We start from the raw sequence: 112982 nt of genomic DNA, 5'->3' as shown, positions 1-112982 counted from the left end.
TCGGTGCCCGGCGGGATATCCACCATCACCCAGTGATAGAAATCCACCCGTGGCAGGTCGGCGGGGATGGTGCGTCCTTCCTGGTTCACGTCGTCGGCCTTGCTCGGCACGTCCACGTCGACGCAGAGCAGCACCAGCGAGCGGGTGCCCTCCGGCAGATTCGCCCAGGTGAAGTCCGGGTTGCGATTCGCACCCAGGGTCATGTGACCCTCGTCCGCCGGGTTGCCGAAGCAGAACTCGTCGGGGATGCGCTCGCCGTCCCGGAAAGCCGTCGTCGTCAGGTTCATGTTTCCGTCCTCCGTGTCCAGGATGTTTCACCGGCCTCGGGCCGGTACTCTGAGATCAATGCGCGTGCCTGCTCCACCCAGTGGTCGCGCTCGATGCGGTCCGGGAAGTCCTTCAGGGCCGCCTGCACCCGCTCGACGTCGTCCGGGCCGAACTGCGCGATCTGCTGCAGCCGGTGGATGCCGAGATCGTTCAGCAGGCGCTCGAGAACCGGGCCGATGCCGCGGATGCGCTTGAGGTCGTCCCGGGGCCGATGGACCGGCATCGTTCTGTCGCTGCCGTTGTCGCCGTCGCCCCCATCGCCCCCATCGCCACCGTAGCCGCCGTCTTCCCCGGCATGGCGGCGGCCGCCGTTGCCGTCGCCGCCGGGCGGCGGGTCGGTGAGCGGCAGGATGCGGGTGCGCAGTGTGTCTTCCAGCTCCCGCGCCCGGGCCCGCTCCATGTCCAGCGCCCGGTGGGCGGCGGTGGCCTCCGCTGCCTTCTCGCGGAAGCGATAGACCAGCGGCGGCAGACGCTCCTGCCAGCTCTCGAGCTCCCGGCTCAGCGTGAATATCTTCTCGTCCTTCGCCCGGGAGGCCGCCATGATCTCCCGGCTGCGCGTGAGCAGACGCTGCAGCTGGGCATGCAGTTCGTCGCGCTTGCGATTGGTCGCCGCCAGCGCCACGCGGCAATCGGTGAGCGCACTTGATGCCTCGTCCGCCGTGGCCGCCGCCCCGGCGAGTTCCTGCTCGGTGCGCGCGAGGCGCTGGCGCGCCTCCCGGTCTGCCCGTCGCGCGGCGTCCAGCCGCTCGGCGAGACTGCGTATCTGCTTGCGCAGGCGTTCCTTGGCCAGTTCCTCCGCCTGCAGTTTCTCCTGCCAGGTGGCGGCCGTCGTCAGTCGCTGGCGGCGATGGCGCTCGGCATGCAGGTACCACCCGAGCAATCCGCCGGCCAGTGCCGAGAGCAGCGCCAGGCCGATGATCATGATGGGCGGACCGGGCATGCTCTGGCTGCTCCTGCTGCGCGCGCCTCACGACGCCTTGCGCAGTTGCTCCATGTCGGTCAGTACCTCCTCGATGCGCGCCAGCGCCCACTCGAGCTGCTCCCTCGAGATGGACAGCGGCGGTGCCAGCCGCACCACGGTCTCGTGGGTCTCCTTGCTGAGCACCCCCTTCTGCATGAGGCGCTCCACGACCTCGCGGGCGCTGCCCTTGTCCGGGTCGATCTCCAGCCCGACGAACAGACCGCGGCCGCGCACGTCCCGCACCAGCGGGCTGTCGATGCGCCGGAGTCCTTCCAGCAGGACGGCGCCCATCGCCTCGCTGCGCGCCGCCAGGTCTTCCTCGACGATGATGTTCAGCGCTTCCAGCGCGACGGCGGCGGCCAGCGGGTTGCCGCCGAAGGTGCTGCCGTGGTCGCCGGGCCGGAACACGTCCATGACGTCGCGGCGGGCGAGGAACATGGACACCGGCAGGATGCCGCCGCCCAGGGCCTTGCCGAGTATGAGCCCGTCCGGCACCACGTCGTCGTGCTCGGAGGCGAGGAAGCGGCCGGTGCGGCCGAGGCCGGTCTGGATCTCGTCGCAGATCAGCAGCACGTTATGGCGCCGGCAGATCTCCCTGCAGGCGGCCAGGTAGCCGGGCGGCGGTATCACGATGCCGCCTTCGCCCTGCATGGGCTCCACCAGGAAGGCGGCGGTGTTCGGCGTGATGGAGGCCTCCAGCGCTTCCGCGTCGCCGAAATCCACCAGCCGGAAGCCGGGCGGGAAGGGGCCGAAGCCCTCCCGGTACGACTCCTCGCTGGACATGCCGACGATGGTGATGGTGCGCCCGTGGAAGTTGTTGCGGCAGGCGATGATCTCCGCCTTGTCGCGCTCCACGCCCTTGACCGTGTAGGCCCACTTGCGGGCCGCCTTCAGCGCGGTCTCCACCGCCTCGGCGCCGGTGTTCATCGGCAGCGCCCGGTCCTGCCCGGTCAGCTCGCAGATGCGCTTCAGGAACGGCCCGAGCTTGTCGGTGTGGAAGGCGCGGGAGACGATGCTGAGTTCGCCCGCCTGGCGGGTGAGCGCCTGGATCAGGCGGGGATGCGCGTGCCCGTGACTGACCGCGGAGTACGCGCTCATCATGTCGAGATAGCGGCGGCCCTCGTCGTCCCAGACGTAGACGCCCTCGCCGCGGCTCAGCACCACGGGCAGGGGGTGATAGTTCTGCGCGCAGTAGGTGTTTTCGAGTTCGATGCGCTTGTTGGACACTGTGCGACTCCATCCCGCGGCGGCCTCTTGCGCCTGCCGCCGATTTTGGTCCGTAAATTACTAATTTTACGGTATTTCGGGCATCGACGGCCAGAAAACCGGCGGCATCGGGGGCCGGCCCGGCGGGGCGTACCCGCTGTTGCGGGCCGCAGGCGCGGCCGTTACCGTACGCCGCTGTTTCCTCGCGAGCATCCCCGATGCCTGAAGATCAGATCGTCCTCGTCATCGTCGGCGTCGTCGCGCTGGGCGTGGCAGCGCAATGGGTGGCATGGCGCCTGCGCCTGCCGGCCATCGTGCTGCTGGCCGGTTCCGGGCTGATCGTCGGCCCGGGCCTCGGCTGGATCAATCCCAGCGAGGAACTCGGCGACCTGCTGCGCCCGGTCATCAGCCTGTGCGTCGCCATCATCCTGTTCGAGGGCGGCCTCAGCCTCAGGCTGGCCGAGCTGAAGGAGGCGGCCCGCGGCGTCCAGCGGCTCGTCTATCTGGGGGCGCCGTTCGGCTGGGCGGCTGCCACCCTCTGCGCCCACTACATCGGCGGCCTGGACTGGGCCGTGTCGCTGGTGTTCGGCGCCATCATGGTGGTGACCGGTCCGACGGTGATCATGCCGCTGCTGCGCCAGAGCGCGCTGAACCGCCGCACCGCCTCGTATCTGAAATGGGAAGGCATCGTCAACGATCCCATCGGTGCGTTGCTGGCGGTGCTGGTGTTCCAGTTCTTCGTCTTCAGCGGCGAGGGCTCGGGGCTGGCCGAGGTGCTGCAGGGGGTGGGGCTCGCCATCACGTCGGGGCTGGTGTTCGGCGGCCTCGGCGGCTGGCTCACGGGGCGGGCGTTCCGCGCCGGCATGGTGCCGGAGTATCTGAAGAGTCCGGTGATGCTCGGTCTCGTGCTCGTCGTCTACGAGGCCTCGAACCTGATGCAGCACGAGGCGGGACTGCTGGCGGTGACCATCATGGGTATTGTGGTCGCGAACATGAATCTGCCGGGCATCGGCGACATGAAGCGGTTCAAGGAGTACATCACCATCATGCTCGTGTCGGTGGTGTTCGTGCTGCTCACCGCCGATCTGAACGTCGAGTCCCTCACCTCGATCGGCTGGCGGGGTGCCGCCTTGATTGCGGCGATCATGGTCGTCGCCAGGCCCGCGGCCATCATGCTGGCCACGATCGGCGCGAAGATGGAGTTCCGCGAACGTCTGCTGCTCTCCTGGATCGCGCCGCGGGGTATCGTCGCCGCCGCCACCGCCGGTGTCATGGGGCCGCGGCTGGTCGATGCCGGCTACGACGCCGACGTGCTGCTGCCGCTGGTGTTCGCCGTGATATTCGCCACCGTCTTCGCCCATGGCCTGTCGCTGAACTGGCTGGCGGGGCGCCTCGGACTGTCGTCGCGGCACCGTGACAGCGTCGTGATCGTCGGGGCCTCGCCCTGGACCATCGAGCTGGCCCGCACGCTGCAGGGACTGAAGGTGAACGTGCTGGTGTCGGATTCCTCCTGGCACAACCTGCGCGCGGCCCGGCTGGCCGGCGTGCCCGTCTTCTATGGCGACATCCTCTCGGAGTTCGCCGAGGAGTCGGTGGAACTCGCGCACGTGCGCACGGTGCTGGCGGCCACCAGCAACGACGCCTACAACGCGCTGGTCTGCACCCAGATCGCGCCTGAGGTGGGCCAGCGCCACGTCTTCCAGCTGCCCATGGGGGCGGAGACCGAGGACGATCCCAAGGCGATCGCGCGGCCGCGCCGGGGCAACGTGGCGTTCGACAAGGAGGCCGTGTTCGAGCGGCTGTGGCGGCTGTACGTGCGGGGGTGGGCCTTCTACAAGACGAAGCTCTCGGAGAACTACAGCTACAGCGACTTCCTGAGCGAACGGCCCGAGGACGCGATGCAGGTCATCCTGCTCGGACCGGACGGCGACGTGGATCTGTTCTCCGTGCAGCACGAGCTGGAACCCAAGCCCGGCGATACCATCGTCTACTTCGCGCCGGGCAAACCGAAAAAAGCCGCTGCCGAGGGGGGCGCGGATGCGCAGGCTGCCCCGGCGTGAAGAGGTGATGATCCCGGGTCCCGCCGGCGACCTGGAGGCGCTGCTCGAGCTGCCGCCCGAAGGCGAGCCGACCGGTTACGGTGTCGCCTGCCATCCCCATCCGCAGCACGGCGGCAGCATGCAGAACAAGGTCGTGCACACGCTGTGCCGCGTGTTCAACGAGCGGGGACTGGCGGCGATCCGCTTCAATTTCCGCGGCGTCGGCGCCAGCGAGGGCGGCTACGACGACGGCGTCGGCGAGGTGGACGACGCGCTGGCGGTGATGGACTGGGCCGCGCGACGCTTTGGCGGCGAGGCCTGGCTCGCGGGATTCTCCTTCGGCGCGGCGGTGGCGCTGCATGCCGCCGCCCGACGGACGCCGGCGCGGCTCATCACCGTGGCGCCGCCGGTCGGCCGGCTGCCGGTGGCCACCGAGCGTCAGCCCGAGTGTCCGTGGATCATCGTCCAGGGCGAGGAAGACGAGCTCGTGGACGCCGACGGCGTCGTCGAGTGGGTCAACGAGCTGGCGCCGGGCCCGGAACTCCTGCTGCTGCCGGAGGTCGACCATTTTTTCCACGGTAAACTCACGTTGCTGCGCGAGCGGCTCGGCGAGCTGCTCGACGGCGAGGGGAAGGACGCGGACTGATCATGCTCGATGCGCTGGCGCGAAAGCTCGAATCATTGCTGGACGGTTCGGAGGAGGGCGACTCGGCGCAGGACGAGGAGCACGCCATACGTCTTGCCGCCGCCGCATTGCTGGTGGAGGTGGCCCGCGCCGATTTCGACTTCGACGCGGAGGAGGCGCTGGCACTCGAGGAGCTGCTGCGCCGCCATTACGAACTCACCGAAGAGGAAGCCACGCTGCTGCGCGAGGAGGCCAGCGAGCGGGTGGAGCATTCGGTGTCGCTGTTCGAATTCACCCGCACGCTGCACGAACGGCTCGACGAGCGGCAGAAGTCGGAGCTGATGGGCAGGCTGTGGGCCGTGGCTTTCGCCGACGGGCGGCTCGACAAGTACGAGGACGCCATGGTCCACAAGATCGGCGAGCTGCTCTACGTGCCGCGCTCGGAGGTCATGCGGCGCAAACTGCTGGCCCGCCCGGACGAGGCATAAAAAAACCGGGCAGCTGCCCGGTTTTTCCGATCCGTGTCACGCAGGGGTGACTCAGACCATGTCTTTCAGGCCTTTCAGGGCCGTGACCTTCACCGTCTTGCTGGCCGGCTTGGCCTTGAACATCATCTCTTCGCCCGTGAACGGGTTGATGCCCTTGCGCGCCTTGACGGCGGGCTTCTTCTTGACGGTCATCTTCGCGAGGCCGGGCAGCGTGAACGTCCCCGGGGCGCCGCGCCCGCCGAGGTTCTTCTTCATCAGGCCGGTCAGTGAGTCGAAGACCGCGGCGACGTCCTTGCGGGTGAGTCCGGTGTCTTCCGCGATGTGTCTGTAGATCTCCGACTTCGTCGGTGCCTTCTTGGCCGCGGTAGCGGCCTTTTTCTTTGCTGCCATGTATCAACTCCTGGATGGAACGCAAAACCCGGGCAATCCCGGCTCGATAAAGCGCGGCAACTTACCACAACTCGCTCTGACGCGACAGATGGTGAAGTGTATTTCGCAGGGTTTTTTTCGGGGTTTCGTCAATCCGTGAAGAACTGGCGGCGGAACTTCAGCATGGTCGGCTGAGTGGCACCGGGCGGTGTTGCCTCGATATTGAAGATCAGCGTCTCCCGATGCGCGACCGGCACCTCGCCGATGTAGTACGTCGCCTCGCCGTCACGCACGCGGCGCATCGTGATGTTCTTCGTCTGCCCCGTGAGGTTCGCCGCCGACACCTCGACGCCTCCCTCCACCGTGTTGCCCGTCGCCTTCTCGACGAAGCTCACGTTCAGCATGGCCCGGTTCTTGGAACGGACAATACCCGTGCTCTGCGCGACCGTCGGCGTGAGCTGATCGGTGGTCATCGCGTTGTAGTGCACGATGTAATCGCCGACCTCGGCGGACGTCTCGCCCGAAGGCATCGCCTCGGGCACGTTACGCTCCTGCTGCCCGCCATCGCCGCAGGCGGAGAACAGCACAGCCGCCAGCGCAAGCAGTATCGTTTTCGTCGGCCTCATAGCGGTCTCCCCGTGCCTTTTCATGACGGCCCTACTATAAACCATCCCCTTCGCCCGGCCCGAACGTGCGGTTGCCGGCCGTGCGGCGCTTCGGCCGCTGCCGTCAGTGCAGCACGCCGGGCAGGGCGCCGCCCACGGCGATGCTGGCGGCCTGCAGAAGGATGGCAATCAGCAGCGGCGAGAGATCCAGCCCGCCGATGGTGGGGATCACGCGTCGGGCCGGGTCCAGGATGGGGTTGACCAGCTGGCTGAGCAGACTGGTGACCGGGTTGTAGGTGCCGGGTGCGACCCAGCTCAATATGACGTAGACGATGATGGCGAAGAAAAAGAAGCGTAACGCGATCATGACCGTGCGCAGGATGGCGTAGTACAGCAACCCGAAGCCGTCCGGCGTCATGTTCAGTGCGTAGGCCATGGCGGCGACGAACACGAGCTCGAACAGCAGTATCACTACCAGCGTGGCCGTGTCGATCTTGCCCATGGGCGGCAGGACGCGCCGCAGCGGCACGATGAAAGGCGAGGTGATGCGCACGATCGCCTGGGAGAGCGGGTTGCGGAAGTCCGCCCGGAACAGCTGCATGAACAGCCGCAGCAGCAGCACGATCAGGAACAGGTCGGCCAGGGTCCGGAAGAGGAAGATCAGCGCGTCGTCCAAGCTCTCACTCCGTGCGGTCGCGTCCGGCGGGACTCAGTCCGTCGCGGCATCGCCGGCGAGTTCGCCCGCGCGCCGCCGCGCGGCATGAATGGCGCGCCTAAAGATAGCACGAACGTCCGCGTCCTCGAGGACGGCGAATGCGGCCGCCGTGGTTCCGCCCGGCGAGGTGACGCGCTCGCGCAGCACGGCCGGCTCGTCGGCCTCGCTCTCCGCCGTGGCGGCGGCACCCTTCGCCGTTTGTACCGCCAGGCGGCGCGCCTGCTCCGGCGTGAAGCCGAACTCGACGGCCGTGGCGATGAGCGCCTCCAGCAGATAGAAGAAATAGGCCGGGCCGCTGCCGGAGATGGCGGTGGCCGCATCGATCATCGATTCCTCGTCCACCCAGAGCGTCGGGCCGGCGGCCGAGAGCACGGCGTCGGCGCGGTCCCGGCCCGGCCGGGCGCGGCGGTTCGCATACAGTACGGTCATGCCTTCGCCGACCAGGGCGGGCTGATTCGGCATGCAGCGCACCACGGCGAGTCCGCCGCCGAGCCAGCCGTCGATGTCGTCGCTGCGGATGCCCGCCGCGATCGAGACCACCAGCGGCGCCGAGGCCTGCACGGCGTCGGCCAGCGGCGGCAGCACTTCGGCCATCACCTGGGGCTTCACCGCGAGCACCAGCACGTCCGCGGCAGCGGCGATGTCCCCGTTGTCCGCGCTGACCCGTCCGCCGGGCAGCAGCGCCGCCAGCGCCTCGCGGCGCTCCGCGCTGGGGTCGGAGACGGCGATGCGCTCTGCGCCCACGCCCCGGGCCCGCAGGCCGCGGATGATGGCGGTGGCCATGTTGCCGCCGCCGATGAAGCCGATGACCGGTTCGCTCATAGTGACCTCGTCAGCCCTCTTCAGTGCGCGGCCCGAATACGTCGGTGCCCACCCGGACCAGTGTCGCTCCCTCCAGTATGGCTGCCTCGAGATCGGCGGACATGCCCATGGACAGCGTGTCCAGCCGATGCCCGCGGGCGTTCAGTTCCTCGAGGAGGTCGCGCAGCCGGGCGAACGGCCGCCGCTGGGCCGCGAGCCCTTCGGCCGGCGCCGGTATGCACATCAGCCCGCGCAGCCGCAGCCGCGGCAGCCCGGCAACGAGGTCCGCGAGCGGCCCCGCCTCCTCCGGCGCGCAGCCGCTCTTCGACGCCTCGTCGTCGACGTTGACCTGGATGCAGACGTCCAGCGGCGGCGCATCCGGCGGGCGCTGCTCGCTCAGGCGCCGGGCAATCTTCTCCCGCTCGATGGTGTGCACCCAGTCGAACCGCTCGGCGATCGGCCGGGTCTTGTTCGACTGGACGGGGCCGATGAAATGCCAGGTGAGGCCCGCGTCGCCCGGTGCATCCACCAGCGCGTCCATGTGCGCGAGCGCCCCCTGCAGCGTGTTCTCGCCGAAATGGCGGTGGCCGGCCGCCACCGCCTCGCGTACCCGCTCCAGCGGCTGGCGCTTGGACACCGCCACCAGCGTCACCGAGGCCGGATCGCGGCCTGCGGAACGCGCGATGGAAGCGATGGATTCATTGATTTTCCGGAGGTTTTCCGTGACTCCAATCACGTTAATTTCCGTTTGCTCCGCTATACTAGCGCATCCGGATTTATGGTAAATCCGGCTGTCTGGACACCTGCAAGCAAGGGATACGCATGGCCGTCGATATCGCGCAGCTCCTGTCGTTCACGGTGAAGAACAAGGCCTCCGACCTGCACCTGTCGGCGGGAGTCCCGCCCATGATCCGGGTCGATGGCGACATCAAGCGGATCAATATGCCCGCCCTTACGCACAAGGAAGTCAACAGCATGGTGTACGACATCATGAATGACAAGCAGCGTAAGGCCTACGAGGAGTACTTCGAGACCGACTTCTCGTTCGAGATTCCGAAGCTCGCCCGCTTCCGCGTGAATGCCTACAACCAGATGCGCGGCTCGGGCGCCGTCTTCCGCATCATCCCCTCGGAGATACTCACGCTGGACGACCTGGGTGCGCCGGCGATCTTCAAGGACATCGCGATGCAGCCGCGCGGCATCTGTCTGGTGACGGGTCCCACCGGTTCGGGCAAGTCGACGACGCTGGCCGCGATGGTGGACTACATCAACGACAACAAGCCCGATCACATCCTCACCATCGAGGACCCGATCGAGTTCGTGCACGAGAGCAAGAAGTCGCTCATCAACCAGCGCGAGGTGCACCGCGACACGCTCGGCTTCTCCGAGGCGCTGCGTTCCGCCCTGCGCGAGGACCCGGACGTCATCCTGGTGGGCGAGCTGCGCGACCTGGAGACCATCCGTCTCGCGCTGACCGCGGCCGAGACCGGCCACCTCGTGTTCGGCACGCTGCATACGAGTTCCGCGGCCAAGACCATCGACCGTGTCGTGGACGTGTTCCCGGCCGCGGAGAAGGAGATGGTGCGCGCCATGCTGTCGGAGTCGCTGAAGGCGGTGATCTCCCAGACGCTGCTGAAGAAGATCGGCGGCGGCCGGGTGGCGGCCCATGAGATCATGATCGGCACGCCGGCCATCCGTAACCTGATCCGCGAGGGCAAGGTGGCGCAGATGTACTCGGCCATCCAGACGGGGCAGGGCGCCGGCATGCACACGCTGGACCAGAACCTGGCCGAGCTCATGCAGAAGGGACTCATCACCAAGGAAGAGGCCCGCTTCAAGGCGGTGAGCAAGGAGAATTTCTAGGCCGCAGCGCTCTGACGCGGCCCGGGGGGCGACATGGATCGGGAACAGGCAGTACGACTGACACAGAATCTTCTGAAGAAGCTCGTGGAGAAGAAGGGCTCGGATCTCTTCATTACCACGGGCTTCCCGCCGGCGATCAAGATCGACGGCGAGGTGCACCGGGCGACGGAGCAGCCGCTGTCCGCCGAGCAGACGTCGATCATCGTCCGCTCGATCATGAACGACAAGCAGGCGAAGGAGTTCGACGCCACCAAGGAATGCAACTTCGCCATCAATCCCCAGGGCATCGGCCGTTTCCGCGTCAGCGCCTTCGTGCAACAGGGGCACGTGGGCGCCGTGCTGCGCACGATCACCACCAAGATCCCCACCTTCGACGAGATGGAGCTGCCGCCCATCCTGAAGGACGTGGTCATGAACAAGCGCGGCCTGGTGATCGTCGTCGGCGGTACCGGTTCGGGTAAGTCGACCACGCTCGCGACCATGATCGGCCACCGCAACGAACACTCCCGCGGCCACATCATCACCATCGAGGACCCGGTGGAGTTCGTGCATCCCCACCGCGGCTGCGTGGTCACCCAGCGCGAGGTGGGCGTCGACACCGAGAGCTGGCACATGGCGCTGAAGAACACGCTGCGCCAGGCGCCGGACGTCATCCTGATCGGCGAGATTCGCGACAAGGAGACGATGGAATACGGCATCCAGTTCGCCGAGACCGGCCACCTGTGTCTGGCGACCCTGCACGCGAACAGCGCCAACCAGGCGCTGGATCGCATCATCAATTTCTTCCCGGAAGAGCGCCGCTCCCAGCTGCTGATGGACCTGTCGCTGAACGTGAAGGCGCTCATCTCCCAGCGGCTGATCCCGCGGGAGAGCGGCGTGGGGCGCATCGCCGCGATGGAGATCATGCTGACCTCGCCGCTGATTGCGGACCTGATCTTCAAGGGCGAGGTGGCCCAGATCAAGGAGATCATGGGCAAGTCCACGCGGCTCGGCATGCAGACCTTCGACCAGGCGCTGTTCGCCCTGTACGAGGAAGGGCATATCTCCTACGAGGAGGCGATGCGCAACGCGGATTCCCGCAACGAGCTGCGGCTGAAGATCAAGCTGGAGAGCAAGCGCGAGACGGCGCTGGCAGATCAGCAGTCGACCAGCCTGCGCATCATGGAGGAGGACACCGCCAAGCACTTCTGACGGTGTCCCTGCACCGGCCAGTGTCAACGGGCGCTAACCCATGAACGTCAAACCCCTGTTCAAGCTGATGGCGGAGAAGAAGGCCTCTGACCTCTTCTTCACGTCCTATGCGCCGGTCAAGATCAAGATCGAGGGCAAGATCCGTCCGGTGAACAAGCTCGAGCTGACGCCGAAGATGGTGAAGCAGGCGGCTCTGGAGCTGATGAACGAGGAACAGCTCGAGGTCTTCTCCCGGGAGATGGAGATCGATTTCGCCCTGTCCGAGCCCGGTGTGGGGCGCTTCCGCGTCAACGTTTTCCAGCAGCGGGGCAACGTCGGCATGGTGCTACGCTTCATCACGGCCGATCTGCCGACCTTCGAGCAGCTCGAGCTGCCGGAAGTCCTCGAGGACCTGGTCATGCTCAAGCGCGGCCTGATCCTCATGGTGGGCGCCACCGGCAGCGGCAAGTCGACGACGCTGGCGGCCATGGTGAATCACCGCAACGAGAATACCTCGTCGCACATCATCACCATCGAGGACCCGATCGAGTTCCTGCACCCGAACAAGAAGTCCATCGTCAACCAGCGCGAAGTGGGCATGGACACCATCTCCTACGCCCGCGCCCTGAAGAGCGCCATGCGGGCGGCGCCCGACGTGGTGCTGATCGGCGAGATCCGGGACCGGGAATCGATGCAGGCGGCGCTCGACCTGGCCGGCACCGGCCAGCTGGCCATCGCCACGCTGCACTCGAACAACGCGCCGGAGACGCTGGACCGCATCATCAACATGTTCCCGATGGAGCAGCACAACCAGGTGTTCATGGATCTCTCCCACTACCTGCGCGCCATCATCTCCCAGCGCCTGGTGCGCGACCGGGAGGGCAAGCGTGTGGCCGCCGTGGAGGTAATGCTGAACTCGCCGCACATCGCCGAGCTGATCATGAAGGGCGACATCTCCGCCGTGAAGGAGGCCGTAAAGGACTCCAACGAGCGGGGCATGCAGACTTACGACGAGGCGCTGCTGAAGCTCTACCGGGACGGGCGCATCACGCTGGAAGAGGCGCTCGCCAACGCGGATTCCCGCAGCAACCTGGAAGCGAAGATCAACTTCGGTTGATTGTCTTTCTTTCATGGCCGTCCTGCGGGGGTATCCATCTTGCTCCCGACAAAAGGTCGCGGCGATGGATACCCCCGCATGACGGCCGTGCTCGTGGTGGCGTGAAGGCGCTGCCAGTCAGGAGCGCCTGCTGCTTGGTGCCAAGCCTCTCGGCTACGGGCCCGTCAGCGGGTGGGTAAAGGTCGCGGGGACGCTCATTTGGCAGGGGCTTCAGCCCCGATCTTCGCCGGAGGTGGCCGAGGGCTGATCGGGGCTGAAGCCCCTCCTACATCGTCAGGCGGGGAAGACGGTGTTGGCGTCGAAGACCGGGCCGTCCACACACACGCGCTTCATCGCCGGCCCCTCCGGTGTCTCCACCCGCACCGCGCAGCCGGCGCAGCCGCCCACGGCGCAGGCCATGTATTCCTCCAGGGAGACCTGACAGGGGATGGCGTAGCGGCGGGCGACGCGGGCTGCGGCGGCGAGCATCGGCGTCGGTCCGCAGGCGAACATCTCCACGCCGGCCAGCGCCGCCTCGTCCAGGCTCTCCAGCCACTCGCCGGCGAGTTCGGTCACGAAGCCCCGGTAGCAGCCCTCGAAGCCCGAGCCGCTCGCCAGCCGCGAGGGCACGCCGCGGTCTTCCAGCAAGGGCATGACGGAGCAGACGTCCGCCGCGATGCCGGGCACGTCCGCGGTCGCCCTTGCCAGCTCGAAGGGGAACGGTATCTCCGAGCCCATCAGCACCAGCGGCTCCCAGTCGTGCTGTCGGTCCGCCTTCAGCGCCTCGGCGAGGAAGACCATCGGCGGTATGCCGACGCCGCCGCCGACGAGCAGCGCGCGCGGGCGCGAGGGGGCCGGGCGGAAGGGGCGGCCGATGGGTCCGAGCACGCTGACCCGGTCGCCGGACCGGCGCCGGCTCAGCAGGCGCAGCCCGTCGCCGACGATCTTGTACAGGAATTCGACCCAGCCTTCGGCGGCGTCCGCGCGCATGATGGAGAGCGGGCGGCGCATCGGCAGCGACTCGTCGCAGGTGACGTGGGCGAAACTGCCGGGAAGGGCATGGGCGGCGCACTTCGGCGAGCGCAGGCGCATGATGAACTGCTCGCCCGGGTAGTGCCGCACCTCCAGCACCTCGGCATCCTCCACGAAGAGAGTGCCCCGGTGGGCGCGGTCGCGGCTGTGGCTGCCCTCGGCGGCGGCGGCGGTTTCGGTCTCGGTGCTCATGCCGCCGCGGATTCTATCACCTCGCGGGGCGGTGCCGGCCGGCGAGCCGGCTGGCCGGTCACTGTCCGGCCAGCCATTGCTCGGCAATGATCCGGGCGGACAGGCTGTCGATATCCGCCTTGCTCACGCGCCGGCGGCGGCTGCCGCTGCGTCGTTCGCCGGTCAGGCGCGACTGGGCCTCGGCGGAGGAGAGCTGCTCGTCCACCAGTTCCAGCGGGATGCCGAAGCGCTCGAGGCGGCGCCGGAACCGCTTCAGCGGCTCCTCGAGCGCGGAGGTCTCGCCCGGCGCCAGCGGCATGCCGAGCAGCAGACGATCCGGCTGCCAGTCGCCGATGAGCCTGGCGAGCGCGCCTTCGTCGGGCTCGCCGGCCACGGCGGGCAGGGTCGTCAGTGCGGTGGCGCTGCGGGTGACCGCCTGGCCCACGGCAACGCCGATGCGCCGCAGCCCGAAGTCGAAAGCCAGGACGGTCTCGGCGGTCTCGGCGTCGTGCGCGGCGCCGGCGCTGTCAGGCGTGTCCGGCATCGCTGGCCAGACGGGTGATGTCGATGCCCAGCTGCCGGGCCGCCGCCTGCCAGCGCTGATCGAAGGGGACCTCGAAGACGATGTCCGGCGTGGCGGTGACGTTCAGCCAGGCGTTTGCCAGCATCTCGGATTCCAGCTGGCCGGCGTCCCAGCCCGCGTAGCCGAGGGCCACCAGCGAGCGGCTGGGCCCGGTGCCCGCAGCGATGGCCGCCAGGATATCCCGGGAGAAGGTCACGCGGATGTCGTCCGAGACCTCCAGCGTCGCCTCCCATTCCTGTTCGCCGGCATGGAGCACGAAGCCGCGCTCGTGTCCCACGGGTCCCCCCGCGAGTACCCGCGTATCGCCGATCTCCTCGTCCTCCGCCGTGAGTTCGAGCTGGGCGAGCACGTCACCGAGCCGCAGATCCAGCGGCCGGTTGATGACGATGCCGAGAGCGCCCTCGTCCGTGTGCTCGCAGATCAGCGTGACCGTCGTCTCGAAATTCGGGTCCTGCATGCCGGGCATGGCGATCAGCAGCTGATTGACGTAATTGGGCTCGCTCATGCCGGTCAGTATCGACATTCCGGCGGGCATCGACAAGCGCGGGCGGGTGGGGAGGCGAGCGGGGTTGGAAGGGTGATCGGGCCTGAAGGCCCTCCTACCTGCGGGTGGCTATTCTCGGGCGGGCGCCGTCCTGGTTGAACTGCCACTGGTAGGCGAAGCGCAGCTCGTCGTAGTCCTTGCGCAGGTCTTCCGGGAACGGGTCGAAGGGCGCGGCCCGGCGCAGGATGTTCAGCGCCGCCTGATCGAGCAGTCCGTGTCCCGAGGAACGCCGCACGACGATGTCGGTGAGCTCGCCGTCTGCGTCGATCGCCACCTCCAGCACCGGGCTGCCCGTCATGCCGCGGGTGCGCGCCTGTTCCGGGAAGTTCAGGGTGCCGACCCGCTCCACCTTGCGTTTCCAGCGGTCCAGATAGCCCGCGATGCGGGATTCCCGGGTATCGGCGCTGATCACCAGATGGCGGGGATCGTCGTCGTGGATGAGGAGATTCGCCTGCTCCTCCACGGGCAGGGGCAGGCTGCGCGGATCGCTCGCCGGTGCGGCCTGCACCGTGGTCTGCTCCGCACTCGGGGCGGGGCTCGTGTCCTCGGGCGAGTAGTCGCGCCGGTCCGAGGGCGAGCGCGAGACGACCGCCGTGCGCGGGTCCGCCTCGCCCGGCGCCGATTCCACGGGCGTCTCGCCCGGGATCTCCTCGGGGAACGGCCGGGCCTCGGCGGAGCGGGGCCGGGCGCCGGGGCGCACCTGCTCGGTGGTGTTGCCGCCGCCGCGCTGGTTCGCCTGGGCGAGGTAGTCGGCATCGTCGCTGGGCTCGACGTGCTGGTTCGAGTCCGCGACGATCGTCACCTCCAGTGTGGTCGCCTCGTTGCTGCCGAGCGGCACGGCCTCGAAGGTGACGCCCAGGATCACCACCGCATGGAACAGTGCCGCCAGGAAGAGCATCGGCGGCAGCCGGTCCGGCGTCGCCGGCACGGCGGGAAGCATCTCCCTCGTCAGACTCGGCCTGGTTTCTGCCACGTGGCTCCTGCCCCGGTTATCCCTGCCCGCTCCGTTGGACCGGTCCGTGCGACCGGTCTGCGCGACCCGTCCGTCCGGCCCGTCCGTCCGGCCCGTCCGGCCAAGGGTCATTCGACAGGGGTCATTCTAACCGTTCCCGCCCGCCGGGTAATGAGACGGCGGTCACCCCGCGGGGGGCGCTCAGCCCAGGCGGGCCTCGATGGCGTCGAACAGCAGCCCGGCGATGTTGATGCCGTATTCGCGGTCCAGCTCGCGGATGCCCGTGGGGCTGGTGACGTTGATCTCGGTGAGGTAGTCCCCGATCACGTCCAGCCCCGCGAACAGCACGCCCTCGCGCTTCAGCACCGCGCCCACCGTCGTCGCGATCTCCCGGTCGCGCTCGCTCAGGTCGCGGCCCACGCCCTTCGCGCCCATCACCAGATTGCCGCGGCCGTCGGCCTCGGTGGGGATGCGGGCGAGGGCATAGGGCACCGGTACGCCGTCCACGATGATCACGCGTTTGTCGCCCTCGGTGATCTCCGGGATGAACTGCTGGGCCATGGCGTAGCGGTGGCCGTGGCCGGTCAGCGTCTCCAGGATGACGTTGGTGTTCGGCTCGCCCTTGCGCACGGAGAAGATGGAGCGCCCGCCCATGCCGTCCAGCGGCTTGACCACCATGCGTTCCACCTCGTCGAGGAACGTCCGCATCGTGTCCATGGAACGGGTGATGACGGTGCGTGGCACGAAGTCCGGGAACCAGGCCGTGTAGGCCTTCTCGTTCATGTTCCGCAGCGCGTCCGGACTGTTCACCACCAGGCAGCCCGCCTCCCGGGCGCGGCCGAGGATGTAGGTGGTGTAGACGTATTCCATGTCGAAGGGCGGGTCCTTGCGCATGAGGACGACGTCCAGCTCGGCCAGCGGACGCCGGCTCGCTTCGCCCAGCGTGTACCAGTGTTCCGGGTCGTCGGCCACTTCCAGCGGCCGCATCTCGCCCCAGGCGGTGCCGCAGTCCAGCCACAGCCCGCCCTGCTCCATGTAGCTGATCTCGTAGCCTCGCGTCTGGGCCTCGAGCAGCATGGCGAGGCTGGAATCCTTCTTCGGGGTGATGCCCGCGATGGGATCCATCACGATGCCCAGCCTTGTCTTTCCGGCGTTCATATCCGCTCCTGCAGGTCTCGCGGGCGAACTATACCGCCTGCATGACCCGGCGACGATGCCCGGCGAGGCCGGCACCGGGCTGTGTGTGTCCCCGATTGCGGGTGTCACCGGCTGCCATTAACATCGGACGAAATCCTCCCACAGGCACTGAATTCATGATTTCCAAGCTTCGAATCACCGCAACGCTCGTCGCCGTCCTCGCCCTGCTGCTCTCGGCCGGCCCCGCCGCCGCACGCAGCCTGGACGAGATCAGGGAGGCCGGCGTACTGCGGGTCGGCACTTCGCTGTTCACGCCGTGGGCCATCCGCGCCGGCGAGGGGCAGCTGATCGGCTTCGAGGCCGACATTGCCCGCAAGCTGGCGGCCGACATGGGCGTGGAGCCGGAGCTGAAGGTTTACCCGTGGAAGGAGCTGATCGACGCGCTGGAGGCCGGCGAGATCGACGTGATCGCGGCAGGCATGTCCGTGACGCCCGCGCGGGCGCTGCGTGTGTGGTTCAGCGACGCATACCACGAGAGCGGCATCACGCTGGCCACCAATACGGCGAAGACGGCGGACGTGGCGCGGCTGGAAGACCTGAACGATTCCCGTTACCGCATCGGCGTGGTGAAGGGCACCGTGGCCGAAGACCTGGCCCGGCGGGTGTTCGGGGAGGCGAAGATCAAGGTCTACGATCAGGACGACAAGGCCTCCGAGGCGCTGCTGGCCGGCCGCATCGACGGCTACCTGGAGAGCTATCCGGGGCCCCAGTTCCTGGCGCTGGAGAATCCGGAGCGCATCGACACGCCGCTCGCCAAGCCGTTGCTCACCACCCGTTCGGCGTTCGCCGTGGCGCGGGGCAACGCGGACCTGGTGTATTTCCTGAATGCCTGGATCACGGCGCGCCAGGCCGACACCTGGCTGCCGTCCACCGAGTCCTACTGGTTCCGCAGCCTGCGCTGGAGAGAACGGCTTGAGGACTGACCCCCGTTTCTGGCCGTTCGCGGCGGCCCTCGCCCTGCTGGCCGCGCCCGGTTACGCCCAGGCGCCGGCGGACGGGGAGCCCGACGCCGGGCCCGGCCCCGGTGCCGCACCCTTCGAGCCGGCCCCCCGTGCCGACGAGGACGTGATCGAGGAGATCATCGTCTACGGACGCCAGGACGAGTGGCGGCTGCCCGACATGGGGGACACGCTCCGCCGCGAGCGCGAGGAACTGGAGAAGGCGAAGGTCGGCGAGGTCGATTTCGAGTTCCTGCCACTGTACGACCCGGAAGAGGCCACCCGGGAGCCGGACCTGTTCCGCATGGACGATCCGCTGCAGCGCGTGGGCAAGGTGGAGCTGTTCCGGTTCCGTTTCGGAGGAGACCGGTCCGAGCGCTGAGGGGTGCGCCGGGCCCGGGCCGGGGCCCCGTCAGGAGACGATTCGAGACCCCGGAGCAGGGGCTTTGCCGTTCCGGGCGCTGTCGCGTGGCAGCAGTCAAAACAATATGTTAAAAGTGCCCGGGTTGCGTCAGGGACAGAATGTGCGCTGTTCCACACCTGGTGGGTGGCCGGCGTGTTAGAACGCGATGCGGGTGCAGGGAGATTTCTCAGGTGGCGAATCCAGAAACGGGCGAGCGGTCGGCCGACCTCAAGGGCCTGAAGATACTGGTCATCGACGACAGCAAGACCATCCGGCGGACGGCGGAGACGCTGCTCAGCAAGGAGGGCTGCGACGTATTCACGGCGGTGGACGGCTTCGATGCGCTGTCGAAGATCGCGGATCACCAGCCGGACATCATCTTCGTCGATATCATGATGCCGCGGCTGGACGGGTACCAGACCTGTTCGCTGATCAAGCACAACAAGGCGTTCCGGGACACGCCGGTGATCATGCTCTCCAGCAAGGACGGTCTGTTCGACCGCGCCAGGGGGCGGATCGTGGGTTCCGAGCGCTATCTGACCAAGCCGTTCACGAAGGACGAATTGCTGGGGGCTATCGCGAGCCAGATGCAGGGTTGATGCGCCGCCCGCGACAGGAGAACCGATATGCCGACGGTACTGATCGTTGACGATTCGCCGACGGAGCTGCACGTGTTCCAGAAGATGCTGGAGAAGAACGGCTTCGAGACGCTGCTGGCGGCCGACGGCGAAGAGGGACTGGAGAAGGCGCGTGCCGAGCGCCCCGACGTGGTGCTGATGGACGTCGTGATGCCCGGCATGAACGGCTTCCAGGCCACCCGCCGCATGACCCGCAGCCCGGAGACCGCCGACATACCGGTCATCATGGTCACCACCAAGGATCAGGAGACCGACAAGATCTGGGGCATCCGTCAGGGCGCGGCCGACTATCTGGTGAAGCCGGTCTCGGAAAAGGAACTGGTAGCGAAGATCAACGCGGTGCTGGCCGGCTGACATGGCGGAAGCGCAGACACTGGAAGCGCTCCGCGATCAGCCCTTCGAGCTGCTGAAGGAGCTCGAACGGCGCAGCCGCGCCGCCCTCGCCGGGCAGTCGGCGACGACCGGCAGCGCGGAAGAATGGGTCGGGGTGGGCTTCCGCATCGGCAGCGAGAACTTCGTCGCCGCCCGCGATGAGGTGCGCGAGGTGCTGATGGTGCCGGACGCGGTGACCCGGGTGCCGGGAGCGAAGCGCTGGGTGCTGGGTCTCGCGAACGTGCGCGGCCACCTGCTGCCGCTCATCGACCTGAAGATGTTCCTGGGGGGCGGGCGCACGGGTACGGGCCGCACGGCGCGTCTCGTCAGCGTGAATCACCGCGAGATGCCGGCCGGCCTGCTGGTGGACGAGGTGGTGGGGTTCCGCCGCTTCATGACGAACGAGTTCTCGCAGGACTGGTCGCCGACCATCCTGCGCTGCGAACAGTACCTGACCGGGTCGTTCAGGCGGGGGCCGGAGTCCTGGCCCGTATTCGGCCTCCACCTGCTGGTGGAGAGCCCACAATTCCTGCAGGCCGCCGCGGACTGACAGGCGACTGGCAGGCCTTCGGCAGGAAATTTGCAAGACGGATTGAGCTGGTATGGCACAGACAACAACTGGATCACGGACGTTCGTATTCCTGGCCGTGGCGCTGCCGGTGACCCTGGTGGCGGCGGGCGTGGTCGCCTGGCTCGCTCTGGGCCCGGGTGCGTCCGGTCCCGGCGGCTGGCACCCGCCCGCGCTGTTCGCGCTGCTCGGCCTCGCCGTGATCCTGGGGATAGCACTGCTGGTCTCCTCCATCCGTGCCTCCCGGCTGGCCAGCTCGGCCATCCTGCAGGCCGACCAGAACGAGCGTAACCAGCAGGCGATTCTGCGACTGCTGGACGAGCTGGGCAGCCTCGCCGACGGCGATCTCACCGTGGAGGCCACGGTCACCGAGGACATCACCGGCGCCATCGCGGACTCCATCAACTACGCCATCGAGGCGCTGCGCGACCTCGTCACCACCATCAACGAGACGGCCATCATGGTGGACTCGGCGGCCAAGCAGACCGAGAGCACGGCCACCCACATGAGCCGGGCGGCGCAGAAGCAGTCCCAGGAGATCAGCGCCGCCTCGGAGTCCATCGCGGCGATGGCGGCCTCCATCGAGGAGGTCTCGGGCAATGCCGAGCGCTCGGCCGACGTGGCGCGGCACTCGGTGGACGTCGCCCACAAGGGCGGCGAGGCGGTGCGCCGCACGATCGACGGCATGAACACCATCCGCGAGACCATCCAGGAGACCTCCAAGCGCATCAAGCGGCTCGGCGAGAGCTCCCAGGAGATCGGCAACATCGTGGAGCTGATCAACGACATCGCCGAGCAGACCAACATCCTGGCGCTGAACGCCTCCATCCAGGCGTCCATGGCCGGCGAGGCCGGCCGCGGCTTCGCCGTGGTGGCCGACGAGGTGCAGCGCCTCGCAGAGCGTTCCACCAACGCCACCAAGCAGATCGAGGTGCTGGTGCGCACCATCCAGAGCGATACCAACGAAGCCGTGGTCTCCATGGAGCGCAGCACCACCGACGTGGTCGGCGGCGCGCTGCTGGCCGAGAATGCCGGCGCCGCGCTGGACGAGATCGAGCAGGTCTCCAATCAGATCGCATCGCTGGTGCAGAACATCTCGAGCTCGGCCCGCGAGCAGGCCACGGCGGCCACCGACGTCACGCGGCGCACCAAGGTGCTGCGCGACATCAGCGCCCAGACCGGGCGGGCGACCAGCGCCACGACGTCGTCGATCGCGAAGCTCTCCGACCTGGCCAGCCAGCTGCGCCAGACCGTGGCCGGGTTCCGCCTGCCGGGCGGCGGGCTGCGCGACGAGGCGCCGGCCGGCGAGGCGGAGGACGTGCTGGTTTCCGGCACCTATCCCCGGCTCGAAGACGAGGCCGCCGACGCGGACGAGCCCGGGGACGAACGGCCCCGACCGGCCGAGCGCGCGGCGGGCCAGGGATGAGGATCGAGTGTCGGCGTGATCTCAGGGAGCGGAATCGGCGGTGAGTGAGGCGGCAGCACAGACGGCGCAGGCGCTGAACGTCGTCAGCGACGAGCTGACCGAGACCCTGAAGCAGGCACGGGTGGCGCTCGAGGAGGCCATCGAGGGCCGCGGCAGCCGGGAATCGCTGCTCAGGGCCGGCCGACGCCTGCACGAGGTGGCCGGCGTACTGAAGATGGTGGAGGTGTACGGCGGCGCGCTGCTGGCCGAGGAGATGGAGGCCGTCTGCCGCTATCTTGCCGACCTGCGTCCGGGCGCCAAGGGCCAGCAGGACGGGCTGGACGCCATCACGCGGGCCATGGTGCAGCTGCCGAGTTATCTGGACCGCCTGCTCGGCGGCGGGCGGGACATCGCACTGGTGCTGCTGCCGCTGCTGAACGACCTGCGTGCGGTCCGCGGCAAGCCCCTCATGTCGGAGAGCACGCTGCTGCTGCTGAACCTGACTCCGGGCCAGCGGGTTGGCGTGGCGGACCGGGCGGCGCCGCCGAAGGAAGACATCGTGGAGCTGGCCCGCAAGGCGCGGCCGGCGTTCCAGCTGGCGCTGCTGGGGTGGATCCAGGGTCAGCATCCGGGTCAGCATCTGAAGAAGCTGCGCCAGATCGCGCTGGCCCTGGAGCAGGCGGCCGACCGTGACGAGATCTACCAGCTCTGGTGGGTGGTGGTCGGCGTGCTCGAGGCCCTGGCGGACGGCGGTCTCGAGACCAGCGTCTCACTCAAGCGCCTGCTGGGCCAGGCGGACCGGCAGCTGAAGCGGCTCATCGACGAGGGCTCCGACGCCTTCGAGCAGAATCCGCCCACCGACCTGCTGAACAACCTGCTGTACTACATCGCCCGTTCCGCCACGGCCGGCGAGCGGGTGAGCGCCATCCGCCGTGCCTTCAACCTCTCCGAGCTGCTACCCGGCGACGAGCAGGTGGTGCACGCCCGGGAGAGCCTGGCCGCGCCGAGCATCCGGCTGATGGAGACGGTCGGCGAGGCCATCAAGGAAGACCTCGGCAAGGTCAAGGACGTGCTGGACATCTACGTACGCACCGGCATGGACGACGTCGCCGACCTGGCGCCCCAGGTGGACATGCTGAAGAAGATCAGCGACACGCTGGGCGTCCTCGGGCTGGGCGACCTGCGCGGCGACATACAGTCCGAGATCGAGCGCCTGCGCAACATCGTGGCGGAGTCCGTGGCGGCTGACGAGACGATGCTGCTGAAGATCGCCTCCACGCTGCTCAAGGTGGAGGACAGCCTGGACGCGAAGCTGAAGCGGCTGATCCGGCCCGCCGGCGCGGAGGTGGACGAGCCCGGCGCCGCCGAGGATACCGCGGAGGTGGAATACCGCCAGGTCACCGAGGCGGTGCTGCGCGAGTGCATCGTGAACATGGCGCGGGTGAAGGAGGCCATCACCCAGGTCACCAGCGACAGCGGCGACCCGATGGCCATCGACAACGTGCCGAAGCTCATCCGCGGCGTGAAGGCCGGGCTGGTCATGCTGGACAAGGGCCGGGCCGCCGAGGTGGTGGAGCGGCTCGGCCGTTTCGTCAGCCGGGCGCTGCAGGCCGGCCGCCAGGCGCTGGACCCGGAGCACCTGGACCGCCTGGCCGATGCGGTGGTGAGCATCGAGTACTACATGGAGACGGTGCAGGCCGGCCGCCGGGATCCCTGGTACATGCTGGACAACGCCGAGGCCTGCCTGGACGCGTTGTCCGGTGTCCTCGACGAGATGGAAGGCCGCGCGGCCAGGATCGAGGAGACCCTCGTGGCCAGCCAGCGGCTGCGCGCCATCCCCGAGCGGGAGCAGGCGGGCGGCGCCGGAGACGCCACCGAGATCATCCAGATCCCGGTGGTGGCCCAGGACGCGGAGCATCTCGACCCGGAGCTCCTGGAGCTGTTCATCGAGGAGTCCAAGGAGGAGATCGCCTCCATTCGCAAGCAGCTGCCCCGCTGGGCCGACAACGCCGACGACATGGAGGCGCTGATCACGGTGCGCCGCTCCTTCCACACGCTGAAGGGCAGCGGCCGGATGGTGGGTGCCGAGCGCATCGGCGATTTCTGCTGGCACATCGAGGACCTGCTGAACCGGCTCATCAACCGCACGCTGACCCGCACCCCGCCGATGGTCGAGTTCATCCAGCGCGCGGCCGCGGCCCTGCCGGAGCTGGTGGAGCAGCTGGAGACGGGCATCGAGCCGACCGTGGATACCCGCCAGCTCGTGGTCCAGGCGAGCGCCTTCGCCGAGGGCGATCCGAACGCGCCGAACCTGGCGGCGTCGGCCATCGAGCCGGAGGAGGAGCCGGCGCCGGTGGAGATGGATCCGGTGCTGCTGGACATCTTCTCGAAGGAGACCGCGGCCCACCTGGGCGCCATCAAGAGCTACATCGAGGCCTGCCGGGAGGAGGAGCCGCCGTATCCGATCCCGGACAACCTGCACCGCGCCTGCCATACGCTGCACGGCAGCGTGAACATGGCCGACGTGGATCGGGGCGTGACCGTCACGGCCAGTCTGAACCAGTACGTGCGCCGGCTCTACGACGCGGGCCAGGGCATGGATACCGACGGCCTCGCGGCGGTGGAGGCCGCTGTGAAGGCCATCGAGAGCATTGTCGCGGGCATCAACCAGCCCGGGGCCCGGGACGAGGACTATCAGCCTCTCGTCGAGCGGCTGCGGGAGCTGACCGCCCAGGTGGAGAGCCGCCAGGCGGAGACGGAAGAGACCGGCGAGCGCACCGGCATCACGCCGGTGCTGGACACGGAATACGAGGCCGGGGCCGCGCTCGAGGAGCAGGAGGCGCCTGTCGCCGGGAGCCCGTCCGCCGAATCGGTGGCGGAAGCGCCGGAGCCGGAGCCGACGGAGGAAGCCGCCGGGGCCGGGCCGGCCGAGCCGTCGGCCGGCGAGCACGCTACGCCGCCGCCTGCCGAGCCGCCCGCCGAGGAAGCCGACTACGATGCGGAGATCGCCGCCATCTTCACCGAAGAGGCGGGCGAGATACTGGAGGCCAGCGACGAGGCGCTGGCGGCCTGGACCGGCGGCGGCCGGCCGGCGGAGAGTCTCACCGAGCTGAAACGCCACCTGCACACGCTCAAGGGCGGGGCGCGCATGGCCGGCATCACCGCCATGGGCAATCTCAGCCACGGCCTGGAGACGTTGCTGATCGCCATCGACGACGATCGCGTGCAGCCGTCCCAGGCGGTGGACGACCTGCTGCAGCAGAGTCTCGACGAGCTGCACCGCATGCGCGACATGGTGACGGGCGGGCAGCGGGCGGCGCCGGCCGCCGGCCTGGAGGCGCGCATCGAGGCGCTGGCTGCCGGCGAGGCGGCCCCTGCCGGGCCCGCGCCAGCACCCGCAGAGCCCGAGGCACCCGCAGAGCCCGAGGCCGAGAGGCCGGAGGAGATTGTCGGGGAGGTCCCGGAGGCCGAGGAGCCGGAGACGCAAGTTCCGGAGGCCGAGGAGCCGGTGGAGGAGCCGGCAGAGGAGCCGACGGAAGCGCCGTCCGAAGCCGGCGAGTATCCGGCCCTGGAACTGCCGGAGACAACGGAGGCGCCGGAAGAGGCCGAGGTGCCTGCCGGCGCCGAGGTGCCGGAGCCGCCGGTCGGCGAGCCCGTGTTCGGCGTGACGGCCCGCGGCGAGGGCGAGGAAGGCCTGCCGCCCGAGGCGGCGGAGGGAGGCCTGCCGGCCGAGACGGACATCAGCGAGTGGTTCGCCGAGCATGGGGAGGAGATCGCCGCGGAGGTGTTCGGCGAGGAGGCCGCGTCGGAGCGCGGGTTCGAAGCCGAACCGGAAGTTCCGGCAGAGCCGGAAGCGGAGGGCGAGCGAGAGGCCGTGACGGAGCCGGAGGCGGGGTTCGAGGCCGAATCGGCACCGGAGCCCCCGGCGGAAGCGCCGCTGGCCGCCGCGGAGCAGCCGGTGGCCCGGCCGCCCGAGCCGCCGGCACCGGCGCCCGCAGTCCCGGAGCGCGCCGTGCCGCCGACGCCCGCCGCGCCGGAGCGCCAGGAGTTCGCCCGCATCGACGCGGAGCTGCTGGAGGAGCTGCTGAACGCTGCCGGCGAGATCAGCATCTATCACTCCCGGCTGAGTCAGCAGGTCACCTCCATCGATTTCAACCTGGCGGAGCTGGAGCAGACGGTGAGCCGGCTGCGCGACCAGCTGCGCAAGCTCGAATTCGAGACCGAGACACAGATCCTGAACCGTCATCAGGAAGAGCGCAGCGCCCACGACTTCGACCCGCTGGAGCTCGACCGCTACTCCACCATCCAGCAGCTGTCCCGGGCGCTGGCGGAGTCGGCCAGCGACGTGGCCAGCCTGAAGGACCTGCTGCAGAACCTGGCCACGGAGACCGAGTCGCTGCTGGTGCAGCAGTCGCGGGTCACGGCGGAGCTGCAGGACGGCCTGATGCGCACCCGCATGGTGCCGTTCCAGCGTCACGTGCCGCGGCTCTCACGGCTGGTGCGCCAGATCGCCGGCGAGACGGCCAAGCGGGTGGAGCTGGCCGTGGAAGGCGGCTCCGGCGAGCTGGACCGGCAGGTCCTCGAGAAGATGCTGCCGCCGTTCGAGCACATGCTGCGCAACGCCATCGTCCACGGCATCGAGCCGCCGGACACGCGGCAGGCGGCCGGCAAGCCGCCGGTGGGGCGAATCACCGTGCGGCTGCACCGGGAAGGCTCGGAGATGGTGATCGACGTGGCCGACGACGGCGCCGGCCTGAACGTGGATGCCATCCGCCGCAAGGCTACGGAACAGGGGCTGCTGACGCCGGACTCGGACGCCTCCGACGAGGCGGTCATGGAGCTGATCCTGAAACCGGGCTTCAGCACCGCGGACCAGCTGACCCAGTCCGCCGGACGCGGCGTCGGCATGGACGTGGTGGCCAACGAGGTGAAGAAGCTGGGCGGCGCGCTGCGCATCACCTCCATGCCGGGACAGGGCACCAATTTCACGGTGCGCCTGCCGTTCACGCTGGCCATCACCCAGGCGCTGATCGTGCGCGCGGGCGAGGAGGTCTACGCCCTGCCGCTGCCCACCGTCGAGGGCGTGGCGCGGGTGGCCCGTGCCGAACTGGACGCGATGCTGAATCAGCCGGAGCCCACCTTCGAGTACGGCGAGCAGACCTATCGCTTTCAGCACCTCGGGATGTTCGTGGGCGGCAAGCCCTCGGAGCTGCCCGAGGACGACTCGGCCGTGCCGGTCATCCTGATCCGCGCCGGCGATAAGTCCATCGCGCTGCTCACCGACGAGATGCTGGCCAGCCGGGAGATCGTGGTGAAGTCGGTCGGGCCCCAGCTCGCCAGCATCCGCGGCATCTCCGGGGCCACCATCCTCGGCGACGGGCGCATCGTGCTGATCCTGGACATGGGCAGCCTCGCCCGCTCGACGGCGCCGCTGGTGGAGATCCGCGAGGCGCCGCGGCCGAGCGCCGACGAGCGTCCGACCGTGCTGGTGGTGGACGACTCCATTACCGTGCGCCGGGTCACGGAGCGTTTCCTGCAACGCCAGGGCATGCGGGTGGCCACCGCGAAGGACGGCATCGACGCCATCAGCGTCATGCAGGAGCACCGGCCGGACATCATCCTGCTCGACATAGAGATGCCGCGCATGGACGGCTACGAGTTCGCCACCCACGTGCGCAACGACGAGCGCTTCGCGGACATCCCGATCATCATGATTACCTCCCGGGTGAGCGAGAAGCACCGGGCGCGCGCCATCGAGATCGGCGTCAACGACTATCTCGGCAAGCCCTACCAGGACAGCCAGCTGCTGGAGGCCATCCATGCGCTGCTGGAGGAAAAGGGCGGTAGCGGCCTGTGAGCGCGGTGGTCGAGGAACTCTACTCCCTGCTGGTGCCCCTCGCCGAGGATCGGCTGATCGTGCCCCGGGCCTGCGTGGCCGAGGTGGTGCGCTACTCGCCGCCCGAGGCGAGGGCCGGCGAGGCCGAGCCCTGGGTGCTCGGCGGCTTCAACTGGAACGGGCGGCTGCTGCCGCTGGTGTCCTTCGAGGGCGCGCTGGGCAAGCCGGTGCCGCAGGCCTCCGGCAGGACGCGCATCGTCGTCTTCCACGGCGTCACCGGCAGGCTCCGCGCCGGGCATTTCGGCATGCTGACCCAGGGCTTCCCCCAGCTGGTCCGCGTCAACCGGGAAGTGCTGCGGCCGGGCGAGCCGGCCGACGAGTGGCCCGAGGGCGCCCCGGTCTTCTGCCGGGTGAAGATGATCAACGAGTATCCGCTGATCCCGGATCTGGCGCGGCTCGAGGAGATCCTGGCCGAGCAGGAACTGGAACTCTAGCGAGCTCCCCGTTTCCCCTTACAGATCGCCCCACAGCGTCTGCAGGGCCGTGACGCCGGCCACGGCCGCGGTCTCCGTCCTCATTATCCTGGGCCCCAGCGCCACGGCCTGGAACCCGGCCGCTTGCGCCGCCTCCGTCTCCCGGTCGGTGAGTCCGCCCTCCGGGCCCACCAGCAGCGTCACCGGTGTCGCAGGCCGCGCGAGGCCGGTCAGCCCGTCCGCCGCATCCGGCGTCAGCACGAGGCGCAGCCCCGCGGGCGGCGCCGCGAGCCAGTCCTCCAGGGCGGTGATGGGGGCCACCTGCGGCAGCCGGTTGCGCCCGCATTGCCGGCAGGCGCTTGCCGCCACCCGTTGCCAGTGTTCGAGCCGCGCGGCGGCCCGCTTGTCGTCCAGCCGCACGACGCCGCGCTCGCACAACAGGGGCACGATGGCGGCGGCACCCAGCTCGGTGGTCTTCTGCACGACGTGATCCATGCGCTCGCCCCGGGAGATGCCCTGGGCGACCGTGATCGCCAGCGGCGATTCGCGCTCGACGGCCCGGTGTTCGCCGACGGCCACCGTCACCTCGCGACGCCCGGCGCTGATCATCGTGGCGTCGTACTCGCCGCCGCGGCCGTCGAACAGCACCAGGGGCGCGCCCACCGGCAGCCTGAGCACGCGCGTCAGGTAGCGGGCGTCGTCTTCCCCGACCGTGACCTCGTCGCCGCTGGCCAGGGGATCCGGATAATGGAGGCGGACCGTGCGCACAGCGGGATCATGCAGTTCCGGCCGCCGGATTGGAAGACGCCGGCGCGCGTTGACAGCCGCCGGGGCGGCGCCCATATTGCCGGCGATGACTGCGACGCCGGAGCCCCGCTTCCTGACCGACCCGGCCACCGGCCTGGTGGCCCCGGCGCGCCAGTGCCCGTCGCCGAATCAGGACGAGCGCCCCGCGGGCTGCGAACTCGAACTGATCGTGATCCACGGCATCAGCCTGCCGCCGGGCGAATTCGGCGGGCCGCACATCGAGGACTTCTTCGCCAACCGGCTGGTCGCCGACGCCCATCCGTATTTCGCGGAGATCGCGGGCATGGAGGTCTCGGCCCACGCGCTGATCCGGCGGGACGGCAACCTGGTGCAGTTCGTGCCGTTCCGGCGGCGTGCCTGGCATGCGGGCGCCTCCTCCTGGTGCGGGCGCGAGGGCTGCAACGACTTCTCCGTGGGCATCGAGCTCGAGGGGCTGGACGACCTCGCCTACGACGACCGCCAGTACGAGTCGCTGGCGGATCTGATCCGCTCGCTGCGCCGCGCCTTTCCGAGCCTGGCCGGAGCCGAGATTCTGGGCCATTCCGATATCGCGCCGGGCCGCAAGACCGACCCCGGCGCGGCCTTCGACTGGCGTCGGCTTGATGCGCTGCTCGGGCGGGACATAAGCTAGGGCTCTTCCCGTAGCCGCCCGGCTGGTTGCCCATGAAGCTGATCGCCCTGTTCATCGCCATCGTCCTGGAGCGGCTGGCGACCCAGCTGTTCCATCTGCGCGAACTGCGCTGGCTGGACGGGCTGTTCGACTTCGGGCTGCGGCTGGCCCAGCGCTTCGACGCCATACCGAAGCTGCTCGGCGTGGCCGCCACGGTCCTGCTGGTGGCCTCGCCGATCATCCTCCTGCGCATCGCCCTCGGCGACGTGCTGCTGGGGCTGCCTTATCTGGCCCTGTCCGTGGTCGTCCTGTTCTTCTCGCTCGGGCCCCAGGACATCGGCGAGGAGGTGGACCGCTGGTGCAACGCCATCCAGTCCGGTGACGACGAGGAGGCGCGCCGGCTGGCACACGCGCTGGTCGAGCACCGGGTGGCCGGCGAAGACGTCTCCAGCGGCTTCGCCGTGCAGGAGGCCGTGTGCGTACAGGCGAACAACCGCATGTTCTCCGTGCTGTTCTGGTTCGTCGTGCTCGGCCCGGTGGGCGCCTGGATATTCCGGGTGGCGGATCTGCTGCGGCGCCGTGCCGTGTTCCAGGCGGAGCGGCTCGCTGCGGCGGGCGCGCAGATGGGTGCCGACGAGGCCGCCCTGGCCGACCAGGCCGCTGCCGCCGCCGCCCGCGAGGCCACCGAGCAGGTGCACGCGGCTCTCGCCTGGCTGCCGGCGCGGCTGACGGCGCTCGGCTATGCGCTCACCGGCAGCTTCGACACCGCCCGGCAGGCGTGGTCGGGCCTCGGCATAGAACGGGTCACGCTCGGCCTCGGCAACGAACGCCTGCTGGCGCGCGTCGGTCTCGGCGCCATGGCCCTCACGCCGGTCGACGGCGAGAGCGAGCAGGAGCGTCAGACCCGCGGTGCCCGCGCCGCCAAGACGCTGGTGTTCCGCACGCTGGTCTTCTGGCTGGTGGCCATCGCGGCCCTCACCCTGGCCGGCGCCGCCATTTGATCCGCCTCGCGCTGATCCTGCTCGCCGCGTCCGTCGGCGCCGGCGCGGACCCGGCCGGAGGACCGGCCGAAGAGCCGGCCGGCCCGCCGGCGCGGGTGGTCACGCTGGCGCCGCACCTGGCCGAGCTGGTGTTCGCCGCGGGCGCCGGGGATCGGCTGGCGGGGGTCACCGCCTACACGGACTATCCGCCCGCCGCGGCCTCGCTGCCGCGCATCGGCGATGCGTTCCGCGTGGACATGGAGCGCATCGCGGTGATCGATCCGGATCTCGTCCTGGCCTGGGACGGCGGCACGCCGGAGGCGCTGAGCGGCCGGCTGCGCGAACTCGGCTACACCGTGATGACCGTCCGCACCCGCGACGTGCAAGACGTGGCCGCCGCCATCCGGCGCATAGGCGAGCGGCTGGGGACGGCGGAGACGGCGGATCGTGCGGCCGCGAAATTCCTGCAGGAGCTCGAGGCCGCGGTGTCCGGCCACAAGGACGCACGGCCGTTGAGGGTCTTCTACCAGGTGGCCAGCCGACCCCTGTACACGGTGAACGGCGGCCACTACATCAGCGAACTCATCCGCCTGTGCGGGGGGCGCAACGTCTTCTCGGATCTGGATGAACTCGCGCCGGTCGTCACCGTGGAGTCGGTGCTGTCCCGGGACCCGGAGGTGATCCTGGCGCCGGCGGGAGAGGCCGGCGCGCTGGAGCGCTGGCGGGCGTGGCAGTCCCTCGCCGCGGTGCGGGCGGGCAACCTGCGCACCGTCCCGCCGGATACACTGGCCCGGCCGTCGCCGCGGCTGGTGCAGGGCGCCGCGGATATCTGCGCCGCCATCGAGGCATCCCGCCGGGAGCTATCCGCAGCGGCGCCCTGAGCGGTCGCTTCGGCCCTGCGTCCGGGTCAGGCTGCGCCCCCGCTGCGGCCGCTCTTCCACAGCACCTCGGTGCCGTCCTCCGCGCGGGCGAGGATGCGGGCGATCACGAACAGCAGGTCCGACAGGCGATTGAGATAGCGCAGGGCGTCCGGGTTGATGGCTTCCTCCCGGCCGAGCGTGCTCACCCGGCGCTCGGCGCGCCGGCAGACGGTGCGTGCCAGGTGACAGGCGGCCGCACCCGGCCCGCCGCCCGGCAGGATGAAATCCTTCAGTGCCGGCAGGTCCTCGTTGTAACCGTCCAGCGCCTCTTCCAGCCGCGTGACGTAGTCCGGCGTGATCGCCAGGTGGCCCGGGATGCAGAGTTCGCCGCCCAGGTCGAACAGCTCGTGCTGCACCCGTTCCAGGCAGTCGCGGACGTCGTCCGGTACGGCATCCGTCGCCAGCACCATGCCGATGCAGCTGTTGGCCTCGTCCACCGTGCCGTAGGCCTCCACCCGGGGCGAGTCCTTGGCCGTGCGGCTGCCGTCGCCGAGGCCCGTGGTGCCGTCGTCGCCGGTGCGCGTATAGATCTTGGTCAGGCGATTGCCCATGTCGACTCCTTGTCGGTGGCCGGCGCGTCAGCGCCAGACGTAGCCCAGTTCCAGATAACCGCTGCGGCCGGCCATGTTGAAGCCGGCCGCCGTCTCGTAATCCCGGTCCAGCAGGTTCTCGATGCGGCCGGTGAGACGCCAGGATTCGCTCAGCCGCAAGCGCGCGTTCACGTTGGTCAGCAGGTAGCCGCCCATCGTCTCGCCGCCCACGCCGGCGCGATCGCCGTTCGCCACCAGGGACAGCCCCAGCGTGTGCCGGCCGATATCGCGGCTCGCCGTCAGGCTCACGCTCTTCTCGGCCCGGCGCAGCAGCCGTTCGTCGGTGGCGCCGTCGCGGGCCTGCTGGCGCACGGCGGAGACGCGCATCTCCCAGTTCTCCCAGCGTCTGTCCCAGGACACCTGCAGGCCGCGGATCTCGGCGGTATCGATGTTGCGCAGGCGGAAGGCGGCCAGGTCGAACTCGATCAGGTCGTCGATGTCCTTGTGATAGAGCTCCACGCTGATCCGGGAGTCCGGTGCGGGCGAGTAGCGCAGCACCAGCTGGGCCTCGCGAGCGGTCTCCGGCTCCAGGTCCGGATTGCCGCCGAAGCCGAAGCGGTCGGTGGCGTCCGGCGCCCGGAAGGCGGTGCCGATGCCGGCCGACACCCGCCAGCGGGGGTTGATGCGGTAGCCGTATTCCGCATTCCAGGTGGACTGGCCGCCGAAGTCACTGTGATCGGTGTAGCGGGCGGCCAGCTGGACCTCGTGGTCGCGATGCCGGATCAGATCCTGCAGGAACAGGGCGCGTACGCTCGTGTCCTCGTCGAAGCCCAGCCCGAAGGACAGCGCGCTCGCATCCTCCTCCACCAGGTAGGCGCCGGCCATCAGCGTATGGCCGCGCCAGGCGGGGAAGGTGTGCTGCAGGTCCAGGGTGCTGCGTTCCGATTCGACGAAGTCAGGCAGCTGGTTCTGCTCGATCTCGTCGCGCAGGTGGCTCACGATCACCCGCGTGTCCCCGAGTCCGCCGATCGGTGTGGCCACTTCCAGCGCGGAGACGGCGTTCAGGTAGTCCTGGTCCACCGGGATGCGGAAGAAGTCGGAGTACTCCGTGGTGCCGGTGGCCTGCCAGTGGCGCAGGGTGACCGCGGCGGGACCGAAGGACAGGCCGGCGTGGGCGTTGGCGGAGAAGTTGTCGTAGCCGCGGTCGCTGTCGTCGTCCCGGTAGGTGGGGAAGCCGTCCGTCTGCGTCCAGTCCAGGTTCAGCCCCAGGTCGACGGCGCCGGCGCGGCGGCCCAGCGACGTCTGTATCTGGCGGGTGTCGAAGCTGCCGCTGCGCACGGCGGTCTCGCTGCGCTCGCGGCCGCCGCGGGTGATGATGTTGATGACACCGCCGATCGCGTCCGTGCCGTACAGCGACGAGCGCACGCCCTTCACGATCTCGATGCGCTGGATGACCGAGGGGGCCAGATTCTGCAGCGGCGCGGCGCCGATCGTGCCCGGGTTGATACGCACGCCGTCGATCAGCACCAGGGCGTGATTGCTCTCGGAGCCGCGCACGAACACCGCGGCCGCCTGGCCGGGGCCGCCGGTGCGGGCCACGTCGAGGCCGGCCTCGAAGCGCAGCAGATCCAGCACGTCCGTGGCCAGGGAGCGCTCGATCTGCTCGCGGGTGATGACGGTGACCGGCACCAGGGACTCGGAAGCGGGGATCGGCGTGCGCGTCGCGGTGACGATCAGGGTGTCGAGCCCGGCCGGCGAATCCGATCGCTCCGACGCGCTCGTCCAGGCCGGCGCACCGCCCGCCTGCGCCGCCACCGCCGCCAGCGTCACGGTGACGGTCACTGCCATGGCCGCGCCCAGTCGCGTGGCCGTCCGAGTCGCTACGTTCATTGCTGTCCCCCGCGTGCCCGCCGCACGTCTTCGTTCGTATTCCGCGGTCGGGAAGGGGAGAGAGTCGGGTCGATGGGTTACATCGGTCCGGCCTGCGCCCTCCGCGCCGCCACCATGACACCAGGCCGGTCTCCGGGCTGACGAGCGGGCCGTCATGGCCCTGGACGGAGCACCTTCCCGTGAGTCGCCTCACAGTGGCTTCGGAGCCGGGAACCGGTCCGACGCTTCGTCCTTCACTCGATCACCGTTGCGGGGGCAGCGCCGGAATCGGCCGCCCGGATCAGGGCGGCACCACCGGCTTCCCGTTCGTCCGCAGCGCCGCTGCGGACTCACCTGGTGTTCGCGGTCGATTCTCGGGGGCCGTGCCGGGGGTGTCAAGGCGGCACGGCTACGTGCTTGCCGCGATGGCTGAGGCGACAGTCTTGCCGCAATGACCGCGGCAACAGTTTCGCCGCAATAACCGCGGCAACAGTTTCGCCGCAATAACGTAGAATGCGGCCGTCGCGGAAACGAGCCCGGCGATGGCACATTCGGAAAGACTGGAGACGGCACTCGCCGCCGCCCGAGCGGCGGCCGACGTGATCCGCCATTACTACGATCACTACGGCGAGGACATCGAGGTGCGCTCGAAGGCAGACCGCTCGCCGGTGACCGACGCCGACGTCGAGGCGGAGCGCACCATCCGCCGCATCATCGCCGAGCGCTACCCGGACCATGGCTTCTACGGTGAGGAGACAGGCCGCGCCGACCGGGACTCGCCGTTCCTGTGGCTGGTGGATCCCATCGACGGCACCAAGAGTTTCGTCCGCCGCTACCCCTTCTTCTCCACGCAGATCGCGCTGATGGAAGACGGCGAACTCGTCCTCGGCGTCTCCAGCGCGCCGGCCTTCGGCGAACTGGCCTGGGCGGAGCGGGGGCAGGGCGCCTGGCTGGACGGGGCGCCCGTGCGCGTCAGCGGCGTCGCGGCGCTGGAAGACGCCGCGGTGTCGGGCGGCAACCTGCGCAGCCTGGCGCTGAGCGGGCGCTGGCCCGCCTGGGGCGAGGTGGTCGCGAGGGCCGACCGCATCCGCGGTTACGGCGACTTCTACCATTATCACCTGCTCGCCTCGGGGCGCATCGATGCCGTGGTCGAGTCCGACGTGAACATCCTCGATATCGCGGCGCTGGCGGTCATCGTGCGCGAGGCGGGCGGCATCTTCACGGACCTGGCCGGGGAGCCGCCGGGGCTCGCCACCACCACGGTACTGGCCGCCAATCCGTCCCTGCACCCCGTGCTGCGCGGGATGCTGGACTGGCCCTCAGGGCCGGGTGGCGGGGCCGGCTGAGGCGTCCGGGACGAACAGGCGTCCGCCGCGCCAGTCCACCGCCGCCATGGGCGTGCGGTAGAGCCGGCTGAGGCTGTCGGCGTTGAGCACGGCGTCCGTATCCCCCAGCTCCCAGCCGCCGTCACCGTCCAGCAGCAGGCAGCGGTCGGCGTATCGGGCCGCCAGGTTGACATCGTGCAGACTGACCACGGCGGCCGCGCCGGCGGCGACCCGCTCGCGGATCACCTCCAGCGTCAGCAGCTGGTGCTGGGGGTCGAGGTGGTTGGTGGGCTCATCCAGCAGGAACAGGTCGGGGCGCTGGCTCAGGGTCTGGGCGATGGCGAGCCGGCGCCGCTCGCCGCCCGACAGGGTGGTGGTGCCCCGGTCGGCGAGGCCCGTCAGGCCGACACGCTCCAGCTCCGTCAGCGCGATCTGCCGGTCCGCCTCGCTCTCCCAGCGCCAGCGGCCGATGTGCGGATGCCGGCCGATCAGCGCCTCCTCGAGCACGGTGCTCGGGAACAGGTCCTCCTGGTCCTGGGGCAGGAGTGCGAGTCGGCGGGCCAGGTCGGGCCGCCCCCATTCGGCCGCGGGACGGCCGAAGTAGCGGATGTCTCCGGCCCGGGGCGGCCGCAGCCCGGCGAGGGTCTCCAGCGTCATCGTTTTGCCGCTGCCGTTGCAGCCGAGCACGGCGACGAACTCGCCCGGGGCCACCCGGAGATCCAGCGCACGCACCAGCATGCGGCCCGGCACCGACACGTCGAGCGTGACGGCCGCCAGGGCGTCAGTCGGCTCCGATGAGCGGTTCGGCTCCATGGGCGAGCATTGTAACCGGCGACAATAAGCCGCGAGTCAGCGGACGAGGCCGATCTCCGCCGCCGTGAGCGGCCCGATGGTCGTGCGCGCCAGATCCCCGGGGATGCGTGCCTCGGTGGGAGAGATCGCGATGCGTCCGGCCATGATCTCCGCGCGGGGCTGGGGGTACACCGGCACACGGTCGGGATCGGCGAGGCCGGCGGGCACCAGGGGCAGCGACGTGGCCGGGTCGTACTTGTCGGTGGCGCCGAGAGTGTGGAGCAGCTCGTGGGTGATGACCACCTGGTTGGCGCCGCGCATCGACCGGCTGGCGAACGCGTTGATGACGCCCACCAGCCCTTTCTCGAGCCCCAGCGAGGCGTCCAGCACCAACTCGTCGTCCGGGGCGAAGTACTGCACGAAGAGCTTGATGTCGGGCTCGGGCACCCCGTCGTCCCGGGTGGCCCGCCAGGCCCACCATCGCAGATGCAGGCTCCAGGCTGCGACCTGCAGCACGTTGGCGTCGTCCGGTGGCCGTGGAGGCCTCTCCTCCATGGTCGGACCGAGGGTGATGTCGAGGGCCCTGGTCGGCCGCCTGCCGTAGCGCTCGGCCTCGGACTGGAGGTAGCGCTCGATCGGCTCGAAGTCTCTCTCGTCCAGCCCCTCGATCCAGGCGGCCGCGGCGGTGCTGCCGTCGCCGTTCACCGGATAGAGGTTTACGTACAGGGTGTCGTCCCAGTCCGTCGTGGCCGCACGGCTGATCCACGCACCCGCGGCGACGAACAGCAGCACGTAGAGCAGCAGCGCGATGCGCAGTTTGCGGAAGACGGTGGATCGGGCCATTGGCAGCGGGATGATGGGCAGCGTGGTGATCGGGTCCGTGGCCCCCCATCATGCCCGGAAAAGAAAAACCCCGCAGCAAGAGCGAACGGGGTCAACAGGACTTCTTCTTATTGTTGTCAGGTAGGCTGATTCTTCGGGCCAGACAAGCGTTTCTTCTTCTGATTGTTGTTTTTCTTGCGTGTTGTTCTTGTTCTCGTTCTTCTTGTTGTTGTTACTTGTCTTCTGGCTTGTGAATCCTGGTTGGTAGGGTTCTCGTTTGACCTCCCGAATCAGTTACCTTTTCGCTTGGGCAAGGTTTGCTAAAGCAAGGGCTGTGCCAGCCGTCGATTTTCCCTTGCCTTTCAGCAAATTGTTCTCCGTTGTTGACAAACAACAGGCACCGGCGGGGCGGTTTCGTAAAGAAAGCCGACGCGCCGGCAGGCGGTTCCCGGAGCCGTCTTTTCCGGCGTCGGCCAGCAAAAACGGGCGCTTAGCGCGGGACCGGCGGATACTGCCAGCTATCGCCGCCGGATTCCGTTATGTCAAAACTGTCGCTGATCGACGACATTTCTCCAGAATCGCCTGATTTTGTCAAATTATCCGACACTCCCGCGGCTGATGCGCGGTTCGACCTGGCGGTGAGGCCGGCCGGCGTGAAGAAGCGGCCGCCGGCGACGACCGCGCGCACCTCGGCGGCATCGGCGGCGTCGCGCAGCGGGTCGCCCGCCACCAGCAGCATATCGGCCCGGCGGCCCGGCTCCAGGCTGCCCCGGCTGTCCTCCAGGCCCACCAGGCGGGCGGCCTCGACGGTGTGGCGGCGCAGGACCTCGTAGGCGCTGGCTCCCTGCCGCTGCGATCGCCGGAGCTGCTCCTGCACGCTGCACGGGCCCGGTTTGCCGGGGCGGTCGGCGATCCGCCGGGCGCCGCTGGCGGCCAGCAGCCGGCGCACGTCTTCGTAGCGGCGGCCGGCGGGAGAGGTGGGCAGCTCGCTGCCGACGCCCAGCAGCGAAGCGCCCGCCTCGAGGTCCGGATACAGGCGATCGGTGATCACCGTGGCCCCGGCTGCCCGCGCCTCCCGGATGCGCGTCAGCCGCCGGGCCCGGTCCCGGATGCCGCGCACGTCCACCAGGCCGCCGTCGGGCGCCTCTCCGGAGACGAGCGTCGGCCCGGGCACGGCGCCCGAATTCCATTCGTCCGGCGGCGACGGGCGATCCGCCGCCGGTGACGGCAGCTCCACCACGGTCGTGACGCCGCAGCCGAGCAGCACCGGACCGTCGTCGGCGCCGACGCCGTCGGCGAGCCCCAGCTGGAGCAGGCCGGGCATCAGGACGGCATCCGGGAATTCGAGCACGTCCTCGCCGTCCCGCCGCCGCCGCTCGCTCACCTCGACGATGCGGTCGTCCTCGACGACGACGTCGACGCCTTCCCGGTAGGCCGGGCCGCTGCCGTCGAACACCCGGCCTGCGCGTATGACGTAGCGCCCGTGATGCAGCAGCGGCGTGTCGCCGTCGAGCCCCGCCTGGATGCCGGGCGGACCGGCCGGCGAGACCCAGGCCGTCCAGGCCACCTCCGTTGCGCGCAGCTCGCCGAACAACCGGGTGCGGATGCGGCCGTCCGCGGTGTATGCGAGGCGATTCCGTGTGAGCCACTCGACGGGGCGGCGGAAGAAGTCCTCGCCCCGTGCCAGCGCCTTCGCCACGGCGGGGTCGGACAGGATCACGGCGGTGAGCTGCGCCCCCTCCGGCGGTTCTTCCACCAGGACGATGACGCTGTCGTCGGGCCGGATCGACGGCGCGGACAACCGGTGCCCCGCCGAGTGCAGGAGACGGGGCGCGCCCACGCCGTCGCGCAGCCAGAGTTCCCAGCGACCGGCGGTGCGGGTGATCCAGGCCGTCAGGCGGCCGCTGGGCGAGACGGCCGGGTCCAGCTCGTCGGTGCCCGGCGTCCGGGTCAGCGCGGTGACCGTGCCGTCGGTAACGTCGACCGCATACAGGTCTGCGGAACCGGCGCGGTCCGAGCTGAAGATCACGCGCCGGCCGTCCGGATACCAGCGCGGTGCCGTATCCCGGCTCTCGCCGTCGGTCAGCGGCCGGGCCGAGCCGTCGGGTTCGACGAGCCAGAGTTTCCGGCCGCTGCCGTCGTCGCCTTCCGCGACCATGGTGCCGTCGCCGCGCATGTCCGGCCGGCGCAGCGCCAGCTCGGGGCCGGTCAACGGCTCGGCCATGCCGCCGCGGCGGTCCAGGCGCCAGAGCCGGTCGTAGAGATCGAAGACCAGGGCGTGGCCGTCGGCGGACGCGGTCACCGCGATGTTGGTGCCTTCGCTGACGCCCAGTTCCACCGCGGCGACCGGCACGGCGGCCGCGATGCCGGCGAGCAGCGGGAGCAGCGTCCGCCTAAGACGATCGCTCGGCACGGACGTCGCTGAGTTCCCCGTCATCGACTTCGAAGGCGATCTCGATCGGCTGGCAGCAGACCTGGCAGTCCTCCACGTAGCCCTGGCCGCCCGCGGACAGGTCCAGCTCCACGCTGATGGTCTCCCAGCACCAGGGGCAGGTGATGTCACGGTTCTCGAGCCAGGCGGTCACGGCTGCAGCCTCGTGGATTGCCAGTCGCCGGTCTGGAAGCTGTGCTCGGAGTCCCTGGTCAGCCGGCGCTCCCAGAGCGCCCGGTCGTGGATGCGCGATGCGCCCTCGGTCCACAGCTCCACCCGCGACGCCCACAGCCGGAAGCCGCCCCAGTGTGCCGGCCGCGGGATGCCGGGCTCGTCGCCCGGCGGCACGGAGACGCCGAGTTCGCCGGCCCGCGCGTGCAGCTGCTCCAGCAGTGCCTCGCGGGAGGCCACGGGTTCGCTCTGGTCGCTGGCCCAGGCGCCGAGCTGGCTGCCGCGGGGGCGGCCGGCGAAGTAGGCATCGCTCTCTTCCGCCGGCGATCTTATGGCCACGCCCTCGATGCGCACCTGCCGTCCCAGCCCGTCCCAGTGGAACAGCGCGCCCACCCGCGAGTTCGCGGCGATCTCCCGGGCCTTGCGGGACTGGTAGTTGGTGTAGAACACAAGATAGCCGGGGTCGGCCACGAATTCCTTGCAGAGTACCACCCGGGCCGTGGGCTGGGTCTCGCGCCCTACGGTGGTGATCACGAGTGCGTTCGGGTTCGGCTGCAGCGCCTGTTCCGTCGCCTCGGCCAGCCAGGCCGCGGCCACCGGCATCGGATCGTCGGGCAGCGGCGTGGGCAGCAGGCCTTCCGCCGTCAGGAATGTGGTGTCTGTCGCGGTCATGGCGGGGCGCTATTCTGCGGCATCGCCCGCGGCGGGGCCAGAGTCCGTGGCAGGTGGGGTGGCAAGTGGCGAGGCGCGGCCGAGGCATACGCCGCCGGCGCGCCGCGGATCGGCGGCGATCTCGAAGCCGCGGCGCTCGTCGTGCAGCACCGCGCCGACGCCGCCGAAGTACATGCTGAGCCCGTCGAAGGTGCGCACGGGCAGCCCGCCTTCGGGCATGGGCAATCCGGGCTCGCAGGCCACGCGGTCGCCGTCGTCGCGGATCTGCACATGCAGTCGCGGATGCGCGACCGCGGCATCCAGCCCCATGCCGAGCCGGAAGAAGTTGACGAGCACCTGGCACAGCGCGGTGGTGATGCGGCCCGCGCCGGGTGTGCCGATGGCCAGCACGCGCCCGTCGCTGCGGGCGGTGGTCGGCGCCATGTTGGAGGGCAGCCGGGTGCCCGGCGGGCCGCAGACGAGGCCGCGCCGGTTCAGCTCGATCTCGCCGAGGCAGTTGTTCAGCCACAGCCCCGTGCCGGGCGGCATCTCGCCGGAGCCGTAACCGGAGGAAATGGTGATGGCGCAGGCGAGCCCCTGCGCGTCGACCGCCGACGTGTGTACCGTGGAGCCCGACTCCCGCAACGCCGGCAGTCCGCCCAGCTCCCCCCGCCGCGCGGCAGCCAGCAGCGCCTCGCCCTCGGCCGCCGGATCCTCGGCCAGATCCAGGCGCTCGCGGCGCCAGGTGAGGGCGCCGTGCATCGCCGCGATCAGGCGGGCCACCGTTTCTTCCGTCCAGCCGTCCAGGGCCTCGTGATCGAGCTGCTCCAGCATGGCGCCGAGCACCGCGCCGCCGATGGCGGGCGGCGGATTGGTGGCGATATCCCAGCCGCCGGTGCGGATGGTGAGCGCCGGCCGCAGGATGGGGCGGTAGGCGGCCATGTCCGCCAGCGTCAGCGCGCCTTCGCCCGCGCGCACGTGCTGCACGATGGCTTGCGCAAGCTCGCCCTCGTAGAACGCCTGCACCCCTTCGCGGGCGATCAGCTCGAGGCTGTCGGCGAGATGGGGCACGCGCACGGTGTCGCCGGGCGCGAGCAGCCTGCCCTGGTCGTCGTGGATGGCGGCGCGGGAGTCCGGCGAGCGGCTGAAGACGACGTCGCCGGAGTACTCCAGGTAATGGTGGCAGGCCGAGGCGAGCGGGAAGCCCTCCCGCGCGGCCCGGATGCTCGGCTCCATCAGCGCCGCCCATGGCAGCCTGCCGTAGCGCCGGGAAGCCTCGGCCAGGGCGGCCGGCGTGCCCGGCACGGCCACCGAGCCCGGGCCGATGACGGTCTCGAGCCCGCCGCCGTAGTCCATGGCCACGCGGATGCCGCCCCGGCCCAGGGCGTCGGCGGCCAGGCCGCGGCCGGGCATCTCGACGTAGCCGTCGATGGTGACCGGGTCGCCGTCCGGCGGCCACACCACGGCATAGCCGCCGCCGGCCAGCGCACACACGCCGGGCTGGGTGTTGGTGGATGCCATGGACGCCGCCACCGCCGCATCCACGGCGTTGCCGCCGTCCTCTATGACCGCCAGCGCCGCCTCGGCGGCGAGGGGCGAGGTGGTGGCGACGGCGACTTCCGACATGCGGACGGACCGCGGCCGGTCAGAAATGGATGACCGTGCGGATGCTCTTGCCCTCGTGCATGAGGTCGAAGGCCTGGTTGATGTCCTCCAGCGGCATGGTGTGGGTGATGAACTCGTCCACCCGGATCTCGCCGTGCAGGTACTGATCCACCATCCCCGGCAGCTGGGTGCGACCCTTGGTGCCGCCGAAGGCCGTGCCGCGCCAGACGCGGCCCGTCACGAGCTGGAAGGGGCGGGTGGATATCTCCTCGCCGGCGCCGGCGACGCCGACGATGACCGACTCGCCCCAGCCCTTGTGGCAGCACTCCAGCGCCGCGCGCATGAGCTGCACGTTGCCGACGCACTCGAAGGAATAGTCCACGCCGCCGTCGGTCAGATCCACGATCACTTCCTGGATGGGTGCGTCGTAGTCTCTCGGGTTCACGGTGTCGGTGGCGCCGAGCTGGCGCGCGAGCTCGAATTTATCCGGGTTCACGTCGATGGCGACGATGCGGCCCGCCCGCGCCATGACCGCCCCCTGGATCACCGACAGGCCCACCCCGCCGAGCCCGAACACCGCCACCGTGGCGCCCGGTTCCACCTTCGCCGTGTTCAGCACGGCGCCGATGCCCGTGGTGATGCCGCAGCCGAGCAGGCAGACCTTCTCCAGCGGCGCCTCGGGACTGATCTTCGCCACGGCGATCTCCGGCAGCACGGTGTATTCGCTGAACGTCGAGGTGCCCATGTAGTGGAATATCGTCCTGCCGTCCTTCGAGAAGCGCGACGTGCCGTCGGGCATCAGGCCCTGGCCCTGGGTCGCGCGGATGGCCTGGCAGAGGTTGGTCTTGCCCGAGGTGCAGAAGCTGCACTCGCCGCACTCCGGCGTGTACAGGGGGATGACGTGGTCGCCCGGTTTGACGCTGGTCACGCCGGCACCGATCTCTTCCACCACGGCGCCGCCCTCGTGGCCGAGGATGGCAGGGAAGAGCCCCTCCGGGTCGGCGCCCGACAGCGTATAGGCGTCCGTGTGGCAGACCCCGGTGGCGACGTTGCGCAGCAGTACCTCGCCTTCCTTCGGGCCGGCCAGGTCGATGGTCTCGATCTCCAGGGGTTTGCCTGCTTCCCAGGCCACGGCTGCACGGGTCTTCATCGCCACTTCTCCCGGTGTATTTATCGTCTATTTATTGCAGGGAATCGGAAAACGGGGATGACCGAATAGTCGCACGATAGCGGTGCAGCCGCCACCGGCCGGGGGAGGCGCGGCGTTCAGGGCCCGTTCATGGCGTCTGGCCGAAACTGTGCCGGAACCCGCCGCAAAGGAGGCGCATCATGGAAAGCAGGATTCTTACCCGTTTCGCAGGCGTCGCGGCACTCGCCGCGGGCCTCGTGCTCGCGGTGCCGGCCGGCGCCGAGGGCGTCAAGCCGGCTCTCAGCCACGCCGGCACGGCGGCCGATGCCGCGTGGCAGGTGGGACACCCGTATCGCTCCGCGCACGATCGCCTGCCGGTGCGCCGCACGAGCGACTTCGGTTTCTTCTACCGCGACCGGGACGGCTTCTTCTTCGGCTACGACCCACGGGACGGACGCCGCTGGTATCGCGACCTGCGGCGTCAGTACTACTACGACCGGTACTACGATCACCGCAAACGCCGCTGGGCGCACGACCGTCGCCATTACCGGGACTGGTACCGGCGCTACTACCGTCATTACGGCGACTATCGTGATCATGGCGACTATCGCTACTACAGGGACTATCGTGACCGCGGCGACCGCGGCGACCGCCGCGACTGGGACGACCGCCGGCGCGACCGTCACCATGACCGCCGCCACCACCGCCGCCACGATCATGACCGCGGCAAGAAGCACGAGCGCCGTCGCGGCCACAGCGACGAGCATCGTCGCGGGCGCGGCCATGACGACCACCGACGGCGAGGCCGCGGCCGGGACTGACCTGCCGGCCGCCGCACCGGTTGCATCCGTAACTGCTGCGATACTGCTGCTGCACCGCTTCGGCCCGCCACGCGCGGGCCTCTTTTTTGTTGCTCGCCGCTGCCCGGCTTAGTACAAAGGCGGGGTTCTTGCAGACTGCGGGCAGACAATGGATCTTGACGAATTGCGTGCGCGGCTCTCCGCCGTGGACCGGGAACTGATCGAGCGGGTCGCGGAGAGGCAGCGCATCGTCGACGAGATCGGCCGGAGCAAGATGACCACCGGTCGCGCCACGCGCGACTTCCGGCGCGAGAAGGAAGTGATCGACATGGGCCGCCGCCGGGCCGAGGAGCTGGGCGTGGATCCGGCCCTGGCGGAGTCGCTGCTGACCCTGCTGATCCGCTCGTCGCTCACCCACCAGGAGCAGGCACGGGTCACCGCGGAGGGCCGCGGCGACGGCCGCCGGGTGCTGGTGATCGGCGGCTCGGGCAAGATGGGCGGCTGGCTGGTCGGTTTCTTCGCCTCCCAGGGCTTCGACGTCACCATCGCCGACCCGGGCCCTACCGACCTGCCGGTGGACTATTACGCGGACTGGCGCGAAGCCGGCACGGACTACGACATCATCGTGGTGGCGGCGCCGCTCGCGCGCAGCGCGGAGATCCTGGCCGGCCTGGCCGAGCTGAAGCCCCGGGGCCTGATCTTCGACGTCGGCTCGCTGAAGAGCCCGCTGACAGAGCCGCTGCATGCGCTCGCGCGGGCCGGTTGCCGGGTCACCTCGCTGCATCCCATGTTCGGGCCGGATACCCGCCTGCTCTCAGGGCGTCACGTGATCTTCTGCGACGTCGGCGTGCCGGAGGCCACGGCCGAGGCGCGGGAGCTGTTCGCCGCCACCATGGCCGAGCGCATCGACATGGACCTGGAGGACCACGACCGGCTCATCGCCTACGTGCTGGGCCTGTCCCACGCGCTGAATATCGCGTTCTTCACCGCGCTGGCGGAGAGCGGCGAGGCGGCGCCGCGGCTCTCGACCATGTCCAGTACCACTTTCGACGCCCAGCTCGACGTCTCGGCCCGGGTGGCGGAGGACAACCCCAATCTCTATTTCGAGATCCAGCGCCTGAACGAGTTCGGGCTCGAGCCGCTGGACGCGCTGTGCCAGTCGGCCGAGCGCATCCGCGAGCTGGTGCGTTCCGGGGACGAGGCGGGATTCGTCCGCCTGATGCGCCGGGGCCGCGAATACCTCGCCAGCCGCTCGACACCCGATGGAGGTAACCGTGAGCAGCCCGGATGATGAGCTCCGCCGCCTGCGCGGGCAGCTGGCGCGTATGACCGAGGAGGCGGCCAACAACGAGGCCATATTGCGCCGCTCCAGGGAGCGGGAGCTCGCGCTGCTGAACGCCGAGAACCTGCCGGAGCTGTTCCGGCGTCTCACCGGCGGGCTGCGCGAGAGCTTCGATCTGCCCCACGTCTCGGTGCTGCTGTGCGATCCCGATCACGAGGTGCGCCATCTGCTGATCGCGGCGGGCACCGGCCCGGAGGAGCTGCCGGACGTCGCGCTGGTGGACGCGCTCACCGGCATCGCGCCCCATTACACGACGCTGCGCGGCCCCTGGCTCGGACCCTACAGCGCGGCGGATCATCAGCTCATCTTCGGCCGCGGCACGGCGCCGGCCAGCATCGCGCTGATCCCGCTGGAGCGGCAGGGCCGGCTGATGGGCAGCCTGAATTTCGGCAGCGCCGATCCCGGCCGCTACACCCGCAGCCACGGCACGGAGTTCCTCGGCCATCTCGGCGTCATCGCCTCGTTCGCCCTCGAGAACGCGGTGAACCGGGCCCGGCTCCTGCGCAGCGGGATCACGGACGTGTTGACCGGCTGGCACAACAGGCGCTACCTGCAGACCCGGCTGCGCGAGGAACTGGCGCGGGCCCGCCGGGACGGCTCGCCGCTCACGCTGCTGCTGATCGATATCGACCACTTCAAGCGGGTGAACGACAATCACGGTCACCTGGCCGGCGACCTCGTGCTGACGGAAGTGGCCCAGCGCATCGAGTCCCGCATCCGGGCCAGCGACGTCGCCGCCCGCTACGGGGGCGAGGAGTTCGTGCTGCTGCTGCCGGACACCGATGCCGTGCCCGGCCGCAGCCTGGCGGAGCGTCTGCGCGCCGCCGTGGCCGAGCGGCCCGTCGCACTCGCCGACGGTACGGAGCTCGCGCTGACCATCTCGGCGGGGCTCGCCACGGTGACCCCCTCGCGGGCGGACGAGGATCTCAAGACCCTGGCGGAGAGCCTGCTCGCGCGGGCCGACGTCGCGCTCTACGAGGCCAAGTCCGCCGGCCGCGACCGGGTGGCCGCGTCGGGCTGAGCGCGGCCTCCGACGGCCGGCCCGTGACCCGGAGGCCGCTGTCTGTGATAATGAGAACCATTATCAATTGTCATCGACGACATCGGCGGCGGCAATCGGGTATCAACCCCACGATCCAACTCAGGACATCGAACTCGGGACAAAGAACGGAGTGATTTCATGAAATTCACGAAACGGCTCAGGAATACCGCCTGCATCCTCACCGGCGCCGCGCTGGCGGCGGCCTGCGGCGGCGGGGAGCCGGACTCGGCCGCGCCGGATGAGGCGGCGGGCCCGGCGTCCGCCGCGGCGGACAGGGTGGTGGTCTACTCGGCGCGGGCCGAGCACCTCATCAAGCCCATCTTCGACCGATACACGGAGGAGACCGGCGTGGAGGTGGCCTACACCACCGACAAGGAACAGCCGCTCATCCAGCGGCTGCTGGCGGAGGGCGAGAATACCGACGCGGACATGCTGCTGACGGTGGACGCGGGCAACCTCTGGTACGCGGCCGAGCAGGGCGTGCTGCGCCCCGTCGAATCACCGGTGCTCGAGCAGAACGTCCCGGATCATCTGCAGGACCCGCAGAACCGCTGGTTCGCGCTCTCGGTCCGCGCCCGCACCATCGTCTATTCCACGGAGCGGGTGGACCCGCAGTCCCTGGCGGGCTATGCCGAGCTCGCGGACGACGAGTGGCAGGGCCGGCTCTGCCTGCGCACGTCGAAGAAGGTCTACAACCAGTCGCTGGTCGCCATGCTCATCGCCCGCTACGGCGAACAGCGCACCGAGGAGATCGTGCGCGGCTGGGTGGACAACCTGGCCACGGACGTTTTCTCCAACGACACCAAACTGATGGAGGCCATCCTCGCCGGGCAGTGCGACGTGGGCGTGGTCAACACCTACTACTTCGGCCGGCTGCAGAAGGAGCGCGGCACGGATCTGGCAATGGCGCTGCACTGGCCGTCCGGCGAGACCGGCGGCGTGCACATCAACGTCTCCGGCGGCGGCGTGACGAAGCATGCGCCGCGCCCCGAGGCAGCCATCGCCCTGCTCGAGTGGCTGTCCTCGCCGGCGGCGCAGGAGTTGTTCGCGGGCCTGAATCTGGAGTTCCCGGCCAACCCGGCCGTGTCGTCCGACCCGCTGGTCGCCGCCTGGGGCGAGTTCGAGGCCAGTGACATGCCGGTGGCACAGGCCGGCGAGCTGCAGGCGGCCGCGGTCAAGCTGATGGACCGGGCCGGCTATCGTTGAGCGCTGACCGGCGGCCCGCCGCAGGCGGCCGCGGCTGGATCGTCGTTGCCGCCCTCATCGCGACGATGACGGCGACGCCGCTGGCCGTCGCCGTCGCGTCCCTGTTCTCGCCCGACCAGGCGGTCTGGGCCCACCTGGCCGAGCACGTGCTGCCCCGGGTGCTGGTGAACACCCTCTGGCTGGTGCTCGCGGTCTCCGCGCTCACCGCGGTCATCGGCGCCAGCCTCGCGTGGCTCACCGCCGCCTGCGAGTTCCCCGGCCGGCGCTTCTTCAACTGGGCCCTGCTGCTGCCGCTGGCGGTGCCCGGCTACGTGCTCGCCTTCGCGCTCGCGGGCCTGTTCGAATACACGGGCACAGTGCAGACCGCGCTGCGCGGCACCTTCGGCGACGGTGCGGGGCTGCCCGGGCTCGGCGCCCGCGCGGCCAGCATCCTGACGCTGACGCTCGCGCTGTTCCCCTACGTCTACCTGATCGCCCGCCACGCCTTCGCCACCCAGGGGATACGCGGGCTGGAGGTGGCCCAGTCGGTGGGGATGGCGCCGGCCCAGGGCTTCCGCCGGGTGGCGCTGCCCATGGCGCGGCCCTGGATCGCCGCCGGCGTGGCGCTCGTGGCCATGGAGACCCTGGCAGATTTCGGCACGGTGAGCGTGTTCAACTACGACACCTTCACCACGGCCATCTACCAGGCCTGGTTCTCCCTGTTCTCTCTGGACGCGGCCCTGCAGCTCGCCAGCGTGCTCGTGCTGCTGGTGGCGGTGGCGGTGGTGACCGAGCGCCGCTTTCGCGGCCGCGCCCGCTTCGAGGCCGTGGGCAGCGGCGGTGGCCGCCGCCGGCTGCATCTCGCGCCCCGCGCCGCCTGGCTGGCCACCGGCTACTGCAGCCTGGTCTTCCTGGTGGCGTTTCTCCTGCCGGTGCTGCAGCTCGTGGCGTGGACGGTGCAGACCTTCGCCGCCGAGTTCGATCCCCGTTATCTCGCCTTCGCCGGCCGCAGCGTCTTCCTGGGCCTGGCGGCGGCCCTCGTGATCGTTACCCTGGCGCTGTTGCTGGCCTACGCCGTGCGCATGCGGCCGGGCTCGCTCGCCGCCGGCTTCGCGCGGGCCGCCACGCTGGGCTACGCCATCCCGGGCGCGGTCCTGGCCGTCGGATTCTTCGTGGCCGTCGTCGGTCTCGGCGACGGCATCACCGCCGCGGCCCGCGCGCTGCTCGGCTCCGGCACGGCCCCCGTGGTGCTGACCGGCACGGTGGTGACCATGCTGCTCGCCTATGCCGCCCGCTTCCTGGCCGTGGGCCACGGGCCGGTGGAGAGCGCCATGCAGCGCATCCGCCCCAGCCTCGACGACGCGGCCCGGGGCATGGGGGTGGCCGGGCTCAGGCTGCTCGGCCGGGTGCATGTGCCCATCCTCGGCACCGGCATCGCCACCGCCGCCCTGCTGGTGTTCGTCGACGTCATGAAGGAGCTGCCGATCACGCTGATGACCCGCCCGTTCGGCTGGGATACCCTCAGCGTCCGCGTCTTCCAGCTCACCTCGGAGGGGCACTGGGAACGCGCCTCGGTCTCCGCCCTGTCCATCGTGCTGGTCGGCCTGATCCCCGTGCTGCTGCTGAACCGTCGGAGCGGCTGAATGCTCACGATCGAACAACTGAGCCACGCCTACGGCGACCAGCCCGTGCTGGAGGGCGTCAACCTGGTACTCGAGCGCGGCCGCATCGGCTGCCTGCTCGGGCCGTCGGGCTGCGGCAAGACCACCGTGCTGCGCTGCATCGCCGGCTTCGAGCGGCCCGCCGGCGGGCGCATCACGGCGGCGGGCCGGGAGCTGTCGGGGCCGGGCGTGCACGTGCCGCCGGAGCGCCGGCGCATCGGCATGGTGTTCCAGGACTACGCCCTGATGCCGCACCTGGACGTCGCCGGCAACGTGGCCTTCGGCCTGGGCGCGCGGGGCGGCTCCCGCCACCGGGACCGGGTGCGCGAGATGCTCGACCTGGTCGGGCTGCCGGGGCTGGAGGGCCGTTATCCCCACGAGCTGTCCGGCGGCCAGCAGCAGCGGGTCGCGCTGGCGCGGGCGCTGGCGCCGGAGCCCGGCCTGCTGCTGATGGACGAGCCCTTCTCCAACCTGGACGCCGGCCTGCGCGAGCGCCTCGCCGCCGAGGTGCGCGACATCCTGAAGTCCGTCGGCACCACGGCGCTCATCGTCACCCACGACCATCAGGACGCCTTCTCCGTGGCCGACGACGTCGGCGTGCTCACCGGCGGACGGCTGCTGCAGTGGGATACGGCCTACAACATCTATCACCGGCCGGCGGACCGGTTCGTGGCCGGCTTCGTCGGCCAGGGCGTCTGGCTGCCCGGCGTGGTGCGCGGCCCGGCCACGGTGGAGACCCCGGTGGCGACCGCGACCGGGCGCATGACCGAGACGTTGCCCGTCGGCACCGAGGTGGAGCTGCTGCTGCGCCCGGACGACGTCGTGCACGACGACGAGAGCGCGCTGAAGGCCCGGGTGGTGAGCCGGCGCTTCCGCGGGCCCCAGTTCCTCTACGAACTCAGCACGACCGACGGCAGCCGGCTGCTCTCGGCCGTGCCCAGTCATCACGACCACGCGGTCGGCGAGATGATCGGCATCCGCATCGAGACGGACCACATGGTGGTGTTCCCGGCCGGCGCGGCGGCCGTCGAACCGGCCGCACCGGACCGGTCGCACAGAATCCTCGCACAGGATCCTAGCGCCGCTGGCGCCACATGAGCGCGAGGAACAGCGGCACGCCCAGCAGGGCCGTGAGCGTGCCCACCGGCAGCTGACGCGGCGCCAGGGCAGTGCGCGCCAGCGTGTCGGCCACCACCAGCAGGATGCCGCCGGCGATGGCGGCGGCCGGTATCACGCGGCGATGCTCGCTGCCGGTCACCAGCCGGATCATGTGCGGCACCACCAGGCCGACGAAACCGATGGTGCCCGCGGCGGTGACCGCGACGGCGGTCAGCAGGGCCGCGCCGACGAAGATCGCGGCCTGAACGAGTGCGACCCGCTGCCCCAGGATGGCGGCCATGGTCTCGCCCCGGGCCAGCACGTTCAGCTCCCGCGCGGCGGCCAGGGCCAACGCGGTGCCGACGGCCAGCGCCACCAGCAGGGGCGCAGGCGCGTGCGCGAAGGAGAAGTCGCCCATCAGCCAGAACAGCATGCCGTGGATGCCCTGCTCCGGCGACAGCGTGAGCAGCAGGCCGATCACCGCGGAGAGCCCCGACGCCAGTACCACGCCGGTCAGCAGCAGCCGGGCCGGGGTCCAGCTGCCGCTGCCGTGGGCCACCAGGAACACGACCAGCATCGCGCCGAGAGCGCCGGTGAAGGCGCCGGCATCTACGGCCCAGGGCGCCAGCCCGACGGACAGGGCCGCCAGCGCCCCGACGGCGGCGCCGCCGGAGGTGCCGAGAATGTAGGGATCGGCGAGCGGGTTGCGCAGCAGCACTTGCATCAGTACGCCGGCCAGCGCGAGCAGCCCGCCCACGGCAAAGGCGGACAGCGCGCGGGGCAGGCGCAGCTCCAGCACCAGGTCCCGTTCGCCGGGGCTGCCGCCGCCGGCCAGAATCTCCGCGATCCGCGTCAGCGGCAGCGGCTCGCTGCCGGTCGCCAGCGCTGCGGCCAGGCACGCGAGCGCCAGCAGCAGGAGGCCGGGCAGCAGCAGCTTCTGCGGCAGGGTCATGACGCCTTCCGTCGCTGGTCCGCTATTCGGGATTGTGGAAGAATGACGGCCAAGAGGTTTTCCATGAATTCCGACAATATCGACGAGCACGGCTTCCGCGCGAACGTCGGCATCATACTGGCGAACGAGGCCGATCGTCTGCTGCTGGCCGGCCGCGCCGGGCGCAAGGGATGGCAATTCCCCCAGGGCGGCGTCGACCGCGGCGAGAGCGCGGAGGAGGCGATGTTCCGGGAGCTGTACGAGGAACTCGGCCTCGAGCGCCACGACGTCCAGGTGCTGGGGGCCACCCGGGACTGGATTTCCTATCGCCTGCCGGAGCGCTACGTCCGCCGCCGGGGTCACGGCGGCGACCAACCGGTCTGCATCGGCCAGAAGCAGCGCTGGTTCCTGCTGCGCTTCGTCTCCGCCGAGGAGCGGCTGCGCCTCGACCTGAGCCACACGCCCGAATTCGACCGCTGGCGCTGGGTGGATTACTGGCGGCCGGTCAACGAGGTCATCTACTTCAAACGCCGGGTCTACGCCCGGGCGCTGTTCGAGCTGGCCACCCACCTGTTCCCGGAGGGCCCGCCGCCGCAGCCGCGCTGGTGGCCGCACCGCTGGCGGGCCGTGTTCACGAAGGACCTGCGCCGCGCCGGGTTCACGCCCTGAGGGCATCGCCGGCGCATGCCCCACACGGTACCGCCGCAGGGCCGGCGCGTGGCCGATCCGTGACATACCGCACTTCCGGGGGCGGCGGCCGCCGCGTACCATAACCCCCCGTTTTGACAGAATCCGGCGACCCCCGAACCTATGCCCAACGCCTCCCCGATCCGCAGCCGTGTGCTGGCCGCCGTCGCCCTCGCGGCCGTCCTCGGCGCCGGCTACCTCGTGTACGAGGCGGGCCGCCTGCACGCGGGCTACAACCGCCTGGAGGCCGCCCGCGAGCGGGACGAGCTGGCCGAGCGCATCGCCGCGCTGGAGGCCGAGGGGGCGGCGCTGCGCGAGGAGATCATCAAGCTGGAGACGCTGCGCAAGACGGACCAGGAGGCGTACAAGGCCATCGACGAGGGGTTCCGCTCGCTGCAGGACAAGATCCAGGAGCAGCGCGAGGCCATCGCGTTCTACCGGGGCATCATCTCGCCGGCGGACTCCAGCAGCGGCCTGCGGGTGCAGGACTTCCAGGTATTGCGCGGCGCGGAGGAGTCCCGCTATCGTCTGCGGCTGGTGCTCGTCCAGGTGAAACAGCACCACCAGCGCGTGTCGGGGACGGTGCGCCTGTCGGTGGACGGGGCGCGGGGCGGCGAGGCCGTCACCATCCCCTTTGGCCAGCTCGCGGCCGAAGACGACGACGCGCGCTGGGCGTTCTCGTTCCGGTACTTCCAGGACTTCGAACGGGAGCTGGTGCTGCCGGAGGGATTCGAGCCGGACCGCGTCAACGTAGAACTGATGCCGAGCGGCAGCGGCAGCTCGGGCATCAAGCAGAGTTTTCCCTGGTCCACGAGCCCGGGATGAGCCCGGGGGTCCACGAGCCCGGGATGAGCTCGGGGGTCCACGAGCCCGGGATCAGCCCGCTTCACGGAGTAAGCCATGTTTGGACGTAAGAACAAGCGCCACACGACCATCGACACGCTGGTCGGACCGAATTCGCGGGTGCAGGGCGACCTGCACTTCGACGGCGGCTGCCACGTGGACGGCACCGTCCACGGCAACGTCAGCGCCGATCCGCAGAGCGACTCGGCGCTCAGCATCAGCGAGAACGGCACCATCGAGGGCAACGTGACCGTGCCCCACGTGGTTCTGAAGGGCACGGTGCGCGGCGATCTCACCGCCAGCGAGCGGGTGGAACTCGGGCCCACGGCGCGGGTCATCGGTAATGTGTATTACAATCTGATCGAGATGGCTATCGGCGCGGAGATCAACGGCAAGCTGGTCCACGGCACGGACGCCCGTGCGGGCCAGGCGGCCGAAGAGAGCGGCAAGACCGGCGACACCGCGAAGATGCCGGCGCCCAAGATCGCCACGGGCGCCAAATAGGAATAGCCAGGTACAGACCCGCAGACAGGGCCCACAATGGCCCGGGGAAGCAGAACGATGGAAAACACGACGACGACGACACCCGAAGCCACCGAGATGCCGCCGCCGCCCCTGGTGTTCACCGACGCGGCCGCGCAGAAGGTGGGCGAGCTGATCCGTGAGGAAGACAATCCCGAACTTATGCTGCGCGTGTTCGTCTCCGGCGGAGGCTGCTCCGGCTTCCAGTACGGATTCACGTTCGACGAGAAGATGGAAGAGGGCGACACCCAGGTGGAGAACCAGGGCGTGACGCTGCTGGTGGACCCGATGAGCGTGCAGTACCTCATGGGCGCCGAGATCGACTACAAGGAAGACCTGGAAGGCGCGCAGTTCATCATCCGCAACCCGAACGCCCAGACCACCTGCGGCTGCGGCTCGTCGTTCTCCGTCTGACAGTCCGATAGTCTGACGCCGCCACAGCGGCGGCCGCCGGCGGGAAGCAGGGGAGACCGGCATCGTCTCCAATACCGACCAGAACGACGACCACTCCCAGGACAGCGTCATAGCCGCTGTCGATCTGGGCTCCAACAGTTTCCACATGATCGTGGCCACCCTGCGCCACGGTCAGCTCACCATCCTGGACCGCTTGCGCGAGACCGTGCGGTTGGCCGAGGGCCTGTCGCCGAAGACCGGCCTGACGGTGAGCAGCAAGGCCAGGGCGCTCGAGTGCCTGAGCCGCTTCGGCGAGCGGCTGCGCGACGTGGATGCCTCCAACGTGCGCGCCGCCGGCACCAATACCCTGCGCCGGGCCCGCCGCGAGGCCGGCTTCCTGGCGGAGGCGGAGGCCGCGCTCGGCCATCCCATCGAGATCATCTCGGGCATCGAGGAGGCCCGGCTCATCTACCTGGGCGTGGCGCACAGCCTGCCGCCCATCGAGGGCCGCCGGCTCGTCGTGGACATCGGCGGCGGCAGCACCGAGCTGATACTGGGGCGGGGCGAGCAGCCGGAGGCCCTGGAGAGCCTGTCCATGGGCTGCGTCGGCAAGACCGAACGCTACTTCCCCGAGGGAAAGCTCACCCGCAAGGCCTTCGACCGCGCCCGTACGGCGGCGCAGCTGAAACTCAGGCCGGTGAAGGCGTTCTTCCGCAAGCACGGCTGGCAGGAAGCCATCGGCGCCTCGGGCACCGTGCGCTCGGCAGAGGCGGTGGCCCGGGAGCTCGGCATCCTGCAGCCCGAGGGCCTCACGCTCGCCAACGTCGAGGAACTGATCGAGCGCATGATCGCCCAGGGGCGCATCGACCGGCTCGACCTGCCCGGTCTGAACCAGCGCCGCGCGCAGGTCTGGGCGGGCGGCCTGTCGATCCTCGCCGAGATATTCGCCTCGCTCGGGATAGAGCGCATGAACATCTCCGACGGCTCGCTGCGCGAGGGCCTGCTCTACGATCTCGTGGGCCGGTTGCAGCACGCCGATGCCCGGGAGCGCACCGTGCAGGCCCTGGTCGAGCGCTACCACGTCGACCCGGACCAGTCGGAGCGGGCGGCGCTCATGGCCGGTCGGCTGCTCGCCCAGGTGGCGAAGCAGTGGAAGCTCACCGACCCGCTGGACGCGAAGCTGCTGGAATGGGCGGCGCGGCTGCACGAGATCGGCCTCGACATCTCCCACCACAATTTCCACCAGCACGGCGCCTACATCGTGGAGCACGCCGACCTGCCCGGCTTCCCCCGCCTGGAGCAGCAGGTGCTGGCCTGTCTGATCGCCTCGCAGCGCAAGCGCCCCGACCAGGATCGCCTCGACCGGCTGCCGGAGAAGAAGCGCAAGCGGATATGGCGCCTGGCGCTGCTGCTGCGCCTGGCGGTGCTCCTGAACCGCAGCCGCTCCGCGGACCTGCCGCTGGATACCCGCGTGGTGGTCGGCAAGAGATCGCTGGCCCTGTCGTTCCCCGACGGCTGGCTGGACAACAACCCGCTGACGCTGGCCGATCTCGACCGGGAGGTCCAGTATCTGAAGCCCACGGGCTACCGGCTGGAGGTGGACTTCTCCGGTCAGCAGGTCTCCGCCAGCCGCTGAAGCAGCTCGCCCTGCGCCGAGCGGGGGTTCGCGTCCGGCCCGGGCGAGAGGCGGCGATAGCTGCCGTCGGCGACGAGTTCCCAGGCGTCCGTGTTGTCCTCCAGGTAGAGTTCCAGGTCGGCCTTGACCTGGTTGCGATGCGACTTGCGCGTGAGCGGGAAACAGGTCTCCACGCGGTTGAAGAAGTTGCGCTCCATCCAGTCCGCGCTGGCGCAGTAGATCAGTTCGTCGCCGCCGTTCAGGAAGCAGTACACGCGTGAGTGCTCCAGGAAGCGGCCGACGATGGAACGCACCCGGATGTTCTCCGACACGCCCGGCAGCCCCGGGCGCAGCGAGCAGATGCCGCGCACGATCAGGTCGATCCGGACGCCGGCCTGCGAGGCGCGGTACAGGGCCTGGATCACCTGCGGCTCGATCAGCGCGTTCACCTTGACGATGATCCGCGCCGGCTGACCCCGCGCCGCGGCTGCGGTCTCCGCCTCGATCTGCGCGAGCACGCGGTCGTGCAGGCCGAACGGCGCGGTGGTCATGCGTTTGAGGCCGCGGATCTCGGTGAGGCTCGTGAGCTGCATGAAGACCTCGTGCACGTCCCGGCCCAGCGACTGGTCCGCCGACAGCAGGCCGTAGTCCGTGTACACGCGGGTGGTCTGCGGGTGGTAGTTGCCGGTGCCGAGGTGCACGTAGCGGCGCAGCTCCTCGCCGTGACGCCTGACCACCAGCGCCATCTTGGCGTGGGTCTTGTAGCCGACCACGCCGTAGACGACGTGGGCGCCCGCCTCCTGCAGCCGGTTCGCCAGCGAGATGTTGGCGGCCTCGTCGAAGCGGGCCATCAGCTCGATCACCACCGTCACCTCCTTGCCCGCCTGGGCGGCGGCCACCAGGTGGTCGACGATGGGCGAGGTAGGGCCGCTGCGGTACAGGGTCTGCTTGATGGCCAGCACGTCCGGATCGGCGGCGGCCTGGGCGATGAAGTCGATCACCGGCGTGAAGGCCTGGAACGGGTGGTGCAGCAGCACGTCCTTCGCATCGACGGCGTCGAAGACCGTCTCCGCGCCCACCAGGCCGGCGGGCAGCCCCGGCGTGAACGGCCGGAACTTGAGGTCGTCGCGCCCGGACAGGTCGCACACGCGCAGCAGGCGGTTGAGGTTCACCGGGCCGTCCACCGGATACAGATCCTCGGCATCCAGTTCGAAGTGGTCCAGCAGGAAGGTGCTGAGCTCTTCGGGGCATTCGCTCGCCACCTCCAGGCGCACGGCGGCGCCGTAGCGGCTCGCGGCCAGCTCGCCTTCCAGCGCCCGCACCAGGTCGTCCACCTCCTCGTCGTCCACGTACAGGTCGCTGTTGCGGGTCACGCGGAACTGGAAGCAGCCGTCCACCTTCATGCCCGGGAACAGTTCGTCGACGAAGCTGTGGATCACCGACGACAGGAATACGAAGTTCTCCTCCCCGGGCTTGCCGAACTCCGGCGGCAGCGGGATCAGCCGCGGCAGGGAGCGGGGCGCCTGCACCAGCCCACGGTGGCGGCGGCGGCCGAAGACGTCCTTGCCCTTCAGCGCCACGATGAAGTTCAGGCTCTTGTTCAGGATGCGGGGGAACGGGCGCGCCGGGTCCAGGGTCAGCGGCGTGAGCACGGGCAGCACCTGATCGTGGAAGTAGGCGTGCAGCCAGTCCCGCTGGCCGTCGCTCCACTGATCGCGGCGGACGAAATGCACCCCGTTCTCCGCCAGTGCGGGGATGAGATCCTCGTTCAGCAGCCGATACTGGCGCTCCACGAGTTCGGCCGCCTCGCTGCGAATCGCTGTCAGGGTCTCCCGGGGCGTCATGCGGTCGGGCCCCGGCGCCGCCGAGCCGAGTTCCTCGCGCTGCTTCAGTCCGGCCACCCGGATCTCGAAGAACTCGTCGAGGTTGGTGCAGGAGATGCAGAGGAAACGCAGGCGCTCGAGCAGCGGGGTGGTGGTGTCCAGCGCCTGGGCGAGTACCCGTTTGTTGAATTCGAGCAGGCTGAGCTCGCGGTTGATGTAGTAGTCCGGCAGGCTCAGGTTCTCGGTGTCCACGGCCGTGGTCCTTCAGGGCAAGGGGCGGCCAATCAGTATAGCAGCGGGGCGCTCAGCCGGAGGGAGCGGCTCCGCCCTCGGCCAGGTAGATGCCGCCGAGGATGGCCGCGCTCTGCGCCCCGGTGACCCGGGGGCGGTTGCCGGGGCGTCCGGCCAGCGTCTCCCGGGCCAGCCAGGCGAAGGCGGCGGCCTCCACCCAGTCCGGGTCGAGTCCCGCGGCCGCCGTGCTCATGACGTCCGCAGGCGCGCACAGTTCCGCCAGCCGTTGCATGAGAAAGCCGTTGTGCGCGCCGCCGCCGCACACCAGCACCCGCCTCACCCCCGATGCCTGTTCGCCCACGGCACGGGCGACGGTGACGGCGGTGAGTTCGGCCAGGGTGGCCTGCACGTCGACGGGCGGCGGCTGTTCCGGCAGGGCTTCCAGCCGGGCGTCGAGCCAGTCCGCATTGAAATATTCCCGGCCGGTGGATTTCGGCGGCGGCGCGGTGAAGTAGGGGTCGTCGAGGCAGGCCTCGAGCAGCAGCGGTGCGACCGTGCCTTCCCGGGCCCAGGCCCCGTCCCGGTCCCAGGCCTCGTCCCGGTGGCGCCGGATCCAGCCGTCCATCAGCGTGTTGCCGGGGCCGCTGTCGAAGCCCGCGCGCACGTCGCGGTCCACCAGGGTGAGATTGGCGATGCCGCCGATATTGACCACGGCCGCCGGCGCGCCGTCGCCGAACAGCCAGCCGTGGAAGGCCGGCGCCAGGGGTGCCGCCTCGCCGCCCAGGGCGATGTCCCGGCGGCGGAAGTCCGCCACGGTGGTGATGCCGGTGCGGGCGACGATGACGTTGGGGTCGCCGATTTGCAGCGTGAACGGCGTGTCGGCGTCCGGCCGGTGGCGCAGCGTCTGGCCGTGGCTGCCGATGGCGCGGATGTCGGCGGCCTCCAGCCCCGCAGAGGCCAGCAGGCGCAGCGCGGCCGCGGCGAAAGCCCCGCCTACCTGCACGTCCAGTCGACCGAGCGTATCCAGATCGCAGGAGGCCGGGTCGGCCACCGCCCGTTCCAGCGTGAGGCGCAGATCGTCTGCATAGGCGTAGCAGGCCGTGGCCACCAGCTCGCAGTCGCGCCGTCCCCGTTCGGGGAAGGCGACGACGGCGGCGTCGACGCCGTCCATGCTGGTGCCGGAGATCAGGCCGAGGAAGAGTTCGCTCATCGGGTCAGGGGGTCAGCCGGCCCGTGGCGCAAGGGCGCCGGCCAGGCTCACTGCAGCGAGGCCAGGCGCGTCGTCCGGTAGCGGTTCAGGCGTTCCAGCAGCGGCTCCGCGGCCGCCATGAATTCGCCGCGCCAGGCCTCGCGGATGGGCTCGGCCTCGGGCAGCTCCACGGTGCGGGGATTGCGGTGCACGCCGTTCACCCGGTACTCGTAATGCAGATGGGCGCCGGTGACCATGCCCGTGGCGCCGACATAGCCGATGATCTGGCCCTGCCTGACCCGGCTGCCCGGCTTCGCGCGGGAATGGAAACGCGACATGTGGGCGTACAGCGTGGTGATGTTGCCGCCGTGCTGCAGGATTACCGTGTTGCCGTAGCCGCCCTTGCGGCCGCGGAAGATGACCTTGCCGTCGCCGGCCGCCTTGATCGGCGTGCCCGTGGGCGCCGCGTAGTCCACGCCCCGGTGGGCGCGGATGGTGTTCAGCACCGGGTGGCGGCGGTTCGGGTTGAAGTTGGAGCTGATGTAGGCGAAGTCCACCGGCGCCCGGATGAAGGCCTTGCGCACGCTGCGCCCGTCCGGCGTGTAGTAGTCGCTGTCGCCCTCCGGGTTGACGAAGCGCAGGGCCTGGAAGGTATTGCCGCGGTTCACGAATTCGGCGGCCACGATCTCGCCGTTGCTGACGAATTCGCCGTCCTGCCAGATCTCTTCATAGAGGATGTAGAACTCGTCGCCCTTGCGGATGTCGAGCACGAAATCGATGTCCCAGGCGAAGATGCCGGCCAGATTCATGATGACGTTGTCGGAGATGCCGGCGTCCATCGCGGCCTCGAACAGCGAGGTCTCGATGACACCGTGGGCCATCTTCTCGCGCACCTCGATCGGGCGCTCGACGATAGACGCCTCGAAGCCGTCGCCGTTGGCTTCCACCACCAGCGCGGAGGTGAGGTCCAGCTCCTTGTACAGGCGGAGCAGGCGGCCGTCGCTGTGGCGGATCTCCAGCTTGTCCCCGGGGCGGATCAGGCGCAGCGGGTCCTTCGCCTCCTTCAGGCTGGTGACGCGGGCCAGGTCGGCGATGCTGAGCGAGTGGCGGCGGAACAGGCGGTCCAGGGTGTCGCCGCGGGCCACCTCCAGCGTGAGCGGCGTGTACGGCACGATCTCCGCGGCCTCGGCCGGGGCGCTCGGCGCCAGCAGCTCCGCCAGCGATTCGCTGCGGCGCTGCATCGGCGGCGCCGGTATGCCGAGCGAGGCGGCGATCTCGCGCTCCATCATGTCGGGGGTGACCTGCTCCGCGGTGCCGCCGGCATCCCGCAACCCGGCCAGCAGGGCCACGACGGCCAGTGGCAGGCCGAGACCGACGGCGAACCAGGAAAGGCGCCTCGGAGCCGGGTTCTTGTGCGCGAGCTTGTGCTTGTAATCGTGCCTGATCGGGCTCACAGGACGGTGCAAGGCGGCTCTCCGGTATAGGGCAGCCGCTAATGTAGCCACAAGACATAATCGAGTCAAAGAAAGCAGTAGCAAATCAGGTCTTTAAACGGGCTTTTTCAGATGCCGATGCAGCCGTGGCGGGCCCGCGGCCGCGTCTGGCTCGCAGCACCCTTTGTGATTCGCCCCCGCGTCGGGCAAGATTCGCAGCGCGGCGCGCGCCCGCCGCGGGCCCCGGGTCCGTCATCCGGGGCCATGACGATGGGGCGACAGCATTGCCGACAGCACTGGCGACAGGAGCCATGACCCAGATTCCCGCCGAACAACAGCTCGAGGAACTGACCCGGGGTGCCGAAGAGGTGCTGCCGGAGGGTGCGCTGCGCGCGAAACTGGCCGAAGGCCGGCCGCTGGTGGTCAAGGCCGGCTTCGACCCGACGGCGCCGGACCTGCACATCGGCCACACGGTGCTGATCAACAAGATGCGCCAGTTCCAGGAGTTCGGCCACGAGGTCGTCTTCCTGATCGGCGACTTCACCGGCATGATCGGCGACCCGTCGGGCAAGAACGCCACCCGCCCGCCGCTCAGCGAGGACGACGTGCGCGAGAATGCGCGTACCTACGAGGCGCAGATCTTCAAGATTCTGGACCCCGAGCGCACCCGCATCGAATTCAACTCCCGCTGGATGGGCGAGATGACCGCGGCCGACATGATCCGGCTGGCCTCCCGCCACACGGTCGCGCGCATGCTCGAGCGCGACGACTTTCACAAGCGCTACACTGGGGGCCAGGCGATCGCCATCCACGAGTTCCTCTATCCGCTGGTGCAGGGCTACGATTCGGTGGCGCTGAAGGCCGACGTGGAGCTGGGCGGGACGGACCAGAAGTTCAACCTGCTGGTCGGCCGGCAGCTGCAGCAGGACTACGGCCAGGCGCCCCAGGTGGTGTTCACCATGCCGCTGCTGGAAGGTCTGGGCGGCGTGGAGAAGATGTCCAAGTCGCTGAACAACTACGTGGGCATCACGGAGCCGCCGGACGAGATGTTCGGCAAGCTCATGTCGATCTCCGACGATCTCATGTGGCGTTACTTCGAGCTGCTGAGTTTCCGGCCGTTGGGCGAGATCCGCGCGCTGCGCGAGGCCGTCGCGGAGGGACGCAACCCCCGGGACGTGAAGTTCGAGCTGGGCCGCGAGATCGTGGACCGGTTCCACGGCGCCGGCGCGGGCGAGGCCGCGCAGGAGACCTTCATCGCCCGCTTCCGCAAGGGCGACATGCCCGAGGACATGCCGGCGCTCGACGTGGCCACCGAGGGCGGGCGGCTCGGCATCGCCCGGGTGCTGCGCTCGGCGGGCCTGGTGTCCAGCAACTCGGAGGCATTCCGCATGATCGGCCAGGGCGCGGTCCGGGTGGACGGCAATCGCATCGAGGACCGGGACCTGGAGCTCGAGGCCGGCAATACCCACGTCTGCCAGGTCGGCAAGCGCCGCTTCGCGCGTGTGACGCTGACCTGATACCGAAAAATCGAAAAATCGGGGGAACGGAAGGAGCGGCACGGCCGCTCCCGGATGATCTTTGTAAGGAGAGAACGATGCAGTTCAGGAAGATAGCCGTCTGTCTGGCCGCGCTGGCCGTGTTCGCCGCTGGCAGCGCGCTCGCCATGGATGCGAAGCAGGCCGGGAAGGCCTACGAGGTGCGCGAATCGCTGTTTAAACTGGTGGGGTGGAACATCGGGCCGCTGGCCGGCATGGCCAAGGAGGAGATCCCCTTCGACGCGGACAGGGCCGGCAAGCACGCGAGCCGCATCGCGGCATTGGTGCCGATGATCCCCGACGCCTTCGCCGCCGATACCCGGGGCTACGACCTGCCCACCGAGGCGAAGGACGCGATCTGGGAGGAGGAGGAGGAGTTCCTGGAACTTGCCGCGGCGATTCGCGAGAAGAGCGCCGCTCTCGAGACGGCGACCGCCGGCGGGGATTTCGACGCGTTCAGGACGGCGTTCGTCGAGATGGGACAGGCCTGCAAGGACTGCCACGACCGCTTCCGCGAGGACTGATTGCCGACCCCGCAAGGGGAGCGGCTCGGAACCGGAGGCTCAGAACAGGAAATCTGCGGCCGCCGGCTCCGGCGCCAGGTCCACCAGCAGCCACACCGTCCCGGCGGCGAGTGCGGCCAGGACCAGTGCCAGCAGGAGCCGGTGGCCGGCGATTCCCGCCGCCGGGTCGACGCCGCGCTTGCGGCCGGTGAACATGGCCGTCGCGAGGTCGATGCGCAGCCTGAGCCAGTAGGCGAGGATGGAGGCGACGTGCAGGCCCGTCAGTGCCAGCAGCAGGTTGAAGTTCACGGCGTGGAGCCAGGACGCCGTGTCGGCCAGGTCGTCGGACACTGCGCCGTGCCAGGGACCGCTGGTCAGCACGTCGTCGGTATTGAACAGCCCCGTCACCGCCTGCACGGACACCACGGCCAGCATGGCCAGCACTGACCAGCCGCCCAGGGGATTGTGCCCCGCGCTCACCCGCGCCCGCCCGGCCAGCCAGTCGCGGGCGTAGGCCACGACGGCGCCGGGGCCGCGCAGGAATTGCCCGAAGCGCGCGTGGCGCGGCCCGACGAAGCCCCACAGGAGCCGGAACACGATCAGCCCGATCACGAGGTAGCCGAGCCGCATGTGCCAGTCCATGTAGTTCACCCCGAGTTCGTGGGTGATCCAGCTGCCTGCCAGCGCCACTACCAGCAGCCAGTGGAACAGCCGCAGGGGCAGGTCCCAGACGAGGGCCGCGGCGGGCCGATCCGTGTCCTTTTTCATGGCGGCATTCAGCCAGAACCGCCCCGGCCCGGCAAGCATTCGCGCACCGGAACGCCGGGCTCACGGGACGGTCTAACGGAGTGGTTGGAAGGGTGTCCGCGGAGGGTATTCCGGCGGCGCCCCGGCCGCCGCCGAAAAGAATTTGCCATCGGGTGTTGACGGGGGCGGGATCGTCGCTATAATGCGCCCTCCCTGACGGCCGCGTCGCCGGCAGGAGACCCCGAAAAAACAGTGATGCAGGCAGCCTGGACTGTTGACCAACCCCGGCCTGCCTGTATAATTGTGGGTCTGCCCCGGATTCCGGGGAATCGCTCTTTAACAATACAATCAGGTAATTTGTGTGGGCGCTCGCGCTGGAATTTTCGGAAGCGAAAACCAGAGTGAGCGAACCAAACCTAAGTCAATGTGATTTAGAGCTTGGGGATCTCATTCTTCAAACTTCAATGTTTAAACTGAAGAGTTTGATCCTGGCTCAGATTGAACGCTGGCGGCATGCCTAACACATGCAAGTCGAACGGAAACGATGGGAGCTTGCTCCCAGGCGTCGAGTGGCGGACGGGTGAGTAATACTTAGGAATCTGCCCAGTAGTGGGGGATAGCCCGGGGAAACTCGGATTAATACCGCATACGCCCTACGGGGGAAAGCGGGGGATCTTCGGACCTCGCGCTATTGGATGAGCCTAAGTCGGATTAGCTTGTTGGTGAGGTAAAGGCTCACCAAGGCGACGATCCGTAGCTGGTCTGAGAGGACGATCAGCCACACTGGGACTGAGACACGGCCCAGACTCCTACGGGAGGCAGCAGTGGGGAATATTGGACAATGGGGGAAACCCTGATCCAGCAATGCCGCGTGTGTGAAGAAGGCCTGCGGGTTGTAAAGCACTTTCAGTAGCGAAGAAAAGCCGGCGGCTAATACCCGACCGGTCTTGACGTAACCTACAGAAGAAGCACCGGCTAACTCCGTGCCAGCAGCCGCGGTAATACGGAGGGTGCAAGCGTTAATCGGAATTACTGGGCGTAAAGCGCGCGTAGGTGGTTGGGTAAGTCAAATGTGAAAGCCCCGGGCTTAACCTGGGAATTGCATTCGATACTGCTTAACTAGAGTGTGGGAGAGGGAAGTGGAATTTCCGGTGTAGCGGTGAAATGCGTAGATATCGGAAGGAACACCAGTGGCGAAGGCGACTTCCTGGCCCAACACTGACACTGAGGCGCGAAAGCGTGGGTAGCAAACAGGATTAGATACCCTGGTAGTCCACGCCGTAAACGATGAGAACTAGATGTCGGGGGGATTTGCCCTTCGGTGTCGCAGTTAACGCATTAAGTTCTCCGCCTGGGGAGTACGCCGGCAACGGTAAAACTCAAAGGAATTGACGGGGACCCGCACAAGCGGTGGAGCATGTGGTTTAATTCGATGCAACGCGAAGAACCTTACCTGCCCTTGACATCCTCGGAACTTGTCAGAGATGACTTGGTGCCTTCGGGAACCGAGTGACAGGTGCTGCATGGCTGTCGTCAGCTCGTGTCGTGAGATGTTGGGTTAAGTCCCGCAACGAGCGCAACCCTTGTCCCTAGTTGCCAGCACTTCGGGTGGGAACTCTAGGGAGACCGCCGGTGACAAACCGGAGGAAGGTGGGGACGACGTCAAGTCATCATGGCCCTTATGGGCAGGGCTACACACGTGCTACAATGGCGCGTACAGAGGGTTGCCAGCCAGCGATGGTGAGCTAATCCCTTAAAGCGCGTCGTAGTCCGGATCGGAGTCTGCAACTCGACTCCGTGAAGTCGGAATCGCTAGTAATCGCGAATCAGAATGTCGCGGTGAATACGTTCCCGGGTCTTGTACACACCGCCCGTCACACCATGGAAGTTGGTTGCACCAGAAGTAGGTAGCCTAACCCTCGGGAGGGCGCTTACCACGGTGTGGCCAATGACTGGGGTGAAGTCGTAACAAGGTAGCCGTACGGGAACGTGCGGCTGGATCACCTCCTTTAAGAGTAAAGCGCAACCGCAAAGGAAGGCGCGAGCTCCCATACAAGTTACCTGATTGAATAGGCAACAGGCCTGGACTGCTGTCCGACCTCGCTCGAGAGAGCCCGGGCGCTTCGTGGACTCCGGGTCTGTAGCTCAGTTGGTTAGAGCGCACCCCTGATAAGGGTGAGGTCGGAAGTTCAAATCTTCCCAGACCCACCATCTCCACGTAGGAGGGGCTTCAGCCCCGATGTGCATGTAGGAGGGCCTTCAGGCCCGATCCATGAACATTTGAAAAGGGGCCATAGCTCAGCTGGGAGAGCGCCTGCTTTGCACGCAGGAGGTCGGCGGTTCGATCCCGCCTGGCTCCACCATCCAACCGGTGGCCCTGTTGCCTGTACGAAGACACCAAACGAAAGCATCAGAGCTTTCTTTTGATGTTTTTGCTCTTTAACAATCTGGATAAGTTTTGACGTCTAGGCTGAGTCTTCGGACTCAGTTTTTTAGAGTGTCGCATTCGCGTCGCAAGGACACGGCTCTGAGGCAGACCGGTAATCTTCTACCGCCTGTCAGACGAGCCTGGGGTCGAGCCCGCTCTGCTTTGCAAAAGGTGATGGAGCAGGTGAGGCCCCGCCCGATCGAAGGGTTGTCACGCAGGACTTTTGTCCGAGTGAGAACGCTTTGGGTTATATGGTCAAGCGACTAAGCGCACACGGTGGATGCCTAGGCGGTAGGAGGCGATGAAGGACGTGGTAGTCTGCGATAAGCCTCGGCGAGCTGACAAACTAGCTTCGACCCGGGGATTTCCGAATGGGGCAACCCACTCCGCTTGCGGAGTATTCTGTGCTGAATACATAGGTGCAGAAGGCGAACCTGGTGAACTGAAACATCTAAGTAACCAGAGGAAGAGAAATCAACCGAGATTCCCTCAGTAGCGGCGAGCGAACGGGGAACAGCCCAGTTACCATCAACTTGTGGATCCTAGCGGAACGATCTGGAAAGGTCGGCCATAGAAGGTGATAGCCCTGTATGCGAAAGGTGATACAAGGGGGTAACGAAGAGTAGGACGGGGCACGAGAAACCTTGTCTGAACATGGGGGGACCATCCTCCAAGGCTAAATACTCCCTACCGACCGATAGTGAACCAGTACCGTGAGGGAAAGGCGAAAAGAACCCCGGAGAGGGGAGTGAAATAGAACCTGAAACCGTGTGCGTACAAGCAGTCGGAGCCCCTTCGGGGGTGACGGCGTACCTTTTGTATAATGGGTCAGCGAGTTGTTTTCAGTGGCAAGCTTAACCACCTAGGGGAGGCGTAGGGAAACCGAGTCCGAACAGGGCGATTCAGTCGCTGGGAGCAGACCCGAAACCGGGCGATCTATCCATGGCCAGGGTGAAGGTAGGGTAATACCTGCTGGAGGCCCGAACCGGGTAATGTTGAAAAATTATCGGATGAGCTGTGGATAGGAGTGAAAGGCTAATCAAGCTCGGAGATAGCTGGTTCTCCTCGAAAGCTATTTAGGTAGCGCCTCGTGTCTCACTCCTGGGGGTAGAGCACTGTTTCGGCTAGGGGGCCATCCCGGCTTACCAAACCGATGCAAACTCCGAATACCAGGAAGTGCAATCACGGGAGACACACGGCGGGTGCTAACGTCCGTCGTGGAGAGGGAAACAACCCAGACCGCCAGCTAAGGTCCCCAAGTTACAGCTAAGTGGGAAACGATGTGGGAAGGCGAAGACAGCCAGGAGGTTGGCTTAGAAGCAGCCACCCTTTAAAGAAAGCGTAATAGCTCACTGGTCTAGTCGGCCCGCGCGGAAGATTTAACGGGGCTCAAGCTGTACACCGAAGCTGCGGACGCATGCTTGCATGCGTGGTAGAGGAGCGTTCTGTAAGCCTGTGAAGGTGTGTCGCGAGGCATGCTGGAGGTATCAGAAGTGCGAATGCTGACATGAGTAACGATAATGCGGGTGAAAAACCCGCACGCCGAAAACCCAAGGTTTCCTGCGCAACGCTAATCGGCGCAGGGTGAGTCGGCCCCTAAGGCGAGACCGAAAGGTGTAGTCGATGGGAATCAGGTTAAAATTCCTGAACCGGCTGTTACTGCGATGGGGGGACGGAGAAGGCTAGGTCAGCCGGCTGTTGGTTGCCGGTTTAAGCAAGTAGGAAGTGTCCTTAGGCAAATCCGGGGACACAATTCCGAGATGTGATGACGAGCTCCCTATGTGGAGCGAAGTGATTGATGCCATGCTTCCAGGAAAAGCCTCTAAGCTTCAGGTGACAGTTGACCGTACCGTAAACCGACACAGGTGGGTGAGGAGAGAATCCTAAGGCGCTTGAGAGAACTCGGGTGAAGGAACTAGGCAAATTGGTACCGTAACTTCGGGAGAAGGTACGCCCCTGTTGGTGATGAGACTTGCTCTCTGAGCTGGTGGGGGTCGCAGTGACCAGGTGGCTGCGACTGTTTATTAAAAACACAGCACTCTGCAAACTCGAAAGAGGAAGTATAGGGTGTGACGCCTGCCCGGTGCCGGAAGGTTAATTGATGGGGTTAGCGTAAGCGAAGCTCTTGATCGAAGCCCCGGTAAACGGCGGCCGTAACTATAACGGTCCTAAGGTAGCGAAATTCCTTGTCGGGTAAGTTCCGACCTGCACGAATGGCGTAACGATGGCCACACTGTCTCCACCCGAGACTCAGTGAAATTGAAATCGCTGTGAAGATGCAGTGTACCCGCGGCTAGACGGAAAGACCCCGTGAACCTTTACTACAGCTTTACACTGAATTTTGAACCTGCTTGTGTAGGATAGGTGGGAGGCTTTGAAGCGTGGACGCCAGTCTGCGTGGAGCCAACCTTGAAATACCACCCTGGCATGTTTGAAGTTCTAACCCAGGCCCGTTATCCGGGTCGGGAACAGTGTATGGTGGGTAGTTTGACTGGGGCGGTCTCCTCCCAAAGAGTAACGGAGGAGTACAAAGGTACCCTCAGTGCGGTCGGACATCGCACGTTGCGTATAAAGGCATAAGGGTGCTTGACTGCGAGACAGACAAGTCGAGCAGGTGCGAAAGCAGGTCTTAGTGATCCGGTGGTTCTGTATGGAAGGGCCATCGCTCAACGGATAAAAGGTACTCCGGGGATAACAGGCTGATTCCTCCCAAGAGTCCACATCGACGGAGGAGTTTGGCACCTCGATGTCGGCTCATCACATCCTGGGGCTGTAGCAGGTCCCAAGGGTATGGCTGTTCGCCATTTAAAGTGGTACGCGAGCTGGGTTTAGAACGTCGTGAGACAGTTCGGTCCCTATCTGCCGTGGGCGTTGGAAACTTGAGAAGAGCTGCTCCTAGTACGAGAGGACCGGAGTGGACGCACCTCTGGTGTTCCGGTTGTCACGCCAGTGGCACTGCCGGGTAGCTATGTGCGGACGGGATAACCGCTGAAAGCATCTAAGCGGGAAGCCCCCTTCAAGATTAGGTTTCCCTGGACCCTCGAGGTCCCTGAAGAGCCCTCGAAGACTACGAGGTTGATAGGCTGGGTGTGGAAGTTCAGTAATGAATGAAGCTAACCAGTACTAATTGCTCGTGAGGCTTGGCCATATAACACCAAAGCGTTTTCGCGACGCTAAGCGACACTCTGACGTCAAAACTTTCCAGATTGTTAACCCTATTGGGGGTGAGGTATGCCTCACCCCAACCGGTTTGCCTGGCGGCAATAGCGAGCGGGAACCACCTGATCCCATCCCGAACTCAGAAGTGAAAACGCTCAGCGCCGATGGTAGTGTGGGGTCTCCCCATGTGAGAGTAGGTCACCGCCAGGCTTTATATTCAGGAAGGCCGCCCCGGAAACGGGGCGGCCTTTTTGTTTTGGGTGAGCTGTCAGGCCCGATCGTCGGCTTGGACGGCTCGCAGTACGAATGCGGTCCCCTTTTCGAGCGATACGGGGTCGCCCAGGCTCATGCCTTGTCTGGATCGGGCGGGCGAGTGCGGCCGCTTCTGCTCCCGACTGGACTATCATTGATCATCCATGGATCATCTGATCGGCTCCGATGCCTTTCCGATTCCGCCAATGCAGCGCCCGTACCTATACCGTTTCGATAACGCCGTCTTCGCACCGCTGGAGGGCCGGCTGCGCCTGGGTGATCATGACGTGATTCTCGAGCAGAAGGTCTCGGACCTGCTCCGGGCGTTCTGCCGCCGGCCCGGACAGGTGCTGACCAAGACCTGGCTGATGGAGGAAATCTGGCCGGGGCGCATCGTCAACGAGGACAGCCTGTCGGTGGCGGTCAGCAAGCTCAGGCGTGCACTGGGCGATCGTGCCGGTGCGCCAAAGTACATCCGGACCGTGACCGGTACGGGCTATATCTGGCTGCCTGAAACGCGGCGTGTTTCCACAGGAACGGAAAACTCTCTGCGGTCAGCGCGACCGAGAGCGGGCTGGTGGCCGTGGTCCGGTCTGGTCGCCATCGGCTTGCTGGGCGCCGCCATTGGCGGCTGGTGGCTAAGCCGCGAAGACACGCCGGCGCGGCTCCGGGAGCCGACGACCGCGGAGAGCCGGAGCGCGGAAGTAGGCCAGTTACTCGAAAGGGCCGGGGAGCGGCTCGGCAGCGAGCGCCCCGAAGTCCTGCGCCAGGCTATCGCCGACTTCAGAGCCGTGCTCGAGGAGCACCCCGGCGCGATCGGAGCCTACCTCGGTATTGCTGAGGCCAAGCTGGACCTGAGCGGGCTGACCGGCCATCTCGATATCGAACTGTACGCCGACGAAGTTCACGCCCTGCTCGACCACGTACTCGAAGTCGACCCCGACAATGCCCGCGCCTGGCTGCGCAAGGCAGAACTGCACTGGCTGGCGGACTGGGACCTTCAGGCCGCCGAGCACGCGTATCTGCGCGCCATCGAGTTCGATCCGGACGAGCCGGGAAGTTACCTGGCCTACAGCGAGTTCCTGCTTTCCCTGGGTGAGTTCGAACGATCCGAAGCGATCCTTCAGCATCTGCGCGAGATCGATCCCGCGTGGTATCGCTTCGTCAACATGACCTTCGTCTACACCATGAACGGAGAGCTGGAGCGCGCCCTCGCCGAGACCCGGCGCCTCATGAACAGCGAACCGGACTCGGAATCCTACCGCAGAATGCTGCATCGCCTCGGCCTGCTGCTCGGCGACGACGAGATGGCTTTCGACCAACTCGTGCTCCTCATGCGAGAGGCAAACGTGGCCGAGGAGAAGATCGCCGAATACACCGAGCTTTACCGTCAGCGTGGCATGCCGGCCCTGTTCGGCCAGCTGCTCGACGATCGTCCAAAACGCAACATCGGTCATTACATTCCGCCAATCAGCTGGGCGCGCTACGCCGTGGTGGCCGGCCGCCCCGGCGAGGCCTTCCGCTGGCTCAACGAGGCCGTCGATGAACGCCAGCCCCAGATCCTGCTGGTCAACGTCGATCCCCACTACCTGCCTCTCCGCAATGATCCGCGCTTCGCCGAGTTGCTGAATCGCCTGCCGCAGCGGGCAGCGGATCCCACGAACAGCGAATAGAAACACGCATCAGGACGCTTCTTGGCTGACCAGGGTGGTGACCGGGAATTCCTCCGACGAGAGCACCGTGACCTGGTCGCCGCTGCGAATCGACTCCGCGCCGCGCACGACCACCTGCTGGCCGGCGGCCAGCGAGCCCTCGACGGCGACGGAATCACCATGGTCCGCGCCCACCTCGACCGGTACCGCAAGCACCTTGCCCTCCGCGTCGAGCACGAAAACCCGAATGTGTTTTTCACCCAGCACCAGGGCATCGCGGGGTACGATAAACTGTTCTGACGGCAGAGCCGTGGGGACGGCCACGCTGATCAGCTGGCCGATGCGGAACTGCGACGCCATCGAAGGCGGCACGGCCAGGTAGCCCACAAAACTCTGCGACTGCTCATCGCTGACCGGCACCGTGGCCCGCACGGTCATCTCGGCGCTGCCCGATCCCCAGTGCACGCGCAGGCGTCCGATCGCAGTCGGCAGGTCGCTGTGCACCAGTGGGCCATGGAAACGGATCTCGAGCGTCTCGGTACTGACCACGTGCGCCACCGGCTGCGTGGCCGAAACGCTTTCGCCTCGCTGCTGGAAGCGCTGGGTCACCATGCCGTCGAAAGGCGCGACGATGAGGGTCCTGGCCAGGTCGTCGCGGGCGCGGTCGATCTCGACCTCCAACAGCTCGGCGTCCGAGCGGGCCATGCCCAGGTCGGCTTCGAGCGCGTCGACCTCGCGCGCCGAGATCGAGTGCTGCTGCTGCAGCCTGCGATAGCGCTGGAGATCCTGCTCGAGCCGGCGAATCTCGATGTGCTTCTTGTTCAGGCGCGCCTTCAGTTCGCGCAGGTTCAGTTCGAAGGGACGATCGTCCAGTCGGGCGACCGGCTCGCCTTGCACGACCCGCGTACCGGGCTCGGCCACCCAGGTGAGCGAGCCGGCGATGCCGGCCGAAACCGAAGAGTCGGAGCGACTCTGCACTGTGCCGGTGACCATCAGGCTCGGACTGATTCGGTCGGATTCGACCGACACCACGGAGACCACCGGATGATCAGCGGCCAGGACGGGGCTGGGCAGCAGCGCACCGGCCACCATGGCGAGCCAAACGGCATTCTTGTAGCGATTGAGCGTATTCATGATCAGTATTCCTTTCTCGAGGGCGGTTGTCAGGACGCCTGGATGGCGGATTCGGATGAAGCAGGGCTGCCGGCGCGGAAATCGCGCAGCCGCGCCATCAGCCGCAGTGCCGCGGCCATGAAGACGACGGTAAACAGTGTGCTGGTAAGCATGCCTCCCACAATCACCACGGCCAGGCCACGGTAGATTTCGCTGCCCACGCCGGGCACCAGCACCAGCGGCAGCATGCCGACCACGGAAGTGAGCGTGCTCATCCAGATCGGGCGAACCCGCGTCTCCACGGCCATCCGGATGGCCTCCTCCCTCGACAGCCCCTCGGCGTTTCCGCGCCGGACGCGGTCAATCAGCAGGATGGCGTTGTTGACCACCAGGCCCATCAGGATCACGAAGCCGATCATGGTCAGCAGGTCCAGGGACTGGAAGGCGAACAGGTTGAGCGCGCGCAGGCCAAGCACGCCGCCGGCCAGCGCCATCGGCATTGAGGCCAGCACGAGCGCACTGTCGAGCGCGGAACGGAAGAGCGCGGTCATGAGCAGGAACAGCACCAGCGCGGCAAAGGCGAAGTTCCAGGTCATCGTCTCGATGGTGTCAGCCAGGTCATCGGAGCCGCCTGCGAGCATGAGGTGAATCCCGGGACTGACCTGTGCCTGGGCATCGGCCATGATCGGCCGGAGCTTTTCCAGTGCGACCTGCAGCGACATGTCAGAAGGCGGCGTGATGGCGATGGTGAAGGTGCGCTCGCCGTTGTAGCGGCGAAGCTGGGTCGGGCCTGTCCGGCGCTCGGCACGGGTGAGTTGCCCCAGCGTCTGCACGCCTGATAGCGGCGTGGCCATGGGGACGGCCTGGAGCTGCTCCGGGGAGTTCCAGCGCGGCGCCTTGAGGATGATGTTCTGGCGGCGGCTGCCGTCGAACTGCTCACCCAGGTACAGCCCGCCGGTGGCCGCTCGAACCATTTTCGCCACCTGGCTGCGGTCGAGACCGGCTTGTGCCACCGCATGGTCGTCGGGCGTCAGTACGAGCTGCGGCTGTGCGGCATTCAGATTCGGCAGCGGACGCAGACCCGCACCGGCTATCTCGCTCCGGATGCGCTGCATGGTCTGGGCGGCAACCTGGCGCGAGGCGTCGTCGAGCTCGCCATTGAAGTTCAGGTAGATCGAACGGCTGCCGCCCACGTTGATGCTCAGCAATGAGGCCTGGAACGGAAACCCGCTCGTGCCCGGCAGGTCGGCAAGGATTTCCGTGCGCAGCACATGGAGCAGCTCCTGCACCTCGCGCGGGTCTTCCGGATAGACGAACAGAATCTTGCCGCCTTCGCTCATGGCCAGGTTGTAGGCGCGGATCGCCGGAGATTTATCGCCGCTGCGATACGGCTCGAGCCGCCGCATCAGCGTGCGGCCAATCTCGTTCTCCAGCGTCTCGTAGCTGGCCCCCGGCGGCACGGCGAAGACGGCCATGATGCCTTCCCACTTTGCCTCGGGCAGGAAGTCGGTCTCGGGCGTCAGTGCCCAGATCACCATCGCGGCCCCGGGTCCGAGCACGAGCAGCCAGAGAAGCGCCCGGCGGTCATTGCCGACCAGCGACAGATAATGATGCGCCAGGCGATACCAGAAGCGTGGCGGCTGCCCGCCGTCGGACTCGCGCGTAAGAAAGATGCCCGCGACCACCGGTACAAGGAAGAAGGCGCCCAGCATGGAGGCGCACACCGCCACGGCCATGCTCACTGCCAGGTCGAAGAACAGCTGCCCTTCCACCCCCTGCATGAACACAATGGGCGTGAAGATCGCCACCGTCGTCAGCGTAGAGGCGAACAGTGCCGGTGCCACCTCGACCGTACCCTTCACCACCGCCTTCTTCAGAGGCTCGCCGTGCTGCAGCAGGCGGACGATGTTTTCCTGCACGACGATCGCGGCATCCAGCACCAGGCCGACGGAAAAGGCGAGGCCGGCCAGCGAGATGATGTTGAGGCTGCGACCGAGGAGGTCGAGCACCAGCAGCGCCGACAGCAGTGAGACCGGAATGGTCAGCGCGATCAGCACCGTAGCGCGCCAGCCGCGCAACATGGCATAAAGCAGCCCCATGGCCAGCGCGATACCCAGTCCCAGGTTACCCTGCACCAGCGCGACAGCGCGTTTGATGTGCTCGGACGAGTCGAAGCTGAGGGTCAGCTCCAGGTCGGCATCGAGCAGGTGGTTTTCGTTGACCTCGGCGACGCGCTTCCTGAGCGCCGTCATGATGTCGACCGTGTTGGCATTGGAGGCCGCGAACAGCTGGATGTAGAAGGCCGGATCCCCGTTGCGATAAGCGAAGCCTCTCATCGGTTCGTGGCCCTGGCGGATTTCGGCGATCTCGCCCAGTCGCACCGGCCGCCCCTCGTTGTAGGCCACGATCATCTGCGCCCACTCGTCGGACAGATACTGGCCGGCGAAACGCACGGTGTACTCGCGTCGCCCCACCGAGGCGAAGCCGCCCGAGACGTCGCCGGCGCCCTGGATGCGGGCGAGCAGGGCGTCGAGCTGCAACCCCAGTGCGGCCATGCGATAGGGATCGAACACGATCTCGAGTTGCGACTCGCGGAAGCTGTTGAGCTCCACGCTGGTCACGCCCGGAATGGTGCGAAGCGCCGGCGCGACAGTCTGGCGGATGAGCTCCTGATCGCCGGTGAAATCGCCGTCGGCGCCATCGGCCGTCTTGCGGATCAGCAGCGTGGCCAGCGGTTGCTCCAGGCCCCCGAGACTGATCATCGGCTCCTCGGCGTCGCGCGGCCGGGGCGGGGCCTGGTTCATGGCGTTGATCACGTCCATGAGCTTCATCTGCATGTCCGTACCCACCTGGAAAGACAGCACGGTGATACTCATGCCCGCGCGTACCGACGATTTAATGCTCTCCAGGCCGACGATCGTCTCGAGCACCTCCTCCTGTGGCTCGACCAGTTCGGCCTCCATTTCGGCGGGCGCAGCCGAGCGCCAGAAATTGAGGATGGTGATCCTGGGCCGCTCGAGGTTGGGCGTGAGCTGTACGGGCAGGTTGATCAGGGCAGCGACCCCCATGATCCCGACAATCAGGAACACGACGACGGTGGCGACGGGGTTGGCGTGAGAGAGCTTGAACAGGTTCATGGCGCAATTCCCGCGTGGGCGTGATGAATGTGCAGCTCATCATCCGCATCGCCGCGCGAACGGTCCTGAAGCCGGACCGAAATATCCGGAAAGCTCCCGAAATCCCGCTTAAGAATCGCTTCAAGTCATTGTTTTTTTGAATGCAGGAGGGCCTTCAGGCCCGATGCGAATCGCGGCTAAAGCCGCTCCTACGGTGTAAGATCCAGACCGGTTTGCCTGGCGCTGTAGCTCGCTCGCAGGCAAACTGATCGGGGAACCACAAGAATGACGACTTGGGGGGAGAGGCTATGACACGCTTCGATTCCTACTCACCCGGCACCTTCAGCTGGGTGGACCTGATGGCGAAGGACGTCGCGACGGCCAGACGCTTCTACGGCGCATTGTTCGACTGGACCGCCGAGGAGCAGGACACACAGGGTGGCCCGCCCTACGTCATGTTCACGCATGACGGCGACGAGGTCGCCGGTCTCGACCAGATGCCCGACGAGATGCAGCAGCAGGGCGTGCCCGGCGTGTGGTCGAGCTATGTCACGGTCGCCGATCTGGGCGACACGGTGGGCCGCGTCAAGGCGCATGGCGGCAAGGTCGCCATGCCGCCGACGCAGGTATTCGATGCCGGCCACATGGCTGTCGTCACGGATCGGGAGGGCGCCGCGCTCAGCCTCTGGCAGCCCCTGGAGCACAGGGGTGCCGCCAAGTGCAATGAGCCCGGCGCGTTCTGCTGGAACGAACTCGCCGTCCGCGACATCGACGGCGCCCGGGAGTTCTACCATGGCGTATTCGGCTGGGATTACACGCTCAATGACGATGCGCCGACCACCTACTACCTGATCTGCAACGGCGACCGGACCAACGGCGGCTTCCTGCAGATGAACGAGCAGTGGGGCGACATGCCTTCACACTGGAGCGTCTACTTCGCGGTAGACGACGTCGATGCCCGGGTGGCGAAGGTCAGGAAACTCGGCGGCACCGTGCACGCCGATCCGTTCGAGACCCCGGTCGGACGCCTGACCGTCGTGCAGGACGACCAGGGTGCGCATTTCTACATGTTGCAGCTGAAGGGCTAGCAGCGCATCAGGGCACCCGCCTGCAATTTCTTCGGCTGGGGCGTCAGGGCGTCGATGGCCGCCGCTGCTTGGTCCGGCCTGCCTCGCAGTAATCAGAGTTGGAAGCGGTAGAAGGCGGCGGCGAGATTTCCGCTCGCCGCGCGTGCGCGGCAATTCAGCTTATCAGCCGATAATCGCCCAACCGGAACCAACTGCGCGAGAGGATAAAACCGGTCAATGATTCCGGTGAAAGACTGGTGACCTCCCCGGTCATGTTTTTTCGGTAGAAAGCGGTGCATGTGGCGTTCTGCCAGACTGTCTTCTGCATCTTTGCTCTCATCCTGGCAACGTAGGCATCCTGAAGATCGCGCCTGGCATCGATCGCCTTGATATCCGGATTGCGTTTCACAGCACTAATGGCCTGCACGATATAGCCCGTCGCAGCCTCCATGTAGGACATTTGTGAGCTGTGACCGGTACCGGTGTTCGGACCGTTCACCTTGAAATAGTTGGGGTAACCGGAAACGGTGATGCCCTTGTATGAGACCGCCTCCTTTTCCCACTCGCTGTTGAGGTGGCGGCCGCCCCGGCCATAGACCTGGAAGGTCAGCGCCCGCTTCATGTCGGAATAAGCGTAATATCCCGTGGCGAAAACGATGACATCCAGGCCTATTTCCCGGCCGTCCCTTGTTCGAATGCCTGTGGGCGTGATGCACTCGATGCCGCTGATATTGACATCGACATTCTCACGGGCCAGGGCGGGCAGATAGTCATTGGTCGGAATGACCCGCCTGCAGCCCAATTCGTAATCGGGCATCATGTGCCGACGCAAATCGTCGTCCCGAATGTGTTTTTCGAGATGCCGCCTCAGCCTTCTCCGGTAATAAGCTTTCATGAGCCGACTGATGCTCATGGTTCCCGGATAGCGCCGAAAGGCGATGAACCTGACGTCATACAGAATAAAAACGAACCCGCGGATCAGGTGCCGGATGCCCGGCAGCGTTCGAATGTATCGCCCTGCGGCAGTGTAATGCCGGTCCGAACGCGGAAGTATCCACTGCGCCTTGCCCATGAACAGGGTTAATCGGGAAACCTTGTCGGCAATGGCAGGAACGATCTGCGCCGCCGAACATCCGGAACCGATGATGCCGATGCGCTTCTGGGCATAAGAGACCGCATGATCCCAGTTCCCGGCATGAAACATGGGGCCGTCAAAGCTCCCCGCACCCGGAATACGGGGGATATGCGGGTTCGCCAGCACACCGCTGGTGTCGATGACAAAGCGAGCGCTGAAGCTTTCGCCTGATCCGGTCTCTGCATGCCACAGGCAGGCGTTCTCGTCATAGCGAAGCGTTGTAACCGCCTGCTGTGTTCTGGCTTTTTTTGCCAGTCCGAACGTATCGATGATATGCCGCGTGTATGCAAGTAACTCACTTTGCGGCGCAAAGGTTTTGTTGAACGGGTAGGGAATAAAAGAAATCGAATAGAGGGACGTTGGAATATCCACCTCCGCCCCTGGATAGGAGTTCACCTGCCAGGTTCCACCCAACTCGGCGCTTCGTTCCAGCAGGACAAAATCGGTGAAACCCTTTTTCTGTAAACGGATCGCCGCCAGCAACCCGGAAAACCCGGTGCCGATGATCAGGGTCTCGAAATACTGTGTTTCGTCCGGGTTGTTACCGGCCGCCAGTGCGTTACTTGCGGCCGGTTGATCTGATCCTTTTATCGTAATGACGGAGATCCCCTGAAGCTCGATGGAGCGACTTATTACGTTAGAGTCCGCCCACACGAAAATCCTTCGGCGATTTCTTCACTCCGACGCGATTGGTTGCAAGGATTCGAGGTTCCGTCGAGCGCCAAGCGACCCGCTCACCCGCCCGCTTCAGGTCATATCCCGCAGCCATGCGCTGAGCCCCGCCGGGTCGATCAGCCTGATCACCCCGTAGCCGCACTCGAGGAAACCGTGATCTTCGAGCTGCCCCAGGTTCTCGCCGACGACCGTGCGGGACATGTTCGACAGCGAAGCGAGATCGGCTTGCGTCAGGTCGAGTTCGAGACTCGATGCGTGCTCCTGTTCCGGATCAGGGCGCAGACCTGCCAGGCGAAGCAAGATGGCGGCCAGCCTGCGTCGGGGCGAGCGGATGGTCATGTCGTCGATGGCGGATATTGCGATCCGGGTGTTGTGGGCGAGACACAGCGCGATCCAGCGCCAGAGTTCCGGTTCCGCTGCCGTCAGTGCCTGCAAGTCCGACCTGGGCAAACAGACCGCGCAGCCCCGACGGGTCGCCATGATCCACGTCGCGCGCGTCGTGTCCAGGATATAAGCGAGCTCGCCGACCCAGGCTCCCGACCGATACAGGTGCACGGTCTGCGGGCCCTGTTCATGCGGTGCTATCTGAAAAGAGAAACCACCCGAAACAATCCCATAGATGCCATCCGGCTTGTCGCCGAAGCGAAGCAGGTACTGCCCGCGCTCGAACGGCGGCAGTAGCCGGCAGCGGACGAGCAGTTTCTCCCGAAGCACGGGTGGCATATCCTTGAGCCAGCCTCGGCGGCGCAGGATCTCCCGGGCCGCGTCGATGGAATCGATCTCCTCCCCCGGGTCCATCCGCAATTGTCCATAGCCGTCATTGTGCTGACCGGCCTGATGATAGTTGGCCGTCGGCCAAATGACCAGACGCCGGGAGGCGGCGCCTCGTCGCATCCTCTGCGCCATCAATAACAGCCACAAAGAAAAGGAATCTCATGGATCGCTGTCTCTTACTAATCGCGACGATGGCAACCGCTCTCGCCCTGGCAACGACGGCTGAAGCCCAGCAAAGCGAGGAGGAACTCGCCAAGCAGCTGGCGAACCCGGTGGCCGCACTGATCAGCGTGCCCTTCCAGTGGAACTACGACCAGAACATAGGTTCGCTCGATGATGGCACACGCTCATTTCTCAACGTGCAGCCTGTGATCCCGGTGTCGCTGAACGAGGACTGGAACCTCATCTCGCGCACCATCGTGCCGCTGATCGACCAGGACGACATCTTCCCCGGCGCAGGCGGGCAGAGCGGACTGGGCGACATCGTACAGAGTGCCTTCTTCTCGCCCGTCGAGCCGACCGCCGGCGGCTGGATCTGGGGCGTCGGTCCGGCTCTTCTGCTGCCGACGGCGACGGACGAACTGCTCGGCGCGGACAAGTGGGCCATCGGCCCGACGGCGGTGGCGCTGCGTCAACAGGGTCCGTGGACGTACGGGGGGCTCGTCAATCATCTCGTCTCGTTCGCTGGCGATGACGATCGCAGTGACATCAATGCCACCTTCCTGCAACCGTTCGTCTCCTACACTACGCCCAACGCCTGGACCTTCACGCTGCAGACCGAGAGCACCTACGACTGGGAGGGCGAACAGTGGACCCTCCCGATCATCGGCGTCGCGTCGAAGGTGACGAAGATCGGCGATCAACTCGTGAGCATCGGCGGCGGCATACGGTACTACGTGGACAGCCCCGAGACCGGCCCGGACGGCTGGGGCGCGCGGATCGTGTTCACGCTGTTATTCCCGAAGTGATTCCTTGCAGATGAAGAGAGTGATGAGCATTTCCGATGTGCCTGAATTGCTGAGGCCCGCACTAATTGCGCTGGTTGCAACAATCGGTACGGCAGGCCTCACGGCCTGCGGTCAAACGCAGGAAGCTGCCACCGGTGAGGCGGCGGTTGCAGCCGCCGAGGTGATCTATCACGGCGGCGACATCCTGACACTGGATGACGACGACACGATCGCCGAAGCCCTGGCGGTGGCAGGCGGACGTATTCTCGCCGCAGGCACTGAAGATGCGGTATTCACGCACCGTACCGATGCGACGACAGTGGTCCACCTGCAGGGTCGCACCGTGTCGCCCGGCTTCATCGACAGCCACAGCCACTACTTCAATGCGCTGCTCCTGGCCGATCAGGTCAATCTGTATCCGCCGCCGGCAGGGCCGGGCGCGGACGTCGATAGCATCGTCGCCGCGCTCGAGCGTTTCGCCCGGGAGCGTGAGATCCCGGCGGGGCAGATGATCATGGCGTACGGATACGACGACACGGTCATGCCGGACGGACGCCTGCTCAACCGTGACGACCTGGATGCCGCCTTTCCGGACAACCCGGTTCGCGTCGATCACATCTCCATGCACGGCGCCGTGCTGAACAGTCTCGCGCTCGAGCAGTACGGCATCGAAGCCGACACCGAAACGCCGCCGGGCGGCGTGATCGTCCGCAAACCGGGGACGAGCGAACCCTGGGGGCTGATCATGGAAACCGCCTTCCTCCCGGTTTTCGAGCAGACACCGCCGCTGACGCCGGACGAGGAGATCGCGGGCACCAGAGCTGCGCACCGCATGTACGCCGCCGCCGGTATCACCACGGCTCAGGAAGGCGCCACGCACCTGCATCAGCTCGAGGCGATCAGGCGCGCGGCGGATGCCGGCGCCCACAGCATCGATGTCGTCGTGTTCCCGTTCATCACCGACGTGGACAAGACGCTCGCGGAGTTCCCGATCGAGCAGTGGGGTGAATACCGGAATCGATTGAAGATCGGCGGCGTCAAGATCACCATCGACGGCTCTCCGCAAGGCCGCACCGCGGCATTCACGACGCCTTACCTGACGGGTGGCCCGAGCGGCGAGGACAGCTGGAAAGGGGAGCTGTTCGCGCCGCAGGAGGCCATAAACCGGGGCCTGAAGAAGGTCTATGAACTCGGTGTACCAGTGACTTTCCACGTCAATGGAGATGCGGCCATCGACTCCCTGATCGTGGCACATGAGTTCGCGGCGGCCGACGATCCGAGCCGGTACCGCAACGTCACGGCCATCCACGCCCAGTTCACCCGCCGCGACCAGATAGACGCCTTCGTCGAGTACCAGATCAGGCCATCGTTCTACGCCCTGCACACTTACTATTTCGCAGAGGCGCACATCGAAAACCGCGGCACGGAGCAGGCGCATTACATCAGCCCGCTACGCGACGCGATCGACGCAGGCTTGCGCCCGACGAACCACACCGATGCACCCGTCGTACCCCTCGATCAGATGTTCATGCTCTGGTCGGCGGTCAACCGCATCTCGCGTGCCGGTGACGAGATCGGGCTCGGCCAGAGGATCACGCCGCTGGAAGGGCTCAAGGCGATGACGGTATGGGCGGCCGAGCAGTATGGCGAGCAGGGCAGCAAGGGCTCGCTCGAGCCCGGAAAAGCCGCCGACCTGGTGATCCTCGACGGCAATCCGATGACCGTGGATCCGATGGTGATCAAGGACATCCGCGTGATCGAGACCATCAAGGACGGCCGTACGGTCTTCAGGGCCGAATGATGGACGGCAAACCGAAAATTGATGCATTGACCAGGAGCCGAGCATGACACGAATGATCAAGGGTACGGCAGTCGCGATCGGGGCTTTTGCGTCCTTCGCCGTATTTGCCGCCGAACCCGCGGACACGATCTATCACAACGGTACGATCATCACGGTCGACGATGCGAGGCCGGCCGCCGAGGCCGTTGCCGTGCGCGACGGCCGTATTCTCGCGGTGGGCAGCGAGGCGGAGGTTCTCGATACGGCGGGAGAAGATACCCGCCGGGTGGATCTCGCGGGCCGAACCATGCTGCCCGGGTTCGTCGACTCCCACGGCCACGCGTATATGATCGGGCTGCAGGCCTCTACGGCGAATCTCCTGCCGCCGCCGGACGGTGTCGGCAGCGACATCCCGGCCCTGCAGAAGCTGCTGACCGACTGGACGGATCAGAACCAGGGTGCCGTCGAGCGGGTCGGCTGGATCGCAGGCTTCGGCTATGACGACTCCCAGCTCGCCGAGCAGCGGCATCCCACCCGGCAGGAGCTGGATGCGGTGTCCACCGAGTATCCGGTGCTGATCATTCACCAGTCCGGGCACCTCGGCGTCGCCAACACGAAGGCGCTCGAGCTGGCTGGTGTCACGGCCGCGACCAAGGACCCCGAGGGTGGCGCCTTCCGCCGGGAGGCCGGATCGAAGCAGCCGAACGGCGTGCTGGAGGAATATGCGTTCTTCTATCTGATCTCGAAGCTCGCCGCTCGGTTCGACGACACCATCAACGAGGCGCTGGTCGTCGAGGGCACGAAGCTCGCCGCCTCCTACGGCTATACCACCGTGCAGGAAGGCCGCGCCATGCAGACGTCCGTCGATGCCATGCGCCGCGTGGCGGACAAGGGCGGTCTGATGGTGGACCTGGTTACGTACCCGGACATCCTGGAGGTGGACGACATCCGGCCGTCCATGCAGTACACGAACCGGTTTCGCATCGGTGGCGCCAAGCTGACCATCGACGGATCACCCCAGGGCAAGACGGCCTTCCTGTCCGAGCCTTATTTCGTCGTGCCGGAAGGCCAGCCGGCGGACTATCGGGGCTACGCCGCGATCACCGAAGAGACGGTTGACGAGGCCGTGGAGAAGGCCTTCGCCAACGGCTGGCAGCTCCTGTGTCATGCCAACGGCGATGCGGCCATCGACCAGTTCATTAACGCCGTGCGCGCGGCACGGCAGAAGTACCCGGCGGTAAGCAATCGACCCGTTCTGGTCCACGGCCAGACGCTCAGGAAGGATCAGGTAGCCGAACTGGACGAACTCGGCATCTTCCCCTCCCTGTTTCCGATGCACACCTTCTACTGGGGCGACTGGCACCGGGAGTCGGTGCTCGGTCCCGAGCGCGCCGAGAACATCTCGCCGACCGGCTGGGTGCTCGAGCGAGGCATGATGTTCGGCAGCCATCACGACGCGCCCGTTGCATTACCCGATTCCATGCGCATCCTCTCGTCCACGGTTACGCGCCGGTCGAGGACCGGCGACATACTGGGCGCGATACACCGGGTGCCGGTAGAGACTGCCCTCAAGGCCCTGACGATCTGGCCGGCCTGGCAGCACTTCGAGGAGAGCCACAAGGGCAGTATCACGCCGGGGAAACTGGCCGACTTCGTGATCCTGTCGGACAATCCGCTGACCGTTGCGGAGGATCAGCTCGACGACCTGGTGGTGCTCGAGACCATCAAGGAGGACGAGACGATCTACGAGCGCCCGCAGCAGGCCGCGTCCCGCGTTTCTCCGGCACTGTTCGGCATCACCCTGCATGACGAACCGCACCAACAACTGGTTCCCGGCAAGGAGCACGTCCACGGCGACGGCTGCTTCAACCCGGGGCTGAACATGCTCTACCACGCCATCACGGGTGCCGCCCCGCACTGATATCGAGACACCTGTAGGAGGGCCTTCAGGCCCGATGCTCGGTCGGGCCTGAAGGCCCTACAGAAATACTGGAACAGCCGGTCTGTGGCCGGACCGGCCCGCGCACGGATGCGCATCTCTCGTGCCGGCACTGCCCCGCCGGTCCTGCGCATCCTATCCTTGGCCAGGATGTGGGCGGCGTAATACCGCCAGCACTTCCGTCTCGCACAGCAGTTCGGGGCGGCAGACCACGGCCTCGACCAGCACATTCGGAAACCCCTCGAAGCCGGACTCGCGGAACTTCTCCCGCAGGCGGTCGGCATTTGCGGGGTCTTTCACATAGGTGATCGCCGAGACGACGTCACCGAACGTCGCCCCCTGACCCTCGAGAAGCGCAGCCACGTTGACGAGCATGCGATGGGCCTGCGCGTCGAAGTCACCCACGTGCACCGTCGCGCCCGTCTCGTCGAGGCTCGCGGTCCCGGACACCAGCAGGCCTATTTTGTTCGAGTCCTCGATGCGCATGCCGCGTGAGAAATCCGCGCCATAGACGGGAGCCTCGTTCAGCGTCGGCGTGGTCATCACCGCGCGTGGGGGCAAGGCGTCAGCCTGCAAGGCGGAGAAGGCCAGGGAGATATCGTGTCCCGGCGCCGCCAGTCCGGCGCCGATGCCGGTGCTCGCGGGTGAGGGATCGATGCGGCGCGACCGGAAGAACTCGCGCCGGGCACGATTCAGATCCGGATAATCACGGTTCATCTCGCTCAGGTAGATCCAGGTGCGTGTGACGTCGCTGAAAGCCATTCCGGCTCGTTCCAGCAGATCCTCCGCAAGCTCGAAAAGCGAATGCGTCTGCCGATAGGCGTCGGCGCCGTAGCCGTAAAGGTTGCCGGTCTGCAGGCGGTGCTCGGCGCCGACCGGAAACAGGTAGCCGCGTGAAAGCGAGCACTCCGGGCATTGGCAAGCCGTAGCAGGCGACAGAGTCCTGCCATGGACGGCTCTTTCCTCGTCCGTTTTCGGGATAACGGCGTGAACCAGAATCGCGAGAGCGGCATCAGCGTCCAGTGGGGGTTGTTCCACGCAGGTGATCGCCGGTTGATGGTCCGGGCTACCATTCTCGGTCAGTACCCGATCACGCGCCCTGCGACAGATGTGCAGATCCGCTTGCGCATTCCTGAGAAACACCCATTCGGAAACCACGGCGCCGTAGCTCGCTCCTTCGGCACCGAGAGTCTCGAGAATGGTGTGATAGACGGCCGCCGCCTGGGTCTCCGGCTCTCCGCCGGCGGCGGAAGGCTGGCAGCTGAAGTGGATCTCCCGGGCGTTCCGGCCGTCTACACGGCGTATGTTGACGAGGCAGCGCCGGCCGTCGGCTCCCGTCGCAACGATTCGCGATGATGCCATAAGTCAGAAGCTTGAGGCGGAGCTCAGAAACGGCATGGCCGCTTGCGCGGCCATGCGTATCGTCGGTGTCGGTCCCGTTCCGGTCGCGCTAACACCCGTCGGTCGGGAGTTCTCCGTCCCACTGAGAAGAGAAGTACGTGTAGTCCCTGGGCTTGTTCTTCTCGAAGCAGTTGCCGGTGCCGGGCAGTTCGAAGAAAGCGAAAGCCTCATTCGCGGGAGTCTCGGCGATGTGGAAGTAGACGATGTCTTCCGCCAGGAACGGAATCGGCGGGTTCGGGCCGGTGCCGTTGCCGCGCACGAAATTCTGCTCGATCCGGTTGTTGTCGGCCTGGGGCGGGCCACGCAGTTGGCCCAGGTTCTCGGGAGTACATTGACGCGGGGTACCGAATAGGGCGGAACACCATCCCAGGACGGCGATGCCCACATAGTCGTTATCCTCGATCTTGTTCTTGCCGATCACGTGGTCGCTCACGCCCAGTACCAGTACGCCGGCCCCGGAGGGCAGGTCGGCCTGGAAGGTGCCTGGCGGCGCCTCGTTCGGACGATTGTTGGCGAATATATCGTTGTGCTCGATCACCCAGTTCTTCATTTCGGGCAGTGGCGGGTTCCCGGCACCATTGGGATGGAACAGGCCCACCCCGACCGTGTTGTCGTAAATCCGGTTCTGTGTCACCTCGACATTGTTCGAGACGGTGATTTCGAAACCGATCACACTGCCGAACAGTTCGTTGCCGATGACGCGAACGTTCTCGGAGCCTGCCACCCACATGGCTGTATCGAGGGAGCCGTAGGAGACGTTGTTCCGCACCAGCCCATTCGCAGACAGGGTCGGATAAATGCCGTTGTTCAGGTTGTTGACCGATTCGTTCCTGACGAACTCGAAATCGTCCACCCAGCGTGTCTGAATTCCGTTCACCGGAAAACCTTCGACGGTGAAGCCGCGGATGTAGACGCCCTTGAGGTGTTCGAAACCCGGGCCCAGCACTTCCTCGCATTGCTCGACGTTCCAGTCGTAATCGCAGCCCGCGGGTGCTGCGTAAATACCCGTCTGCTGACCGGTCCGGTTGTTGCCGTCGCCGTCGTCCTTGTAGCGCACGATCACTTTGCCGGCGTCACCCCGGCCTTTCCTGACCTTGCCGATCAGGCGCAGGTTGGGCGTGGTGATGTGCAGGCCGTACTTGTCGTCGGGTCCCGTGTTCTCGTTCTGGTAGACGCCCGGCTCGACAAGGATGGTGTCGCCCGGCGCCGCTACGTCGATGGCACCCTGTATGGATTCTCCGGGATACACGCGGTGCACTGCCGCTTGCGCCGAGAGAGCGGTTGTCAGAAGGGCAACGCCCAGGACGGCGCTCAAAGTGTTCTTTATCATCGTTTTTCTCCCCCGAGGACATTCGGCCGCTGCCTTCATCCAGGCGGTTCAGCACAGCCGTCGAAAGATTGTACACCCATACGGAGAATTGTCTAAGAAGACCGAGCCCCGGGCCGTGCCGGATCGTTGCAGGACGCCGCGGTTGTCCGCGCAAGCGGGCTCGCTTCTCGTGCAGGGCCACTGAATTGACTTGAAAAAAACGATCAACCACACTGATTTCAGCCGGTCACGAAAAGAGCTTCCCGTGAGCACTGCCCCATCACTTGCAAAGGATTACTCAGGTAGTGCTTCAATGAATCCCGTGCCGGCCGGCCATCGCTACCTGCGGCTTTCCGCGTCTCGGCCCATTCGCATGGGCTGGGCCCGGGTCGGATTGCTGGCGGCGCTGCTGGCGCTGTCCGCCTGTCAGCGCGGGGTCGATACTCCCGCCGTCGAGTTCCCCGAGGCACCCGCCGGTCGCCTGGCGATCGACTACCCCCTCGACGAAACACTCTTTCCGCCCGACATCGCCGCACCCGCGGTGGTCTGGCGTGACGAGACCGAAGGCGTTGCCCGGTGGCGTGTCCTGCTCCGCTTCGGCGATCAAGGAGACGCGCTGGATTTTGCGGCCGCGGACACGCAGTGGCGGCCGGCGGAGGAAGACTGGACGGAAATCAAACGGCGATCCAGCGACAACGATGCGGAGCTGGCAGTCGTCGGCATGGATGCACAGGGTACCGTTGTATCGGCAGCCAGCATCCGAATGCGTACCTCTGTCCATTCGGTAGGCGATTCGATCTTCTATCGCGAAGTCCCACTGCCGTTCATCGAGGCAGTCCAGGATCCGTCGCGGATACGCTGGCGCTACGGCTCCGTCGGCTCCGTGGAGCAGCCGCCCGTCGTACTCGAGGATCTGCCGGTATGCGGCAACTGCCATTCCTTTTCCGGTGACGGCGGGGTACTGGGCCTCGACGTCGACTACGGCAACGACAAGGGCGGTTACGCGATCCTCCCGGTAGACCGGGAGATGGTCCTGAACGATGAGAAGATCATCACTTGGAGTGATTACAAGCGAGAGGACGGCGAGGCGACCTTCGGCCTTCTCTCCCAGGTTTCTCCGGACGGTCGCTACGTCGTCAGCACGGTAAAGGACCGGGCGGTGTTCGTGGCGACGCCGGGGATCGAGTTCTCGCAGCTCTTTTTCCCGATCAAGGGCATCCTCGTGGTCTACGACAGGCAGACCGGTACCTACACGCCGCTACCGGGCGCAGACGACCCCGAGTACGTGCAGAGCAACCCGACCTGGAGCCCGGACGGCAAGTGGATAGTCTTTGCCCGCACCAGGGCATACCGGAAGGAGGCGATCGAGCGCGCCAGCGGTGTCCTTCTGGACGAGCACGACGTCCCGGAATTCATCGAGGACAAGGAACCGTTCAAGTTCGACCTGTACCGGGTGCCGTTCAATGAAGGGCGCGGTGGCAAGGCGGAGCCGATAGAGGGCGCTTCGCACAACGGCAGGAGCAATTTCTTCGCCGAGTTCTCGCCCGACGGCAAATGGATCGTGTTCACGCAGGCGGAGAACTACATGCTGCTGATGCCGGACAGCGAGCTGTTCATCATCCCGGCGGCCGGGGGCGAAGCTCGTCGGCTGCGCGCGAATACGCCGCGCATGAATTCCTGGCACAGTTTCTCTTCGAACGGGCACTGGCTGGTGTTCTCTTCGAAAGCGAATACCCCCTATACACAGCTCTTTCTCACGCACATCGACGAGCAGGGTGAATCCACCCCACCGGTCGTGCTGGACCGCTTCACCGGCACTTACGGGGCCGCCAATATTCCGGAGTTCGTGCCGCTGCCTGCCGATGCCATCGCCGAGATCAGGGAACGGTTTCTCGACGCCTATTCCTTCCTGCGCGCCGGAATGGCGAACGAGCGCACCGGCAATTATGCGGCCGCGGTCAAGGCGTACCGTCGTGGTCTCGAGATCGAACCCGACAACGTGGAGCTCCTGAACGCCACCGGCTTCTCGCTGTTCCAGATGGGCAGGAGCGAGGAGGCGGTCCCGGTGCTGGAGCGTGCGCTGGCGGTCGATCCGCAGCACTGGAAGGCACATAACAATATGGCGCTCGCTGCGGTCGATATCGGCGAGCTCGAGCTGGCCGAGGCACATTACCGGGAATCGCTGGCCATCGAGCCGCAGCCGGCCATCTACAATGATCTGGGCTTCGTGCTGGCGCGTCAGGGGCTCCTCGAAGAGGCCATCGAAGCGTATCGGGGGGCAATAGCGCTCGAGCCCGATTTCAATGCGGCGCACTACAATCTGGCGGGCGCGCTTGCCGGCATCGGCGAGTTGGCAGGGGCCGAGAAGCACCTGCGCATCGTATTGGATAGCGACCCCTCCGCTCAGGTGCACATTGCCATGGGCATGGTGTTGTTCCGACAGGACAGGTTCGATGAGAGTGCGGCCAGTCTGCGCGCGGCGATCGCTCTGGATCCCGCGGCTGCGAGAGCGTACGAACAGCTGGCTGCCGTCCTCGTGCGGGAGGGCAAGCTGGAGGAGGCCGTGGCCACCTATCGCGCACTGATCGAACGCCGTCCCAACGCCGCTGCCCACAATGCGCTCGCCGAGATTCTGACGCGTCTCGGGCGAGATGATGAGGCGCGGGCCGAACTCGAGTCGGCTCGGGCTGCGGACGCTCGCTGACCCTGTGGAGACCTTCCGCATGACACGCTTCGATCAGCTGGACGTATCTGATGGCGAGGGACGTTGTGAAGGCGACGAGTTTCTACGGGGCGCTGTTCGACTGACGGCGGATAACCAGGACACCCAGGGCGGTTCGCCCTTCGTCACGTTCAGGCACGACGGGGACGAGGTCGCCGCTTACATGGCGATGATCACGGATCGGCAGGGCGCCCACTTGTACACTAAACGTTGCAGCTTACGGGCTAGCAGCAGTCAGAAGTCGTCGACAAGGTACGGCCGCGCGCCGGGTTCGTCGCGCAGGTTCTTCAGAAACGGCGAGAAGCGCGCATCGAAATACCACTCTGTCAGCGCGGTTGCAGTGGGTGTCGGACCGAGACGCCGATAACTGGTCTCCAGCCAGCGCAGGGCCGGACCGTACTCGCCGCGATGGGCATGGACCTCGGCGAGCAGCAATGCGGCTTCGGGCGTCTCCTGCTCCCTCAGCTCCTGCATTGCGGCATCGGCCCCGTCCGCGTCGCCGGTGGCGGCGTGGAGAAACGCCAGGCTCTGCTGCTCCCGAGGAGGAGGCATTCCTCCCCCCAGGACGGCACGTGCCTCCTCGAGGCGTCCCTGCAACAGGTAGATCTGAAAGCGAAGGACCGAAGCATTGGAATCGTCGCCCCGCAGTGTGTTCAGCTCGATCAGCTCCGCCTCCGCCTCGTCGTAGCGACCGGCAATCAGCAGAAAGCCCACCATGTTGTATCGATTGACATAGCTCAGCGGGTCGACCTCGACCGCGCGGCGCTGCAGTGCCACCGCATCCTCGTAACGGCCCTCCAGACCTGCCCGGCCCGCCTGCAGCCCGATGACCAGTGGGCTGTTCGGGTTCAGTTCTTGAGCCCGCTCCAGGTGCTGCATGGCCAGTTCCTGGTTGCCGGAGAGCGAATGGAACCGGCCTAGCCGGGCATGGGCCTCCGCCAGAGTCGGGTCCAGGCTGATTGCAGTCCGGGCCGCATTTCCCATGAGCTCCAGTACGGCATCGTAATCCTCCTCGCGATCGCTCAAGTCCAGCATGTAGAGGCCGGCGAGTCCGGCCCACGGTTGGGCGTAATCCGCATCCAGACTTGTCGCCTCCAGATAGAGTTCCTTCGCCCGTTGCAGGTCGCCGGGTTTACGCCGGGTATGCAGATAGTGACCGCGCGCGTAGGCGTCGTAGGCGGCGGGGAGCGGTTGCCCCGGCGGCCCGGCGCCACCCGACTCGTCCAGCGCGACCCGCATCGCTCCGGCAACGGATCCGGCGATCCGGGCCTGCACCTCCAGCGCATCGCCGGGCCCCCCATCGTACGACTCGGACCAGAGATGCGTGCCGCCGCCGGTTTCGATCAGCTGGGCGGTCACCCGGAGGCGGTCCCCGGAGTGCCGGACGCTGCCTTCGAGGAGGTAGGACACATTCAGCAGCCGGCCGATGGCAACCGCGTCGAGATCCGGCCTGTCTCTGAGGGAGAAAGAGGAGGTGCGCGCGATGACCTTGAGTTCCCGTACCTGGGCGAGCCGGTTCAGGATCTCTTCGGACAGTCCGTCGGCGAAATACTGGCGGTTGCCATCGGGGCTCATGTCGGTGAAAGGTAGCACGGCGATGCTCCTGGCCGGCGGAGGCCCCGGCGCATCGACGCCGCCGCTGCCGTGGTCCGCCAGGCGCCAGGCGAGCAGGGCAGCCACACCGATGATTGCGGTCATAGCCAGCATTGCCGGCGCCCTCAGTCGCGTTCGAACGGGTGCCCCGGATTCGGGTGCCTCGCGCGGCGGCTCGGTCACCGGTACGTCGAATACGTAGCCCTCCCTTGGCACCGTGCGGATCATCTGCTGGCCCGTGTCGCCGATGGCGCGCCGGATGTCGATGATGCACTGGGTCAGAGAGCCTTCGGTGACCACGGTGTCACCCCACACCGCCTGCATGAGTTCGTCACGGGTCACCAGCCGACCGTGGTTGGCGAGCAGGTGGTGCAGGACCCGGAAACTGCGCGGCCGCAGCGCGACCTCCTCCCCGTCCTTCAGGAGCGAATGGCCTTCAACGTCGAAGAAGAATTCGCGGAAGACGTAGCCGCGTTCGCCGGATGTCCTGGCGCTGTTCACGCTCGCGCTGCCCCCAATGGCCGCCTGTGGTCGATTTTCGCACAAACATAGCTGCAAATTAGCCGATCTTTCGCCGCTTGTTCGTTACCCGGCGGGCGCGGCCGCGGTAGCGTCGCTCGTTCCTGGACCAACAACGGGGGGAGAAGCATTATGCCCATAAAGAAAAGAATTCCGGCAACACTGACTGCTCTGGCCGTGCTCGCGGTCGCCGTTGCCGTGCCACTCACCGGCCATGCGCAGTTCGTGACCGGGTTGCAGGGAGCAGCCGGCAGCACGGTCGGCCCCGGCGGTGACATTTACGTAACCGAGGGCCTCTTGGGCCGGGTATCACGGGTAGATCCGGCCACCGGCGCCGTCACCTTGTTTGCCGACGGTCTCCCGCCGTCCGTAATCGGAGTGGGTGGGGCTGCCGACGTCGCGTTCATCGGCGACACGGGTTACGTCCTGGTCACACTGGTAAGCCTGTTCAGCGGCGCAGTCGACGGCATATACCGGATCGACGGACCGAGCAGTTACACGGTCATCGCGGACATCGGCGCCTACACGCTGGCCAATCCGTCCGAAACCCCATGGGATATTCCCACGGGCGTGCAGTGGTCCATCGAGCCCTACCGGGGTGGCCTGCTGGTATCCGAGGCGCATCACAACCGCGTCCTTTGGGTAAGCCAGGATGGTGAGATCAGCGAGTTCCGGGCTTTCGACAATGTGGTGCCGACGGGGATGGAGGTGCTGGGACGCACGGTCTTCCTGGCACTGACCGGCCCGGCGCCGCATGAACCGGAAGACGGCCGGGTCGTCTCTTTCCATCCCAAGTCCGAAAGCGTGCAGCTCGAGGCCTCCGGTGCACGCCTGTTGCTCGACGTCGAGTCCGGCCGTGGCCGCAGCATGTTCGCGCTCTCGCAAGGCGAGTGGAATGGTCAGTTTCCGGGTTCTCCGGCCATCGAGAACGACGGGGCGCTGTGGGAGATCAACGACGACGGCTCACTGAGACTCGTGGCCGATGGCATCGACCGGCCGACCTCTCTCGAGATCATCGGGAACGATGCCTACGTCGTCACCTTGCCCGGCGAGATCGTGCGTATCGAAGACATCGCGAGCCCGCCCTTCCGCCGCTGATCGGCCGCCGAATGCAGTATCCCGGAAGGCGGCTGCCGCGAAGCTACCCGTACATCCCGTCTCCCCAGACCGGAACCGCGCCGGCGAAGGCCGGCGGAGGTATCAGAGGGGTAGCCGCCTCCCGGCCTTCGGCTCCACTGTAGGAGGGCCTTCAGGCCCGACAAGCCTGTAGCAGCCTTCAGGCCCGACGAGTGTTTTCGCGGTTAGCGTGCGCGGCGGTCGCGGCTGAAGCCGCTCCTACCCGTCTCCTACCAGGGTAGTTCTTCGCCTTCGGCGTGCCAGAAGCTGCCGGTGTTGTCCAGGTTCAGCTCGTCGATGCGCTGGATGAGGCCGGCAGCCGCTTTCTCCGGCGGGATGCCCCGGCCGCCGGTCATGTCGGTGGCGACCATGCCGGGGTGCAGGAGCGCCACCGGGATGCCGCGGGGCTTGAGGTCGTGGCTCAGGTTCTTGCCCACCATGTTCACGGCGGCCTTGGAGGTGCGGTAGGCGTAGTTGTTGCCGGAGCCGTTGTCGCCGACGGAGCCCACGCGGCTCGAGACGATCGCCACCTTCGAGCCTTCCTGCAGGTTATGAAGCAGTGCGCGGGTGACCCGCAGCGGTCCGAGGGCATTCACCTCGAACAGCTTCACCATGTCGTCGTACTGCACGGTGTCGATGTCGTCGGGCCTGAGCATGCCGGCGTTGTTGATCAGCACGTCGATCTGGCGGCCTTCCAGCGCGTAGCGCAACTGTTCCACGTTGTCGTCGCTGGCCACATCGATGTGCTCGATGATCTCCACGCCGAGCTCCTCGAGCTCGGGGCTCGGGCTGCGGCAGACGGCGATCACGTCGTCGCCGCGCTCCTTCAGCTGACGGCAGAGTTCGAGTCCGATACCCCGGTTTGCACCGGTGATCAGGATGCTGGCCATCCGGGTCTCCTTTCCTTCGATCTGGTGTCCAATCAATTGTCGCTGCGCCCATCAGACTAACATGCGCCGGCGCTTGCGCAGGAACGGGGGCTGTGATCCCCTGTCGCTTTTCTCCGGAAGCCGGAATGAGAGCCAGACTAGGACCGCCGATCGCCGCGCCCGCCGCCCTGCTGTGCCTGCTGGCCGTCGCGCCGCCAGCCGGCGCGGTGGGTGACGAGACCGGCGCGGCGGGGACCGCCGGTGACGCGGACGGAGCCGCCGCCGGCTCCGCCACGGTGGAGACCATCCTGGTGACCGCCCGGCGCGTCGCACTCGAGGCGCCGGCCAGCACCTTCGCCTCGCCGGTGACGGCGCTGCGCTACGACCCGCGCATCGACGTGCAATCCCGGGGCCTGGCCGAGGGTCAGGCGGACGTCAGCGTGCGGGGCGGCCTTTTCGAGAACACCGGTTTCCGGCTCGGTGCCGTCAACCTGCTGGACCCGCAGACGGGACACTACTTCGCCGAGCTGCCGGCACCGCCCGCCATGCTCACGCCGCCGGCGCTGCTCACCGGCGTGGACAACGCGCTGGGCGGCTTCAACTCCACGGTGGCCACGGTCGGCTACCGGTTCGCGGCGCTGGACCCGGGCTACGATGCCGGCGCCGGCCTCGGCACGGACGGACTGCGTTTCGTGAGCGCCCGCGCGGCGCTCCGGGCTGCCGACCACATCGGCGCCGAACTTGCCGTGGCCAGCTCCAGCGGCGACGGCAGCCGGGACAACGGCGATCACGACTTCGAGCGTTACGCCTTCCGTGCCCAGCGCAGCGGCGCGGGCGGCCAGACCGATCTGCTGCTCGCCTACCAGGACAAGTTCTACGGCTGGCCCGGCGCCTACACGGGCTTTGCGAGCCTGCCGGAGACCGACCACACGCAGACCACGCTGGCCGTGCTGAACCACCGCCAGGAAACCGCGGGCACCGGCTGGTGGGAGGCGGGCGCCTGGTATCGCAACCTGGAGGACGACTACGACTTCGACCGGCGCACGGCGGAGTCCGGCGTGCCCGGCGCCTTCGATCACGAGACCCGCGCCGGCGGCATCGCGTTGCACGGCCGCCGGGACGGCGCGGCGGTGGACCTGCGCTATTCCCTGCAGGCCACCGCCGACGAACTGGTCAGCTCCACCGACCTGACGGAGGGGCCGTTCGCGAGCCGCAGTTATGCGAGCGCCGCGCTGCTGCCGTCGATGACCCGGCCGGCGGGCGCCGGCGAGCTCGAATTCGGGCTGGGCGCGCGGCTGGACTGGACCAACCGGGAGGGCAGCGAGCTCCTGCCGAGCGCCTTCGTTGCCTGGCGGCGGCAGAGTGCGGCAGCCGAGCGCACCTGGCGGCTGTCCTGGGCGGAGACCTCCCAGGTGCCCGGCTATACGGCGCTGGCCTCGCCGCCGGCCGGGCTGTTCGGCGGCAATCCCGCGCTGGGCCGGGAGACCGCCCGCACCCTGGAGCTGGGCTATACCCACGTCGCGGAGAGCTGGCGGGCCGAGGCCACCCTGTTCCGCCGCAAAGACGACGACCTGGTGGACTGGACCTTCCTCTCCGGTGCGCCCTTCGTGCGCCAGGCGAATCCCGTGGACATCGACGTGCTCGGCGCGGAACTCTATCTCGCCCGTGCCTGGTCCCGGCTCACGCTGCGTGCCGGCTATGCCTGGCTGGACAAGGACGCCGACTACGGCACTGCGTCCGTGGACGCGAGTTACTACGCGCTGAACTACGCCCGCCAGCGGCTGACCGTGGCACTGGAGTACGAGTTCGCCGCAGCCTGGCGGCTGGCGATGGATACGGAGCTCCGCCGCCAGGCGGACAACCCGCTGCGCACCGGCTCCGACGACGCCTTCGCCGCGTCCCTCGCCCTGTTCTGGCGGCCGCTGGCGGGGCTCGACCTCAGCCTGGTGGCCGACAACGTCACCAACAGTGACTTCCAGGAGTTCCCCGGCACGCCGGCGCCTCGGCGGCAGGTGAGCCTGCAGGCGCGCTACTCCTGGTAGGTTCACCGCCGTGACGAGACTCACCAGTGCCGACGATCTCGCCCGCGCCGGTCTCGTGGCCGCCGAGGCGCTGCCGGATCTGCGCGCCGTGGCCGAACGCTACGCCGTGGCCGTCACGCCGGCGGTCGCGCGGCGCATCGCCGCGGGCTCGGAAGGCGTGGCGTTGCAGTTCCTGCCTTCCCCCGACGAGCTGACCGCGGCCGACGGCGAGCTGACCGATCCCATCGGCGACGAAGCCCACAGCCCGGTGAAGGGCATCGTGCACCGTTACCCGGACCGCCTGCTGCTGCAGCCGACCACCACCTGCCCGGTGTATTGCCGCTACTGCTTCCGCCGGGAGACCGTGGGGCAGGCGGACGCCGGCCTGCTCGGCCGGGAGGAACTGGCGGCGGCGCTGGACTACATCCGCGTGCAGACGGGGGTCTGGGAAGTCATTCTGAGCGGCGGGGACCCGCTCATCCTCTCGCCGCGGCGCCTCGGGTGCATCGTCGACGGCCTCGCAACTGCCGCACACGTGCGCGTCCTGCGCGTGCACAGCCGGGTGCCGGTGGCAGCACCGGAGCGCATCACACCGGAGCTGGTGGGCGCGCTGCGGGCGGCACGGCAGACGGTCTGGCTGGTGCTGCACGTGAATCACCCGGACGAGCTGGACGAGCCGGCGCTGGCGGCCTGCGCCCGTCTCGCCGATGCCGGCATTCCGCTGATGAGCCAGTCGGTGCTGCTGCGGGGCGTGAACGACGACGCCGACACGCTGGAGCGGCTGTTCCGCCGGCTGGTGGAGCACCGGGTGCGGCCCTACTACCTGCATCACTGTGATCTGGCCCCGGGCACGGCGCGGTTCCGCACCGGCATCGAAGCCGGCCGTGCGCTGATGCAGGAACTCAGGGGCCGGGTGTCCGGGCTGTGCCAGCCCGCCTACGTGCTGGACATTCCCGGCGGTGCGGGCAAGTCGCCGCTGGGCCCGTCCTGGGCCGAGCGCGACGAGGCCACGTCAGAATGGCGGGTGCGGGACTACCGGGGCGGTGTCCACCGTTATCCGGCAGACCCCCCGGAGGACTGATCCGCCTGACCCGCCGGTGCTTCCCAGGGCTCGCGCAGCCATGCCAGCAGGTCGGCGGTGACCTCGTCCCGGTTGGTCTCGTTGAACATCTCGTGACGACCCTCCGGGTACAGCCGCAGGGTGGTGCCCATGAGGCCGGCTTCACGGTAGGCATCGTGCAGCCGCGTGAGGCCTTTCGCGCCGCCCACCGGGTCCTTCTCACCGCCCAGGATGTAGACGGGCAGACTGACCGGCAGCTGGCGCAGGGCGGGGACGGAGGAGATCTCCATCAGGCCGCCGGTGAGATCGCGCCAGAGCTGGTTGGTGGACTGGCCGCCGCAGAGCGGGTCGGTCACGTAGGCATCCACTTCGGCCTCGTCCCTTGACAGCCAGTCGAAGTCGGTGCGTGCCGGCTGGAACTCCTTGTTGAAGGCGCCGAAGCTGAGCTTGTCGAGCAGGCGGCTGCGGCCCGTGGAGCCCTGACGCAGCCTCTCGATAGCGGCGACGATGCGGAAGATCCGCAGCTGGCCGCGGGAGGCGAAGGTGGAGCCGGACAGCACCAGCGCATCCATGTTCACCGGGTGACGCAGCGCGTAGCTCTGGGCGACGTAGGAACCCATGCTGTGGCCGAGCAGTATCAGACGGCCGTCGGGCCTGAGCGTCTTCGCCTCCCGGCGCACCCGCTCGACGTCTTCAACCACCCTGTCCCAGCCGTCTTCGTCGGCGAAGTGGCCGGGGACGCCGCGCTGGGCGGTGCGCCCGTGGCCGCGCTGGTCGTGGGCGAGCACGAGATAGCCGGCGTCGGTCAGGCTGCCGGCCAGCCGCCGGTAGCGTCCCGCATGCTCGCCGAGCCCGTGGACGATCTGCACGGCGTCACCGTTGCTCCTGTCCTCGTCCGGATGCCAGACGTAGAGATGTATGTCAGGCCCGCCCGTCCCCGAAAGCGTCCTTGCTTCTTCCTTCACGGTATCCCCCATTTGTCCCCAGGCCACGTATTCCACCACAGTCCGGCGGGACTTGCAGCGCTCCGGGGACTACGGACGGGGATTAGGGGGCGCGAGGTCGACCGGTCAGGCGGCCAGGCTCTCGCCGTTCCAGCGGTGATAGAACTCCTGCATTTCGGCGGAGGTGAGGGCGCGGGAGATGAGGTGGCCCTGCAGCCGGTTGCAGCCGAGGTCCTTCAGGAACTGCAGCAGATCCTCCCGGTCGATGCCCTCGGCGCAGACGGTGATGCCCAGCGTCTGACCCAGCTGCACCAGCGCCCGCAGGATGGTCTCGGACTCCGGCCGCCCGGGCACGTCTTCCATCAGCGAACGGTCGAGCTTCACCTCGTTGAAGGGCATGCGGGTGAGCTGGGTGAAGGAGGAATAGCCGGTGCCGAAGTCGTCCAGCGAGAGGCGGAAGCCTTTCAGCCTGAGGCGCGTCATGATGTCGATCATCATGCGCGGCTCTTCCAGCGGCGCGACCTCGGTGAATTCCAGCGTGAGGTAGCGGGGGTCCAGTTCGTACTCGCGCATCAGGAGTTCGAGGCGGTCCGGCACCTCCAGGTCGGCGAGCAGGCCCACGTTGAAGTTCACGGCGACGCCGATCCTGACGCCGCTCTGGTGCCAGACCCGCGCCTGTTCCACGGAGCGCTGCAGCACGAAGTCGGTGATGTGGGTGGCGAGACCGGCGTGCTCGGCGATCTGCATGAACTCGCTGGGGTAGACGATCTCCTGGCGCTGGGGGTGCTTCCACCGCACCAGTGCCTCCACCGAGGCGATGCGCCAGCTGCCGTCCGCCTTGTGCTGGGCGATCGGCAGGTAGTGGGCGGTGAATTCGCCCGCGGCGAGGCCGTCGCGGATGGCGTCGGCGGTAATCGGTTCGGTGGCCCCGCGGGCGTTCCTGAGTGTCTCACGGAAGGGCTCGGGCTCGAAGGGCTTCTGGATGGCGGCCAGCATGGTCAGCCCGCTGGCGGCGCCCACCCGCTCGGCGGCGGAGAGCGTGCGCATCTCGGCGCCGCTCATCAGCACGACCCCGGCGCGCGACTCCTGCTCGGCCAGGAAGCGCATCAGTTCCACGCCGTCGCCGCCGCGGATGCTGAGGTCTAGCACGATCACGGTGGGGTCCACCTCGGCGTACAGACGCCGGAACTCGTCCGCCGAGCCGCAGGCCGCCACGGCAAAGCCGACTTCCTCGGCCACGGCCGCCACGACGGCGCAGATCTGGTCCTCGTCGTCGACGATCAGAAGACGGTTGGGCTGTTGCTTGCCTGTCGGCTCCATCGTCCCTGTCTCTTGCTTGTCTCTCAGGCGGCCGGCGGTGCGGCCGTGCTTTGCCATAATCCGGCGGGGCTACAGGTGGGATTATGGACACACACCGGTCGGCCGGACCGGACCGATGTCGCATTTTCGGGGATTCTCGCGGATCTGCGGGCTCAGTCGGCGGCGGGCAGCCAGAGCCGGAACGTCGTGCCCTCGCCGGGACGGCTGTCCAGTGTCAGGCGTCCTCCGGCACCCCCGGCGAAGCGCTGGACCATGGCGAGCCCCAGGCCGCTGCCCTCGGGCCTGGTGGTGAAGAAGGGCTCGAACGCGCGGCTGCGCACTTCCTCGTTCATGCCCGCGCCGGTGTCGGCCACGGTGACGAGCCAGCCCGGCGGTCCGTCGCTGCCGCCGTCGCCGGTATCGTCGCCGGCCGCCTCGACGGCGAGTGAGAACACGCCGCCCTCGGACATGGCGTCCCGCGCGTTGATGGCCAGGTTCAGCAGCGCGCTCTCGAAACCGGCCGCATCCAGCCACACCGGCGCCGGCCTGCCGGCCGGGGAGATCCGGAGCTCGATACCGCTTTCCAGCGCCCGCTCGAGCAGCGGTCGCAGCGCGCCGATGCGTTCGTCCAGGTCGATGCGCTCGGGCTCGGGGGTCTCGCGGCGTGCGAAGGCGAGGAGGCTGCGGGTGAGGTCGGCGCCCTGCCGCGCCGCCTTGCGCGTGGCCGCGAGCAGCTCGGCGAGGGGATGCTCCGACCCCAGTTCCTGCTCGGCCAGGTAGAGGTTGCCGTTGATGATGGAGAGCAGGTTGTTGAAGTCGTGGGCAATCCCGCCGGTGAGCTGGCCCACGGCTTCCATCTTCTGCGCCAGCACGAACTGCTGCTGCAGCGCCTTCATCTCGGTGATGTCGGTGAACATGCCCTCGTAGCCCCGCAGCATGCCCCGGCCGTCGCGCACCGGGGCGCAGGCCGCCATCACGTGCACCGTGCTGCCGTCGACATGGGTGAGCGCGAGTTCCATACCGCGCACGGTCTCGCCCCGGGTCAGCGCCCGCAGCCAGGCCAGCAACTGGTGGCGATGGCGGAAGACGCCGCCCGCCGCCAGACGGCGCTGCAGGGCGGCCGGGTCGTCGTCGCCCAGCATCGCGCGCACCGCCGGATTCATGCGGGTGATGTGGCCGCGGGCGTCCAGCTCGAACAGGCCGGCGGGGACATTGTCGTAGAGTCGCTGCCAGCGCTCTTCGGCCTCGCGCAGCGCCCTCCGCGAGCCTGGTTCGGCGCTGCGCTCGTCGCCGCCGCCAGCGGTGTCGGCGTCGTCGTGGTCGTCCGTTGCGGGCCGGTTCATGGGCGACGGTTTCCCTTCAGTCGTTGGCGGGTCGTTATCGGGTGGTTATCGGGTCGTTGTCGGATCGCTGTCGGTCCGTGCCGGGCATGGCTGGAGGTTGGACCCGGGGCAGCGCCATAATGCGCCCCACGCGGCACCGGGTGTTCCCGGCAATAGTACTGGGCCGCGGCCGGAGAGACGAGGGGAGAGAGCACATGAAGTTCTACGATTGCCAGCCGGCGCCGAGCCCCCGGCGGGTGCGGATCTACCTGGCGGAGAAGGGCATCGAGCTGCCGACGGTGCAGGTGGACCTGGGCGCCGGCGAACACCTGCGCGACGAGTTCCGCGCCATCAACCCGGATTGCACGGTGCCCGCGCTGGAGCTGGACGACGGCACGATGCTCACCGAGTCCTTCGCCATCTGCCAGTACCTGGAGTCCGTGTACCCGGACCCGCCGCTGATGGGCCGCGACGAGCGGGAGCGGGCGCTGGTCACCCAGTGGAACGCGAAGGTGGAGGCCCAGGGCCTGAGTGCGATTGCCGAGGCCTTCCGCAACCGTTCCCGGGGATTCGCGGGGCGGGCGCTGACGGGCCCCGAGGGTTTCGAGCAGATCGCCGAGCTGGTGCCGCGCGGGCGGCGCCGGGCGGAACTGTTCTTCAGCCGTCTGGACGAGGAACTCGCCGGACGGGAATTCGTGGCCGGCGACATCTTCACCGTGGCCGACATCACAGCCCTGGTCACCGTGGACTTCGCCGGCTGGATCAAGCTGCCCCTGCCCGAGGGCGCCGACAATCTGCGCCGCTGGCACGAGGCCGTCTCGGCCCGGCCCGGCACGAAGGTCTGAGTCCGCTCAGCCGTCCGGGGCGCGCGGGGGTGCGGCGCCCGCAGCGCCGGCCAGCGCAAAGACGCCCAGCCAGGCCAGCAACAGCGCCTTCGTGACCTCGATGGCCGCGTACACGCCATGCGCGGCGGACGGCGGCGGTTCGCGGCCGGCGATGACCATCTCGGAACGGGCCACGAGCTCCGGCAGCAGCCACAGGGTCTGGGCCGCCAGCATCGCCGCCAGTACCGCGGCGGCGATCCAGAACAGCCGGCGCCGCTCGGCGGCCAGACCCAGCACCACGGTCAGCGCGAACAGCACGAGCTCCGTGCGGTTCAGCGCCGTGAACACCACCCGGCCCACGTCGAAGGCGACCGGACGGGTGAGGGTGGGCGCGGTGAACTTCACCGGCGCCTCGATGAACGAGATGCCGATCACGACCCCGAGCCAGATCAGCAGCACGGGGCCGGGGGAGAGGAGTATTCTTTTCATGGCGGGCTATATCACTGTTGTCATGCCAGGGTCCGGCAGGCAATCTGAGCGGTCTCGAGGGGCGAGCATAGCACCCGGGCGCCGCCGGGCGCCGGGTGGGGGAGAGTGCATCGTGAGTGAAGCGCAGTCGGCGGACGCGGTCCTGATGATCCGGCCGGTCCGCTTCCAGACCAATCCGCTGACCGCAGAGTCGAACAAGTTCCAGGCGGAGGCCCCCGTGGCGCCGGCTGACACCGCTCAGGAGCGGGCGCTGGCCGAGTTCGAGGGGCTGCGCGCGGCGCTGGAGGCCGCCGGCGTGGCCGTGCACGTCTTCGACGACACGCCGGAGCCGCACACGCCGGACTCCGTGTTCCCGAACAACTGGGTGACCTTCCACTCCGACGGCACGGCCGTGGTGTACCCGATGGAGGCGCCGAACCGGCGGCCGGAACGGCGCCGGGACGTGGTGGAGGCGTTCGACCGGGAGCTCGGCTACCGGGTGGACCAGGTGATCGACCTCAGTCGTCACGAAGACGCCGGCCACTTCCTGGAGGGCTCCGGCAGCCTGGTGCTGGACCGCTCCCGGCACCGTGCCTACGCCTGCCTGTCGTCACGCACCCACGCGGGCCCGCTGGCCGAGTTCGCCCGCAAGCTCCGTTACGAGGTGCTGAGCTTCGAGGCCGTGGATGCCGACGGCGAACCCATCTATCACACCAACGTCATGATGTGGGTGGGCGAGGGCATGGCCGCGGTGTGCGCCGAGTCCGTCAGGGACCCACAGCAGAGCGAGGCGCTGCTGGCCGCCCTCGCCGAGGGCGGGCGCACGGTGCTCGAGCTCTCCCTCGCGCAGGTCATGGCGTTTGCCGGTAACATGCTCGAATTGCGCAGTCGGGAAGGCGACCGGCTCCTCGTCATGTCGGACCAGGCCCGCCGCAGCCTCACCGCGGAGCAGCTGGCCGCCATCGAGGATTACGCGCGCATCGTCAGCGCGCCGCTGGATCACATCGAGACGAGCGCGGGCGGCAGCGCACGCTGCATGCTGGCCGCCGTCCACCTGCCGCGGCGCTGACACGAAACCGAGGCCTTATGAGCAAGACACGCGACCGCATACTCATGTGTCCGCCGGACTACTTCACGGTGGACTACGTCATCAACCCCTGGATGGCCGGCAACGAGGGGGCGCTGGACCCCGAGAAGGCGCGGCAACAGTGGGAGAACCTGCGCGACGCGCTCTCCGCGCACGCCGACATCGAGGTGATGGAGCCCCAGCCCGGGCTGCCGGACATGGTGTTCACCGCCAATGCGGGCGTGGTCTTCGGCGAGAAGGCGATTGCCAGCCACTTCATGCCGAAGGAGCGCCGCCCGGAGGAGCCTCACTTCAAGCGCTGGTTCCGCGACCACGGCTACGAGCTCTACGACCTGCCCGAGGACATCGGCTTCGAGGGCGCCGGCGACTGCCTGCTGGACCGGGGCGGGCCGTGGCTGTGGACCGGCTACGGTTTTCGCACCGAGATCGAGGCCCACGAGCACATCGACCGCTTCTTCGACCGGGAGCTGGTCTCCATCCGCCTCACCGACTCGCGCTTCTATCACATCGACACCTGCCTCTGCCCGCTCAGCGAGGGCTTCCTGCTCTACCACCCGCCGGCCTTCGATTACGACTCCCGGGTGGCCATCGAGACGCGGGTGCCGGATCACAAGCGCATCGTCGCCGACACGCTGGATGCCGGTAACTTCGCCTGCAACGCCGTGAACGTGGACGACCAGATCTTCGTGCACAAGGCATCGAACCCGCTGAAGGCGCGGCTGATGCGCCTCGGCTTCGAGGTGAACGAGATCGATCTGTCCGAGTTCCTGAAGGCCGGCGGTTCGGCCAAGTGCCTTACGCTGAAACTCTCCGAACCCCGCCGCCGCTGAGACGAGAACCACCAGGAGGTCCCATGACCGAGGCCGCCCCCGAGGCCGTGCGCTACACCATCACCCCGGCCGAGCCGGGCGCCCATCTGTACCGGGTGACCGTGACGGTCGCCGACCCCGACCCGGCCGGGCAGGTGTTCTCCATGCCGGCGTGGATACCGGGCAGCTACATGATCCGCGACTACGCCCGCCACATCGTCTCCATCGAGGCCGAGGCCGAAGACCGGCCCGTGGCGCTGGAGAAGGTGGACAAGACCACCTGGCGGGCCGCGCCCTGCCGCGGCGAGCTGACGGTGACCACCCTGGTGTACGCCTGGGATCTCTCCGTGCGCGGCGCGCATCTCGACAACACCCACGCCTACTTCAACGGCCCCTGCGTGTTCCTGGCCGCGGAGGGCCGGGAGGACGCGCCGGTGCGCCTCGAGGTGCGGCCGCCGCCGGACGGCATCGGCGCGAACTGGCGGCTGGCCACGGCCATGCGCCGGGTGAGCGGGAAGGACTGGGGTTACGGCACCTTCGCGGCGGACGACTACGACGAACTCATCGACCATCCCTTCGAGATCGGCGACCTCACCATCGGCGAGTTCGGCGTCAACGGCATCCCCCACGCCATCGCCGTGCGTGGCGCCCGCCGGTTCGACCTGGAACGGCTGTGCCGGGACATGGAGCGGACGTGTGCGGAGCACCACCGCCTGCTCGGCGCGCCGGAAGACCTGGACCGCTATGTCTTTCTGCTCTACTGCATGAGCGACGGCTACGGCGGCCTGGAACACCGCTGGTCGTCCAGCCTGGTGTGCAAGCGCTCCGACCTGCCGCGGGCCGGCGAGGAGCGGGTGAGCGACGGTTACCGGCGCTTCCTCGGCCTGGTGAGCCACGAGTACTTCCACCTGTGGAACGTCAAGCGCATGAAGCCGGCGGCCTTCACCCCCTACGACCTCACGGCCGAGTCGCACACCGGCCTGCTGTGGGTGTTCGAGGGCATCACCTCCTACTACGACGACCTGGCGCTGGTGCGCTCCGGGCTCATCGACGCCGCGGGCTACCTGGAACTGCTGGGCCAGACCATTACCAAGGTGCTGCGCACGCCGGGGCGGCGCCTGCAGAGCATCGAGGAGTCGAGCTTCGACGCCTGGACGAAGCTGTACAAGCAGGACGAGAACGGCCCGAACAGCATCATCAGCTACTACACCAAGGGCTCGCTGGTGGCGCTCGCCCTGGACCTCAAACTGCGCGCCGGGACCGGCGGCTGCAACCTGGACGTGGTCATGCGCGAGTGCTGGCGCCGCTACGGCGAGACCGGCGCCGGCATGCCGGAGCGGGCGCTGGAGTCCGTCGCCGAGGAGCTGAGCGGCCTCGACCTCGGCGACTTCTTCGAGCGTTACGTGCGCGGCACCGGGGACCCGCCGCTGGACGAGCTGCTGGCCGCGATGGGAGTGGGCTATCACCTGCGCCAGGCGACCGGCGCCGGCGATGCGGGCGGCAAGCCGCTGCAGAACAACCCCCAGCCGCTGCCCTGGCTGGGCGGCCGGATGTCGTCCGAGGGTGATCGCACCCGGCTGGCGGTGGTGCTGGCGGATGGCCCGCTGCAGCGGGCCGGGGCGGCCGCCGGCGACGAACTGGTGGCCCTGGACGGGCTGCGCGCCACGCCGTCGTCGATGCCGGTGCTGCTGCGCGGGTATCGTGCCGGCGACACGGCCGAGCTGACGGTGTTCCGCCAGGACGAGTTGTTCACCCTGCCCATCACGCTGGCGGAGGCGCCGGCGGACACCTGTTACCTGACCCTGGACGAGGAGGCGGACGACGCCGTGCTGGCGCGGCGCCGGGACTGGCTGGGGCGCTGAACCCGCTCAGGCGGCGTCTTCGTCCTCGTCTTCCGGCTCGAACCCCTCCAGCTGCCGGTACAGCAGGAAGGAGTAGATCACCGGCACGAAGCCGGCGATGAGGGCGCCCGCCACCACCACCCGCAGGTCCGGCAGATACAGGGCGCTCATGAGTGCGGCGATGCCGGCCAGCGTGAACAGCCAGGCCGCCAGCCGGTGGGTGCGTGCCCACACCTCGCTGCTCGCCAGCGTCCAGGGCGTGCGGATGCCGATGAAGAAGTTCTTGCGCACCTTGCCGAGGTAATTGCCGAGGATCACGAACAGCACGCCCAGCGCGCCGGCCATGAAACGGGGCATGGCGATCTGGAACCCGGCCGCATAGAGCAGCGTCGCCACGGCGAGCACGGCCATGAAGGCCACGAGCACCACCTGGAACAGCCGCACCACCTCCATGAACTGATCGGTGCGGAATCCCTTCGGCGAGATCACCGGAATCAGCTTCATGAGCACGAACACCAGCCAGGCGATGGCGGGCAGCAGGAACGCGCCCCAGGGCTTGGGCGTATAGCTGTCGACGTCGCCCGCCGCGTTCCAGTGCGTGGGGATCAGCTCGGGCAGGGACGGGTACATCACCGCCGCGAAAGCGAACGAGAACGCGATGAACAGGATGCTGAGCCAGTCGGCGAGGCGTTGGGTCATGAGGTGTCGCTCTCCTTGTCGTTGTCGCCGTCATCGGTGCCCGGCCTGTCCTCCGACCCGAACAGGTCCATGAACAGCGCCGCCACCTCCTCCATCACCGAGGCGTTCAGTGAGTAGACGATGTGCTGCCCGCGGCGTTCCGTGCGCACCAGGTCGGCGGCCTTCAGGATGCCGAAGTGGTGCGACAGCGAGGCGCGGGTGATGGGGAAGGCCTCCGCCAGCTCGCCCGCCGTCTGCGAACCCTTGCGCAGCCGCCGCAGGATGGAGCGGCGGGTGGGATCGGCGAGGGCCTTGAAGACGGACTGTTGCTTCATGGTGTTATGATATTTCGAGAAATATCTAAATACAAGACTTCGCCGCTGTGCAGCGTCGCGCGATAGCCGCGCCTGCCGTCGCTCATTAGAATGCCAGCCCTCATGCAGCCCACCCGTCGCACAGAGCCCGCCCCGTGCCGCTGATACCGCCCCGAGCCCGCATCTTCCTGGGCGCGACGCTGATCAGCTTCTCGCCCGTCTGGGTGGCGCTGGTGGACGTGGCGCCGACGGCGAGCGCGTTCTACCGCATGCTGATCGGCGGCATCGCGCTCACGGTGTTCATCGCCGCCACCGGGCGCAGCTTCCGCTTCAACCGGGTCGCGTTCGTCGCCATCGTTGCCGCGGCCGTGTTCTTCGCGCTGGATCTCTGGTTCTGGCACCGCAGCGTGCTCTACGTGGGGCCCGGGCTCTCGACGCTGCTGGCCAACTTCCAGGTGTTCGCCATGACGGCGGTGGGCATCATCTTCCTCGGTCAGCGGGCGAGCGTCTGGCAATTGATCGCCATCCCGGTCGCCATCGTCGGTCTCGCGCTGGTGGTGGGAGTGGACTGGAGCGTGCTGAGCCCGGAGTACCGGCTGGGTGTGCTCTTCGGGCTGGCCACCGCGGCGAGTTACACCGGTTATCTGCTGTCGCTGCGCCGCGCCCAGGCGGAGAGCGGTCACGTGCTGCCGCGAGCGGAGATCGCGGTGATGTCGCTGGTGTGCGCCGCCGTGCTCGGCGCCATGGTGCTTGCGGAAGGCGAGTCCTTCGCCGTGCCCAGCGCCGCCGATGCCGGCTGGCTGGTGTGCTACGGCGTGCTCTCCCACGTGCTCGGCTGGCTGCTGATCGCCGGCAGCCTGTCTCGGGTGTCCACCGCGGTGGTGGGCATCTCGCTGCTGCTGCAGCCGCTGCTCTCCTACGTGTGGGAGATCCTGCTGTTCGGCCGGGTGGTGAGCGCCACCGAGATGACCGGCGCCGCCATCGCGCTGGCCGCCATCTTCATGGGCTCCCGCCCCCGCCTGCAGAGCAAGGGCGAGCCGCCGCAGCCGGCCGGGGGCGGGTGATACAATTGCACCGGCCCCGATGCCGCGGGCCGCACACCCGATCACTCGCATGCTGGAACTCGGACTGAAGGTACTCATCGCCTACTTGCTGGGCTCGATCATGGGCGGCGTGCTCATGGGCCGGCTCAAGGGCGGCGTGGATCTGGCCACCGTGGGCAGCGGCAACGTGGGCGGCACCAACGCGCTGCGCACCCAGGGCAAGCTGTTCGCCCTCGGCGTGGTGGTGGTGGACGTGGGCAAGGGCGTGCTGGCCGCGGGCGTCATCCCGGGGCTCGACATCCCGGGCGTGGGCATCGACCTCGTCGTGGACCGCCATTGGCTCACCCTGTCGTGCGCCGGCGCGGCGGTGGTGGGCCACGTCTACCCGGTCTGGCACCGCTTCCGCGGCGGCAAGGGCGCGGCGACGCTGGTGGGCGCCTTCGGCGTGCTCGCGCCCGTCCTCCTGCTGCCGCTGATCCTCATCTGGCTGGGCGTCATCGTGCTCAGCGGCTACGTGGGGCTCGCCACCATGATCACCGCCTGGAGCGCGGCGCTGATGATTGCCACCAGCCCCGGGCCCGCCGGCCGTCCCTTCGTGATATTCGCGCTGGTCGCCGCGCTGTTCATGCTCTGGACCCATCGCTCCAACATCGCGCGCATGCGCGCCGGCAACGAGAACCGCAACGAACGCCTGATGATCTTCCGCCCGCGCTCCGGCCCGAAAGCCTGACTCTCCATGACCACCCCCGATCCCCTCAACGAGGAAGGCATCCGTGACGCTCTGCCCGACGGCAGCGGCGCCTGGCTGGAGCACCTGGACGTCTTCGACACCATCGACTCCACGAACGACTGGCTGGCCGGACAGATGCCGCCCGCGGAAGGCCGCCTGGCCGCGGCCGTCGCCGACTACCAGTCGAAGGGCCGCGGCCGGCGGGGCCGCCAGTGGGACATCCCGCCGGGCCACGGCCTGTGCCTGTCCGTGGCCCGCGCGGTCACCGTGCCCGCCGAGGCCGTCTCCGCCCTGACGCTGGCCTGCGGCACCGCCGCCGCCGAGACGCTGGAGTCCTTCGGCGCGGAGGACATCCGGCTGAAGTGGCCCAACGACCTCGTGCTGATCGACGGCAAGCTGGGCGGCATCCTCTCCGAGATCGCCGGCCGCGCCGGCGCCGCCACGCACGTGGTGGTGGGCATCGGCATCAACGTCTCGCTGCCGGCGGGGTTCGCGCCGCCCGGCGACATCGGCTGGGGCCGTGGCCCCGCCGCCCTGGCGGAAGTGCTGGAACCGCTGCCGGCGCGCAACCGCCTGGCGGCGGCGCTGATCGACGCCCTGCAGACCGCTTTCGATGCCTACGAGGCCGGGGGATTCGCGCCGTTCGCCGAGCGCTGGCAGCGCCGCGACTGGATGCGCGGCAGCGAGGTGACCGTGCGTGACGCGGACGGCGAGGCGCGCGGCGTGGCCGCCGGCATCGACGCCGGCGGCGCGCTGCTGGTGGACACGCCGGACGGGCAGCGGCGTATCATCGCCGGTGATATCCTGCGCTGCCGCCGTCCCGCCCCGGGCACCGGAAACTGATGAGCACCGTACTCTTCGACATCGGCAACACCCGCCTCAAATGGGGCGTGCTGACGGCCTCCGGCGAGGTGGCCGGCGCCGGCTACCGCACCCACAAGGAATGCGAGTCGGATAACTACGCCGCCGTGCTGGACACGCTGCCCGGCGACATCGACCGCGTCGTCGCGGCCAACGTGGCCGGCCGGCGGGTGGCCGCGGATCTCTCCCGCGCCATCGACGAGAAGGCCGGCATCGACATCGACTTCGCCACCAGCCGCGCCGAGGCCTGCGGCCTCACTAACGGCTACGACGAGCCCGCCCGGCTGGGCGTGGACCGCTGGGCGGCCTGCGTGGGCGCCTGGACCCGCTACCCGGACGAGGCGCTGCTGGTGGTGGACGCCGGCACCGCCACCACCCTGGATGCCATCGACTCCTCCGGCCAACACCTGGGCGGCCTCATCCTGCCCGGCCTCACGCTCATGGGCCGGGTGCTCGACACGGCCACCAGCGGCATCGGCACCGACGGCGCCGGCGCCGACGACCCGGAGCCGGAGAACCTGTTCGGCCGCACCACCGACCAGGCGGTGCGCAGCGGCGCGCTCGCAGCCATCTGCGGCGCCATGGAGCGGGCCTGCCGGGTGCTCGAGGGCATCGACCAGGTGCCGCGCATCGTGCTCACGGGCGGCGACGCCCGGCGCATTCAGCGCCAGTGGCACTACACCGTGGAGAACCGGCCGGACCTGGTACTCGAGGGCCTGGCGGCGCTCGCGGGGGCGGAATGAGAAACCTCGTTCTCCTGCTCGCGCTGGCCAACGTCATCTTCTTCGCCTGGAACCAGTGGGTGGCGGAGCCGCCGTCCGAGGGCGCCACCCGTTTCCGTGCATCCGACCTCGGCCCCACGCTGGAACTGGCGCCCGAGCCGGCCGGGGGCGCGGCAGCGGACGAAGCGGCCGGCATGGCCGGTCGGCCCATCGGCCCCCCTGCCGATGCCGCGCCGGATACCGACTTCCCCGCAGCGGAGCCGGCGGCGCCGGCATCGGACCGGCCAGCGGCCGAGACCGCCGAGGCCGCCGAGACCGCCGCTGCCCCGGCCGCGGACGTCTGCATCAGCATGGGCCCCTTCGGCAGCGCCGAGACGGGAGAGGACGTTGTCGCCCGGGTGCGCGACCTCGGCGGCGAAGCCGGCCTGCGCAGCGCCAGCGAAGATGTCTTCCTGGGCCACTGGGTACAGATCCGCAACATCCCCGGCCGGGAGGAGGCCAACCGCCAGGTGGCCGTGCTGCAGGAGGCGGGCTTCGAGGACGCCTACCCCATGCCCGAGGACGACGGCGAGCGCACCATTTCGCTGGGGCTATTCAGCGACGAGGAGCGGGCCGAGCGACTTCAGCAGCAGGCTCTCGAACTGGGGCTGGACGCCGAGGTGGTACCGCAGACCCGGGAGGCCACCACTTACTGGGTGGACGTGCGGCTCGACCCCGGCCAGGACCCGGAAGGCTTCGCCAGCGTGCTCGGCGTGGACGACATCGTCACCGGCCCGGACGCCGTCTGCCCGCCCTAGACTCGCACTGCGCGAAAGGCGGACAAGAGCCGGCAAGGGCCTGCCGGCCTGGCGGGCGCTACTCGAGCAGAAACTCCAGCAGGTGCAGCGAGGCGGCCACCGCGTGCACGATCATGCCCACCACCAGGGCGTCCGCGGTCACGATGTGCCAGTCCCGCCAGGCCATCGCGGCCCGCGAGCCTTCCAGCACGAACCAGCCGAGCCCCGTAAGCGCGGTGGCCACCAGCAGCACCAGCACCAGCCCCTCGATCAGCGAGAACAGCCCGGCGCCGCCCGGCTGGGGCAGCCGGCCCTTCGGGATGCCGACGAGATCCCGCTTCACCTCTGCGAAATTGCCGGCGAGCCAGGGGAAATAGTCCCGCCAGCGCCCGTTCAGCGTGTTGGTGGCGAAATAGGTGAGGCTCAGCGGCACCAGCACGAGGCCCAGCGCGATGTGGGCGTAGTCCAGGAAGCCGGCGGACTCCGGGATGCCCTTGCGCATCGTGATCCAGGGGCTGGTGAGCACCAGCCAGAGGGAGAGCAGCAGCACCACCAGGTGCTGGCTGTCGGCGAGCTTGTCGAGTACGCGGCGCAATGGCGGACGCGAGCGCTCAGGCGGCCTCGGCCTTGCCGAGGGCGGCGGCCTGCTCGGCGAAGCGGTCCACCACGGCCCAGTCCGTGTACTGCTCCTTGGTCTGTGGATCCGTCGGGCCCTTCGTGATCCACATGATGAAGCGGATGATGTTGCGGTCCATGGCGCCGTAGCGCTGGTAGTCGAGATCACCGGCGAACACGCCCAGCAGATCCGGCTGCCAGGGGCTCTTCTGCACGAACTGCTTCGTGTACGGGTTCGTCTCCGGCGTGTTCTTCTCCGGCTTGCGGGCCACCAGATTCACGGAGAAAAACGCGCTCGGCCGCTCGTCCAGCAGGGACTTGTACTTGCGGATGAAATCCCACACCGGCGGCTTGTACTTGCCGTTACGGATGCAGGCGCCGAGGATGATGCGCTCGTACTGCGTGGGGTCCACGTCCGGGTTCTCGAGCAGGGAGACCGCGTCCACCTCCTCGCCCAGCTCCGTCATGCGGTCGCGGATGCGCTCGGCGATGCGTCGGGTGTGCCCGTACAGACTGAAATACAGCAGCAGCGTCTTGGCCACGTCAGAACCTCGGTGCGTTTCCCGGCGCCCTAAACCCGCATGAGGATAGCCGAGCGGGGCGGCGGTTCAATACGGGTTTCCGTAAGTGATTGTCAGTAGAAGCCGTGGAAGGGGCCACAGGTCCGGCCAGGCGGGTGTGAAGCGGGTGCTGGCTCCGTTCGGCCGGCTTGCCTACAATTGCTCCGGCGGGACAGAAACGCCGGAATAGCTCAGCTGGCAGAGCAACTGATTTGTAATCAGTAGGTCGGGGGTTCGAATCCCTCTTCCGGCACCATGAAATCAGGGTGCATTCCGATCATATGGATTGCATTGTAAGAAGGAAGTCATGCACAGTCAGTCTGACTCGCTGAACCTCAGGCAAGAAGCTGCAGCACTGCAGAACTACTGGTCCCCCCGCATCCTCGCCCAGGTCAACGACCAATATGTGAAGGTCGCGAGGCTCAAAGGCGATCTGGCCTGGCACAAGCACGACGATGAGGACGAGATGTTTCTCGTTCTGGAAGGCGAGCTGCGGATAGAGTACGAGGATCGTGTCGTGAAGCTCGGCGCAGGTGATTTCCATGTCGTGCCCAAGGCCGCCATGCACAACCCGGTCTGCGAGGAGGAGTGCCTGATTGCCCTGATCGAGACCGTTACGACGAAGCACACGGGTGATACGCAGACAGTGAAGACAAAGTCCATCGACGAGCAACTGGGCCTGGTCGATCACTCTCCATCAGGAGAGTGAAGGACGCCGGTAATCGCCGCTACCAGATGGGTAGAGGCTGCTAGTGGCCGCCAGCGGTGTGGCGCCGAATCCGCCGTCTACCGCCGGTCGCTCGCGGAACACAACCATAGCGACCAAATTGCCGTTCGGCATTCATGGCCGCTGCCACGGCAGCCAGTTCGCGAAAGTGCTCGACATTGGGCTCGGTGAGTGGCCGGCCGTTTTCCATAGCCCAGTCCACTACATCGATCAATCGCCAGATTGAAGCATGACCGCTCAGGTGCATGGCTCGCGGAAAGGTCCCATTCGTCACCAGCTTCCTCGCATTTTGACGCGTGCAACCGAGCAGCTCGGCGATCTCCGATACGCCTATGTAGTCGGGTGATATCTCGATCAGTTCGGCGTGCGGTACCGCCTTCTTCACGTCGTTTGCCGCCGATTCAATCGCTTTTCCGGCAGTTGATGCCACCCGCTTGAAGTCCAATCCGATCGTTCCGTGAATCCCGGTGCCCACGAGCGCATCGTCGCATCCTGCCTCGTAAAGCGCGTCCAGGAGATCCTCCGGATCGGTTTTCGGATCAGCCAGGTGGAAGTTCAGTGAAAAAGCGTATTCGTTCATCGATGTGACTCATCCGGCCGAGGCGCCTGATGGCGGCACCTGTCGACGCGTCTTCTGATCTGCTTTGCGTAGTTTTCCGCGTGCCTCGGCGTGCTGTAGATTGAGGTCTTGCAGAACTGTCCGTTCCTGCAGGTTGCATCGTCATGCGGACACAAGATGCAGCCAAACGCGTGAGCGCTCTTGCCAGACTTCTCGAACCTCCAGCCCTGCCGCTCTGCGTACCGGATGCTGGCCTCGATATGCTTGTTCGGGTGCTTCCTGCGGGGCAATTCGTCGATTCCAGTGTAGGCTGAGCGCTGCGAGGTTGTCAATTGACAACAAAGGGCGCCATGTAGCCCGACCATTGAGCACGACAATCGCTCGAGCGGCTGCAGACTTATCTCGTTGACGAATGGAGAAAGAAGAAAGAAGAAGCCTTGCCGCGGTCCGCCTGCGACCGGCTGCACCGACAGGGCATGTAGCGGGGCGGCATCATGGAACCCATGCCGGCTGCCGTAAGGTGATTCGTCGTGTCATTCCGGCAGACCGGGTCCAGCCCACGCAGCCTCTGGTAGAGTAATACCCGTCACATTCTCCGGGACGGGCTTTGGAAGAATATCTCGCGCAAGCCACTGAATACGGTCAGCTGGCGCTCGGCTATCTGCAACAGACGGGTGTCGTATTCCAGGCGGCCCTGATCGCCGGTCTGTTCGCCCTTGCCTGGGGTCTCACCTGGTGGGCGAAGCCGAGGCTCGAAGAGCGTGCGCGCGGCATCAAGGGTTATCCGGGCGTCCTGCGCCTGATCGTGCTGTTGCTGCGGCGGCTCCTCTGGATCTTCTTCGTGCTGTTCCTCGGCACCGCAGACGTGCTGGTGCGCAGCATCGGCTGGCCCGAGAACGACATCCTGCTGTCGAACGTACTTCTGCTGAGTCTCGCGTGGCTCGTCATCTCGTTCGGCTCGCAGGTGATCCGCAGCCGTGCCATCGGGCGCACGTTCGCCGTGCTCGGCTGGGTCTATGTGGCGGCGACCGTGCTGGGGATCACGGACGACATCGCCGCCGTGCTCGGGGGTATCGGCTTCCAGATCGGTACGGGCGGAGCAAGGCTGACGCTGCTGGTCGCCATCAAGGCGGTCCTGCTGCTCGGTGTCCTGCTCTGGGCCGCCACGGCCCTCGGCAATTTCCTGGATCAGCGCATCCAGCGCTCGGATGAGCTGACGCCGTCGCTGCGCGTGCTCATCGGCAAGGTGTTGCGCATCACGCTGGTCGTCGTCGCGGCGCTGGTCGCCCTCGGCGGCCTCGGCATCGACCTCACCGTATTCACCGTCCTCTCCGGTGCCATCGGTGTCGGTATCGGTTTCGGTCTGCAGAAGGTCGTCTCGAATTTCATCTCCGGCATCATCATCCTGCTCGACCGCTCCATCAAACCGGGCGATACCATCTCGCTGGGCGAGACCTTCGGCTGGATCCGCGAGCTGAGGGCGCGTTTCGTCTCCGTGGTCACGCGTGACGGCCGCGAGTACCTGATACCGAACGAGGACTTCATCACGCGTGAAGTCATCAACTGGTCGTTCTCCGACGACCTGGTGCGTATCGACGTGCCGTTCGGTGTGTCGTATTCCTCGGATCCCCACCAGGTGATCGAGCTGGCCATCGAGGCCGCTGCCTCGGTCAAGCGTGTGGAGTCGTCACAGAAGCCGGTCTGCTGGATGACCGAGTTCGGCGATTCCTCGCTGAATTTCCTGGTGCGTTTCTGGATTCGCGATCCACAGAACGGCCTCACCAACATCCGCGGCCAGGTGCTGCTCGCCCTGTGGGACAGCTTCAAGGAGCACGGCATCAACATCCCGTTCCCGCACCGCGAGGTGATCATGCGCACGCCGGTGGAGGTAGCGCGGGTGCCGGAAGGGGATTGAGTCCGCGTCGTTTGTGATCAGCGCAAGCTTCGGCTAACGGCGAGAAGCGGAAACAAAAAAGCCCCGCACTGGGCGGGGCTTTGACGGACGTTAAGTGAGCGGTGACTAGACTTGCTTCCGCCTGCGAGTGAATGCCAGGCCGATCAGACCCATGCCCAGGAGCGCAATAGTCCCGGGCTCAGGAACGCGCGTCAGGGAGAAGCCGTTGACGAATACGTTGCAACAGACACCTTGATCGCTGAAGTCTATCCGGCCCTGCAATATGGCGATGCCGGTCGCATCAGTAAAGACACGGAAATTGGCAACCTGAGCGTCCAGGCCGGTAGGATCCGGGCTATCCGGGATGCTAAGCGCCACCCCGTTCCAGAGCATGTTGCGCCCGCCGTTACTGACATCGTCGAAGGCCCACAAGCTGACGTCATACCAAGCCGATGCCGCCAGGCCGGAGATAGAAATATCGACACCGGCAGGATTGCCGACTTCGGTATTCCGTTCGTCAGCAAATACGAAATCACGCCACATGTCGTTGTTCGCAGTGTCACCCCCGGTGCCGTCGGTATTGCCGGCGCCCCGGTCGCGGTCGTCCAATATCACGCCGCCCACCGCATCGAAGGTCACACCATTGATTCCGTCCAGATTAGC

96 protein-coding genes, 3 tRNA genes, 3 rRNA genes, 1 pseudogene and 1 riboswitch (2 of these 104 only partly in view) are annotated in these 112982 nt (G+C 67.6%); of the genes and pseudogenes, 57 read left to right on the top strand and 46 right to left on the bottom strand.

The annotated features are described in order from the left end of the window. The 3 genes in view from ACJMK0_RS10685 to rocD are tightly spaced (at most 27 nt apart) and all read right to left on the bottom strand, a layout consistent with a single transcriptional unit that may run on beyond the window. A protein-coding gene (locus ACJMK0_RS10685) for a YbhB/YbcL family Raf kinase inhibitor-like protein (protein ID WP_405238227.1) crosses the window boundary here: on the bottom strand, positions 1–287 show its start. The gene continues 340 nt to the left of window position 1, outside the view; the window shows 287 of its 627 coding nt (coding positions 1–287); it begins with the start codon at positions 285–287; its stop codon lies beyond the left edge, outside the window. After that, positions 284–1267 carry a hypothetical protein gene (locus tag ACJMK0_RS10680; RefSeq protein ID WP_405238225.1) on the bottom strand — a complete coding sequence of 328 codons (984 nt, stop codon included), beginning with the start codon at positions 1265–1267 and terminating at the stop codon, positions 284–286. The genes ACJMK0_RS10685 and ACJMK0_RS10680 overlap by 4 nt, the downstream gene beginning before the upstream one ends. 27 nt (positions 1268–1294) lie before the next feature. Further along, positions 1295–2515: an ornithine--oxo-acid transaminase gene (rocD, locus tag ACJMK0_RS10675; RefSeq protein ID WP_405238223.1), complete on the bottom strand. Its 1221-nt coding sequence runs from the start codon at positions 2513–2515 to the stop codon at positions 1295–1297. A gap of 197 nt (positions 2516–2712) precedes the next feature. On the opposite strand from rocD, the gene ACJMK0_RS10670 reads away from it, so the two are divergent. From ACJMK0_RS10670 to ACJMK0_RS10660, 3 genes are read left to right on the top strand one after another with little or no spacing between them, the layout of a single operon-like run. Continuing rightward, the gene (locus ACJMK0_RS10670) at positions 2713–4554 is read left to right on the top strand and encodes a cation:proton antiporter (protein WP_405238221.1); all 1842 of its coding nucleotides are present in this window, start codon (positions 2713–2715) and stop codon (positions 4552–4554) included. Beyond that, positions 4532–5179 carry an alpha/beta hydrolase gene (locus ACJMK0_RS10665; protein WP_405238219.1) on the top strand — a complete coding sequence of 216 codons (648 nt, stop codon included), beginning with the start codon at positions 4532–4534 and terminating at the stop codon, positions 5177–5179. Before ACJMK0_RS10670 ends, ACJMK0_RS10665 begins: the two co-directional genes overlap by 23 nt. A 2-nt stretch (positions 5180–5181) precedes the next feature. After that, the gene (locus ACJMK0_RS10660; RefSeq protein WP_405238217.1) at positions 5182–5646 is read left to right on the top strand and encodes a tellurite resistance TerB family protein; all 465 of its coding nucleotides are present in this window, start codon (positions 5182–5184) and stop codon (positions 5644–5646) included. 51 nt (positions 5647–5697) lie between these two features. On the opposite strand, the gene ACJMK0_RS10655 is transcribed toward ACJMK0_RS10660, so the two are convergent. The 5 genes from ACJMK0_RS10655 to ACJMK0_RS10635 all read right to left on the bottom strand — a co-directional run bounded on the left by ACJMK0_RS10655 (position 5698) and on the right by ACJMK0_RS10635 (position 8872). Further along, a complete protein-coding gene (locus ACJMK0_RS10655) occupies positions 5698–6036 on the bottom strand; it encodes an HU family DNA-binding protein (protein WP_405238215.1) in 339 nt (112 codons plus the stop codon). Between the two features lie 128 nt (positions 6037–6164). Further along, positions 6165–6641, bottom strand: a complete 477-nt coding sequence (locus ACJMK0_RS10650; RefSeq protein WP_405238213.1) for a DUF4426 domain-containing protein — start codon at positions 6639–6641, stop codon at positions 6165–6167. Positions 6642–6744: 103 nt separating this feature from the next. Continuing rightward, positions 6745–7296, bottom strand: a complete 552-nt coding sequence (locus tag ACJMK0_RS10645; protein WP_405238211.1) for a YggT family protein — start codon at positions 7294–7296, stop codon at positions 6745–6747. A 33-nt stretch (positions 7297–7329) separates the two neighbouring features. After that, positions 7330–8157, bottom strand: a complete 828-nt coding sequence (gene proC / locus ACJMK0_RS10640) for a pyrroline-5-carboxylate reductase (protein ID WP_405238209.1) — start codon at positions 8155–8157, stop codon at positions 7330–7332. A 10-nt stretch (positions 8158–8167) separates the two neighbouring features. Further along, positions 8168–8872, bottom strand: a complete 705-nt coding sequence (locus ACJMK0_RS10635; protein WP_405238207.1) for a YggS family pyridoxal phosphate-dependent enzyme — start codon at positions 8870–8872, stop codon at positions 8168–8170. Between the two features lie 86 nt (positions 8873–8958). On the opposite strand from ACJMK0_RS10635, the gene ACJMK0_RS10630 reads away from it, so the two are divergent. Genes ACJMK0_RS10630 through ACJMK0_RS10620 form a run of 3 tightly spaced genes read left to right on the top strand, consistent with a single transcriptional unit; the run spans position 8959 to position 12286 of the window. Further along, positions 8959–9999 carry a type IV pilus twitching motility protein PilT gene (locus ACJMK0_RS10630; protein WP_405238205.1) on the top strand — a complete coding sequence of 347 codons (1041 nt, stop codon included), beginning with the start codon at positions 8959–8961 and terminating at the stop codon, positions 9997–9999. Positions 10000–10032: 33 nt separating this feature from the next. Further along, complete coding sequence (locus ACJMK0_RS10625) at positions 10033–11190, top strand: PilT/PilU family type 4a pilus ATPase (RefSeq protein WP_405238203.1); 1158 nt, start codon at positions 10033–10035, stop codon at positions 11188–11190. A 40-nt stretch (positions 11191–11230) separates the two neighbouring features. After that, positions 11231–12286 carry a PilT/PilU family type 4a pilus ATPase gene (locus tag ACJMK0_RS10620; protein ID WP_405238201.1) on the top strand — a complete coding sequence of 352 codons (1056 nt, stop codon included), beginning with the start codon at positions 11231–11233 and terminating at the stop codon, positions 12284–12286. Between the two features lie 273 nt (positions 12287–12559). Here ACJMK0_RS10620 and ACJMK0_RS10615 read toward each other — a convergent pair whose 3' ends face one another. The 5 genes from ACJMK0_RS10615 to gshB form a co-directional block, all read right to left on the bottom strand. Beyond that, on the bottom strand, positions 12560–13489 hold the full coding sequence (locus tag ACJMK0_RS10615) for a dihydroorotate dehydrogenase electron transfer subunit (RefSeq protein ID WP_405238199.1): 930 nt from the start codon (positions 13487–13489) through the stop codon (positions 12560–12562). A gap of 58 nt (positions 13490–13547) precedes the next feature. Then, on the bottom strand, positions 13548–14012 hold the full coding sequence (gene ruvX / locus ACJMK0_RS10610; RefSeq protein ID WP_405238197.1) for a Holliday junction resolvase RuvX: 465 nt from the start codon (positions 14010–14012) through the stop codon (positions 13548–13550). Beyond that, positions 13996–14574 carry a YqgE/AlgH family protein gene (locus ACJMK0_RS10605; protein ID WP_405238195.1) on the bottom strand — a complete coding sequence of 193 codons (579 nt, stop codon included), beginning with the start codon at positions 14572–14574 and terminating at the stop codon, positions 13996–13998. The genes ruvX and ACJMK0_RS10605 overlap by 17 nt, the downstream gene beginning before the upstream one ends. A 76-nt stretch (positions 14575–14650) precedes the next feature. Then, complete coding sequence (locus ACJMK0_RS10600) at positions 14651–15568, bottom strand: energy transducer TonB (RefSeq protein ID WP_405238193.1); 918 nt, start codon at positions 15566–15568, stop codon at positions 14651–14653. A 180-nt stretch (positions 15569–15748) separates the two neighbouring features. Next, a complete protein-coding gene (gshB, locus tag ACJMK0_RS10595) occupies positions 15749–16705 on the bottom strand; it encodes a glutathione synthase (RefSeq protein WP_405238191.1) in 957 nt (318 codons plus the stop codon). A 155-nt stretch (positions 16706–16860) separates the two neighbouring features. Here gshB and ACJMK0_RS10590 point away from each other — a divergent pair, with 155 nt between their 5' ends. The 8 genes and pseudogenes from ACJMK0_RS10590 (at position 16861) to ACJMK0_RS10555 (ending at position 27398) form a co-directional block, all read left to right on the top strand. Further along, complete coding sequence (locus ACJMK0_RS10590) at positions 16861–17667, top strand: transporter substrate-binding domain-containing protein (RefSeq protein WP_405238189.1); 807 nt, start codon at positions 16861–16863, stop codon at positions 17665–17667. Continuing rightward, positions 17657–18064, top strand: a complete 408-nt coding sequence (locus tag ACJMK0_RS10585; RefSeq protein ID WP_405238187.1) for a hypothetical protein — start codon at positions 17657–17659, stop codon at positions 18062–18064. The genes ACJMK0_RS10590 and ACJMK0_RS10585 overlap by 11 nt, the downstream gene beginning before the upstream one ends. A 212-nt stretch (positions 18065–18276) precedes the next feature. Beyond that, the gene (locus tag ACJMK0_RS10580) at positions 18277–18684 is read left to right on the top strand and encodes a response regulator (RefSeq protein ID WP_405221022.1); all 408 of its coding nucleotides are present in this window, start codon (positions 18277–18279) and stop codon (positions 18682–18684) included. A 27-nt stretch (positions 18685–18711) separates the two neighbouring features. After that, complete coding sequence (locus tag ACJMK0_RS10575; protein WP_405238185.1) at positions 18712–19077, top strand: response regulator transcription factor; 366 nt, start codon at positions 18712–18714, stop codon at positions 19075–19077. Position 19078: 1 nt separating this feature from the next. Next, positions 19079–19645 carry a chemotaxis protein CheW gene (locus ACJMK0_RS10570; protein ID WP_405238183.1) on the top strand — a complete coding sequence of 189 codons (567 nt, stop codon included), beginning with the start codon at positions 19079–19081 and terminating at the stop codon, positions 19643–19645. Between the two features lie 193 nt (positions 19646–19838). Beyond that, a pseudogene (locus ACJMK0_RS10565) lies at positions 19839–21089 on the top strand (methyl-accepting chemotaxis protein); the annotation flags it as partial. A gap of 40 nt (positions 21090–21129) precedes the next feature. After that, entirely contained in the window at positions 21130–26925 is a 5796-nt protein-coding gene (locus ACJMK0_RS10560; RefSeq protein WP_405238182.1) for an Hpt domain-containing protein, read from the top strand. Further along, positions 26922–27398 carry a chemotaxis protein CheW gene (locus ACJMK0_RS10555; RefSeq protein WP_405238180.1) on the top strand — a complete coding sequence of 159 codons (477 nt, stop codon included), beginning with the start codon at positions 26922–26924 and terminating at the stop codon, positions 27396–27398. Before ACJMK0_RS10560 ends, ACJMK0_RS10555 begins: the two co-directional genes overlap by 4 nt. An 18-nt stretch (positions 27399–27416) precedes the next feature. Here ACJMK0_RS10555 and ACJMK0_RS10550 read toward each other — a convergent pair whose 3' ends face one another. Further along, on the bottom strand, positions 27417–28145 hold the full coding sequence (locus ACJMK0_RS10550; protein ID WP_405238178.1) for a 16S rRNA (uracil(1498)-N(3))-methyltransferase: 729 nt from the start codon (positions 28143–28145) through the stop codon (positions 27417–27419). Positions 28146–28230: 85 nt separating this feature from the next. On the opposite strand from ACJMK0_RS10550, the gene ampD reads away from it, so the two are divergent. Genes ampD through ACJMK0_RS10535 form a run of 3 tightly spaced genes read left to right on the top strand, consistent with a single transcriptional unit; the run spans position 28231 to position 30655 of the window. Next, complete coding sequence (ampD, locus tag ACJMK0_RS10545) at positions 28231–28815, top strand: 1,6-anhydro-N-acetylmuramyl-L-alanine amidase AmpD (protein WP_405238176.1); 585 nt, start codon at positions 28231–28233, stop codon at positions 28813–28815. Positions 28816–28847: 32 nt separating this feature from the next. Then, positions 28848–29795, top strand: coding sequence for a regulatory signaling modulator protein AmpE (gene ampE, locus ACJMK0_RS10540; protein ID WP_405238174.1), 948 nt, complete (start codon positions 28848–28850; stop codon positions 29793–29795). Next, positions 29792–30655, top strand: coding sequence for a cobalamin-binding protein (locus ACJMK0_RS10535; RefSeq protein ID WP_405238172.1), 864 nt, complete (start codon positions 29792–29794; stop codon positions 30653–30655). The genes ampE and ACJMK0_RS10535 overlap by 4 nt, the downstream gene beginning before the upstream one ends. A 26-nt stretch (positions 30656–30681) precedes the next feature. Here ACJMK0_RS10535 and ACJMK0_RS10530 read toward each other — a convergent pair whose 3' ends face one another. After that, on the bottom strand, positions 30682–31245 hold the full coding sequence (locus tag ACJMK0_RS10530; protein ID WP_405238170.1) for a cob(I)yrinic acid a,c-diamide adenosyltransferase: 564 nt from the start codon (positions 31243–31245) through the stop codon (positions 30682–30684). 27 nt (positions 31246–31272) lie between these two features. After that, a complete protein-coding gene (locus ACJMK0_RS10525) occupies positions 31273–33114 on the bottom strand; it encodes a TonB-dependent receptor domain-containing protein (RefSeq protein ID WP_405238168.1) in 1842 nt (613 codons plus the stop codon). A gap of 106 nt (positions 33115–33220) precedes the next feature. Continuing rightward, a riboswitch (cobalamin riboswitch) is annotated at positions 33221–33466 on the bottom strand. Between the two features lie 169 nt (positions 33467–33635). Here ACJMK0_RS10525 and ACJMK0_RS10520 point away from each other — a divergent pair. Then, positions 33636–34439: an inositol monophosphatase family protein gene (locus ACJMK0_RS10520; protein ID WP_405238166.1), complete on the top strand. Its 804-nt coding sequence runs from the start codon at positions 33636–33638 to the stop codon at positions 34437–34439. On the opposite strand, the gene ACJMK0_RS10515 is transcribed toward ACJMK0_RS10520, so the two are convergent. From ACJMK0_RS10515 to ACJMK0_RS10485, 7 genes are all read right to left on the bottom strand, one after another. Then, positions 34413–35231: an ABC transporter ATP-binding protein gene (locus ACJMK0_RS10515; protein ID WP_405238164.1), complete on the bottom strand. Its 819-nt coding sequence runs from the start codon at positions 35229–35231 to the stop codon at positions 34413–34415. The two genes, ACJMK0_RS10520 and ACJMK0_RS10515, sit on opposite strands and share 27 nt — an antisense overlap. Before the next feature lie 36 nt (positions 35232–35267). After that, positions 35268–36053: a hypothetical protein gene (locus ACJMK0_RS10510; RefSeq protein WP_405238162.1), complete on the bottom strand. Its 786-nt coding sequence runs from the start codon at positions 36051–36053 to the stop codon at positions 35268–35270. 469 nt (positions 36054–36522) lie between these two features. Continuing rightward, on the bottom strand, positions 36523–38445 hold the full coding sequence (locus tag ACJMK0_RS10505; RefSeq protein WP_405238160.1) for an amidohydrolase family protein: 1923 nt from the start codon (positions 38443–38445) through the stop codon (positions 36523–36525). Beyond that, positions 38426–38617 carry a CPXCG motif-containing cysteine-rich protein gene (locus ACJMK0_RS10500; RefSeq protein ID WP_405220977.1) on the bottom strand — a complete coding sequence of 64 codons (192 nt, stop codon included), beginning with the start codon at positions 38615–38617 and terminating at the stop codon, positions 38426–38428. The genes ACJMK0_RS10505 and ACJMK0_RS10500 overlap by 20 nt, the downstream gene beginning before the upstream one ends. Next, on the bottom strand, positions 38614–39306 hold the full coding sequence (pdxH, locus tag ACJMK0_RS10495) for a pyridoxamine 5'-phosphate oxidase (RefSeq protein WP_405238158.1): 693 nt from the start codon (positions 39304–39306) through the stop codon (positions 38614–38616). The genes ACJMK0_RS10500 and pdxH overlap by 4 nt, the downstream gene beginning before the upstream one ends. 9 nt (positions 39307–39315) lie before the next feature. Further along, positions 39316–40911 (bottom strand): gamma-glutamyltransferase family protein, encoded by a 1596-nt coding sequence (locus ACJMK0_RS10490; RefSeq protein ID WP_405238156.1) that lies wholly within the window; start codon positions 40909–40911, stop codon positions 39316–39318. A 19-nt stretch (positions 40912–40930) separates the two neighbouring features. After that, entirely contained in the window at positions 40931–42040 is a 1110-nt protein-coding gene (locus tag ACJMK0_RS10485) for an S-(hydroxymethyl)glutathione dehydrogenase/class III alcohol dehydrogenase (RefSeq protein ID WP_405238154.1), read from the bottom strand. 179 nt (positions 42041–42219) lie between these two features. On the opposite strand from ACJMK0_RS10485, the gene ACJMK0_RS10480 reads away from it, so the two are divergent. From ACJMK0_RS10480 to ACJMK0_RS10455, 6 genes are all read left to right on the top strand, one after another. Next, entirely contained in the window at positions 42220–42840 is a 621-nt protein-coding gene (locus tag ACJMK0_RS10480) for a hypothetical protein (RefSeq protein WP_405238152.1), read from the top strand. Positions 42841–42988: 148 nt separating this feature from the next. Then, the gene (locus tag ACJMK0_RS10475; protein WP_405238150.1) at positions 42989–44110 is read left to right on the top strand and encodes a prephenate dehydrogenase/arogenate dehydrogenase family protein; all 1122 of its coding nucleotides are present in this window, start codon (positions 42989–42991) and stop codon (positions 44108–44110) included. Further along, complete coding sequence (locus ACJMK0_RS10470) at positions 44094–45182, top strand: GGDEF domain-containing protein (RefSeq protein ID WP_405238148.1); 1089 nt, start codon at positions 44094–44096, stop codon at positions 45180–45182. The genes ACJMK0_RS10475 and ACJMK0_RS10470 overlap by 17 nt, the downstream gene beginning before the upstream one ends. A gap of 159 nt (positions 45183–45341) precedes the next feature. Further along, entirely contained in the window at positions 45342–46409 is a 1068-nt protein-coding gene (locus tag ACJMK0_RS10465) for an extracellular solute-binding protein (RefSeq protein WP_405238146.1), read from the top strand. Further along, positions 46406–48031 (top strand): ABC transporter permease, encoded by a 1626-nt coding sequence (locus ACJMK0_RS10460; RefSeq protein WP_405238144.1) that lies wholly within the window; start codon positions 46406–46408, stop codon positions 48029–48031. The genes ACJMK0_RS10465 and ACJMK0_RS10460 overlap by 4 nt, the downstream gene beginning before the upstream one ends. Continuing rightward, positions 48032–49147: an ABC transporter ATP-binding protein gene (locus ACJMK0_RS10455; protein ID WP_405238142.1), complete on the top strand. Its 1116-nt coding sequence runs from the start codon at positions 48032–48034 to the stop codon at positions 49145–49147. On the opposite strand, the gene ACJMK0_RS10450 is transcribed toward ACJMK0_RS10455, so the two are convergent. After that, positions 49125–50099, bottom strand: coding sequence for a FecCD family ABC transporter permease (locus ACJMK0_RS10450; protein WP_405238141.1), 975 nt, complete (start codon positions 50097–50099; stop codon positions 49125–49127). The two genes, ACJMK0_RS10455 and ACJMK0_RS10450, sit on opposite strands and share 23 nt — an antisense overlap. A gap of 63 nt (positions 50100–50162) precedes the next feature. Between ACJMK0_RS10450 and ACJMK0_RS10445 the strand changes: the two genes are divergently transcribed. The 5 genes from ACJMK0_RS10445 (at position 50163) to ACJMK0_RS10425 (ending at position 54159) form a co-directional block, all read left to right on the top strand. Continuing rightward, complete coding sequence (locus tag ACJMK0_RS10445; protein ID WP_405238139.1) at positions 50163–50747, top strand: RNA pyrophosphohydrolase; 585 nt, start codon at positions 50163–50165, stop codon at positions 50745–50747. A gap of 141 nt (positions 50748–50888) precedes the next feature. Continuing rightward, positions 50889–51590: a DUF6776 family protein gene (locus ACJMK0_RS10440; RefSeq protein WP_405238137.1), complete on the top strand. Its 702-nt coding sequence runs from the start codon at positions 50889–50891 to the stop codon at positions 51588–51590. Between the two features lie 75 nt (positions 51591–51665). Next, positions 51666–52112, top strand: a complete 447-nt coding sequence (locus ACJMK0_RS10435) for a bactofilin family protein (protein ID WP_405238135.1) — start codon at positions 51666–51668, stop codon at positions 52110–52112. A gap of 57 nt (positions 52113–52169) precedes the next feature. Further along, positions 52170–52544, top strand: a complete 375-nt coding sequence (gene erpA / locus ACJMK0_RS10430) for an iron-sulfur cluster insertion protein ErpA (protein ID WP_405238133.1) — start codon at positions 52170–52172, stop codon at positions 52542–52544. 145 nt (positions 52545–52689) lie between these two features. Further along, positions 52690–54159 carry a Ppx/GppA phosphatase family protein gene (locus ACJMK0_RS10425; RefSeq protein WP_405238131.1) on the top strand — a complete coding sequence of 490 codons (1470 nt, stop codon included), beginning with the start codon at positions 52690–52692 and terminating at the stop codon, positions 54157–54159. Here ACJMK0_RS10425 and ppk1 read toward each other — a convergent pair. From ppk1 to ACJMK0_RS10410, 3 genes are read right to left on the bottom strand one after another with little or no spacing between them, the layout of a single operon-like run. Next, positions 54135–56213: a polyphosphate kinase 1 gene (gene ppk1, locus ACJMK0_RS10420; RefSeq protein ID WP_405238129.1), complete on the bottom strand. Its 2079-nt coding sequence runs from the start codon at positions 56211–56213 to the stop codon at positions 54135–54137. The two genes, ACJMK0_RS10425 and ppk1, sit on opposite strands and share 25 nt — an antisense overlap. A 52-nt stretch (positions 56214–56265) precedes the next feature. Beyond that, positions 56266–57402, bottom strand: coding sequence for an anhydro-N-acetylmuramic acid kinase (locus ACJMK0_RS10415; RefSeq protein ID WP_405238127.1), 1137 nt, complete (start codon positions 57400–57402; stop codon positions 56266–56268). Between the two features lie 47 nt (positions 57403–57449). Beyond that, positions 57450–58847 (bottom strand): peptidoglycan DD-metalloendopeptidase family protein, encoded by a 1398-nt coding sequence (locus ACJMK0_RS10410; RefSeq protein ID WP_405238125.1) that lies wholly within the window; start codon positions 58845–58847, stop codon positions 57450–57452. A 278-nt stretch (positions 58848–59125) separates the two neighbouring features. Here ACJMK0_RS10410 and tyrS point away from each other — a divergent pair, with 278 nt between their 5' ends. After that, positions 59126–60331, top strand: coding sequence for a tyrosine--tRNA ligase (gene tyrS / locus ACJMK0_RS10405; protein WP_405238123.1), 1206 nt, complete (start codon positions 59126–59128; stop codon positions 60329–60331). A 77-nt stretch (positions 60332–60408) separates the two neighbouring features. Further along, on the top strand, positions 60409–60873 hold the full coding sequence (locus ACJMK0_RS10400) for a c-type cytochrome (protein WP_405238121.1): 465 nt from the start codon (positions 60409–60411) through the stop codon (positions 60871–60873). A gap of 39 nt (positions 60874–60912) precedes the next feature. Here ACJMK0_RS10400 and ACJMK0_RS10395 read toward each other — a convergent pair whose 3' ends face one another. Continuing rightward, entirely contained in the window at positions 60913–61620 is a 708-nt protein-coding gene (locus ACJMK0_RS10395) for a cytochrome b/b6 domain-containing protein (RefSeq protein ID WP_405238119.1), read from the bottom strand. A gap of 449 nt (positions 61621–62069) precedes the next feature. On the opposite strand from ACJMK0_RS10395, the gene ACJMK0_RS10390 reads away from it, so the two are divergent. From ACJMK0_RS10390 to ACJMK0_RS10365, 6 genes are all read left to right on the top strand, one after another. Next, positions 62070–63610: ribosomal RNA gene (locus ACJMK0_RS10390) — 16S ribosomal RNA — on the top strand. Between the two features lie 123 nt (positions 63611–63733). Continuing rightward, positions 63734–63810 (top strand) — tRNA-Ile (locus ACJMK0_RS10385). A 76-nt stretch (positions 63811–63886) separates the two neighbouring features. After that, positions 63887–63962 (top strand) — tRNA-Ala (locus tag ACJMK0_RS10380). A gap of 318 nt (positions 63963–64280) precedes the next feature. Further along, a 23S ribosomal RNA gene (locus ACJMK0_RS10375) occupies positions 64281–67175 on the top strand. Between the two features lie 105 nt (positions 67176–67280). After that, a 5S ribosomal RNA gene (gene rrf, locus ACJMK0_RS10370) occupies positions 67281–67396 on the top strand. Together the 16S, 23S and 5S rRNA genes with 2 tRNA genes alongside form the textbook arrangement of a ribosomal RNA operon. 206 nt (positions 67397–67602) lie before the next feature. Then, a complete protein-coding gene (locus ACJMK0_RS10365; protein ID WP_405238118.1) occupies positions 67603–69111 on the top strand; it encodes a winged helix-turn-helix domain-containing protein in 1509 nt (502 codons plus the stop codon). Positions 69112–69120: 9 nt separating this feature from the next. Here the strand turns inward: ACJMK0_RS10365 and ACJMK0_RS10360 are convergent, their stop codons facing one another. Both ACJMK0_RS10360 and ACJMK0_RS10355 read right to left on the bottom strand, forming a co-directional pair. Further along, positions 69121–70224 (bottom strand): efflux RND transporter periplasmic adaptor subunit, encoded by a 1104-nt coding sequence (locus ACJMK0_RS10360; RefSeq protein WP_405238116.1) that lies wholly within the window; start codon positions 70222–70224, stop codon positions 69121–69123. Positions 70225–70253: 29 nt separating this feature from the next. Then, positions 70254–73340 (bottom strand): efflux RND transporter permease subunit, encoded by a 3087-nt coding sequence (locus ACJMK0_RS10355; RefSeq protein WP_405238114.1) that lies wholly within the window; start codon positions 73338–73340, stop codon positions 70254–70256. Between the two features lie 287 nt (positions 73341–73627). Between ACJMK0_RS10355 and ACJMK0_RS10350 the strand changes: the two genes are divergently transcribed. Next, positions 73628–74407 carry a VOC family protein gene (locus ACJMK0_RS10350; protein ID WP_405238112.1) on the top strand — a complete coding sequence of 260 codons (780 nt, stop codon included), beginning with the start codon at positions 73628–73630 and terminating at the stop codon, positions 74405–74407. A gap of 154 nt (positions 74408–74561) precedes the next feature. On the opposite strand, the gene ACJMK0_RS10345 is transcribed toward ACJMK0_RS10350, so the two are convergent. Further along, positions 74562–76175 (bottom strand): flavin-containing monooxygenase, encoded by a 1614-nt coding sequence (locus ACJMK0_RS10345; protein WP_405238110.1) that lies wholly within the window; start codon positions 76173–76175, stop codon positions 74562–74564. 93 nt (positions 76176–76268) lie between these two features. Continuing rightward, entirely contained in the window at positions 76269–77090 is an 822-nt protein-coding gene (locus ACJMK0_RS10340) for a Crp/Fnr family transcriptional regulator (RefSeq protein ID WP_405238108.1), read from the bottom strand. A 41-nt stretch (positions 77091–77131) separates the two neighbouring features. On the opposite strand from ACJMK0_RS10340, the gene ACJMK0_RS10335 reads away from it, so the two are divergent. The 3 genes from ACJMK0_RS10335 to ACJMK0_RS10325 are packed head-to-tail and all read left to right on the top strand — an operon-like array spanning position 77132 to position 81618. Continuing rightward, positions 77132–77938, top strand: a complete 807-nt coding sequence (locus ACJMK0_RS10335) for a transporter (protein WP_405238106.1) — start codon at positions 77132–77134, stop codon at positions 77936–77938. A gap of 22 nt (positions 77939–77960) precedes the next feature. Continuing rightward, complete coding sequence (locus tag ACJMK0_RS10330) at positions 77961–79718, top strand: amidohydrolase (RefSeq protein ID WP_405238104.1); 1758 nt, start codon at positions 77961–77963, stop codon at positions 79716–79718. A 43-nt stretch (positions 79719–79761) separates the two neighbouring features. Beyond that, positions 79762–81618, top strand: a complete 1857-nt coding sequence (locus ACJMK0_RS10325) for an amidohydrolase (protein WP_405238102.1) — start codon at positions 79762–79764, stop codon at positions 81616–81618. Positions 81619–81771: 153 nt separating this feature from the next. Here ACJMK0_RS10325 and ACJMK0_RS10320 read toward each other — a convergent pair whose 3' ends face one another. Both ACJMK0_RS10320 and ACJMK0_RS10315 read right to left on the bottom strand, forming a co-directional pair. Continuing rightward, positions 81772–82998: a Rid family hydrolase gene (locus ACJMK0_RS10320; RefSeq protein WP_405238101.1), complete on the bottom strand. Its 1227-nt coding sequence runs from the start codon at positions 82996–82998 to the stop codon at positions 81772–81774. A gap of 88 nt (positions 82999–83086) precedes the next feature. Next, on the bottom strand, positions 83087–84367 hold the full coding sequence (locus tag ACJMK0_RS10315) for a right-handed parallel beta-helix repeat-containing protein (RefSeq protein ID WP_405238098.1): 1281 nt from the start codon (positions 84365–84367) through the stop codon (positions 83087–83089). A 292-nt stretch (positions 84368–84659) separates the two neighbouring features. Between ACJMK0_RS10315 and ACJMK0_RS10310 the strand changes: the two genes are divergently transcribed. Beyond that, positions 84660–87050, top strand: coding sequence for a tetratricopeptide repeat protein (locus ACJMK0_RS10310; protein WP_405238096.1), 2391 nt, complete (start codon positions 84660–84662; stop codon positions 87048–87050). A 252-nt stretch (positions 87051–87302) separates the two neighbouring features. Here ACJMK0_RS10310 and ACJMK0_RS10305 read toward each other — a convergent pair whose 3' ends face one another. Next, a complete protein-coding gene (locus ACJMK0_RS10305) occupies positions 87303–89162 on the bottom strand; it encodes a winged helix-turn-helix domain-containing protein (RefSeq protein ID WP_405238094.1) in 1860 nt (619 codons plus the stop codon). A gap of 150 nt (positions 89163–89312) precedes the next feature. Between ACJMK0_RS10305 and ACJMK0_RS10300 the strand changes: the two genes are divergently transcribed. Continuing rightward, positions 89313–90278 carry a ScyD/ScyE family protein gene (locus ACJMK0_RS10300; RefSeq protein ID WP_405238092.1) on the top strand — a complete coding sequence of 322 codons (966 nt, stop codon included), beginning with the start codon at positions 89313–89315 and terminating at the stop codon, positions 90276–90278. 248 nt (positions 90279–90526) lie between these two features. Here ACJMK0_RS10300 and ACJMK0_RS10295 read toward each other — a convergent pair whose 3' ends face one another. Beyond that, complete coding sequence (locus ACJMK0_RS10295) at positions 90527–91186, bottom strand: SDR family oxidoreductase (protein ID WP_405238090.1); 660 nt, start codon at positions 91184–91186, stop codon at positions 90527–90529. 125 nt (positions 91187–91311) lie between these two features. Between ACJMK0_RS10295 and ACJMK0_RS10290 the strand changes: the two genes are divergently transcribed. Beyond that, on the top strand, positions 91312–93207 hold the full coding sequence (locus ACJMK0_RS10290; protein ID WP_405238088.1) for a TonB-dependent receptor domain-containing protein: 1896 nt from the start codon (positions 91312–91314) through the stop codon (positions 93205–93207). Between the two features lie 10 nt (positions 93208–93217). Then, positions 93218–94267, top strand: coding sequence for a lysine-2,3-aminomutase-like protein (locus tag ACJMK0_RS10285; RefSeq protein WP_405238086.1), 1050 nt, complete (start codon positions 93218–93220; stop codon positions 94265–94267). Here the strand turns inward: ACJMK0_RS10285 and ACJMK0_RS10280 are convergent. From ACJMK0_RS10280 to ACJMK0_RS10270, 3 genes are all read right to left on the bottom strand, one after another. Further along, positions 94240–95211, bottom strand: coding sequence for an alpha/beta hydrolase (locus tag ACJMK0_RS10280; RefSeq protein ID WP_405238084.1), 972 nt, complete (start codon positions 95209–95211; stop codon positions 94240–94242). The two genes, ACJMK0_RS10285 and ACJMK0_RS10280, sit on opposite strands and share 28 nt — an antisense overlap. A 105-nt stretch (positions 95212–95316) precedes the next feature. Further along, a complete protein-coding gene (locus ACJMK0_RS10275) occupies positions 95317–96510 on the bottom strand; it encodes an EAL domain-containing response regulator (protein ID WP_405238082.1) in 1194 nt (397 codons plus the stop codon). A 152-nt stretch (positions 96511–96662) separates the two neighbouring features. Further along, the gene (locus ACJMK0_RS10270) at positions 96663–97832 is read right to left on the bottom strand and encodes a two-component system sensor histidine kinase NtrB (RefSeq protein WP_405238080.1); all 1170 of its coding nucleotides are present in this window, start codon (positions 97830–97832) and stop codon (positions 96663–96665) included. Between the two features lie 194 nt (positions 97833–98026). Between ACJMK0_RS10270 and ACJMK0_RS10265 the strand changes: the two genes are divergently transcribed. Then, positions 98027–98656: a glutathione S-transferase family protein gene (locus tag ACJMK0_RS10265; protein WP_405238078.1), complete on the top strand. Its 630-nt coding sequence runs from the start codon at positions 98027–98029 to the stop codon at positions 98654–98656. A gap of 6 nt (positions 98657–98662) precedes the next feature. On the opposite strand, the gene ACJMK0_RS10260 is transcribed toward ACJMK0_RS10265, so the two are convergent. After that, the gene (locus ACJMK0_RS10260) at positions 98663–99124 is read right to left on the bottom strand and encodes a DUF4149 domain-containing protein (protein WP_405238076.1); all 462 of its coding nucleotides are present in this window, start codon (positions 99122–99124) and stop codon (positions 98663–98665) included. A gap of 112 nt (positions 99125–99236) precedes the next feature. On the opposite strand from ACJMK0_RS10260, the gene ctlX reads away from it, so the two are divergent. The 3 genes from ctlX to ACJMK0_RS10245 are packed head-to-tail and all read left to right on the top strand — an operon-like array spanning position 99237 to position 102861. Then, positions 99237–100172 carry a citrulline utilization hydrolase CtlX gene (ctlX, locus tag ACJMK0_RS10255; RefSeq protein ID WP_405238074.1) on the top strand — a complete coding sequence of 312 codons (936 nt, stop codon included), beginning with the start codon at positions 99237–99239 and terminating at the stop codon, positions 100170–100172. Between the two features lie 17 nt (positions 100173–100189). Next, positions 100190–101020, top strand: coding sequence for a dimethylarginine dimethylaminohydrolase family protein (locus tag ACJMK0_RS10250; RefSeq protein ID WP_405238072.1), 831 nt, complete (start codon positions 100190–100192; stop codon positions 101018–101020). Between the two features lie 23 nt (positions 101021–101043). Further along, the gene (locus tag ACJMK0_RS10245; RefSeq protein ID WP_405238070.1) at positions 101044–102861 is read left to right on the top strand and encodes a M61 family metallopeptidase; all 1818 of its coding nucleotides are present in this window, start codon (positions 101044–101046) and stop codon (positions 102859–102861) included. Between the two features lie 6 nt (positions 102862–102867). Here the strand turns inward: ACJMK0_RS10245 and ACJMK0_RS10240 are convergent, their stop codons facing one another. Both ACJMK0_RS10240 and ACJMK0_RS10235 read right to left on the bottom strand, forming a co-directional pair. Further along, on the bottom strand, positions 102868–103539 hold the full coding sequence (locus ACJMK0_RS10240; RefSeq protein WP_405238068.1) for an SdpI family protein: 672 nt from the start codon (positions 103537–103539) through the stop codon (positions 102868–102870). Next, positions 103536–103853 (bottom strand): autorepressor SdpR family transcription factor, encoded by a 318-nt coding sequence (locus tag ACJMK0_RS10235; RefSeq protein ID WP_405238066.1) that lies wholly within the window; start codon positions 103851–103853, stop codon positions 103536–103538. The genes ACJMK0_RS10240 and ACJMK0_RS10235 overlap by 4 nt, the downstream gene beginning before the upstream one ends. Positions 103854–103987: 134 nt before the next feature. Here ACJMK0_RS10235 and ACJMK0_RS10230 point away from each other — a divergent pair, with 134 nt between their 5' ends. From ACJMK0_RS10230 to ACJMK0_RS10210, 5 genes are read left to right on the top strand one after another with little or no spacing between them, the layout of a single operon-like run. After that, positions 103988–104896, top strand: coding sequence for a DMT family transporter (locus ACJMK0_RS10230; protein WP_405238064.1), 909 nt, complete (start codon positions 103988–103990; stop codon positions 104894–104896). Positions 104897–104945: 49 nt separating this feature from the next. After that, entirely contained in the window at positions 104946–105605 is a 660-nt protein-coding gene (plsY, locus tag ACJMK0_RS10225) for a glycerol-3-phosphate 1-O-acyltransferase PlsY (protein WP_405238063.1), read from the top strand. A 6-nt stretch (positions 105606–105611) separates the two neighbouring features. After that, positions 105612–106448: a biotin--[acetyl-CoA-carboxylase] ligase gene (locus ACJMK0_RS10220; RefSeq protein WP_405238061.1), complete on the top strand. Its 837-nt coding sequence runs from the start codon at positions 105612–105614 to the stop codon at positions 106446–106448. Then, a complete protein-coding gene (locus ACJMK0_RS10215) occupies positions 106448–107209 on the top strand; it encodes a type III pantothenate kinase (protein ID WP_405238059.1) in 762 nt (253 codons plus the stop codon). The genes ACJMK0_RS10220 and ACJMK0_RS10215 overlap by 1 nt, the downstream gene beginning before the upstream one ends. Then, positions 107206–107985: an SPOR domain-containing protein gene (locus tag ACJMK0_RS10210; protein ID WP_405238057.1), complete on the top strand. Its 780-nt coding sequence runs from the start codon at positions 107206–107208 to the stop codon at positions 107983–107985. The genes ACJMK0_RS10215 and ACJMK0_RS10210 overlap by 4 nt, the downstream gene beginning before the upstream one ends. Before the next feature lie 58 nt (positions 107986–108043). Here ACJMK0_RS10210 and ACJMK0_RS10205 read toward each other — a convergent pair whose 3' ends face one another. Next, positions 108044–108559 (bottom strand): cytochrome b/b6 domain-containing protein, encoded by a 516-nt coding sequence (locus ACJMK0_RS10205; RefSeq protein WP_405238055.1) that lies wholly within the window; start codon positions 108557–108559, stop codon positions 108044–108046. Positions 108560–108575: 16 nt separating this feature from the next. Further along, entirely contained in the window at positions 108576–109121 is a 546-nt protein-coding gene (hemG, locus tag ACJMK0_RS10200) for a menaquinone-dependent protoporphyrinogen IX dehydrogenase (protein WP_405238053.1), read from the bottom strand. Positions 109122–109319: 198 nt separating this feature from the next. On the opposite strand from hemG, the gene ACJMK0_RS10195 reads away from it, so the two are divergent. Next, positions 109320–109395, top strand: a tRNA-Thr gene (locus ACJMK0_RS10195). A 51-nt stretch (positions 109396–109446) separates the two neighbouring features. Beyond that, entirely contained in the window at positions 109447–109848 is a 402-nt protein-coding gene (locus ACJMK0_RS10190; protein WP_405238051.1) for a cupin domain-containing protein, read from the top strand. Between the two features lie 40 nt (positions 109849–109888). On the opposite strand, the gene ACJMK0_RS10185 is transcribed toward ACJMK0_RS10190, so the two are convergent. Further along, complete coding sequence (locus ACJMK0_RS10185) at positions 109889–110446, bottom strand: helix-turn-helix transcriptional regulator (protein WP_405238050.1); 558 nt, start codon at positions 110444–110446, stop codon at positions 109889–109891. Positions 110447–111032: 586 nt separating this feature from the next. On the opposite strand from ACJMK0_RS10185, the gene ACJMK0_RS10180 reads away from it, so the two are divergent. Further along, positions 111033–112340 carry a mechanosensitive ion channel family protein gene (locus ACJMK0_RS10180; RefSeq protein ID WP_405238048.1) on the top strand — a complete coding sequence of 436 codons (1308 nt, stop codon included), beginning with the start codon at positions 111033–111035 and terminating at the stop codon, positions 112338–112340. Between the two features lie 105 nt (positions 112341–112445). Here ACJMK0_RS10180 and ACJMK0_RS10175 read toward each other — a convergent pair whose 3' ends face one another. Further along, positions 112446–112982, bottom strand: the 3' portion of a protein-coding gene (locus ACJMK0_RS10175; protein ID WP_405238046.1) for a PEP-CTERM sorting domain-containing protein. Its footprint extends 129 nt past the window's final position; the window shows 537 of its 666 coding nt (coding positions 130–666); the start codon falls outside the window, past its right edge; the stop codon is at positions 112446–112448.

Origin of the sequence: Lentisalinibacter orientalis (assembly GCF_040706535.1) — a bacterium.
GTDB lineage: Bacteria > Pseudomonadota > Gammaproteobacteria > Steroidobacterales > Woeseiaceae > Lentisalinibacter > Lentisalinibacter orientalis.
This window is presented reverse-complemented; position numbering and strand designations above follow the sequence as displayed.

Bases quoted from the DNA above. Each gene is read 5' to 3' on its own strand.
- ACJMK0_RS10340 (WP_405238108.1), bottom strand. From the start codon at position 77,090: ATGCGACGAGGCGCCGCCTCCCGGCGTCTGGTCATTTGGCCGACGGCC.
- ACJMK0_RS10335 (WP_405238106.1), top strand. From the start codon at position 77,132: ATGGATCGCTGTCTCTTACTAATCGCGACGATGGCAACCGCTCTCGCC.
- ACJMK0_RS10450 (WP_405238141.1), bottom strand. From the start codon at position 50,099: ATGACCCTGCCGCAGAAGCTGCTGCTGCCCGGCCTCCTGCTGCTGGCG.
- pdxH (WP_405238158.1), bottom strand. From the start codon at position 39,306: ATGACCGCGACAGACACCACATTCCTGACGGCGGAAGGCCTGCTGCCC.
- ACJMK0_RS10295 (WP_405238090.1), bottom strand. From the start codon at position 91,186: ATGGCCAGCATCCTGATCACCGGTGCAAACCGGGGTATCGGACTCGAA.
- ACJMK0_RS10320 (WP_405238101.1), bottom strand. From the start codon at position 82,998: ATGGCATCATCGCGAATCGTTGCGACGGGAGCCGACGGCCGGCGCTGC.
- ACJMK0_RS10615 (WP_405238199.1), bottom strand. From the start codon at position 13,489: ATGAGCACCGAGACCGAAACCGCCGCCGCCGCCGAGGGCAGCCACAGC.
- ACJMK0_RS10330 (WP_405238104.1), top strand. From the start codon at position 77,961: ATGAGCATTTCCGATGTGCCTGAATTGCTGAGGCCCGCACTAATTGCG.
- tyrS (WP_405238123.1), top strand. From the start codon at position 59,126: ATGACCCAGATTCCCGCCGAACAACAGCTCGAGGAACTGACCCGGGGT.
- ACJMK0_RS10530 (WP_405238170.1), bottom strand. From the start codon at position 31,245: ATGGGCAATCGCCTGACCAAGATCTATACGCGCACCGGCGACGACGGC.
- ACJMK0_RS10480 (WP_405238152.1), top strand. From the start codon at position 42,220: ATGGAAAGCAGGATTCTTACCCGTTTCGCAGGCGTCGCGGCACTCGCC.
- ACJMK0_RS10215 (WP_405238059.1), top strand. From the start codon at position 106,448: ATGAGCACCGTACTCTTCGACATCGGCAACACCCGCCTCAAATGGGGC.
- ampE (WP_405238174.1), top strand. From the start codon at position 28,848: ATGAAGCTGATCGCCCTGTTCATCGCCATCGTCCTGGAGCGGCTGGCG.
- ACJMK0_RS10355 (WP_405238114.1), bottom strand. From the start codon at position 73,340: ATGAACCTGTTCAAGCTCTCTCACGCCAACCCCGTCGCCACCGTCGTC.
- ACJMK0_RS10365 (WP_405238118.1), top strand. From the start codon at position 67,603: ATGGATCATCTGATCGGCTCCGATGCCTTTCCGATTCCGCCAATGCAG.
- ACJMK0_RS10525 (WP_405238168.1), bottom strand. From the start codon at position 33,114: ATGAACGTAGCGACTCGGACGGCCACGCGACTGGGCGCGGCCATGGCA.
- ACJMK0_RS10445 (WP_405238139.1), top strand. From the start codon at position 50,163: ATGAATTCCGACAATATCGACGAGCACGGCTTCCGCGCGAACGTCGGC.
- ACJMK0_RS10245 (WP_405238070.1), top strand. From the start codon at position 101,044: ATGACCGAGGCCGCCCCCGAGGCCGTGCGCTACACCATCACCCCGGCC.
- ACJMK0_RS10650 (WP_405238213.1), bottom strand. From the start codon at position 6,641: ATGAGGCCGACGAAAACGATACTGCTTGCGCTGGCGGCTGTGCTGTTC.
- ACJMK0_RS10520 (WP_405238166.1), top strand. From the start codon at position 33,636: ATGGCACATTCGGAAAGACTGGAGACGGCACTCGCCGCCGCCCGAGCG.
- ACJMK0_RS10425 (WP_405238131.1), top strand. From the start codon at position 52,690: ATGATCGTGGCCACCCTGCGCCACGGTCAGCTCACCATCCTGGACCGC.
- ACJMK0_RS10185 (WP_405238050.1), bottom strand. From the start codon at position 110,446: ATGAACGAATACGCTTTTTCACTGAACTTCCACCTGGCTGATCCGAAA.
- ACJMK0_RS10515 (WP_405238164.1), bottom strand. From the start codon at position 35,231: ATGGAGCCGAACCGCTCATCGGAGCCGACTGACGCCCTGGCGGCCGTC.
- ACJMK0_RS10300 (WP_405238092.1), top strand. From the start codon at position 89,313: ATGCCCATAAAGAAAAGAATTCCGGCAACACTGACTGCTCTGGCCGTG.
- ACJMK0_RS10270 (WP_405238080.1), bottom strand. From the start codon at position 97,832: ATGAACCGGCCCGCAACGGACGACCACGACGACGCCGACACCGCTGGC.
- ACJMK0_RS10485 (WP_405238154.1), bottom strand. From the start codon at position 42,040: ATGAAGACCCGTGCAGCCGTGGCCTGGGAAGCAGGCAAACCCCTGGAG.
- ACJMK0_RS10350 (WP_405238112.1), top strand. From the start codon at position 73,628: ATGACACGCTTCGATTCCTACTCACCCGGCACCTTCAGCTGGGTGGAC.
- ACJMK0_RS10575 (WP_405238185.1), top strand. From the start codon at position 18,712: ATGCCGACGGTACTGATCGTTGACGATTCGCCGACGGAGCTGCACGTG.
- ACJMK0_RS10630 (WP_405238205.1), top strand. From the start codon at position 8,959: ATGGCCGTCGATATCGCGCAGCTCCTGTCGTTCACGGTGAAGAACAAG.
- ACJMK0_RS10360 (WP_405238116.1), bottom strand. From the start codon at position 70,224: ATGAATACGCTCAATCGCTACAAGAATGCCGTTTGGCTCGCCATGGTG.
- ACJMK0_RS10570 (WP_405238183.1), top strand. From the start codon at position 19,079: ATGGCGGAAGCGCAGACACTGGAAGCGCTCCGCGATCAGCCCTTCGAG.
- ACJMK0_RS10265 (WP_405238078.1), top strand. From the start codon at position 98,027: ATGAAGTTCTACGATTGCCAGCCGGCGCCGAGCCCCCGGCGGGTGCGG.
- ruvX (WP_405238197.1), bottom strand. From the start codon at position 14,012: ATGCCGGACACGCCTGACAGCGCCGGCGCCGCGCACGACGCCGAGACC.
- ACJMK0_RS10440 (WP_405238137.1), top strand. From the start codon at position 50,889: ATGCCCAACGCCTCCCCGATCCGCAGCCGTGTGCTGGCCGCCGTCGCC.
- ACJMK0_RS10315 (WP_405238098.1), bottom strand. From the start codon at position 84,367: ATGATAAAGAACACTTTGAGCGCCGTCCTGGGCGTTGCCCTTCTGACA.
- ACJMK0_RS10605 (WP_405238195.1), bottom strand. From the start codon at position 14,574: ATGTCGATACTGACCGGCATGAGCGAGCCCAATTACGTCAATCAGCTG.
- proC (WP_405238209.1), bottom strand. From the start codon at position 8,157: ATGAGCGAACCGGTCATCGGCTTCATCGGCGGCGGCAACATGGCCACC.
- erpA (WP_405238133.1), top strand. From the start codon at position 52,170: ATGGAAAACACGACGACGACGACACCCGAAGCCACCGAGATGCCGCCG.
- ACJMK0_RS10190 (WP_405238051.1), top strand. From the start codon at position 109,447: ATGCACAGTCAGTCTGACTCGCTGAACCTCAGGCAAGAAGCTGCAGCA.
- ampD (WP_405238176.1), top strand. From the start codon at position 28,231: ATGACTGCGACGCCGGAGCCCCGCTTCCTGACCGACCCGGCCACCGGC.
- ACJMK0_RS10260 (WP_405238076.1), bottom strand. From the start codon at position 99,124: ATGAAAAGAATACTCCTCTCCCCCGGCCCCGTGCTGCTGATCTGGCTC.
- ACJMK0_RS10465 (WP_405238146.1), top strand. From the start codon at position 45,342: ATGAAATTCACGAAACGGCTCAGGAATACCGCCTGCATCCTCACCGGC.
- ACJMK0_RS10590 (WP_405238189.1), top strand. From the start codon at position 16,861: ATGATTTCCAAGCTTCGAATCACCGCAACGCTCGTCGCCGTCCTCGCC.
- ACJMK0_RS10680 (WP_405238225.1), bottom strand. From the start codon at position 1,267: ATGCCCGGTCCGCCCATCATGATCATCGGCCTGGCGCTGCTCTCGGCA.
- ACJMK0_RS10400 (WP_405238121.1), top strand. From the start codon at position 60,409: ATGCAGTTCAGGAAGATAGCCGTCTGTCTGGCCGCGCTGGCCGTGTTC.
- ACJMK0_RS10395 (WP_405238119.1), bottom strand. From the start codon at position 61,620: ATGAAAAAGGACACGGATCGGCCCGCCGCGGCCCTCGTCTGGGACCTG.
- ACJMK0_RS10310 (WP_405238096.1), top strand. From the start codon at position 84,660: ATGAATCCCGTGCCGGCCGGCCATCGCTACCTGCGGCTTTCCGCGTCT.
- ACJMK0_RS10210 (WP_405238057.1), top strand. From the start codon at position 107,206: ATGAGAAACCTCGTTCTCCTGCTCGCGCTGGCCAACGTCATCTTCTTC.
- ACJMK0_RS10435 (WP_405238135.1), top strand. From the start codon at position 51,666: ATGTTTGGACGTAAGAACAAGCGCCACACGACCATCGACACGCTGGTC.
- ACJMK0_RS10290 (WP_405238088.1), top strand. From the start codon at position 91,312: ATGAGAGCCAGACTAGGACCGCCGATCGCCGCGCCCGCCGCCCTGCTG.
- ACJMK0_RS10275 (WP_405238082.1), bottom strand. From the start codon at position 96,510: ATGGAGCCGACAGGCAAGCAACAGCCCAACCGTCTTCTGATCGTCGAC.
- ACJMK0_RS10240 (WP_405238068.1), bottom strand. From the start codon at position 103,539: ATGACCCAACGCCTCGCCGACTGGCTCAGCATCCTGTTCATCGCGTTC.
- ACJMK0_RS10625 (WP_405238203.1), top strand. From the start codon at position 10,033: ATGGATCGGGAACAGGCAGTACGACTGACACAGAATCTTCTGAAGAAG.
- ACJMK0_RS10235 (WP_405238066.1), bottom strand. From the start codon at position 103,853: ATGAAGCAACAGTCCGTCTTCAAGGCCCTCGCCGATCCCACCCGCCGC.
- ACJMK0_RS10415 (WP_405238127.1), bottom strand. From the start codon at position 57,402: ATGAGCGAACTCTTCCTCGGCCTGATCTCCGGCACCAGCATGGACGGC.
- ACJMK0_RS10490 (WP_405238156.1), bottom strand. From the start codon at position 40,911: ATGTCGGAAGTCGCCGTCGCCACCACCTCGCCCCTCGCCGCCGAGGCG.
- ACJMK0_RS10665 (WP_405238219.1), top strand. From the start codon at position 4,532: ATGCGCAGGCTGCCCCGGCGTGAAGAGGTGATGATCCCGGGTCCCGCC.
- ACJMK0_RS10475 (WP_405238150.1), top strand. From the start codon at position 42,989: ATGGATCTTGACGAATTGCGTGCGCGGCTCTCCGCCGTGGACCGGGAA.
- ACJMK0_RS10660 (WP_405238217.1), top strand. From the start codon at position 5,182: ATGCTCGATGCGCTGGCGCGAAAGCTCGAATCATTGCTGGACGGTTCG.
- ACJMK0_RS10455 (WP_405238142.1), top strand. From the start codon at position 48,032: ATGCTCACGATCGAACAACTGAGCCACGCCTACGGCGACCAGCCCGTG.
- ACJMK0_RS10220 (WP_405238061.1), top strand. From the start codon at position 105,612: ATGACCACCCCCGATCCCCTCAACGAGGAAGGCATCCGTGACGCTCTG.
- plsY (WP_405238063.1), top strand. From the start codon at position 104,946: ATGCTGGAACTCGGACTGAAGGTACTCATCGCCTACTTGCTGGGCTCG.
- ACJMK0_RS10325 (WP_405238102.1), top strand. From the start codon at position 79,762: ATGACACGAATGATCAAGGGTACGGCAGTCGCGATCGGGGCTTTTGCG.
- ACJMK0_RS10670 (WP_405238221.1), top strand. From the start codon at position 2,713: ATGCCTGAAGATCAGATCGTCCTCGTCATCGTCGGCGTCGTCGCGCTG.
- gshB (WP_405238191.1), bottom strand. From the start codon at position 16,705: ATGAACGCCGGAAAGACAAGGCTGGGCATCGTGATGGATCCCATCGCG.
- ACJMK0_RS10250 (WP_405238072.1), top strand. From the start codon at position 100,190: ATGAGCAAGACACGCGACCGCATACTCATGTGTCCGCCGGACTACTTC.
- ACJMK0_RS10655 (WP_405238215.1), bottom strand. From the start codon at position 6,036: ATGGCAGCAAAGAAAAAGGCCGCTACCGCGGCCAAGAAGGCACCGACG.
- ACJMK0_RS10510 (WP_405238162.1), bottom strand. From the start codon at position 36,053: ATGGCCCGATCCACCGTCTTCCGCAAACTGCGCATCGCGCTGCTGCTC.
- ACJMK0_RS10620 (WP_405238201.1), top strand. From the start codon at position 11,231: ATGAACGTCAAACCCCTGTTCAAGCTGATGGCGGAGAAGAAGGCCTCT.